Genomic DNA, 113,742 nt, shown 5'->3' on the forward strand with positions numbered 1-113,742 from the left:
GGCGGTGTGCGGTGGCGGTGGCGAAGCACAGGTCGAAGAACAGCTCCAGTGGGGTGGCTGCACGGTGCTGCTCACGCGTGGAGCGTGCGCTCGTCCGGCTCAGGGCGGGCTGGGAGGGTGCTCATGCCGATGGGCGGTGGGAAGCGGGCCCGCCGGCGTGTGGGGGGCCGGTGAGGTGGGTTTGGGCGGCGGTGCGGAAGGCGGTGATCAGGCGGTTGCGGTCGTCGGAGCGGGTGGCGAGGACGACACGGCCCGGCTCGACTCCTTCCAGGGGGATCGTGGTCAAGTCGGGGCGGTTGTAGGTGGCCATGGCTCCCGCGGGTGTGATGGCGACGGCGTCACCGGCGGCGACGAGTTCGAGTTTGTCTTCCACTGTCTCCGCCAGGGGCCCCTCGGGCGCGCGGCGTCCGTCGGGGCGGGGGTCGATGCGCCAGAAGGCGTTCCACGCAGGGTCGCGCAGGCGGGGTGTCGGTTCGTCGGCGATGTCGTCGAGGGTGACGGACTCCTTGCCGGCCAGGCGGTGGCCGGCGGATACCAGCAGCAGCCGCGGCTCGTCGTAGAGGATGGTCACATTCAGCTGGTCGGTGGGGAACGGCAGCCGGGCCACCACCGCGTCCACTCGGTGGTCCAGCAGGGCCTCGCGGGGTTCGTTCCAGGACAGGTGCAGGGTGTGGACGTCGGCGTCCGGGTGGCGTCGGCGCAGGGCCTGCACGGCGGGGGTGATGATCAGGCCGGTGGTGTAGCCGATGGCCAGCCGGTCCGGTTCGGCCGCTGCCCGGGTCTGCGCCACGGCTCGGGCCGCCGAGCGCAGCAGCGCCTTGGCCTGGGGCAGGAACACCGCTCCGGCCTCGGTGAGCTCGACGCCGTGCGGCGTGCGGTCCAGCAGACGGACTCGCAGTTGATCTTCCAGGCGCCGTATCTGCCGGCTCAGGGCGGGCTGGGCCAGGTGCAGGGCTGCCGCGGCGCGACCGAAGTGGCGGTGTTCGGCGACGGCGGTGAAGTAGCGCACCAGCCGAAGATCCAGATCCGCGGGGGGATCAGACATGTCAGGCATAGCTCGACTGTAACGCCGCTCGACTGGCCATCACTCACCCCAGGGCGCCTCTGAGCTGGGGTGATGCCGTTCTGGCATCGCGCTTTGCGTAACTGGTCTTGGACGGCGGACCCCTCGTGCACGCACGGTGAATGCATCAGCCCCACGAGCCACCTCGGCGCGACGGGGCGACAGCGAGATTCATTCGGAGGACATGCACGATGTTCGTCATCATGGGAGCCAACGGGCAGACCGGCGGAGCCGTTGCCCGCACCCTGCTGGAGCAGGGCCGGCCCGTTCGGGTGGTGCTGCGGCCCGGCCGTGACGGCCAGGACTGGCACAGCCGGGGCGCCCAGGTCGCCCACGCCGATGTGCAGGACGCGACCGCACTGAGCGATGCCTTCGCCGGAGCCCGGGCGGTGTACGTCCTCAACCCGCCGGACTACGCATCCGACGACATGCTGGCCTCAGGCCATGCCGTCGCCGACGCCTACCGCACGGCACTGGACGCCGGCGGCGTTCGGGCGGTCGCGCTGTCCTCGATCGGCGCCCAGCACCCCGAGGGCACCGGCAACATCGTCACCACCCACATTCTGGAGCAGGCCCTGCGTCCGCTGGGCGCGAGTTTCGTGCGGGCGGGCAACTTCATGACCAACTGGCTGCCCAGCCTGCCGGCGATGCGCACCGGTGCACTGCCCACCTTCTTCGCCCCGTTGGACCGGCCGGTCCCGCACGTCGCCGTGGCCGACATCGCCGCCACGCTGGTGCGTGAGCTCCAGCGCACCGACAGCCGCACCATCGAGCTCGCCGCCCCGGCGGACTACACACCCGCCGACGTCGCCACCGCCTTCTGCGCCGCGCTCGGCCGGCCCGTCACCGCGCAGGTCATCGAGCGCGCCCAGTGGGAGCAGACACTCTCCCAGTTCGGCCTGCCCCAGGCGGCGATCGGCAGCTGGGTGGAGATGTGGGAGGGCTTCAACACCGGGCACATCCGCTTCGAAGGCTCTCCCGAGCGCGGTCAGGTCACCATCGAGGACTTCGCCAAGGCCGGCCTCGCGCAGAGGGAGGCACAGCAGTGACCGGCCGCTCCCGCGCGCGCGTCGCCACCGACAGGCCCCACCGCTACGCCAAGCAGCTCGCAGCCCACCTGGGCCGGCGGATCAACGCCACATGGGACGAGGAGAGCGGGCAGGGCCGACTGGCCTTCCCGAACGGCACGGGCACCCTCGCCGCCATCCCCGACGCCCTGGTGCTGACCGTGGAGAGCAGCGAACCGAACTTGGCGGCTCTGGAAGACGTCGTCGGCCGTCACCTGGTGCGGTTCGGCCTCAAGGACGAACTCGTCGTGCAGTGGCGGCGCGAGCACACAACCGCCGAGGCCGCGCAGCGCCGCCGGCCCGATGCCCTCGAAGACTCACCTCTCGGCCAGGACCATGACCATGAACGGTAAGAACATCCTCATCACCGGCGGCACCAGCGGTATCGGGGCGCTCACCGCCCGCCTGCTCCTGGACAGCGGTCACCAGGTCGCCGTCACCGGCCGCAGCCCGAACAAGCTGCAAGCGTTCCTGGAGGAGGCGGGACGGCCGCAGGAACTGCACGGGATCATCGCGGACGCTTCCGACTGGCAGGCCACGCAGGCCGCCGTCACCGAGACCGTCGAGCGCTTCGGCGGCCTGGACGCCGCGGTGGCCGGTGCCGGGTTCACCGCCGCCGACCACTTCCGCACCAGCGGCACGGCCATCAGCGATGGCGACCCGACCCTGTGGCCGGCCATGGTCCTCACCAACGTGCTGGGCCCGGCCCTGCTGGCCCGGGCCGCGCTGCCCCACCTGCGGGAAACGGGCGGACGGTTCGTACTCATCGGCAGCGTCGCGGGGCTGAAGAACACCCCGGGGAACCTGTATTCGGCCACCAAATGGGCCGTCACCGGCCTGGCCGAGAACATCCGCATGTACGCCACGACCGTCGGCGTGGGCGTCACCCTCATCTCGCCCGGCGTGATCGACACCCCGTTCTGGGGCGAAGGAACCACACCTCCCTTCGCCATGTCGGCCGAGCCTGTGGCCGGGGCAATCGGCTTCGCCCTCGACCAGCCCGTCGGCGTCGACCTCAACACACTCACCATCCGACCGATCGGACAACCCATATGACCACCGCCCCCACGGCTGCCGACCGCTTCGGCGACATCAAGGCTGCCACCCTGACCCACCTCGAACAGCACGGCTGCGGCTGCTACCCCTACGCCGACGGAAGCCTGCTGGCCACCCTCACCGCCGCCACCAAGGCGACGACCGTGGTGGAACTCGGCACCGCCCTGGGCTACTCGGCGGCCTGGTTCGCCACCACCGGCGCCCACGTCCACACCATCGACCGCGACCCGACCCACAGCCGACGGGCGCACGAGCACCTTGCCCGGCATGGGCTGGCCGACCACGTCACCGTGCACACCGGAGAGGGCACCGACATCCTCCCCGGAGTGGCGGACCAGGACGCGGACGTGGCCTTCTTCGACGGCTACCCGCCCACCACCGCCGCGGTCCAAGCACTGGCCGCCACTTTGCGCCCCGGCGGTCTGCTGATCGCTGGCAACATGACCCTGGGCGGCCAGGCAGAGCAAATCCGCGGCCGGCTCGCCTCCTGGCAGCACACCGACCTCGGAGAAACCCTCCTGGCCGTCAAACCCCAATGAGACAGGGCCTATCTCGAATGCGGTCGTCGACCTTCACCCCGTGCGGGGGGTGGTTAATGCCCGTGCAGGGCAGCTATTCGCGCTGTTCGTCGCTACCAGCCGGGAGGGGGCTCGTGCCCAAAATGACCGGTGCTTCTGCGCGGTCGTGGCACCGCGGAGCGAGCACGTCGCCGACTTCCGAGGCGACCGTGCCCCCGTGAGCCGAAGAACGATGGTTGACACCTGCGGGCCTTGGTGACCTGGCCGTTGTGGCATGGCAAAGCACGTTGATTGTCACCGAGCTCTGGTCAGTTGATGTCGAACTCGTTCCCTTCGGGGTCCTTCATTCCGACCGCGTAGTGGTCGATTCCTTCCTCGTACATGACAACCGTGATGAGGGCGCCCAAGCCCATCAGGCGGTCGGCTTCGGCGTCCACTCGCCTCTTCCGCGTCTCGATCGGGTCTGTCCGGTCGCCGCTGGCGTGGATGTCGATGTGCAGCCGGTTCTTCACGGCCTTCGCGTCCGGGACCACATGGAACCAGATGGCCGGTCCACTGCCCTGCGGATCGCTGATCCGGTCCGCGCCGCCGGTCAACGCTTCTTCGGGCAGCCCCAGGTCACGGTAGTAGTCGTTCCATGTGGCGAAACCGGATGGGGGCGGTGCGAGTTCATAGCCCAGTGCGGCGGCCCAGAAGTGGGCCTGGCGGTCGGGGTCGGCGCAGTCGATCACCAGCTGGTAGCGAACGGACATCGGGATTCCTTTCTCAGCCGCACAACTCAACCCGCCATCCTGCCAGTCGCGAGACAAGAGCCGCGGCCCTGGAGAGCCACGCACGGACGCGAAGTGACAACAAGCCTGCCCATGTGACAACCATCGCGCTTCGCGCTCATCCCGCACGGGGCAGCGCTCAACCTTCAGTGAGAACGCGCAACCTTCGCTGCGGGAGGTCAGCGAGATCACTCTCACCCTCCCGCCACCGTCGCCTGAGCCGGGCCCCGAGGCGTAGCCGCGTCCGGCGTGCAGGGCGGGGACGCGATGACCGGGACGTGGGCCTGGCGGTGCCGTGCGGGTGGAGCGTGCCGCGCCCGTACGGTGTGGCGTTGAATGGGTGTGAAGTCACGCGGCCGGGCTCCGCCACTCGGGTGTCACCGAGGTGGGATCGCGAGGCAGCGGCGGAGACGATCCGTGACCAGATCCGGGAGCGGGCCAGGGAGCTCGATTGCGTCACCGGCTCAGGGAACCTGGACCTGCCCGGTTCCTTCAACTGGTGCGTGCCTGACATCGCTTTGGTGCCGACGGCGGTCGCGAAGGGGGCGGGGCCGCTGCTTGCCGCGGATGCGCTGCGGGTCGTCGAGGTGACCTCGGAGTCCAACGTGGATACGGACCGTGTGGTGAAGCGGCGCCGGCAAGCGGAGTAGGGGGCGCCGGTGTACTTGCTCGTCGATCGGATCGTGGCCGGGCTGGATGCCGAGACGGTCGGCACAGGCCGTGTACGGCGGGCACTTAAGGGCTCCCCAAAGGACGATGCGCACCGCTCCGGCTACATAGCATGCTCACGCCATGAGGAAGTTCACCGCGTTAGCGACTACGGCCCTGACCACCGCGACTCTGCTGTCCGGCACCGTGCACACCGCCCAGGCCGCAGCCGGACCGACCTGGAACAAGAACGTCCATTGCAAGGCCACGGACCCCGAAGGGCGCCACATAGTCACCCGATGGGGCAACCCCCACCTCGGCTGGAACCACTTCACCTATCGCCACAACATCCGCGTCTGTAAGATCCTCACCGCCGCTATCCATGGCAAGGTCGACCACAACGACCATCAGGGGCGCCTGGAATACGACGGCGTGGCCGTCAAGACAGGCCCCCGGCCCCAGCAGGTCCGCTTCAAGGTCATCGTCCAGTACTCTCGCAAAACCAAGGACAAGAAGTACGACGCCGGCAAGGGACAGACGATCGGCGTTGTCAACGCCTTCTGCCGCAACCAGGCCGACAACAAGTGCCCCGCATGGATGAACAAGTGACGCACCCTGAAGACCGAGAGCAGCAGGCGGCCATCAGCCGTCTGCTGTTGGACTACCTGAACGGACCCATCGCCGAGGGCTGCCGCCTGCGCGGCGTCCTGCCCGCCCCTGGCGCCGTACGGATCGCGATCCACGCCGGGGACGACGACGAGGGCGCCACCTTCCTCTACGAGATCCCCTACGACGCCGTGGCCCCCGCCTACATCCCCCGCATCCTGCGCACCACCCTGGCCGGAACCCAGCTCTACAGCAGCGACGATGTCAGTAGCACCATGGGGATGACCCTCGTCCGCCTCCACCCGGAGGACATCACCCCCGCCCCCGAGCCCGAACAGGGCCAGGCGCTCAGTATCCTGCGCGCCCTGTCCGACCCCGTCGACGATGAGAACCCCTTCCTGATCGGCTTCCTGATGAGGGGCGACAGTCGGCTGCGCCTGTACGTGCAGGATCCCGGCGGCGACGGCATCATCGGCGCCGACATCCACCTGGCCGACATGCTCACCGCGCTGATCGCCTCTCTTCCCTCCCTCGTCAGGGAAGAGGAGCGCCACCAGCCGGCCCCGGACGACCCGCACTGCGATCTCCTCGTGGACCTGACCGGCTGGTAGGGCTGTCGAGCCAACCGCAGGGCCACGATGGCGCCCCGCACCACGGCTGAGGTCTCAGATTCACGAGGCTGTTCTCACTCCCTATCCGCCGGCACCAACCCGTTCGTCGTGGACCTGGTGCGGATCCCGTGACCACCCGGTTGATGGCTCCACCAAATCCCCCGCCGGCGGGCGGCAAGCTCACCCTTTCCGCCTCGCCGGATAACAAGGGGGCCGGCGCCGAGGGCAGCTTCGAGTACAACGAGTCGACCACACCTCCAGGCTCCCGAAGGGCTACTCTCTGGCCGGGGCGGCGCCCGGCCGCTTGACGATCCGATCGTCGACCTCGATCGACTTCCAGAGCCGGCGGCTGATCCGGACCTTCACGGATTCGCCATCGGCAAGGCGGACTTCGACGAAGTGGTACATGTTCGAGCCGTCGAGCATTCCCCGGGACTTATGGGTGACGATGCCTTCCCAGGAGTCGTCACGTCCGATTTTGCGAGATTTGAACATGCTGTGGAGCTTACGAGGACCGGCAGCCGACTCTGTAGGTCCTTGAGTCCTGTCCTGGGGATGACATATGTCCTGCCGGACCACCGTGGCCGTTCACTGCCGGGAGCGACGTGCGGCCTGGCGCCGGCTCTGCTTCAGTGCGGCGGGAAGGTCCACTGGCGGCCACGGCGAAGTCTCCGTCAAGGATGCGCATGACGGGCGTCGGCTCCAGGCGATCAGGGTCAATCCGCCCCTGGTCCTGGGATGGTGTGGCCGCTGATCGTGCAGAACGTGGACGGACAGCTGAATCCCAGTCCATGCTGGAGGCTCACTGCGGCACCGGCCACGTCGCATGTCACAGTTCGACGTGATGGAGCGACTCGGAGGGCAGTTGCCTCATCTGACCAGGAGACAAACGAAGCAGGAGACCGAAGGGGTACCCGATGAGCGACATGACCGATGAGGAGATCGTCCGCGCCGTACGCGGGATGGCGGCGATGCAAGCCGAGCGCGAGAAGCTGGCCGAGCAGGTCTCGGCGCTTCGTACCGCGGTGTCCCCAGAGGACTTGGCCGAGCGCAATCGTTTCGGCGAAGCCATGGCGAAGATGGACACGAAGATCCTTCTGGAGTCCATTGAGGTCCTGGGCCGCATGGGTATGACACTCGCCTCACAGGCTTGCTACGCCGTCGCCAGGGAAGAAGGTTGCGCCACCCATTGACGGTGAGGCCGCCTCAGCCGAGCCTGCGTTTCCTAGCCCAGCTGCCACCGGCTCCAGTCCCGCATCTGGTCCAGAGCCACTGTATGGGGCCGCCTCCATGAGACAGCCCTCGGCGGACTCGCGGAGCAGAAGCTGCTCGACCAGCGCACCCAGTCCCCGCCACTCACACACGGAACTGGTCCTTCTGGCGAAGACGGCCCCAGGCCGTCGACAGGCAATGCCACGACAATCAAGCACCGGCTCAGGCAACGACTTTCGGGCGACGATTCGAGCTGCGGACCTGTCGGGGCCTATGGCTGCGGCGGTTGCCTCGGATTCCAGCCCTCCCGGGATCACCACTTATTGGTAGGTGGTGACCCCCATGCCCTTCACCGTCGGTACGGCGGAGGCGGTAGGCGGCGCGACAGAGGTCAGCTCTTGAGGCCTTGCCGCTTTGCTGGTCATCGGGAGTACGGCTCGCGAGCACAGCCAGGTCTTGAGCCGCCTCTCGGCCACCAACGCCGCTGTGGTAGCCCAGCGGTCCTGGCCGTCGAGCCGGCGAACCGCACCTACTCCGCTGCCTCGGTCTCGGACCGCGGCGACGACTACTTCCACCAGTTCACCGACCGGTACAACGCTTTGAACGGCACATTTACTGCGCCGGCGGATCGCCGCACCTGTGACCACGGCTCCGTTTCCGCAGGTGTGGCCTGTATGCCGGTCGCGTCAGGTGAGGTCGGGGCTGCGGCCGTGCACGGGGCTGACCGTTTCGAGGGCGCTGCCCAGGCGCAGGATGGTCGCTTCGTCGTACCAACGGGAGACGAGTTGCACGCCGACCGGCAGACCGCCGCCTGTTGTCCCGAACGGCAGGGCCAGCGCGGGCAGTCCGGTGAGGTTGAAAGGAACGGTCGCCCGCATGATGCCGTGTGCCGGGACGGTGACGCCGCCGGCCTCGAATTTTCTCAGGGCGTGCGGCGGGGCGGGAATGGGGCACACCGGGCACAGCAGGGCGTCGTAGCGCTCGAAGTATCCGGCGAACATGGAGCTGAGCCGTTCGACCTGCTGCTGTGCCGCGACATAGTCGGCCGGCTCCACCTCTGGCGCGGCGAGCGTTCGCTGGAGGAGGGTGCCCAGCTCTGATACGCGCCCGTCGGCGGCCTTGCGGAAGTACGGCACGATCTCAGCGGTGTACAGCACCGCGCTCAGCGCTGTCGCGTCGAGGTTTTCCAGACCGGCGGGAGCGGCCGGTTCCACGACGCAGCCGAGGTCGCGCAGCGCGTCGGCCGCGGCCGCCACGGTGGCGGTCACTTCGCTGTCCACCGGACCGAAGGCGGGCTCACTTGCCCAGCCCACCCGCAGCCCGGCGAGCCGTTGCGGTGCGCCGGCCGAAGCCGGCCGCGGGGTCGGCAGCGCGTGGCGAACGTATCCGTCTGCACCGTCGGGACCGGCGAGGACGCTGAGAGCGGTCGCGATGTCCCGCACGCTGCGGGCCATGGGACCCACGTGCCAGTACCGGCGGGGCACCTCGGGCCAGTGTCCGGTGACAGGTATCCGGCCCCGGGTGGCTTTCAGCGCGACGATGCCCGTGTCATGAGCGGGGCCCCGCACCGAGATGGCGACGTCACTGCCCAGTCCGAGCGGGGACATCCCCGCGGCGATGGCGGCCGACTCGCCGCCGCTCGACCCGCCCGGAGTGCGTTCGGCGTTCCAGGGATTGTGGGTCCTGCCGACGAGCGGGTTGTCCGTCTCGGTCCAGTAGGAGAACTCCGGCAGGTTCGTCTTGGCCAGGGGGATGCCCCCGGCAGCCCGGAGCCGGGCCACCACGGTCGCGTCCGCGTCCGCGACATGGTCCTTGAACAGCGTCGAACCGCGTGTGGTCACCACACCGGCCACGTCCAGCGAGTCCTTAATCGTGAAGGGCACGCCGTGGAACGGACCGACGGCCGCGCCGGCGGCCACGGCCTCGTCCGCCGCTTCCGCCATGGCGAGCGCCCGTTCGGCGAGCACCGTCACCGTGGCGTTGACCTTCGGACCGACGGCCTCGATCCGGTCCAGGTGCGCGTGTGCCACCTCGGCAGCGGACACCTGCCGGGTGCGGATCAGTGCGGCTAACCCGGTCGCGTCCCACCTGTGAAGCTCGTTCTCGTCCATCGCTCCTCCTGGAACCCATACTGATCGACAACACTCGGCATTATGAGGCCGCGAAGGTCGGCAGTTTCGGGGGTCGCCTGGGGATGAGTCAGGCACAGGTTCCGTGAGCATGGAGTTGCTGACGCACTGTGAACATGGGAGACCTGTGCCTGTGCTGCCGTCATGGCTGACCGAACCACTGTGGGACCAATTCGCCGTGTTGCTGCCCTAGCGCGCCGAATCCGATCCGGCTGACCTGCTGACCTGCTGACCTGCTGACCTGCTGGGCTGCCACCGGCGCCGGATCGACGACCGGATCGTCTTCGAGAAGCATGACCGACGGCTACGCAACCCACTCGGCCGTGTTCCGGTCGGCGCCAACCCTCACGACTCACGCCTGCTCACCCCCACCCTCGATCTCTTGGCGGAACGTGGGCCGCTGCCGGACGAGATCACCGCTCACCTGGGCGCCGGCTACGACGGCGCCGCCTCTCGCTCCGCCCTGATCGAACGCGGGTTGCATGGCCAGCTCGCCCGCAAAGGGGTCAACGCCCCGGTGCGGGCCACGCAGCGCCGGTACGTCGAGCGCACCCATGCATGGCAGCACGCCTTCCAGCGCCTCGCTCGCTGCTACGAACGCCGCGAGACCGTCATCGACACCTTCTTCGGCCTCGCCGACACACGATCACCACGATCCGTCGTCCGATCCGCCGAGCCTGGACCACCCACCGCTGGGACACCCGTTCCCGAACCGCCCATGACGGATCACCAGGGCATAGGCGTTCCGTCCCAGGAGAAGAAGCCACCGGTGGGGCCGTCATCCGGCAGCAGGGCCAGGCGGAGGGCACCCCGCGCGGCCTCGGCCGGGTCGCCTCCGGCAGCGGCGGCCCGGGGATTGAGATCGGTGGCCCGCAGGCCGGGGGCGAGCGCGTTGACCTTGAAGCCGTCCTCGGCCAGCGTCTGGGCGTAGAGGACGGTGAGGGCGTTGAGAGTGGCTTTGGACGACCGGTAGGCGGCGGCGCCGCCGCTCCCCGGGGTGAACTGGGGGTTGGGGGTGGTGCTCCAGGTCAGCGACGCGGTGCCACTGGAGATGTTGACGATGCGCGGGCGCGGGGACCGGCGCAGGGTGGGCAGGAAGGCATTGGTCACCGCCACCACCCCGAAGACGTTGGTCTCGTATGTGCGCCGGTACTCCTCGACGCCGGTTTCGGTCGGCGGGGCGAGTGACGGGGAGATGCCGGCGTTGTTGACCAGCACGTCCAGGCGGTCCACTTGAGCCGCGGCCTGTGCGATGCCGCCGGGATCTGCCACGTCGAGGATCAGCAGGCGGGCCCCGGCGCCGATCTCCTCGACGGCCCGCTCCCCGCGCCCGGGGTCGCGGGAGCCCACGTACACGGTGAGGCCCTCGGCGGCGAGCAGCCGGGCGATATGCTTGCCGATGCCCTTGTTGGCACCAGTGACCAGAGCTGTGCGTTCGTTCATGGCAACCATGCTTCCCTGGTCGTGGGTGCCCTGCCAGGGACAGCCTGTACCAGGCAGTGGGAGGAGGCGACATGGCACGGCAGGAGCTGGCCCACTACCTGCGGGACCGCCGGGCGGCCCTGCGTCCGCACGAGATCGGCTTGGTGGCGACGGGCACCGCCCGCCGCACACCGGGTCTGCGCCGCGAAGAGGTGGCGGAGCTCGCGCACATGTCGGTCGACTACTACACGCGGCTGGAGCAGGCCCGCGGGCCGCGGCCATCGGCCCGGATCCTGGACGCGCTGGCCCGCGCACTGCGTCTCACGCCGGCCGAGCGCAGCCACCTGTTCCGCCTGGCGGGTTCGAGCGCGCCGCCCGGCCTCAGCGCCGTGCGGCGGGTGCGCCCGCACGTGGCCCGGATGCTGGAGCGGCTGCCGGAGACCGGTGCCATCGTCACTGACGCGGCGTACGACGTCATCGCCTGGAACCCCTTGGCCCGGGCCCTGCTCCGCGCCGACCTTGGCGGCGGGACGACGAACCTGGCCCGACGTCGCTTCCTGGGCCAGGAGCGGACGTACGCGAGCTCCAGCGCCAAGGAATTCGGACACATCGTGGTGGCGCGGCTGCGCCGGGCCGCGGACCGCTACCCGCATGACCCGCAGCTGGCCGCCTTGCTGGCCGAACTACACGCCGGCAGCGAGGAGTTCCGGCAGATCTGGCAGGCGCGTCCGGTCCACGCTCCCGGGCACCGCACCAAGACCCTGGACCATCCGGAGGCCGGTGCGCTGCGGTTGAACTGCGATGTCCTGCTCGTGCCCGAGGATGACCAGGAGGTCGTCCTGATAACGGCCGACCCCGGATCACCTGCCGCGCGAACCCTCCGCAGGCTGGCAAGTCAGACGTCCTGAAACGAAGGACCGATCGACGATCGCCGCGCCGAGCCGGGCGTCGGTGAAGGCTGGTGCTCACCGACGCGTCGAGCGAGGCCGAGCACGGCTACCGCCGAGTTGCGAGCTGGCACGGGCCCCATACCGTGGAAGCGGGCCCTTCCTGCATTCCAGGAGGGACAACCGCCAGGTCTCATTCCGGCCGGTCGATTGACGGTGGTTGCGATGAGCCGACGAACCTTCCCTTCTTGTCCCTCTGACCGTTTCGCTGGTGGCTCTGGCACTCGCGCCCCTCGGCGCCTCCGCGGGGGACTGCGACAACTTCCTGGGTGGAGTCTGCCCGCCGTTCTCGAACCCCCGGCAACCGCCGGCCTTCGGTGACGGATGGTGGAACATCAAGAGCGCGTTCACCAACGATCTGGTCGTGGACGCCCCCGTCTCAGGCGCCGTAGCCACCCTTGAGCGCAACCGCAATGGGGAGAGCCAGCAGTTCCGCTTCCGGCCCAAGGGGGGGCGGCCAGTACCAGATCGAGCTGTGCGGCACGGGACTGTGCCTGGAAGGCAGCGACGACTGGAAGGACGGAAGGGCACTCGTTCACGCGAATACCTGCGACGCGCAGACCAGCTATCAGTTCTGGAAGATCGAATCCCACTCGAAGGGCTTCTTCAGGATCAGGCGGTCAGCGGGCGCGTTCCGATGCCTCGACGCACACAACCCGGCTCTGACCGCCCCTCCACGGGGAACCCATGTGCAGGAATGGACCTGCCATGGCGGGTGCTCACTTGAGGCCGGCTGTCTCACGCTGCCCGGACGGATACTGAAGTGGTCTGGGAACGATGGGGTCAGAGATCTTTCCCGCTGGCGTTCGGGCTGGCCATGGGGTTGCGTGCGCGGTTGGAGCGCTGGGGCATGCGGGGCTCGCGGGCGGCGCGCGTGTGTGAGAGAGCCGCTGCGGTGCAGGCGAAGCCGGCCAGTGCGCCGAGGGTGTTGCCGGTGAGGTCGTTGATGTCGGCGCTGCGTCCGGAGTGGGTCAGGTATTGGGTGGCTTCGATGGCGAGGGAACCGAGGAATCCCGACAGAGCTGCCTGGTGCCAGCGCATCGGGAGGAGTGCGAGGAGGATGCCGCCCGGCGCGAACATCAGCACATTGAGAACGGCGTCGACGATGTCGGCCTTGTTGGTGATGTCCAGGGGCTTCAGGTTAACGGTCTGGCCGCCGCCGGAGGGCGTGCCGAACGTGAAGTAGATGACGCCGGACACCCAGAACCACAGCAAAGCGAGAGCCATGCGCCGTGACATCTGCTGAGGGTACTTGCGTAGGGAGGTGGCGCTGTAGATCAGCACTCCGCCCAACACACCGGTGAGGAGGGCAATCAGGAAGAACATGGCCGGACGGTAGCAGTCGGATATGTGAGGCTCTTCACTGGTGAGACGGTTGGCCGGGGGCCTCGCCTTTCTGGACGGGGATGACGGACGACTCGAAGACCCGCACCGGCTTTCTGCCCCGCACCATGGCCGCCTCCTTGCGCAACCTCGCCATCAGTGTCTTCCGCCAGAACGGCCAGACCGACAGCGCCGCCGCCCTCCGCCACACCAACCCTGGCTACCTCAGCCCCCTGACCGCCCTCGGCCTCACGTGATCTCCCCGGACAGATCCTCATCACGCAATGAGCCCCCGCCTCGCGACTCACCCTCGCCGGTCGTAGGACGGCCGCACCGGCCCCCTCGAGGTTCACCCTCGCCGGTAGCAGTACGGCCGGACCGGCCCCCTCACGACAGTAGCTCCGCTTAATCGCCACCTCAGAAATCGTCGCTTGCCCTGCCGGGAATCGCGCCTGATCCTGTGGGAAATGGACTCGGCGGCTGGGGAGATGTGCGATGAAGACGCAATGGTGGAGATCTCTTGGCTGGCAGATGGTCGTCGCCACCGCCCTCGGAATTTCCGCGGGTCTGGCCATTCCCGGTGTGGCCATCCATTTCGAGATCCTCGGTGACGCCTTCCTCAACCTCATCAGGATGGCGATCGTCCCGCTGATCCTGCCGCTGATCGTGCTGGCCATCGTGCACCTGGGCTCGCTGCGCAGCGTCGGCAGGCTGGCCGGCAAATCGATCGCCTACTTCGAGGTCGTCACCACGATCATCATCGTTTTCGGTGTTCTTCTCGGGAATCTCACGAATGTCAGCGGCCCGAAACCGACCGGCATCGATATCGGCGAGGTCACCCAGAAAACCGCCGAGGGTCTCTCTGTTGAGCAATTCGTGCACACGATGATTCCGGAGAACATCATCAGTGCGATGAGCCAGGGGGATCTGCTCGCCCTGGTCATCTTCGGGGTCATCTTCGGCATCGCCATGATCCAGCTCGGGGAACGGGTGCAGGGGGTCACCAAGGTCCTCGACCAGCTGTCGCAGATCATGTTCGGCTTCGTCCGGCTGGCCATCCGGCTCTCGCCGGTCGGCGTGTTCGGGTTCCTGGGCTACAACGTGGCCAAGTACGGCACCGACACCCTGATGAGCCTCGGCCACTTCGTCCTGGTCGCGTTCATCGGGATGCTGTTCGTCGCCGTCGTCCTGTTCGGCGCGATCGCCATGATCTTCCGCGTGAACTACCTGGACCTGCTCCGGTCGTTCTCCGACATCCTCTTCCTCGGCTTCGTGACCCGCAGTTCCGAGGCACTGTTGCCGATGACGCTGGAGCGACTGGGCAAATACGGTGTCGACTCCCGGATCGCGTCCTTCGTGATGCCGATGGGCTACTCCTTCAACGCCGATGGCACCAGCCTCTACCAGGGCCTGGCCCTCCTCTTCGTCGCTCACACCTACGGCATCGACCTGTCGATCGGGCAGCAGATCACGATGATGCTGTTGCTGATGCTCCTCACCAAGGGCATCGCGGGCGTCCCGTCCTCGTCCCTGGTCGTGCTGATGTCGGCGGCCACCGTGCTCGGCCTGCCCGCCGAGGGTGTGGCGCTGCTGTTCAGCGTCGACTTCATCGTGGACGCCGGCCGCACCGTCGTCACGATGATCGGCAACTGTCTGGCCACCGTGATCGTGGCCAAGTCGGAGGGCCAGTTCCGCCGCCCCGGCCTGCCGGAGAAGACCACGGAAGCGGTGACCGCATGACCATCGACCTGCGCTCCGACACCGTCACCCGACCGACACCGGCCATGCGCGCGGCGATGACCCGCGCCGAGCTGGGCGACGACGGCTACCGGGAGGACCCGAGCGTACGGGCGCTCGAGGAGGAGATGGCCGACCTGTTCGGCCACGAGGCGGCGCTGTTCGTACCGAGCGGCCACATGGCCAATCTCGTCGCCGTCGCCGCCCAGACACACCCCGGCGACGGACTGCTGCTCGACGAGATGTCGCACATCTTCCGCAGCGAACGCGGCTGGCCGGAGCGGATCACCCGCCTCCGGCTGCACACCGAGGCACCGGCCGAGAGCGTCACCGTCGCCTGCGTCGAACAGACCCAAGGCAACCGGGGCGGCCGCGTCCTGCCCCCGGACGCCCTGGACCGCCACCGCGGCGCGACCGTACGGGTGCACTGCGACGGCGCTCGCGTATGGAACGCGGCGGCCGCCACCGGCATCCGCCTCGCCGAGTACGGGGCCCGCGTCGACACCCTCGCGGCCTGCTTCTCCAAGGGGCTCGGCGCCCCCGTCGGCTCCGCAGTCGTCGGCTCCCGCGAGACGATCGCGCGGGCCCGCGACTGGCGACATCTGCTCGGCGGCCGGATGCGGCAGGCCGGGGTGCTGGCCGCCGCCGCCCACCATGGTCTGCGTGAGCACCGCGCACGCCTCGTCGACGACCACGCGAACGCCGCGCTGCTCGCCGCCGCGTTGCAACCCTGGCTGGAGGTGCCGGTGGAGACCAACATCGTCTTTCTCCGCACCCCGGGCAGCGCCCCGGCGGTCGAGGAACGCTGCCGTGAACAAGGCGTCCTCGTACGGGCCTTCGGCGCCGACCAGATCCGCATCGTCACCCATCTCGACGTCGGCACGGCCCAGGTGACACAGGCCGCGGACGTCCTCGCTCAGGTGCTCTCCAGCACCGGCGAGCACAGCCGTACGGACTCCTCCAGGAGCACCTGAACCGCGGGCAACCGCAACCGTGACCGGCGCACCACGAGCCCGACGGAGCGGCCGAGCGCCGGCCCGGTCGGCAACGCCGCGACCCCGTGCCCGGACACGACCATGCGCGGCAGCACCGCGACCCCAAGTCCGGCCTGCGCCATCGCCAACGTCACCGAGGCGTCGGGACAGTGCGTACGGATCCGCGGAGCGAAACCGGCCCGCCGGCACGCCCGCGTCACTACCCCGCACAACACACTGGAGTTGGCGTCCATCAGCCACGGCTCGTCCCGCAGATCGGCGAGCTCCACCCGCTCGCCCTGGAACAGCGGATGATCCGGTGCGGCGATCGCCTGCAACCGGTCGTACCCGAGCACGGTGGTGCGCAGATCACCGTCGGCGGGCAACTCCTCCTCGTACGAGGCCACGAACGCGGCATCCACCTCACCCGCGGTCAACGCCCCTACGGCGTCACGGCTGTTGAGGCTGTGCAGGGTCACCGTCAGATCGGGGTACGTACTGGCCAGCCCCGCCAGCAGACTCGGCAGCAGCGCCCCGGCCGCACTCGGGAAGCAGCCCACTCTCAGCGTCCCGGCCACCGTCCCCTTGAACACGGCGAGCGCCTGCTCGGCCTGCTCGAGCTCACCGAGCGCCCGCTCCGCGTACTCGACGAGCAACGCCCCCGCAGCGGTCAGCCGCACCCCGCCCGGCACCCGCTCCAGCAGATCGATCCGCACCTCCTGCGCCAGCACCTTCAGCTGCTGGGACACGGCGGACGGCGTCAGATGGAGCTCCTTGGCCGCCGCCGCGATGGAACCCCGGTGTCCTGCCTCGACCAGCATCCGCAGCCGCGAGAGTTCAAGCATGAGCAAATACTAGAGATCCGGACGACGGCCACGGGCGATCCGTACGACGACCACGGGCTCGAAGATCCCTCGACATCCCCCAGAAACGAAGAAAGCGCCTCGACGAGTGCAATGTCAGCAGCTGTGTGTCCGTTTGGCAGCCATCGCCGCCAGTGTGCCCAGGGTGAGGCAGGTGGCCATCACGGCTGCCATGGGTGCGGGGCTTCGGGTGCCGAATAGCCCGACCAGGGGGGAGGCGGCTGCGCCGAGGAGGAACTGGCCGCCGCCGAGGAGTGCGGAGGTGGCTCCGGGTACGGCGCGGCCGCGGCTTTGAGCGAGGGTGATGACGGCTGGGAAGAAGAGGCCGAATGCGCTGATGGTGATCAGCAGGCAGAGCCAGGTCAGCGGCATGGTGCTGCCGGTGGTCGCTTGGATGAGAAGCAGCGCCGCTGCTCCTGACATGGCCAGGATGGCGCTGATCATGAGGAGGGTCTCCGGGGGCCGGTGTCTGGCCAGGCGCCCGTAGGCGAGGCTTCCGGTCATGTTGCCGACGGCGTTGACGCCGTAGACCAGGCTGGAGAGGGCTGGGGAGAGGTGGTAGATGCCCTGGAAGACGAAGGTCGTGCCGGCGATGTAGGCGAAGACGGCGGCACCACCGAAAGCGAGCGCCAGCACCGGTGTGAGGACGGCGGGCTGTGCGGCGACCTGCCCGATAGCGCGCAGGCCGGCGGCCAGGCCGCCGGTGAGGCGGGCATTGGGCGGGTGAGACTCGGGAATCCAGCCCGTGCGGTTCCGGGGCGCCTTCGCGGGCCCTTTTCGACATCCAGGAGGGATCCCATCTCAGGTCGGGTTGCACGAGATTGAGCGGATACTTCTCGCATGAAACGGATCCAGCTTCGTAGGGCCCGGCGACACGTCGGCTGCCATAGGTGGGCCGGCGGTTGCCGGGCCCGGGCCAGTAAGGAGCGCACTGCATGCCATACGCCGTGACCGCGGACGGAGTCCATATCGCTTACCAGATCCGGGGGAGCGGTGAATGGCTTGTACTGCTCGCGGGCCAGGCGAACAGTCACCGATGGTGGGACGGAGTCCGTGACGACTTCCATGCCACCCGCCGTACCATCACGCTCGACTACCGGGGCACCGGCGAGAGCGGCAAACCCGATCGTCCCTATAGCACCCAGGGGTTCGCTGACGACGTGGTTGCGGTCCTCGACGATCTCGGTGTCGAGCGGGCTGATGTCTATGGCACGTCCATGGGCGGCCGCGTGGCCCAGTGGCTTGCCGTCCGCCACCCGCATCGCGTTCGGGCACTGGTTCTGGGCTGTTCCTCTCCAGGCGGCCGGTACGGCATCGAACGCAGCGACGCCGTGCGCCGCTCGCTGTCTCCGACGACACCCGCCGAGGCTGAGGGGGCACTGCTCTGCCTGATGTACACCCCTTCCTGGCTGGCGAACCACCCCGGCCCGTACAACACGCTGGGCGATGCCACCATGCCGCCCTATGCCCGCAGACGGCACCTCGCCGCGAGCAATCACCACGACGCATGGGACGTACTGCCAGACATCGCTGCGCCGACCCTTGTGCTGCACGGCACCGACGACCAGCTCAACCCCGCGGCAAACGCCCCTTTGCTGGCAGACCGAATTCCGGGCGCCGAGATGCAGATGATCGACGGCGCACGACATGCCTACTTCGAGGAGTTCCGCGAGACGGCAAGTGGGCTGGTTCTTGACTTCCTCGGGTGAACGTATGTGGCGGCAGACGCACCTACAGCGGGTAGGCAGCCTGGTCGCGGCAGGTCGGCGCGAGTGGGAAACCCGCCGCAGCCTGGGACGCCGTCGACTTGTACAAGAGGCTCCTAGCTTGATCTTCAACGGTCGGCGTCGAATGGTGAGTCGAACTTGATCACTTGGTCGGTAACCGCCGGACACGGAAGCGGGCTTCATCTGGACATGTGTGCTCCGGCCAAGGAACACACAGGTCCAGCACGAAGGTCGTAAGGATGAGTCTGGCCGCGTCCTGACCCAGGCCCGCGCGACGAGGCAGCCGTCCGTCCGGGTCAACCCGTCTCCCTGGTCCTGGGGCTGGTGTGGCTGCTGATCGTGCAGAACGTGGACGGACAGCTGAAACCTGGTCCATGCTGGAGACTCACTGCGGCACCGGCCAGGTCGCGCATGTCACAGTTCGACGCCTTCACCAGCCAGAGCCTGCCCCGGGGCCCGCGTCGTGGCACGCGGATGCGGGCCACGCCCCATCGCTTCGTACTGGGGTGAATGGGACAGGCCAACTTCAACTGAACGCAGCGCCCGGGCACGGCGCCGGCTCCGGCTTCGGCGCCCTCTGCGTAGGTATCTCGAAGACTGTGCACACAACTTGGTTCGAGTGCTTGGGCTGTGGTCGCATGGTGGCGATGTTCTCCAACGAACCTTCCGCAGATTCCAAGGCGCGGGTACCGGCGAGCCGTGCTGCCCAGGACGGCCCGGCCTCGGACAACCAGGGCCCGGACGAGTCGTCGGTCCAGGGCAACACCGTCGGCCCCGACTCCGGTGCAGGCACCGGCAGCGCCACCACCTCTGACACCGCCGTCACCGACAACGGCACGGACTCGGGCGCCGGCTCTGGCGTCGGCACCAGCACCGCCGCTACTGCCGCCGACAGCGGCACGACCTTGACCACGGCCACTGGTGCCGAAAACAGCGTCGTCGGCGCAGCTGGAGTCGTAACCGCAGCCGACGCAGGCACTCACAACACGGTCACCAGCGACCAGAAGGAGCACTCGCGGGCCGGGCGCAAGCCGCGTCGGATCGTGCGGAGGACCGCGAAGTCGGTCGTCGCGTTGGCCGTTGTTCTTGCGTTTCTTGCGCTCGGTGACCGGTGGGCCGTGCTCTACGCGGAGAACCTGGCGGCGCAGCAGGTGCAGAAGGCGCTGAAGCTGCGCGCCGAGCCCGAGGTGCACATCGACAGCTTCCCGTTCATCGGGCAGGTGCTCGCGGGCAACGTCGACCACGTCGAGGTCAACGTCCCCGATGTCGACGCCGGGCCGGTCTCCGTCGCCCAGGTGGAGGGGACGGTGGACGGCATCCGGATCGTCGGCAGCCTGCCGTCCTCGGTCAAGGGTGCGGTGCTGAGCCGGGTGCGCGGTGACATCCTGCTGGACTTCAAGGACCTGAACCGCGAAGTCGGCGCGTCACAGGTCCACTTGAGGCCCGGCCCCGGGAAGAACACGGTGATGGCCGGCGGCGATCTGCCAGTGGGCGACAGGCAGGCCCAGATCCGGGGGCGTGCGCAGCTGGAGCGCACCGGGGACCGAGGCCTGCGCATGACCGTGCGGGACACACGGGTGGTGGTGCCCGGTCTGCTCACGTACGTACCGGGCAAGGGCGGTGGCTTGCAGCTGACTGCACCCATCGCCGAAAAGATGGACGCGGGCGAGCTGCAACAGGCGACCGGGAAGCACGTCCTTCCGCAGCAGATGATGAAGGGCCGCGTGCTGGACACGCTCGTGGACCATCCCTCGCTGCTCAAGCCCACCGGCATCGATCCCTCACTCGTCCAGGGCCTACAGAAGCTCCGTGAGCCGAAGGTCGCGCAGCAGCTGGAGTTCTCCGGGCAGCTGCCGGACAACCTGCCGGGCGACATTCGGCTGCGCGACATCTCCGTGACGAAGGACGGCGTTCGGGCCCAGCTGTCCGGCAAGGACGTACCGGTGGGCTAGCGAGCTCGTGCATGGTTGGTGTCAAGGCGTGGGCTGCCCAGCTTGCTTCAGGCATGATCGACTCGTGGACACCTACCTGGAGACCGAGCGCCTGGCCCTGCGCCGCTTCACTGCCGATGACGCGGACCTGTTGATCGAGCTGGACAGCGACCCGGCGGTGATGCGCTACCTGACGGGCGGCAATCCGACCCCGCCGGAGGTCGTCCGCGAGCGCGACCTGCCGAGAATCCTCGCCGGCTATGAGAAGTGGGGCGGTGACCTCGGACTGTTCGCCGCGCAGGAGAAGGACGGCGGCGCCTTCATCGGCTGGTTCATCCTGCGTCCCGAGCCGGAGGGCCCGCTGGACGAAGTCGAGCTCGGCTACCGGCTGCGGCAGGCGGCTTGGGGGAAGGGGTATGCCACCGAGGGCTCGCGGGCCTTGCTGGGCAAGGCGTTCACGGAGCTCGGTGTGCGCATGGTCTGGGCTGCGACGATGTCCGTGAACCACGGTTCGCGCAACATCATGGAGAAGCTCGAAATGAGGCTCGCGGACACCATCCCTACTCCCTCCGACATGGAGATGATCGAGGGCTCCGAGCATGGAGGCGTACGGTACGAGATCACCAAGGAGCAGTGGCAGCAGCAGTAGCCACGGTGTGAACGGCCGTTTTGTATCCACGCCCACCGGAACCGGTAGGTGGACGGCAGGAGCCGTACCAGGTTGAACCCGAGGCCCGCCACGGACTGTTGGCCACCGTCAACGGCACCTCTTACGGGCGATCAGCGACTGGACCGGCAGAGCAGTAGCGGCGGCGCGCAGGGCTCGGCTCGGCCGACCGAGCGCCATGGATGAGGACGAGGTCCGGCACGCTCGCGCGCTCCTCGCCCGTCGGGAGCACACGGTCTCGTCCATTGCGAAGCTGCTGGGTGTCCTGCGTAACACGGTGTACAAGTACGTGCCCGACCTGGCTGCCGGGTGAGACTCCCTCGTCGCCGGGGAGAGCCCATCACCGCCTGCTCCCCGTTTCTGACCCCCACCGCATCGGTTGTGGCGGATCCGCTATCACCGGCGAGCCTCTGACCTGCGCGCTTAGAGCAACAGCTCCTCATCTGAGGGCCGTTCGTCTTTCCTGGGCTTCCGTTGTCAGTGGTGGGCTCTACCGTGGTGGCACGGCGATTGGCAGGTCAGGAAATGCTAAGGGGGAGGCGGCATGCCCGAGTGGGCTCTCGCGATACTCATTCCGGTCGGTCTGCTAGCAGTGGGCCTGGGGGTGTTCTTGGTCTGGGCCCGGCTGGGGACGAAGGAACCGTTGCCTCACGACAACAGGATGCCGGAGACCCATTTTCGGACAGGGTGATGGTCCCGGCGGCGGCTGACCGGCGGCGTCCGGTTCGGCATGGCCGCCTTTGCCGCGGCCGAGCAGGGCTGAAGCCGGCGGCCGGGAACATGCCCCTGCCCCGGAACGGGGTCGTCGCGGCCAGGAACCGGTAACCAGGGACGAAGACGATGTCGGCCCACGCAAGCGCGTCGAGGCCGTGGGCGACGAAGTACCACAGGCCATCGCCGCCGGTCACGAGACCGGGTGCCGCCCCGCGCACCCGCACCTCGTACGGCATGCTCGCGCGGGTCGTGAAAGCTGCGCGGGAATTCCGACATCGAGCGGCTTCGCACCCTCGACACAAGGACGGCAGCGCGATGCGGCGGGAGGCCGGCACAGGAACGAGGTTATGTGGGGGCGTGACTTCGATCTGCCCACTGCGGGGACCGGGCAGATGTCACCAGCCGGAGCGTCTTCCACGTTGCAGTACACCGCCCGTCCCATTCCTCGCCCCACCTCCACCGATCTGACCGAATCCGCGACCAAGGAGGAACCCCTGACTTTCGGCTCCCCAGGCCCCCGGCAGCACCCTGGCGGGCCAAGCCGGCCGCTCACGGGCCAACTGAAGGGCACGGTCACCCCTCGACCCCAGTTCGGCATAGGGGTCGCACGCTCAGGCCGGCTCTCAGCGAAGAATCGGAACGACGATCTTGACTGGGCGCCGCACTCCAGAGGCGGCCGTCGAGGCTACGGTTCCTCGACGCGGGGGAGCCACACCTGGAATGCGGTGTAGCCCGGGCGGCTGGTCAGGGCGACGCGCCCGCCGTGCGCAGTGGCCACCGCCTGGGTGATGGCCAAGCCCAGGCCCGTGCCGCCCGCGCTCCTCGAACGCCCGTTGTCGGTGCGGACGAACCGGTCGAAGACCTCGGACTGCAACCGCTCCGGTACGCCGGGTCCGTCGTCCTGGACCAGGATTTCCACCTCGTGGTCCCCTTCGGCGAGGCCCACCGTCACCCGGGTGCCCGGCGGAGTATGGGTGCGGGCGTTCGCGAGCAGGTTGGTGAGCACCTGCTGAAGTCCGCGCTGATCGCCCCCGAGCACCACGGGCTCCTCGGGAAGCCGCAGTTCCCAGCGGTGTTCCGGCCCGGCGGCGTGGGCGTCGCTCACCGCGTCGAGGACGAGACGGGTCAGATCCACCGGCTCGGTCGCCAGCGGGCGCCCCGCGTCCAGCCGGGCGAGCAGCAGCAGATCGTCCACGAGCTCACCCATGCGCACGGATTCGCTGCGGACCCGGCCGAGGGCGCGCCGCACCTCGTCCGGCACCGGCCCGCGGCTGCGCAGCGCCAGCTCCGCGTGCCCGCGGATCGAGGCCACCGGGGTCCGCAGCTCATGGCTGGCGTCGGCAGCGAACCGGCGCAGCCGCTGCTCGCTGGCGAGCCTGCGGGCGAGCGACTCCTCGACGTGCTGAAGCATCCGGTTGAACGCGCCGCCGACCCGGCCCACCTCGGTTCGGGGGTCGGTGTCCGGGACGCGTGGAGGCATCGCCACCTCGCCTCCGGCGAGGGGCAGTTGAGCCACTCGCGAGGCGGTGGCCGCCACCCGCCGCAGCGGGCGCAGCGACAGCCGGACCCATACCGCGCCGGCGATCCCGGTGACCAGCAGCGCGGCCCCGAACACCACCGCCTCCACCAGCTCCAGCCGGCTCACGGTGTCCGCGACGGGTTGCAGCGGCAGCCCGGTGATCAGCACATCACCGGCCGGGCCACGGACGCCCATCACCCGGTACTCGGCGAGCGTGGAGAGCCGGATACTGCGGCCCCGGGCGTCCGCGGGCACCTGTGCCAGCGCCCGGCGGTCGGCGGCGGTGAGCGGCACCGGGGTCTCGGTCCGCTCGCCGACCACGGCGGCCCGGGTCACCGATCCGCCCAGCACACAGGCACCGAAGGTGCCGGCGGCCTGTCCGCGGGTGTCGGGACCACCGTTGTTCCCGCCGGACGCCCCGGCCGGGTCCAGGCTCGCCGGGAAGTGGCCGCCGATGGTGGTCAGCTGCTGATCGAGCCGGCGTACCAGGAAGCCTTCGAGGGCGGCGGTGGTGGCCACGCCGACCGCGAGGCAGCTCAGCGCCAGCAGGGCCACCAGCCCGAGGGTGAGCCGTGCCCGGAGGCTGCGCAGGGCCGGGCGGGCGGGGAGTTTCATCGCGGGTCCGACTTGAGGACGTAGCCGACCCCGCGCACCGTGTGGATCAGCGGGGAACGCCCAGCGTCGATCTTCTTGCGCAGATAACTGATGTAGAGCTCGACCACATGCGCCTGGCCGCCGAAGTCGTAGCTCCACACCCGGTCGAGGATCTGGGCCTTGCTGAGCACCCGCCGGGGGTTGCGCAGCAGAAAGCGCAGCAGCTCGAACTCGGTCGGCGTCAGCTCCACCACCTGTCCGCCGCGGGAGACCTCACGGGCGTCCTCGTCCATCACGAGGTCGCCGAAGGCCAGCAGCTTCGTGGTGTCCGTGGTCCGGGTCATGCCGGCCCGGCGCAGCAGCCCGCGCAGCCGGGCCAGCACCTCTTCCAGGCTGAACGGCTTGGTGACGTAGTCGTCGCCGCCCGCGGTGATGCCGGCGATGCGGTCCTCCACCGCATCGCGGGCCGTCAGGAACAGCACGCACACCCCCGGCGCCTGGGCGCGCAGCCCCCGCAGGACCTGGAGCCCGTCGATGTCGGGGAGCATCACATCCAGCACCACCGCGTCGGGCCGGAAGTCATGGCCGGTGCTGAGCGCCTCCTCACCGGTGCCTGCGACGCGGACCTCCCAGCCCTCGGAGCGCAGTACGTCGGAGAGGATTCCGGCCAGGTCGGGTTCGTCGTCGACGACGAGCACCCGCACCGGCGTGCCGTCGGGATGGCGCAGACCGGGCGTGCCGTCGGGAGGGCGCGGACCGGGCGGGGCGGAGGAGGGGGCATCGGGCGTGTCCATGGTCCCGGCAGTATCCCGCCCCAAGCTCTGAGTTTCCTCTGAGTCCGCTGCCGAGGGCCCGTAGCTCCCCTTTCAGCGGAAATCCAGAAGTTGCGCTGCCACGGTGTGCCGACCGACGGGGCCGCCGCCTGACGCAGGACCCCGCCGGTGGCCTGATCCGTTCGCCGAGGGGAGTCCTCATGACCGCTGTCCCGCACACCCGCACCGGCAAGTACGTTCCGCGACACGCACCACCGCCGGCCCGGCGCGTACCCCCGGAAGGCTTCCTGGTGGTGATCTACGGCGGTGCCGTCGCCGTGCTCGCCCTGTGGTGGCGCCACACACCGTCGGTCGTCGGCCTCGACGGCTGGCTGACCGGCGCGGGCCGGATCACCGGGCTGCTCGCGGGCTATGCCTGCGCGGTCCTGCTCGCCCTGATGGCGCGGGTGCCGGTGCTGGACCGGGTGGTGGGTACCGACCGGCTCGCCCGCTGGCATGCGACGGGCGGGCGGTACACCGTGTTCCTTGCCCTCGCCCACACCGCGCTGATCATCTGGGGCTCCTCGATCACCGCGCGAACCAACGTGTTCGACCAGACGACGACCCTGGTGTTCCAGTACCAGGACGTGCTGTGGGCCACGATCGGCCTGCTGCTGCTCGTCGGTGTGGGGGTGGTGTCCGCCCGCGCCGCCCGCCGCCGCATGAGCTATGAGACCTGGCACTATCTGCACTTCTGCACCTATCTCGCGGTGTTCCTGGCCTTCTTCCACCAACTGTCGAACGGCGAGGACTTCGTGGCCGACCGGCCGGCCCGACTCGCCTGGTACACGCTGTACCTCGGGGTCGCGGCGCTGCTGCTGTGGAACCGCTTTCTCACCCCCCTGCGGCGGGCGCTACGGCACCGGCTGCGGGTCGCCGAAGTCCACCCGGAGGCTCCCGGGGTCGTCTCGGTCTACCTGACGGGAAAGCGGCTGGAAGAACTGGGGGCGCAGCCCGGCCAGTTCTTCCGCTGGCGCTTCCTCGCCCCCGGCCAGTGGTGGACCGCCAACCCGTTCTCGCTCTCCGCGCCGGCCGGCCCGAGCGAACTGCGGATCACCGTGAAGGAGGCCGGCGGCCACAGCCGGGCAGTGGCCCGGCTCCGGCCCGGCACGCGGGTGTGGGCGGAAGGGCCCTACGGAGCCTTCACGGCCGCCCGTCGCAGCAGTGCGAAGGTGCTGCTGCTGGGCGGCGGTGTCGGCATCACCCCGCTGCGGCCGCTGTTCGAGACCCTGCCCGGCGAGGTGACCCTGGTGTACTTCGCCCGGCGTGCGGAGGACCTCGCGCTGCGCAACGAGCTGGAGGACATAGCTGCCGCCCGTGGCGCGCAGGTGCACTACGCACTCGGCGAAGGGGCCGGGAACTCCCTGCCGCTGACGGCGGACGCATTGTGCGACCTGATCCCCGACCTGGCCTCCCATGACGTCTACCTGTGCGGGCCGCCGGGGATGACCGAGGCCGCCAAAAGCGCCCTGCACGGCGCCGGAGTACCGCGCCGCCGCATCCACCACGAGTCGTTCGCGTTCTGAGGAGACCGCACCATGAAGCGAGCCATTGCCGCCACCACCGCCACCGTCGCAGGTCTCTTCCTGATGCTGGCCCTGAAGCCGCACCAGACTCCGGCGGCCGCAGCCGCCCCGCCGGCCGGGCCCGCCCCCAGCGCGTCACCGAGCGGCGTCCCGTCACCCCGGGAGCGCGACGGGACGTCGGGGACCTTCACCGGCGACACCATCGACACCGCACGTGGCCCGGTGCAGGTGCGGGTCACCCTGGTCAAGGGCAGGCTGACCACGATCACCGCGCTCAAGGGCGAGCACGACGAGGGCGCCAGTGCCGACGCCGTACCCCGGCTCAGGCAAAAGGCGCTGGCCGCGCAGAGCGCGAAGATCGACGCCGTGTCCGGGGCGACGTTCACCAGTCAGGGCTATATCTCCTCGCTACAGAGCGCCCTGGACCGTGCCCATGACTGAGCCCGGCGCGGTGCGCCACGCCGAGCACGCCATGGGCACCGTGTTCTCCTTCGACATCCGCGGCGCACCGACCCGCGCGGTCGCCCGGGCACTGGCCGACGCCGTGGCCTGGCTGCACCGAGTGGACGAGGTCTTCTCGACCTACCGCCCCGGCAGCCAGATCAGCCGCCTGGGCCGCGGCGAGCTGACGGAGCGACAGTGCGACCCCGAGGTGGCAGAGGTCCTTGAGCTGTGCCGGGCCGCCGCGCGCTCCAGCAACGGCTGGTTCTCCGCCACCCCCGGAGGCCGCCTCGACCCGTCGGCCGTCGTCAAGGGCTGGGCAGTCGAGCGTGCCTCGCAGCTGCTGTACGACGCGGGCGCCCGCCATCACAGCGTCAACGGCGGCGGCGACATCCAGACCCGGGGCGAGGCCGCGCCCGGCCGGCCCTGGCAGATAGGCGTCGCCCACCCGCTGTGTCCCGGTGACCTCACCACTGTCGTCACCGGCCGGGACCTGGCCGTCGCGACATCCGGCACCGCCGAGCGCGGCCCGCACATCCTCGACCCGCACACCGGCCGGCCGGCGACGGACCTTGCGTCGATCACGCTGGTCGGCCGCCACCTCACCGAGGTGGACACGCTCGCCACGGCCGCCTTCGCCATGGGCGACGCCTCTCGCGAGTGGCTGCGGTCGCTGGACGGGATCGAGGCCTTCGCGGTCACCGCGGACGCACAGGCGTGGTGGACACCCAACTTCGCCGCGTACGGGCGGTGTCCGGCAGGACGATGAGCCCGCACACCCCGACCAGGCTGATCACCGCCTTGATCCAGTTGGCCATCCCGTGCCATCCCGTGCCATCCCGTGCCATCCGGCGATTCGCGCGTGACGCACGTCTGCCCAGCGTTCGTAACGGAAGCCCCCCTCTTCAGCAGTGGGCGCCAGTGGGACCGCGCAGCTCGTCCACGCGGGTGGCGATGGGGCAGGCAAGCCGGCGGGGCAAGCGGCCAAGGTGGCGAGAAAGGTTCTGAGGGCGTGCCTCCAAGGGTGGCGTACGTGGTGAAGGTGGTGTGCGTGGGCGGAATTACTCACCCGGTGCCACATGCCGGTTGGGCTGTCTTCGGCACGCCCGGTTTCCTGTGTGCAGCACCGCCGCACAGGTGCCTCTCGTGTCGCGCCGGGCCCGGAGCGAGTGGTGGTGCCAGTGCCCCTCCATGGGGCCTTGGCGTGTGCCGAGAGATCCTCGGTCCGGGAGATCTTTGTGTCGTTCGGCCGGCGGCGGCAGCGTGGGTGTGCAGGCCAGGAGGCGGCGAGGATTTGGGAGCGCAGGTCCTCGCGGTTCAGTCGGGGTGGTTGTTGCTGTCCGGGTCTGTGGTTTTGAGGCGGCAGAAGCATGATGCTTCGACGGGGACGTCCGCGAGTGCGGTGGCCAGGGTGAGTTGCTGGGCGATGAGGTGGGCTTCTGCTGTCCTGCCGAGCTGTATGAGGCATTCGTGGAAGCCGTGGAGGGCCCAGACGTTTCCTGGATGTTGCAGGGTTCGGGGGAGGGTGTGGTCGAGTCCGAGGTCGGCCCGGTAGACGGCTTCGGCTTCTTCGACCCGGCCCTGTTCGAGCAGGAGTGCGCCGTAGGCGTGGCGGGTGGGTTGCATCCAGCCCCAGGGTTCGTCGTAGGGCAGGTTGTCGTCGAGTTCGATGGAGCGTTCCAGGCAGGTGAACGCGGTGTCGTAGGCGCCTTTGCGGTAGGCGAGTTCGCCGTCGAGCATGGCGGAGGCGATCGCGAGGATGTCCCGGCAGGTGTTGTTGAACAGCATCCGTGTCCGGGGGACTTGTTCGGTGGTGTGGCGGAAGAGTTCTCGTTCGGTCTCGGCTGCGGTCGTCGCCCCTGTGGCGGAGTAGGCCACTGCGCGTGCGTAGTGCAGCATCGCGGTGGTGACGCAGTACAGCTCGGGGTCGGTGGGCATCGGCAGCGTGAGGATGTCCGCCCACCGGCCGAAGCGGATCAGTACGTGCACCCGCATGGCGAGGAAGCCCTCCAGCCAGTCGGCCATGGGCGGGCTCTGGACGCGCAGCAGTTCCTCGGGGATGGACGCCTCGAGTTGCGCGGCGGTCTCCAGCGCCGTCCCCGACTGGCCGAGGAACATCGCGCCGTAGATTTTGAAGTGGTAGTTGTGCGCGCGATACAGGGTGTAGAAGTTCATCGCGCCGGCTCGCCGCAGGTACTTCGCGTCGGCCTTGATCGCGTCGCTGTTGCCCGAGACGACCCGCCGGTAGTCCCCGCACAGTACGTCGAGGTGTGAGGGCATGTGGTGCAGGTGGCCCGCGTCCGGGACCAGTCCTGGCAGCCGGTCGGCGACCGCGAGGGCCTTCTCCGGGGTCGGCGACATCTCCATCAGATGGATGTACAGGTGCAGTGTGCCCGGGTGTTCGGTGCCGGCCGTGGTCAGCAGCGCGCGGTCGAGGACGGCTTTCGCCTCCAGTGTGCGTGCGCCGACGGCGGGCTCGCCCGTGCGCAGGTCCCACAGCTTCCACGGGGTGAGGTTCATCAACGCGTCCGCGTAGAGGATGGCGACGTCGAGGTCGTCGGGCGCGAGTGCGTATACGGTGCGCATGGCCTGGGCGTAGGGCTCGTTCCACGCGGAACAGTCCTGCGCGGCGTGTGGGGCGGGGTAGCGCCGGCGCAGTGCTTCGATGAGTGCGCGCTCGATCGGCGTGGCTTCCTCGCACCGTGCGTGGGCCTGTTCGACGGCGGTGTGTGCCCGTTCCACTGTGTGCTGGAGATCGGCGTCGTCGAAGGAATCCCAGGGCTTGTTGTAGTTGGGGCCCAGCGCGTAGGCGATGCCCCAGTAGGCCATGGCGCAGCCGGGATCCGCGGCCGCCGCCGATTCGAAGCAGGTGACGGCCTCTTCGTGGTTGAACGCGTAGCTCCATACGAGGCCACGGTCGAACCAGCGCTGTGCTTGGGGCGAACGTGTCGATACGGGCCGGGTGAAGGTCCCGAGGTCGAAGTAGTCCATGGGGTCTCCTGCAAAGGATGTGACGCGACGACAGTCGACGCTGAGTCCTGAGTCCTGAGTCCTGAGTCCTGAGCGCTGAGGGCTCGGTGCGCAGGCGGCCGTGGCTTGCGGCCGGCCCTGCGTTCGGGACCGGAGCGGCCGCAGTGACTTTCTTGCGGTTCACCAGCGGGTGCAGAGGGTTACCTCCCGGCTCTCTCTGCGATCTTGCGGGTCTGGCACCCACGGGCCTCGTAGTGTGCTGCCGGCACGTGGAAGGTCCCGGTGCTCGCGCCGCAGGTGTGCCTGTGGCCAGGCCGGCAGGTGCGGCCTCGCCGGTGGTTTTGCCACGAGCGGCGCCGGCCGGGAGCGCGCTCGGTCTGTTCCGTCGGGGTGCGGCGGGGCTCTCCAGCACGCGCCGCGTGACCGGGGCGGCTCCGGCACGAGCCCGAGGGTTGCCGGCGCGCTGTGTGGGCGGGAGCTGATGCACCGGGTGTTCACGTCCGGCTTCCTGGCGCAGGGCGTTTCCGGGGGCGGACCGGGGCCGGCGGTGGGGGAGGGGTGTATGGCGTGGGTATCGAGCACACTGTTGTCGACCGTGTACACGCAGGTCCGGCCTCTCCTTCCCTTCGTTGAGCCGGTCCGGTCGGCGCCGGCTTCGTTTGCGCTGGGCTGCTTCAGCTTGGTGCCCAGGCCCACCGTGCAGGCCAAGGGCCTCGGTGGGCGGACGTCGCCCCGTCGCCTCGACAAGGTCCGTCTGCTCCTGGCGGACCGTTCCCGGGGAGTCAGTTCGACTGTAACCCGGGTGTGGCCGGCGCCCGGATACTGCTCGGGTGCCACGCCGAGGATTGCCGTCAGAGCGCAACCGGCCTTCCGCTCCGGCTGGATTTGTCTGCTGATGGTCTGCGGTCTATGGCTGGCTGGCGGGTGCAGGGCAGAGGGTGGGTGGGCAAGTAGAGCATCCGGGCTCGTGGGGTGCGGTAAGGGCGGCCGGGCAGGCTGGCCTGGCACTCGGCCACCAGGCCAGCGGGTGAGCGCTGGTGTTCTCCTGTTCAGCACCCTCGGGGGCCTGGCGGCGCGGCCTGCTACGTGCCCTGTAACACCGCTCGCGTTGCACTCCTGACCTGCTGAGGCAGGGAGTCGGGCGCTGGGGGAGCGTGATACGCCACGGCGCTGCCCGCTGCCCGCCGTTTGCTGATCGCTGCCGCTGCTGGTAGTCGTTGCCAGCATGATGGGATGAGAGTGGGCATGGCAGAGACCCGGCTGGTCGTGCGCGTGGAAACAGTGCGCTGGGAAAGCTGGGCGTCGCGGCCGGCTCCGCGAGGGGTTGGGCCGTGGCCTGGTGCCGGTCGGTCAGACAATCTCTGCCGGATCGTGCGGGTCGTGCTGTGTGAGCGGGCCGGCCTGGAGCCGCGCACGCTGACTTGATCGGTCTGACGGCCCGATACGCCCGGATGCCGGTTCACATCGTGGTCGAGGGATGCTGGGATCTTTTGCACAGACCGCCACGGCGGGATGTCCCCCGCTGCGCGCCGAACAGCGCAGCCCCATGCCTCCTGCCTGCTACCTCTTATTTGCTGCCTGTATGTGCTTTGAACAGACCTTGTCCGCCTCGCCTACCGAGCCACGCGTTGATGAGTCAGGCGAGCCGCAGTTGCGCGCGGGGACCGGCTGCTCGACTCCTGCCCGGGGCATCGGACTGTCATCGACGCCGGCAGCGCCCTCCCCGGTCGGCCGACAGTGCCCTCACCGGGATGGTCGCCGCATGGTGCTCGTAGCCGGCCCGGCTTGCCTTCCCGTGCGGGTGCTGACAGTACGAGGCCCCGGGCCGGATGGGCTCGGGGCCTTCGCGTACGGGTGTGTTCGGCCGGCTCAACCACCCACCAGCCGGGGCTCTGGTTTCGTTGTCACAGCTGTTGCAGCGCCGCCGTCCCGTATGCGGAACGGCGGACATCAGGACGGTGATCCCTGCGCGCTGCTCACCTCGTGCACATCCCACTCACTCTCTTGCCCCTTACAGCGGTTGCAAGCCCTTGCAGTCCTCTTGGCCCGGAGCTTTTGCGGGAGTACGGGCGTGGTCTCGCTGTGAGCGTCCACGGTCCACGAGATGGAGGCGAAGGGGCCGCAGCGCCTGCGGCACCCCGTCATGTGTCGGGTCCGGCAGGGTCAGCCCTTCATGGCGGCCCAGAACTCCTCGAACGACATCTGGCGGTCGCCGTTGGTGTCGAGTGAGTCGATCAGTTCCTGGGCCTGCGCTTCGGTGATCTGCGAGCCCTCCAGCTCCGCCACGACCTTGCGGTATTCGTCCGCGGTGACCTGGCCGTCCCCGTCGATGTCGTAGCGCTCGAAGACCTTCCGCGCCGCCGTCTCCATGATGTCTGCCATGTGCTCCGCCCTTCTGTGATCTTCGCTGACGGGCCCAGATTATCTGTCCGCCCAGAGCAAGCGGGCGCTGCCCACCTGTCTGGCTGTGCGGGCCGAGCTCGTTCCGGGCGGCGGAGGAACAGGGCGATGCGCTCCACGGTGCGCTACGGGTTCCAGGTCGTCGGCGGCACCGCGCGAACTGCGGCCTGGGCAGGACACCTCCGGCTCCCGCTCCTGCTTCCGTACCTCGGCCTCCCTACCTCGGTCTCCCGTATCTCGGCCGCGCCGACGCGTCGGCGCATGCGCTCCAGCTCCAGCTGGAGGCAGATCGCGATCACCCCAGCCGGGACGGGCGGCAGGCTGGGAGAAGAGCCGCTCATCACTGCGATTTCATGGAGGCCCGCCGTCAACCGGCTGCGGCGGCAGCCGTGTGGCACGGGCCGCCGCGTGCCGGCGCCACGGACCGAGACCGTCTCACAGCGGGAGCGGGAGCGGGAGCGGGAAGAGGGAGGGCGGGAGGACGATTCGCCCACCGGTGTAGCAGCGGACGCACCGGGACGTCACATGCCGGCCGGCCAGCGGATCCTCACCGCGTCCCTCGGCACCGCTGCCTGCCGCCGAACGCGGGCGGAGCCTCAGCAGGGCCCCTCCTCACCGGTCTGCCTGCCGCAGAGGCAGTAGCCCTCAGCACGCAGCAGCCCCGCCGAAGCCCGCCGCCACCACGCTCACACACCACCGTCAGATACGGCGTTTCCCTCATCGGAGTGGTTTCGCCCCGTCACCGGGCCGCTGCCGGCGATCTTCCGGTTGCCTCTCAAACAGCACGCATGACGCACACACCGGTTGCCTCTCGGACAGCACACACGGCGCACACAGCAGACCTCACCGACACGCGCAGAGCAAAGGGCCACTATGACCGACGGGACGATTCTGTTCGCGCTACGCGAGCTCCCGCACAGCGAAGGCACCACCGCCGAGCAACTGCGCACCATCCGCAGCGAGCTCAAGATGCGGGGCCTCGAGGTGCGCTGGGCCACCACCGCCGGCGACGCCCAGGCAGTGCTGCGCACCGAGGCAGGCCTGGCCGCCGCCGTGATCGACTGGGACCTTCCCCAGACCGCCACAGACGGCGACGAGACAGGCGGAGCCGCGGTACTGCGCCACGCCGGCCGGCGCTTTCACCACCTCCCCGTCTTCCTGGTCACGGACGGCGAAGACCTCGAACACCTGCCCCTGTGGGTGGCCGAAGGGGTGATCGGCTACATCTGGCCGCTGGAGGACACCGCACCCTTCATCGCCGGACGCATCGCCGGCGCCGCCCGCAGCTACCAGAACAACCTGCTGCCACCGTTCTTCGAGGCCCTGCGCCGCTTCGACCACGCACACGAATACTCCTGGCACACCCCGGCCCACTCCGGCGGGGTCGCCTTCCTCAAGTCCCCCGTCGGCCGGGCCTTCCACGACTACTTCGGAGAACGGCTGCTGCGCAGCGACCTGTCGATCTCCGTCGCCGAACTCGGTTCCCTCTTCGAACACACCGGCCCCATCGGCGCGGCGGAACGCAACGCCGCCCGCGTCTTCGGCGCCGACCGCACCTACTTCGTCCTCCACGGTGACTCCACCTGCGACCGGATGGTCGGTCACTTCAGCGTCACCCAGGACGAGATCGCACTGGTGGACCGCAACTGCCACAAATCGGTGCTGCACGGCCTGGTCCTCTCCGGAGCCCGGCCGGTCTACCTGGTCCCCACCCGCAACGGCTACGGACTGGCAGGCCCCCTGCCACCCGCCGAGATCCAGCCACCCTCGGTCGCCTCCCGCACCAGCCGCAACCCCCTGACCCAGGGCGCCGTCTCGCCCCAGGCCCAGTACGCGGTGCTGACCAACTCCACCTACGACGGCCTGTGCTACGACACCCTCCAGGTCGCCCAGGCCCTCGCACCCAGCACCCCCCGGCTCCACTTCGACGAAGCCTGGTTCGCCTACGCCCGCTTCCACCCCCTCTACACCGGCCGCTACGCCATGGCAGTAGGCCCCGACACCTTCCCCGGCCCCGAACGCCCCACCGTCTTCGCCACCCAGTCCACCCACAAGCTGCTGGCCGCCCTCTCCCAGAGCGCCATGGTGCACATCAAACCCGCCCCCCGGGCGCCGGTGGAGCACGAACGGTTCAACGAGGCGTTCATGATGCACGGCACCACCTCACCGCTGTATCCCATGATCGCCTCCCTCGACGTGGCCACCGCGATGATGGACGGCCCCCAGGGCCGCTGCCTCATCGACGAAGCCGTCACCGAAGCCATCCGCTTCCGCCAGAGCGTCGTACGCATCGCCCGGCGCATCGCCGCCGCCGACGACCGGCCCGACTGGTTCTTCGGCGTCTGGCAGCCCGAGACCGTAACCGACCCGGCCACCGGCGAACGTCTGCCCTTCGCCGACGCACCACCCCAACTGCTGCGCACCGAACCCTCCTGCTGGCAGCTGGAGCCCGACGCCGGCTGGCACGGCTTCACCGGCCTGACCCAGGGCTACTGCCTGCTCGACCCCGTCAAGGTCACCCTCACCTGCCCCGGCATCGACGCCACCGGGCGCATGTCCGACCAGGGCATCCCCGCCCGCGTCCTCACCGCCTACCTGGCCACCAGGAACATCGTGGTGGAGAAGACCGACACCTACACCACACTCATCCTCTTCTCCATGGGGATCACCAAGGGCAAGTGGGGAACCCTGATGGACGCCCTGATGGACTTCAAAACGCTCTACGACCACAACGCACCCCTGGAGCGCGTGCTGCCCGACCTGGTCGCCGCCCACCCCCACCGTTACACCGGCCAGAGCTTGCGCGACCTGTGCCGGCAGATGCACCACCACCTGCGCGACGCCCGCCTGGTCGAGCTGCTCGATGCCGCCTTCCACGACCTGCCCGAGCCCGTCACCCCGCCCCGGCACTGCTACCAGCGCCTGATCCGCGGCGGCACCGAGCGCGTAAGACTGAGCGACGCGGCCGGCCGCGTGGCCGCCGCCATGGTCACCGTCACCCCGCCGGGTATTCCCGTCCTGATGCCCGGCGAAAACACCGGTACCCCCGACGGCCCGCTGCTGCGCTACCTGACCGCCCTGGAATCCTTCGACCGCCGCTTCCCCGGCTTCCACAGCGAGACCCACGGCGTCACCCTCGCCCCGGACACCGGCGACTACCTCATCGAATGCGTACGCCCCCTCCCCGCCCAGCAGACCGGCCACACAGCCGCAGAACACCACACGCCCCCGACCCCGAACCACCTCAGCCCCCAACTGCCCCCGAAATGACCCCAGTCAGCCCCCTCAGTCAGCCCCCAGTCCGACCCCAAGACACCAGGTCCCCCCCGCTACCCCCAGCCCCAGCCGCACTCCCAGCCGCCGCTCCCCGCACCCGCCGCACTACCCCAGCCGCAGTCGGCCAGCCGCCGCCGCAGCCCCAGCAGACACACGGCTCCCCACAAACGCTCACGACCATCGCCAGGACCACCCGCGCCGGTGCGTCAGCCGACACGTGTGTGCCCGCTGCCCGCTGCCCGCTGCGCCGGGCCCGGTGCGCACAGTGCGGAGAACCGGCACCGGCCTCGTTGCTACGGTCGCTGGATGGGGAGCTGGAACGAGAACGCCGTACGCGCTCGCATACGGCAGATGGCGGCACGGGACCCGAAGCGGGCGCGCTTCGGGGCGGACACACACCGCTACGAGTTGGCGCCGCCGCTGCCCCAGGCGCAGATCAGGGCGTTCGAGGAAGCCCACGGCATCGAACTGCCGTCGGCCTACCGGTCCTTCGTCGCGGAAGTGGGCAACGGCCCAGCCGGCCCCGGTCACGGCCTGATGCCGCTGACCGCCCCCCGCCCGCAGGCCGGCGAGGAGTGGGCCGCGGACGATGAATGGGAACAAGACCGGCTGCCGGGCCGACTCGCCACACCGTTCCCCCTCACCGAACCTCTGCCCGGCCGGATCGGCACGCCGGCCGACGAACTGACCCCGGGCACGCTCATGCTGGCCGAAGAGGGCTGCGGCATCTTCCTACGGCTGATCCTGACCGGCCCGCGCGCCGGCCAGGTCTGGCAGATTGACCCGGACTGGGGCGGCTTCGTCCTAGCGAGCCCCGGCTTCCACACCTGGTACACCCAGTGGCTGACGCCCCCGTGAACACACCTCACACCACCCGCCTCAACCCGCCCCGTCCCCCGCCCCGGCCCTCGCCCACCCCTCCAGGCTCTCCACAACCTCTGGCAAGCAGCCCTTGCCAGAGACCAAAAGGTGCAGAAACCACAGCGTGCACACACCACGCACCACAGCCAACCGCGCGCGCCGTACCTCCGCCAACACGCCGCCGCCGACCCTACGGGCCGACCCTCCACCCGGTGCTGCATCCAGAACCGGCAAGGTCTGATCAATGTCTGGCGGCCGGGCCCGGGCGGGGCAGATCAGTCCGGCAGGCAGCGCTCGCTGCCCCTTCACGGCCTCAGCGACAACGCAGATGGCACCTGCCGAGGAATCAGCCCCACAGGTTGCCGGCCAACTGCTCGCTCGGCCAGGCCGGGCCATCCGAGGGACGCAGACGCGTAGCCCGAAGACCTGCTCCCTGCACACCACCCCCACACCACCACATCACCGCCGCCACTGGCCTCTCAGCCGGCGAGGTCGCCGCAAGCCGTCGAATAACGACTTCACCCGGACGAACTCGCCTTCACAGGCCCGAGCTGAAAGCCCCGCCGAGGGCCGGATCGGCGGGGCTTTCCAGACGTCAGATCATCAGCAGTAGCCGTGTATGCGGTACCAGCTTCCGGTTGACGCTGGTGCTCTGCACAAAGATCGTGAAGTCGTCGTTATGGTCCGGCTTGACGCGAGTCTCCTCGTCCGGCAGGCCGAGCAGGGCTCGGGCCTCCGGCCCCGCATACACCCGGTCCGTCTTCTTCTCCAGCACCGCAATCTGCTTCCGTGCCTGGACTTTCTCCGACTTGCTCAGCTGATAGAACGCACAACCGGTGCGGAAAGTGTGTCCGCATTCGACGACCCAGTCCCGGATCGTCGCTTCGCGAGCCACCGGAATCAGCTGGTACCCGGATGAATTCACCGGGGTGAGACCGGCCGCCTCTATGGTGTCCTTGTTGACAGCCTCGGCACCCGTGGAGAACACCGCCCGAGACCCCCGGATGCCCTGGGTGCGTCCCACCATGAATTTCTCGGTTGCCTGCTGGATGACCTGCCCAGCCTCCTCCAGACCCTGTGTGCTCGTGGCGTCCCAGATGGCGATGTTGTCCTTCGGGAAACCGCACTGCATGGCCTCGCGCTTGCCCATCTGGTCCGGCACAAGAACGGCCAGCGTCCAGTTGTCCGCCTGCGTCTCGGTCATCTTGCCCACGGCCTGCACCAGTTCACGCGGATCCCTGGCAGCAGCATCCGGGCAGCGATGACTTGCGTTCTCCTGCCCGTCAGTCAGCACGAACGTCAGAAAGCTGTGGTCACCGTAAAGCTGAGCTGTCTGCGCCAGCTCCTTCTGCGACTTCAGCGTGGCCGCCAGCAGAGCCGTCATTCCACCGACCCGGTACAGCTGCTTCAGGGACGGCATGCGCAGCACGTCCTTGTCGTAGATGACGCACTCCACCTTGTCCGCGAACACATACACCGTAACGCGGGTTTCCTGGTCCAGTTCCTTCGACCGGCGGGCCAGGTACGAAATCTGCTGGTCGGCGACCTCGACGACCTTCCGGCTCAGGTGCGACATGGACGAACTGGCGTCCAACACAAGAGCAACGTGATTGATGTAGTTCTGACTTCCGGACATAACTGCTCCCCCTTTTTCTCGCTCGATGCACCCATCGTCTCACCCGCCACTGACAATCGATCTTGGAGCCAGGCGCATGCAGCCCCGAAATGCCCGCACTCTCCACGACGAAAGCCCCAGGACCAGCACCGTCACCCGGGCCGCAACAGCGGACCGTCCGAGGAGAGAGCTGACCAGCCTGAACCGCGGCCCCGCAGGTGACGCGTAACCAGTCCCCACGTCGCGCGCCGCACGCCGCTCCACCAAGGCGCCACGCCCGCCACCGGCCCGCCCCACTACCGCCGCGTAAATCAGCCGACGCGTGACTCCATCAGCACACCTCCGGAGCACTGAGCGTCGTACCGTGGCCCGGTCGGGAACGTATTTGGTGGTGGGGAACAGAGTCTGTGCCTGTCCAACGGTGGCACGGAGGCGTTCATCGACGTGCTGATGCCGGCGGTATCCGATCTCGCTGACGATGTGTGGGACTACCGCTTCGCGGCTCTTCTGACACGGCAGGACCAGAACGTGATGGGGCGAGGACCGTCGGCTTCGATCTGCAAGACATCGCGTGGGGCACAACTCCGAGGAGACGTGCCCGTTCGAAGGACTTCGTGCTGCGCGCCACCGCACTGGCGTTGAGCCGCCACCGCTGGAGCGAGCTCGGATACGTCCCTTCCTTCGCCCAGGACTACCTTCACCAGTTCAAAGCGATGGCCGAGCCCTTCGTACCGGCCGACGACACTCACCTCGCCGGAGGCTTCCCTGGACCCGAGGAACGTGCGATGGCCTCATGCCCACAACACCGGATCCTCAGCGTGCTGCCGCACTGGGACGGGTGTTTCCTCTGCACCAAGCCTAGCCAATCTTGAGCGCCGCAGTTGGCGAAAGCCGCCAACTGCGGCGCTCAGTCACCAGCGCTCGCTCTGCCCCGTGGGGGAACTCAGGGAGCCTTGTGTTGGAGCCCCGGTTGGAGTTTCTGCCGTCGCCCGCCCGAGGAGTACGCGGAAGGCCGGCATCCAAGACGGCATCGAGGCCGGCCATCAATCCCACGAGTTGAAGAGCGTTGCACCCAGCGTCTCCGGCCGCCAGTGCTTGATCTGACGCCACTCCGCGGCAGACAGAGCTGAGGTGTCCGACTCCACCAGCGGTGAGAGGAGCCGGGCTGCACTCAAAACGACAAAACCGACATCGCCGAGGACGCCGGCCCAGGCAGGAGGTTCCTGGAATTGGCCGGTGTACCAGTAGCGCCGGCCACCAACAAAGGCAACCAACGGGCAGTGAGCGTGAAACAGAGCGATGTGTATGCCCTCCCGGTCACTGATCGCGGCGCTGTGGAAGTTCTGCGGGTACTCCTGCTCCGTAAAGTCCTCGACCTGCCCGCGCGCAGCCCGCGCCGCGGCATACCAGGCGACACGGCATGCCCTGGGATCGGTAGCCGGCACGGGAGGGTCACTCCCGTCTCGGAACCCCGTTACACCCTTCTCCAAGCGCAGGGTGACCTGCGAACTGTCCACCTTCCCCCTCCGAACAGGCCGCTCATACTTCGATGCCGCAAACCTACTGACCAGCGACCTCCGCCGACACAGGAAATCCGCCAACAGCGTCTAGCAGCTGCCAGTGACCGGGCGTTTCACATCCCACCTCCGTGCCCACCTTCCCGGCCGACATCTGTGAGGCTGGGCGGCACGCAGACGTCTCCGCGACAAAGCCGGTACTGGGACGGCCGAACTGGATACCGGGGCACGCGACAATCACGGCACGGTCATGGCTCGGAAGCGGTACTCATCGCATCCCGTGGCAGACCGTCTGGGGTCACTGGACCAGCCGCCGTTCTGGCCTGCTCACCTGGCGGACCAGACCGCGAACCGTTCCGGTATGCGACCGCCCAGAGCGCACCGGTAATCCAAAGAGCGCCAACAGCCCCCGGACCGTCACCGCTCTGGCCCTCACACAACTGCGGTCAGGGCCCTCTTGTCTCCACCCGGTGCTCATGGCATGGGATGCCGCGTCCAGCCACGACGTCTGTGCTTCGCCCCCTCGCGGCGGGCAGGGCCAGGCTGTGGCTTGCCAGTGATCCACTTCGGCCGATCGGTTCGCCCGCCATGCCCGTTCGCGCTGCCTGTCCAATAGCCCTGAGCGCCGCCGAACGCGTGCGGTTGAAGAAGATGGCCTACGGCCACAAGACCGAGCACCGGCTGCGGGTGCGTGCGCAGGTCGTCCTGCACGCCGCGCGCGGACGCTCCAACGCGCGCATCGCCCGGGAGACGGGGCTGCACCTGGACACCGTGCGCCGCTGGCGTGGCCGGTTTGCTCAGGCGGGCCTGCCCGGGCTCAAAGACCGTCAACGCTGCGGGCGTCCCGCTTCGTTCACGCCGTTGCAGGCCACCGAGGTCAAGGCGCTGGCCTGCCGACTGCCCGCCGAGACCGGGGTGCCCATCTCACGCTGGTCGTGCCCGGAACTGGCCCGTGAGGCCGTCACCCGCCAGATCGTGACCGCGGTGTCGCCTTCCACCGTGCGACGCTGGCTGACCGAGGACGCGTGGCCGGGTGAGACACGCAAGGCTTCTGGACAGGCGCTCAGCTGCCCCGACCGCCTCAGTCGGCTCCTCAGCTCGGTGACAGGCCGGCCGTGGTGCAGCCTTGACGCTGACGCAGCGGCAGCTTGGACGATGACGCCGTACGGCAGACACAGTCATTCCTCTGGAGGCATTCGTCATGTTGCGCGGCAAGGGCATCCATTACGACACCGGCACCTTTCCCAACGGCGACACGTCGCGCCCTGTCTTCGACGTTCGGGACGTCGAACGGGACATGCGTGTCGTCGCGGAGGACCTGCACTGCACCGCTGTCCGTATCACCGGGGGCGATCCGGACCGTATCGAGACTACGGCGCGGTACGCGGCGGAGGCGGGCCTGGAGGTCTGGTTCTCGCCGTTTCCCTGCGAGCTGTCGAATGCCGAGATGCTGCCGCTGTTCACCGACTGCGCCGAGCGGGCGGAGCGACTGCGGCGCGACGGCGCCGAGGTCGTCCTCGTCACCGGCTGCGAACTCAGCGTGTTCGCCCGCGGATACCTGCCCGGGGACACACTGAACGAGCGCATTCCGGTCCTGGCGGGCCCCGGCCGAGAAGCCGCGCTCCGGGGCATCCCCGACAAGGTCAACTCCTTCCTGAGGGAGGTCGACGACGCCGTGCGGCCCCTCTTCGGCGGCCGCGTGAGCTACGCCTCCTGCCCTCTGGACGGCGTGGACTGGGCCCCGTTCGACATCGTCGGCCTGGACGCCTTCCGTAGCCTGCGCAATGCCGCCACCTACCGCACCGACCTGCGCAAGGAATGCGGCCACGGCAAGCCCGTCGCCATCATGGAGGCCGGCTGCTGCACCTACCGGGGAGCGGGAGAGCACGGCGGCGCCGGCTGGTACATGGCGAGGGCGGCCGACGGCGTCTCCCTCAAACCCGGCCTGGTGCGCGACGAGGGCGAGCAGGTCCGCTACCTCGACGATCTCATGACCGTCTTCGAGGGGGAGGGCGTCGATTCCGTCTTCTGGTTCAGCTTCGCCGGTTTCAGCACACCCCACCGGACATCCGGACCGGACGAGGACCTCGCCTCCTACGGCATCGTCAAAGTCCTGGACGAGCACAGCGGCTATCCCGCCGACAAGCGCGCCTACCCCGACACGCCCTGGGAACCGAAGCAAGCGTTCCACGCACTCGCCACCCGCTACAGGGCCCACTGAGCTTCTTCGGAGTGGTCACCGATCGGGCTCGTGACACGGGTCCGTGACGAGCGAGGCCCCGGCCGGTTGAGCGAGATACCTGAAGTCTCAGATCGCCTCGCTGACTGCGGCAGGCGTTGACATGGCCCTCGCCGGGTGTTCGATCGCAGCGCCGGCATCGTCCGCCCACCCGGCGAGGTTGTGGTCACTGTGCGCCCTCCCTCCGTATATGCCAACGCGTCCGCCGCCGAGCACGAGCGATTACGCGGCCTGCTGCGCGGCCGGGGCCGGACAGTAGTGCGGGCGGTGATGGTGCTGCTGTCGCTGCACGGCCTGTCACCTGCACAGATCGCCGTACCCTCGCTGCCCGCGGCCAGTGTGATCCGGTACAGCAACGCCAAGATCCCCGCCACGGCCATGACGTCGTGCCGGCCGCTCATCTCGGCACCCCCGACGGCATCAGCCCCCGGACGGGCCTGCTCTGAGCCCCTCGCCCGGGCTTGTTCGCCGTGTACATGCACGCGCTGCTCCCCAACCCATCTCCGCATACATGCGGCCTCCGGCGATGCCGGCAATGGCCGTCCGTGCATAGGGAACGAGCTGCTCCGGAAGCTCGTGCGGTGGCCACCGCTGCCAGGTGAGGCACTTGTCGGGCTCGCGGACCTCGGGCACCCCCTTCCAGCGGCGAGCCCCGAAGACCAGCTGCATCAGCGGCTGCCCGCCCGGGCTGTCCACCACGTGCACGACATGCACCAGCTGCACGTCCGCAGGGTCGACGGCCAGACCCGCTTCCTCCTGGGCCTCCCGCACCAGAGACGCCACCGCCGGCTCCTGCTCGCGGCGCCCTGCCAGGTAGTGCCATGTGTTCGGATCTGGTTCGGCGGCCCCGACAGGCCGCCGAACGGCTCGACTTGCAGCTTGTCACCGATCAAGGGGACTGCGAGATCGCCGAGTACAGCCAGGCTCTCACCTACGCGGGCCCAGCCCGAGTGCGGAGATCCTGCGGGTCACCGGGCGCCCCTCAGGGGCTGTGGTGGTGCGTGCATCCCGGATGCCATGGTCGACACGGCAAGGTCGCGTTCCTGCGGCGCATGGACGAAGGACGTCGAAGGGAACACGCGCAGGGAAGGCGGAAGGCCGGATGACTGCGGAAGGGCATGTCCTCAAGGCTTGAGCAGCGCGTTCGATGCGCCATCTGTCGCGGGGCACGCTAGACGCACTCCTCCACGGGAACCGGGGCCGCTCCGCACCGCAACATGGCACATTTTGGCTATGGCTTCTTCCCCTTCTGCTGTCGATCTGCGTGCCGAACCGGTCGATGAGGTGCTCGACCGGGTCGAGCGGTCTTTGGACGTTCGTTTGGAGCGGGGGAGTGTGGTGCGCAAGCGTCGCTCGGTCGGCGCGCACACGGACCGCGGGACCTGGGTGCGGTTGGAGCGCCGGCCTTTGGCGCGGGTCGATGGCCAGGGGTGGAACGGCACGGAGGCCGCGGCAGTGCTGGAGGGCGTCGCTATGCCGCGGTGGCTGGCCGGCGTCGCGTGGCGGGACGCGTCAGGCGAGGCTATGTGGCGGGCGGATGAGACGACCCTGCTTCCCGGTGCCCCGGTAAGGCCTGGGGGAACCCTCACCATCGATCCGCAGCTCCCCGGCGCCTGGTGGGGGCAGCTGAACAGGTCCCTGGACGCCCTGGCCGGCCAGACCACCACCCGCATCGCGACGCCGGACACGGTCACCATCACGCAGGCCCGGGTCACACAGGAGGTCACTTCGGCCTTCGGCGACCTCGACACCACCCTCGCGGACTGGCGGCCGGCCCACGCGGACCTGAATTGGGCGAACGTGACGGGCCCGACATTTTGCCTGTTCGACTGGGAGGACTGGGGCATGGCACCCAGGGGCCTGGACGCTGCCTCGCTGTGGGGGAATTCTCTGGCGGCCCCCGGCCTTGCGGAGCGGGTGTGGCGGGAGCGCCGCGAGGACTTGGAAAGTAGGGACGGGCTGCTGATGGCGCTGTTCTACTGCACGAAGGTCGTCGGCCGCTGGGCCGACGAGGCCGATCCCAAGCTCGCGCCCGCCCGGATCGCGGCTGAACGGATCGTGGGCGAACTTCAGGCCCGTTGACGACGCGAGCGGTCGCGCAGCAGCTTCCGGTACTGGCGCACTGTCGCCTCGTTGGCATTGAGGTGCAGTGCGTCGACCAGCTCACGCGGGTGTTCCTCGCCCGCACCGGTTCGAAGATCAGTTACGGGACAAGCGATAGCTGCGGTGTCGCCCGGCCTGGGCACGGGCAACGCGCTGGTGGTGACGCTCCTGGTACAGCTCGGGGTGGTGGCGGTGACGGGGCTGCTGAATCTGCGGCTGCCCAGGGTGGTCGGCTGAGACGCGGGTGGTCGGCCGAGAGCTGATCGGGACCGGCCGCGCCCGGTACAGCAGCAGAGCCCGGACCGCGCGTCGCGGTCCGGGCCCTGCCCCGTGCGGTGCCGCCCTGCTGCGGCGGTGTGTCAGCTCTGTGCGGTGTCGTCTGCCTGCCCGGCGCCCTCAGCTGCGCCTGCCTTCTCACGCATCTTGCGCACCAGCTCCGCCTTCTGGTCGGCTGCACCCTGGCGGTCGAGGTTGCGGTGCGGACCGTTGTTCTGCCGTTCGGCGCGGGACAGCCTCTTGCGCTGGCCGCCGCCCATGCCCACGGGGTTGTTGATGTTTTTGCTCACGGTCACGGGTTCTCCCGGTAATGGTGTGAAGTGATCTACGGATTCATCGGTGGGGGACGGGCGGCGACGTCGAAGGACGTCAGCAGGGGCCCGTCACGCTCTCACTCGTAAATCGGCGTCTGGAAGAACATGACAAAGACGTTACCCGGTTTCGTCGGCCCCGCGCACCAATCTTTTCGCCGCCCCGGCATCGGCCGGGCCTTCGGCGGGCGCCCGGGGTCCGCCGTTTCCTTCCGGGAATCTCAGCAGAGCCAGCACCCGCCGGTGGTCGCCGCCCGCCCGGGGCAGGTCCAGCTGGGCGTTACTGGGCCGCCGCGGGATCAGGGTGCTTTCGGGCGTCTCATGCTTTCCTGAACAGGAAGAACGCTTTAGATAGACGGTGTGCGCCCGGCTGACTCGCTGCCCTTGTTGTCTGCTGGTTACCTCCTCGATCTGGCACGACACTGGCACGCTGGTCTCCTCACGGCCCGGACAGGCTCCTTCCCGCGAGGGCCACATCGCTGCGAGCCCACCGGCGCTGCTGCACACGAGACGCGGATTGCGTGCCGAAGGGGCGTGCCATCAGATTCTCCCCCCGGGGCGGGGCGGGGCAGTTCAGGTGCAGTGACCGCCAGGCGAGACAGCTACTCCGGCCCACCGGCCTGGGGATGTCCGGAAGCCGCAGTTTCGCGCGCGTGTTCCTCGCTGCTCGGAGCCGCAGGGAATCGGGTTCCGAAGGCTGACCGCCGGGTCATGGCATGGGTCGTTGTGCGGTGACCGTGAAGTAGTCGAGGGTGCCTTCACGGTAGGCCCGCAGGAAGTTGCGAGGCCAGGTGCCGGGCTCCCACATGCGCGCCAGCCAGCGGTCCCAGCCCGGCCATACCGACGCCCCGATCGGGGTGGCGCGGACCCCGGTCAGGCCGGCCCGTTCGAGGCTGCCGGTGAGCTGCGGGATGGTGTGTGCGATGTCCAGGCCGGTGCTGTAAGTGTCGAGCAGTTCGGCCAGCCGCTCGGGTCGGGCCGGGTCGGCGTCGGGGACGAAGAAGCTGGCGATGATGGCGCGGCCGCCGGGCCGCAGCACGCGTGCGGTTTCCCGGGCGAACGCGTCGAGGTCGCGGAAGTGCTGGGCGGCTTCCACGCTGTACAGGCAGTCGAACTCTCCCTCCGCGAACGGCATGCTTTCGGCTGCTCCGTGTGCGAAGCGCAGCTGTTCGGCGCGGCGGGCCAACAGATCGGCGTTTGCCTGTTCAGCCCGCTTGAGCTGCTGCGGATGGATGTCCATGCCGGTGACGTGCGCGAAGCCGTACTCCTCGAGCGCAACGGCGCAGCCGACCCCTAGCCCGGAGCCGACCTCCAGGGCCCGCGGCTCCTCTACGGGCGCCAAGGCGGCGAGCACGTGGCGGTACATGGCCTGTTGGCTGCTGATCCGGTCATGTTCGGTGAGCGGCTGGTCGAGGCCGATGCCCTGCCAGTAGCCGAAGTTGATGAACCCCCCACCGAACAGGGACATCGAGCTGAGATCCGCCGGACCGTACGCTTCCTGCACTGCGGGCGGGATCGGGTACGGGGTCGCCCCGGGACACTGCGTCATCTGCACCTCCGCGATGTAGAGCGTGCCGCCACGGGGCGACCGCATACCGAGTCCTACCCATCAGCGGCCCGATCAGCGTCAGAGTGCCTTGCGCGCGAGGTAGCCGAACGCCGGGACCGGTCGCTCCTCTCCCCAGGCAACCTGAGAGAGCGAACGGCCGGCAACGGCCCCGGTCATTCCGTCACCGGCCATGCAGTCGGTTCAGGACGTGTACAGGGACTGCACCTTGACCACGTCGCCGTCACCATTGAAGGTGAGGTCGAAGCCGACGAGGGGCTTCTCCTTGTTCAGCTTGTTCGCCTGCTTGGCGAATTCGGCCTGGCTGATCTGCTTCGGGGCGGGTTGGCCGGTGAGCGGTGCCGATGCCAGTACCCGCGCGTTCTTCGCCAGGGTCACCGTGGTGAACGTGCCCGTCGTCGGGATGACCTCCCAGCCCTCGGTCGGGCTGGTGACGGGCTTCTTCAGGGCGGGGCGGACCATCAGGTACGTCTGACCGCCGGTGACCCCGGCGCTGTGGATCTGCACGAAGCGCTTGGAGTTGGCCCTGTGGCGATTGTCGACCTGTCCAGGCGCGCGTCGCTGCTCGCCGGACGTCGAGGCACTGGTCACGCCGCTCGGCTTGCTGCTGTCGGACGGACTCTCCGACTTACTGCCGTCGCCCGCCTGGGCGCTGGCAACGGCCCCGGCGGGCTTCACTTCGTTGTCCTTGCTGCCGCAGGCGGTCAGGGAAAGGGCGGCGAGGGTGACAGCAGTGATGCTCGCGGCGATGCGGTGGTGCGAGTGGAACATGGTGGTACCCCATCGATTGGGTGTGGTCGGTGTACATGGGCTCTACGGGTGCGGCGGTCCCGCGGGTTACACCGGGAATGTCATGAGCGGGTAACGGCCCGATCCGGTCGTTGCCCGGCCTCCCGCAGGGAAGCGACCTGGCGCCTGGTGTCGTAGTCGATCCAGAACGTCCACTTCGGCCGCGAGCCAAGCTCCACGACCAGCTGCCCCAGCCTCATATCGGTGGCGCGATTCCCGGACAGCGCATGAGCCTCGACCGGCGTCCACTCCGGCAGGGTCAGCACGTGCACCGTGCCGGTGTCCACCACCAGGGCTTCTCCGTGAGGGGGGGGCCGTGAGCCCGTGGGTCCGTGCGTATGCCGACGCCGCATCCCCGCGGAGCTCGCGCAACTGCCTGACCGTGATCCGCACCTTGCCGCTCTCGGCCACGGCCCCGTACACGTAGCCGAGTTCGCTCGCGTACTCCTCGCCGGGAGCAGGAGTCGGGGTGCTGAAAGCAGAGACGGTCGGCGCGGGCGCGATCGCTACGGGGTCCGGTACCGAAGAGGACCACATCGACAGCAGCCCGGCACCCCCCCGCGACGAGTGCAACCGACAAGAACGCCCCGCCCGCTGTCGCGGCGGCACGCTCGCGGCGACGGCGTTGGTCACCGCGGGCACGCACCCGCTCAGCAGACACTGTTGCGACACGATGCCGGGTCGACTCGGTGAGCGCTTGCAGGCGCCGGCCCAATTCAGTCTGGTCAGCCACGCTTCACCTCCGACAGCCCACCCGGGCGGGGATCCAGCTCCGAGTCGGAGAGAAGCCGGGCCAGGGCCGCACGTCCGCGATGGAGATGCACCTTGACCGTCCGCATCCTGTTCAAGGAGCCGCTCACCAAGGTCATGGGCCTGGGCATCGCCCTCATCGTCGCCGGCGTTCTGACCATCGAACTCGGTGCCGCCCACTGACGCGACCGCTGGAGGGCCCCGCACGCACGCCCTCCAGTGCGACGCCATGACCCCAGCCGCCCGCCGACTCCGATGCACCGTCCGGCCACTTGGCGCTGACCGGCCACGGGGTGCCGATCCGCTGCCGGAACGGCATCCCGTCCATGACCTGGCGGCGATTCTTCCCACGCCCGCTCCGTCCATCGTTCTTGGGCGCACACGCCTTCAGTCGAGCCCATTCTTCGTTCGGTCGTCGAGTCACGCGGTCGCGCCGGCCGCCGTGTTCCCGTTGCCGCCTCGAAACGCTCATGGCCGGGTCGACAACGATGCCCCTCCCATCCCCTATATATCGGAAGGCAGGATATAGTGAGCGCATGGCTTCCAGAGGAATGACGCAAGCGGCGTTCTTCGTCCTCACCGCACTGGTCGACGAACCGCGACACGGTTACGGCATCGTGCAGGAGGTCGACGAGCTGTCCGAAGGGCATGTGCAGCTGCGGATCGGCACGTTGTACGGCGTGCTGGACCGGCTGACGGCCGACGGGCTCATCGAGCCGGACCGCGAGGAGGTGCAGCAGGGCCGGCTGCGCAAGTACTACCGCCTCACCGACGCCGGCGGGGCGGCTCTGTCCGCCGAGGCGGAGCGGATGGCGGCCGGCGCACGCGCCGCTACCCAGCGGATAGCCGCCCACCGCCCCACGACCGCCGGGCCGGCTGCCGCCAGCCGATCGGTGCGTCGCCCAGGAATTGCCGGAGGCACCGCATGACGACCGTGCTCGAACAGCGCTACCGCACCGCCCTGCGCCTGCTGCCCTCCTACTACCGCACGGAGCGGGAGGAGGAGATGGTGGAGACCTACTTGCACGGGATCGACGAGCAGGACCGGGAGGAGATGCGTCCCGCCTTGGGCGAGATGGCCAGCATCGCCGCTCTCGCCATCCGCACCCGGATGGGCGCCGCAGGCGCCCCGGCCCGCTACGCCACCTTCGGCGCGACGGTGCGCCTCTTCGCGCTGCTGAGCGTGCTGCTGCATGCGGCCTCCGAACTGACCGTACGGGCGCTCCTCCTCGCCTGGTTCGCAGGCGCCCCCGCGCAGGACCAAGAGTTGTTCCGGGGCGGCTTCACCGACCATGGTGCTCTGCCGGGGCCGTACGAGGCGGCGTTGTGGCTGCTCCCGCTGGCCTGGACGGTGGCCTACGTGGCGCTGCTGCGCGACCACAGGCGCACCGCCTTCGTATCCGCCGTCCTCGCGGCCCTTCCCGACCTGGCGTCAGCCATACATGACATGGACGCCGGATGGGGCACCGTGGCGGTCGCCCTCTCGCTTGCGACTGCGCTGTTCTCCTGGCTGACCGTCCTTGCCCTGTGCTGTGGCTTCCACTGCGATGCCCCGCCCGCCCGGCTCCCGCTGGTGTCAACCGGGCCGGCCCTCATGGGCACCTGCGTCCTCGTGGGCGCGTCGACCGTGGTTTTGTGGCCTCGGGTTGCAGACGTGGGATGGGCCGAAGGCTCGGCATTCATCGCCGCGGCCGCCGTCTGGCTGGTCGCCCGGCGCCGGTCACCGAAGCACGTGGCAGACCCTGCACTGCCCCTCGCACTGGCCGCGCTCGGCCTCGCCGTCCTCGTACAGCGGACCCTGATCTTCGCGTCCGCGGCCCAGAACACTCCTGGCTCTCTCATCGCCGCCTTCACCGTGCAGGCGGGCATCATCGCCCTCCTGGCGGCTGCCCTGGCCGCGACCGGCACCCGCAGTCTGACCCCACGGTTCAGGACCGGCTGAACCCGGCAGCCACGACCGCCCTCGCACCGGTCGCCGCAGCAGGCCAACGACACCTCAAAGTACGGCTCCAACCAATGCTTCGCCGCCTCTTCGGGCGCAGTCCGGTGCCATCCCACAAGGAGAATCACGACATGTCAGCAACGAATCCCACGCCGGGGGAGTCTGCCCCGCTTCACATCGAAGCCATATGCGAGGGTGTCCCGACCCAACTCGATGCCGAGGAGATCCGGGTAACGCTACCGAACGGAATCGTCTTCAACCTGTCCCGCGGGCTTGACCCCTCCGGCTCCATCGTGGCAAATATTCCGTCCGATGGACCGGACGCAGACGAGTTCTCCGTCTTCGTGCTGAGGCCAGGTGCCGCCAACCTTCTCCACATCAACGCGGAACGGCATCCTCGCAGCACTGTGGAGGAGTGCACCTGACAAGAAAGTGCCAAGTCAGCGGCGCACATCACTGTGTCAAGTGGTGGGTGTCGACAGGAACCGACGGCCGCCGGCACGTGACTCTGCCCCGTGGTCTTCAACACCGCCTCGCATCAACTGAGTTCGGCACAGACCCGTCCACCGCGCCTGCGCGGCCCGCCCTTGCCTGACACCACCCTCACAGGACCGAAGACCTTCGCGGAAACAATCTTGCTCCCCTCGGTGTTGCGGTTACGTAGCCGAGGAGGGGAAGGTGTCGGGCCTGAAGCTGTTCAACACGAAGGGTGGCGTGACCGAGGTTGCGCCGCGTCTTGCTGAAACCTGATGCCACGGGCCGTGTCTGCCAGGAGCCTGAGTCGCGGGGCGGCACAGGGGCGAGGAGCTCCTTCGCCTACTCGCCCCCGGCGTAGTCGCCATGGCGGGCCGGGCCAAGTACCTCGTCGGCGCTGCGCGGCTCTGTGCGCGGCTGTTGGTTGAGCTTGTGGCGTTCGATGGAGGAGTGCCGGTAGACCTCCTTGCGGACCCGCATGATGTTGCCCAGGGGCGCGTGCTCGGCGGTGACCCGCCAGGGGGTGAAGGACAATGAGTCCATCTTCTCCAGGTTGTCCGGGCCGGAGATGTCCTGCTGCGGCAGCCGCAGCCTGGCCACGGTGACGGACGGCGAGAGCTGCTCGGGCCACTCCACGGTGGTGTCCTCCACCGGCATGCGTTCCAGGTCGGTGCAGAGTTGGACCTGGATGTCGAAGACGTAGGGGCGCTCCAGCAGTTCGGCTTGCAGGGCCGGCCGGAAGACCTCCGGTGCGGAGGCCGGGTCGATGTCGCGCCGGACCACCGCGGCGGCGAAGTGCGGGTCGGGGGTGATGCGCACCTTGGCGATGTAGTCCCCGTGCCGGACCGCGCCCATCGTCCAGTAGCTCGACAGCAGTACGTTGACCGGGGGGATCTTGGACAGGCGGAGGAAGGCCAGGAACTCGTCCCATGCCCAGTTGTCCTGGTCGAGGGTTCCCTTTCCGGTCACGAACTCGGTGAAGAAACGATGCGCGCCGGGTCGGCCGCGAGAGAAGTAGGACGGGGCGTCCAGGAACAGTTCCTGGATGAACAGGTAGTGCTCGACCGTGTTGCAGAAGAAGATCGGTGCGTTGATGTTGGCGTAGTCGAACGTGCCGGTGTCCGGTTCGTCTTCCAGCAGGGTCGGGCCGTCGATGCCGAAGATCTTCAGTGCCAGTCCGGTGGCCGCGCCCAGTCGCGCGTCGGCTCCGGCGTGGGGCGAGCCGTTGGAGAAGCGGATGAGCGCATCGTGGGTTCCCGGAGTCGCGTAGATGCCTTGGGCGTACTCGGGGGGAAGCCCGTCCAGGGTCTCCACTTCCCCTCGGACCAGCCCGTAGCCCTTGGCGTGGGCGTCGCGGAGGGCCCGGCCGGTGCCACCGGCCTTCACTGACTCGGTGATGTAGTTCTCGGTCTTTGCGATCACCGTCTGGAGGTGCTGTGCGAAGTGCGGGTCATCGTCTTCGACGTCCGGCGTGTAGCGGACGAACTGTGCTGCCATGACTTCGACCTCTTTTCGAGGACCGTGGTGGGGCCTCAGGGGCAAGAATTCGCTCTCAGTCCTCCAGTTCGGCGAGCCAGCGCAGGGCGCGCAGGCCCGGGAGGAAGCAGTATTCGCCGCCGCGGGTGACCACGAAGCTGGGCAGGTTCTGGAGGCGGCGCCGGATCGGCTTTTCCGGGATGGTGGCGCTGCCGGTTCCGTCGTGATGCCCGGCTACCGGGTCCTTCTCGCCGGGGTGGCCGATGAAGTTGCCGTCGTTGACCCACTCGGCCTTGATGAATTCGAACTGTCGTTCCAGATGGGCTCCGATGAAGACGCCGACCAGGCCCCGGTCGGCGCCGTCGTCCTCCAGCACTCCCTCTGGCAGCGGTGGGCCGTAGGTGGTGCCGCGGCGGATGAGGCGGTGCATCCGTGCGTCGCCGATGATCGTGGAATCGCGGGGGTTGATGCGCCGGATGTGTGCACCGGCAGGGCACCGGAAGCCGCGATCGTCGTTCTCCCGGTACAGGAAGTTGTTGACGCGGTGCGGATCGGCCGCCAGCTCCGGGTCATCGTGCTCCGGCGCCAGCGCCAGCGGCGCCCCGCTGGGCCAGCGCCCGACCATCTTCGCCGCCAGGAGCGCCTCCTCCTCGGCGCTGGAGGTGTTCGCGCGCAGGTACTGACGCCAGGCCGCCACCTTGGTGTGAATCTTGCGCACCGCCACGTAGGTTCCGTTGCGCCCCAGTACATCGGGGCTGGGCATGGAGGGCAGATTGCCGGTTTCATCGGGGTAGCCGAGGATGAACTCGCCGGCCTTGATGGGGGCTTCCTGCGGGTTGGAGCCGGGCAGGCCGACGCCCTCGATGTTCGGGTGGCTGATGCCGTCGCGGAAACCGAAGGTGGTGCGGCCGGTCGGGAGCTGGTGGACGTCCTGCTGCCAGATCACCTGGACACCGGGCGTGTCCTCGTAGGCGACACGGGCCCGCTCCAGCGCCCTGTCCAGCTGCGCCGCCTCGGAGGAAAGGGCGCTCAACGCGATGTGAACATCACCGGTTCCGAACGGTGTCTCCCAGTGGGCCGGGGCGTTCTCGCCCACGTCGCCGATCCGCTCCGCGCGAGCAGCCATGCCCTGACGAAATGCCTCCGGAAAGCTGTCCAGCGACTCCTGGGGCACCCCCAGCGCCCTCAGCCCCTGGTAGGTGAACGCCACCGCCACCCAGGCATCCTGGCTCCGGTCCACGCTGGGCAGACCACCTGCGGTCAACGGGAGCAGCCGCCGCAGCAGGGCGCGCCCGGCGTGGCGGTCGTCGACCCGCAGAAAGAGGAACTTTCCCTCGTACGGCACGGGCCGTGGACGCAGGGCCCCGCTTTGGACGTCGTCGATCTCGACGCGCACGCCCGCTGCGCCGGTGCTGTCCGCCGTGTTCATGATCGCTTGTGCCTCCACATCGGTCTCTGCCTGGGCAGCCCTACGCCGCCGGCCCGCGCGCCCTGCCGTCGCGTTCCACCGATGTGGGGTCGGCTCTGCGTGTTGGTGTGTCCGGGACAGCCCTTAGGCCGCGGCTTCCTCCAGCAGCTTCTGGAAGGCAGGCGTGGCCAGCAACTCGGCGTTGGCCGGGTTATCCAGCGCCGCCCGGAATTCAGGGGTGTCCAGCACCTCCTCGAATGCCTCGTCCACTCGGTGGTCCTTCCAGATTTGCTGAACGGTCAGGTCGGGATAGGAGCTGACGAAGCTCTTCGCGGGCGCCTGGTGGGCGACGAACCAGTCCTTCACTCCTGGATCGCTGATGCCAGGGAACCCTTCGCTGTGCGAGAAGATGGTGTCGAAGTGAGACCCGATTACCGTCTTGGCGAAGTCGTCGATGTAGGTGTCCCAGGAGCCGTCGAAGACGCTGGCGAACATGAACCGGGTGTCGTTGTCGAAGATCACGTGCCGGGCGTCGTGCAGGGTGCCGATCTGGCGTAGCGCCGCACGGCCCGCCGCGTCAGCCGACCCGCTGGCGAGCGTGGCGAGATCCTTACGCAGCGCATCCGCGTGGCCCGGCTTGATCTTGGTAAAGACGGTGAACTCGCCGCACACCCCATCCGTCCTGCCCGGGCGCTCGGGCTGAGCTGGTTGGGCTGCACCTGATGTCGCAGTCATCGTGAGGCTCTCCTGCCACGGATAGGTCCGAGGGTCGCCAAGCGCTCGGATATCGGGCGCCATCGCCCTCACCTCTTCATCCTGGTCGCCCGTGCGTGGCTTCGCATCTTCGGCCCGGGGAGGCGGAAAGCAGCCTCGGGTGCCGGGCGGCTGCTCCATTTCCGGGAAGGCAGTCATGCGGGTGGCCGGCCGGCAACAGGACGGGACCTGGCGTTCTCAGGGCGGGACCTCGCGTTCTGAGGAGCTCGCGAGGACAGATCCGCAACGACGCAGGAAGATGAGACGGGATGTCCCGAGTACGGCGTCGTCACGCTCCCGGCCGGCCGCTTCCGCGTGGCCGAGAAGTCGGCCGCGTAACAGTCCGCCCATGCGCCCTGGCGCCATCCCGGCCGCACCGTGAGCAGGGTTCGAGTTGTGCCAGCGCTACAGGAGTCCGGATCGTCGGGACGGTTGCAGGGCGGGTGCTGATCACCGGGGAGTGCGCCATTCAGAGGGGCGCTGCCGGGGCCGCGGCGATCGTAGTGGCGCCCTCTGCGGGTCCGGGGCACGCCCACGACAGACCGTGGGTGCCCAGCCCCAGGGGGCGGGGCACCCACTCCCGCCCACCCAGCCGTGCTCGACCCGATCTCTGCCCTGCCCCCTGGAGGTAACCATGGGCAAAGTTCTCGGTGACGTGCTGGGTCTTGCGGCCGGTGTCGCGATCAGCCCGCTTCCGATCATCGCCGTCATCCTCATCCTCGCGACGCCTCGGGGACGGCTCAACGGAGTGCTCTTCACCACCGGCTGGATCCTGGGACTCTCGGCACTGGGCGCGCTGATGCTCGCGATCGCTTCCCCCGCAGGTGCCTCCGCCCACCATCACCCGGCCACCTGGGTGGGAGCCCTCAAACTCGCTCTGGGCGTGTTCCTCGTCCTCTTCGGCGCCCGGCTATGGCACCGACGCCCGAAGGATCCCTCGCAAGCCCAGCTGCCGAAGTGGATGGGCGCGATCGATCACCTCACGCCGGTCAAGGTCCTCGGGCTCGGACTGGCCCTGGCCGCGCTCAACGCCAAGAACGCCCCGCTGACGATCGCCGCGGGCGCCTCGATCGGCGCAGCCGGTCTGCCGGTCGGGCAGCAGATCGCCTCGCTGGCAATCTTCGTGCTGATCGCCACCCTCGGCCTGCTGGCCCCACTGGGCGTCTTCCTGTTGGGAGGAGAGCGAGCCGAAACCACGCTCGGCAGTTGGAAAGACTGGGCAGCCCAGCACAATGTCGCCGTGATGGCGGTCCTGTTCTTCGTCCTCGGGTTGAAACTGCTCGGAGACGGCATCTCGATCCTCACCTCCTGACAGGCTTACTCGCGTCGCCGTGCGGTCCGAGCGCACGACCGCACACTGTGGTCAGTCCACACGGGGGCGCCCTGACGGATCGTGGTGGCACCGTCCTGACCGCTGCCGAGGGCGGGCCCGGAGTGGACGATCTGGTGGGCCGAGCGGCGCAGCGCGTACATTTCAGCGTCCTTGGCGCGGATGTGGGAGCGCGTGGCGCGCTCGAACTGCCGTGCTGCTTCTCGCAGTTCGTGCCGTGCAGCTCCGAGGGAGGTCTGGGCGAGGGCGTCGGCCTTCTGGTGCGGCTCTGGTGCGAGACCCCTGAACTGGTCCGGACGACAAACAAGGCCCAGGTCTCCGACCTGGGCCTCAACTATGGAGCCGTGACGGGAATCGAACCCGCGCTCTGAGCTTGGGAATCAACGGCGCTTGATAGATCAATGGGGCGTGTGACCAGGGGAAACGTCGCAGTATCCGCGCGCGTGCAGGCGCTCTGGCGCGCCGATATTGACCGTTGTTGACCGTGCTGGAGGGCACGGTCAGGGCACGGGCACGATAGGCGCGGTGCGGGGCTGCTCTTGGGTATGGCGGGGCAGGTGGCCCATCGGGATCCCGCGAGGGGAGAGGGCCGGCGTTGTGGTTCGCAATCTGGTCGTTCGTCGTCATGGAGCTGATGGCGCCTCCGAGAGTGACCGGCTCCTTTTCGTTGGCTGGCCGGAACGGGTAGCCGGCGTCGATGTAGAAGACGGCATCGGTAACGAAGGATGCTCCCGGGCCGGCCAGAAACACGATTCTCGCCGCGATCTCCTCCGGGCTGCCGAAGCGATGCATGGGGTTGGCCGCCTGCTGGGCGACCGCTAAGGGCCTATCCGGTGAGTTCATGTCAGTGGCCAACGAGCCAGCCGGCGGAGGCAGGCCCCTCATGGTGCGCACCAGTGCCCATAGCGGGGCCCACTGATAAAGCCGCTTCGGCCCCGCCCGAAACACCTTCTGCTGTGCGCTGAGCGTCTCTAGCGTCTTGCTTGCGTCGCCATACAAAGCGGCGCCGGGATCGCGCCCACCGCCCACCGGGCGTACTACGGGGACAACTCACGATGAACAACCGCACACGCCTGTCAATCGGCGTTACCGCCCTCGCCCTGGCAGGGGGAACTCTGAGCACCAGCGCCGCCATGGCTGGAAGCAACACACCTGCCCACACCACGGGCAGTCAGATCGCCGCGCAGAGCGCTCAGGCCGGCCGGTCCGCCGCAGCCGCCAAGCCCCGCCTCTTCCTGCCGTTCCCCTGCGGGACGAAGTGGCGGGTGTCTTCCGGCGCCGCTTCCCACTCCCCCGCCCTCGACATCGACAAGGGGAACGCGAAGGCGGAAGGCAAGACGGTGCAGGCCGCAGCCGCCGGCAAGGTCGTCTTCTCCACCCGCTTCGCCCAGGGTTCCGGCAACACTATCCAGATCCAGCACAAGGGCGGCTACTACACCACCTATCTCCATCTGAAGTCGCGCAGCGTCAGCAGGGGCGACAAGGTCAAGCGCACCACGAAGATCGGCACCGTCGGCAAGGACGGCCCCACCGCCAACGGCCACCCCCACCTGCACTTCGAGGTCGCCAAGGGCAAGAAGAACGCGGACCATTGGGGAGGGACGGACGGCGGGGCGCACCGGAGCACCGCCAGCCTCTACCCGATGACGTACAACGGCGCCGGCCACACCTGGAAGAACGAGGTCTCCCACTCCTGCTCGGCCCCCAAGCCGACCAAGTGGGCACCGTTCAAGGTGGTCAAGTCGGTCAACAAGCGTGCCTGGGCCGGCACCAAGTACAAGTCCTACGGCAAGTTGAAGAAGGGCAAGACGGTCATGCTGGGCTGCAACCACACCCGTAAGCCCGACGGAAAGCTCTACCGCCGTCTGGACGGCGGTGGCGGTGCGGACGGCAAGGGCGCGTGGGTGCGGTCGTCGACCACGTACGTCAAGCAGCTCAAGGGCTGTACGAAGTGAGGTCGAGCCTCTCTCGACTGCGCTGAGGCGCGGTCGGCCTCTTCCATCGGGGTCCCCGTGCACAGGGGCCCCGGTGGGAGTTCCGTATGGTCCGGGCAGGAGTTGCATGTCCCCCCGCACGGTCGGGGCCCGCGTGCACTACTGACGGAATGTGACCCCTGGGTTCTCATCCCGCGCGGGATTCGATCAGCACCGGCTCCTCGCCAAAGCTGATCCGGTCACCAGCCTGGACGCGTACCGTCCTGCCGTCCATGTGACGCAGACGGTACGCGCCCTCGTTCGCGGACACGTCCGCGCGCCCCTTCGTGGTCCAGCGCACGAAGAACGGCTTGCCGTCCCGCTCGAAGCGGCAGGTGTACGCGCCTTCCGGCAGGCCCATCTGCGCGCCCTGTCCGCAGGCGGCGATCCGGGCGCCGTCCAGCCACTGCCGCAGCCGGTCCATGCGCAGCCCGGCCTCTGTGGGGCGCCCGCCGACAGGCTGCACCACGAGTGGCACGCCAGTGCTCCCCCAGCTGTAGAAGTACATCCGCCGCATTCCGTAATGCCAGCTGTAGAGCCCCGCCAGGTAGAAGCGCACCGCGTAGTCGCGGGCGTGGCGGGCGTCCAGCGGCAGAGTGACGGCGACGCTCCTGTCCGGTCCGGTGTTCCACACCTGGATTTCCCTCAGGCCCTCCTTGAACAAGAGGTCATGCACATTCCGCGCGAGATCGATGATCTCCTCCGGCGGCGAGTCAGCCCTGTGCGGCGGCATCTTCAGCGCCGCGACGTCGCAGCTCTCGTACGCGCCGGTGCGCGCGAACTGCCGTAACAGCTCCCGGCCGCGCTCCTCCCACAGTTCGCCGAAGGACGGGCAGGCCACCAGCGCCCCGGGGTCCGCGCGATGGATGATCGCGGCCGCCCGCTCGACCATCTTCGCCAGGACGGCGATGCTCCCGGCGTAGTGCAGCGGGTGGCTGGGATAGTCCCAGAGCTCGTACGACCCGATGCGGCCGCGGTAGCGCGTGGCGACCTTCTTCACGAAGTGGTCCCAGTCCGTGAGGTCGGCCGGGGGCGAGGCCAGCGAATCGCCGTAGGCGGACTTACGGCCGCCCGGGGCCGCCCACAGCGGCGTGCCGGAGAGGGTGAAAAGGACCGGCAGTCTGTGCCGTTCGGCAGACTTGACCGTCCGCTCCAGGACTGACCAGTCGTAGTGGTGGCGCCGGGGTTCGATGGTGCCCCAGCGGGTCCCGCTTTCCCACAGCCGTACGGCACCAGTGCGAAAAGCAGGCATCTCTCCCGTATCGGTGTTCATCGTCAGCCCGAAGAATTCCGGTGGCACCCGGCGCGGCGTGACGGACCAGAGCGGCCCCTGGAGCTGCTGACCGGCGGGGGCCCGGCTCCCGCGCCCGGTGCGCGTACCTGAGCTCCTCCCGCCGCCGCTGTCCTCACTGCCGATGATCAGGGCCCCGCTCGCGACGGAGGCGACAACAAGGACGAGCAGCAGTGCCGCTGCGCGCAGCAAGGAGGGTGCGCGAGGCAGCGGCAGCCGGGCGTTGCGCGCGCCCTGGCTCGCATCGGTCTCACTCGCGCCGGCCGCGCGCAGATCCGCTCCCGCGGCCGTCCCGTACTCCTCGTCCGCTTCGTGGTCCGGGACCTCTTTGTCGCCGTCCGGGGCCTCCTGGGCGGTCGTCCGCGACCAGACTCGGTACAGCCGGTCCAGCTCAGCCGGACTCGCCCCGCAGACGCGCGCCACCCGCTCGACCGCGCCGAAGCTGCCCGGGACGGTCATGCCTTGGCAGTAGCGGTGGAGAGTGGACCGGCTCAGGCCGGTGCGGTGGGCCAGCGCGGTATAGCTGCGTCCGCTGCGCTGCTTCAGTTCCTCCAGCAGCTCGGCCAGTTCCGACGGTTCCTGCGTTCCCGTATCGGACGGCATCGCACCCCCATTGTCCCGATTCCCCATTGGGCGTGGGACGCGTGCCCTCGTCCCGTCCCACTGGGCCAAAGCGTGGCAGCTGAGGCCCGTTCCGGCGTCCCGTTGTCCCATCTCCCCGATTCTTCTTGCCTTGGAACCCGCCGTCGCCGCAAGGTCACAGCACGTACTTCGACAGCCGCTGCTTCTATGACGGTGTCGACGGCGCCGCTCAGGGGGAGCGGTGAACGCCTTCCGCACATGGGGGACACATGCTGCGCATCCACTTCTCGGCCGGAGACCTGGCCCGTACACGTGTTGCTGACGGCCCTGATCCGCTCTGGGAATCCGTACTGAGCCTGCACCAACTACGGGAACGCCAGTCGGACCCCGCCATGGCCCGCTGGCAGAGACATGTCGTCAGGAACTGCCGGGCCGCGCTGCGCCTGCTCGTGCCTCTGGTTCCCATCCATGGCTATTTCCCGGACTTCCTTACCCCCGCTGAGAGCGCGGAAGGGTTCGAGGTGGGACTCGACGCATTGCTATCGACACCGCGGGCCCAATTATGCGGCCAGATATCGCAGTTGGCGGTGGAACGGCCGATCGATCCCTGGGTCCGGTCGGTCGCGGAGGGTGCCTCGCCCGTGCTCCACCGCCTCGGGGAAGCCCTGCGCGACTACCGGCACCACGCCCTCGGTACGTCGTGGCAGCGTATCCGCGCGCGGATCGAGGCCGACCGCACCTGGCGGGCGCGAACCCAGTGGTACGGCGGCACCGACGCGATGCTGCGCACCTTCGGGCCCGCTCTGTGCTGGCGGCCGCCCGTCCTGGAATCCGACTATCCGGTCAACATGGACCTACACCTGGAGGGCAGGGGGCTGCTCCTGATTCCGTCGTACTTCTGCCACCGGACGCCGGTCGCACTGGCCGACCCGTCCCTGCCGCCGACCCTCGTCTATCCGGCACGCCCCGCAGGGTCCGGCCTGACACCGCCGTCCGCCGTGGAGGGCCCGCACCTCGCGCGGCTCCTGGGACATACCAGGGCCGCTGTCCTGGAGTCCCTCGGCGGCGAATGCACCACAAGCGAACTGGCCCGGCGCGCCGGAGTCTCCCTCTCCTCCGCCAGTGAGCATGCGGCCGTCCTGCGGAGCGCAGGCCTGATCTCCAGCAATCGCCTGCGCAACTGCGTGCATCACAGCCTCACTCCGGTGGGCCTGGCACTGCTCGACGGCCGGCGCACCGCCCGGCCGCCCGGCCGCCCGGGGCGATTGGCCGGAGCGTCCGATGGCCAGGTCTAGACAACGAACAAGGCCCAGGTCTCCGACCTGGGCCTCAACTATGGAGCGGGTGATGGGAATCGAACCCGCGCTCTGAGCTTGGGAATCAGGGGGCTTTCGTGTATCCGATGCCTTCCTGACCAGCGAAGACGTCGTGGTTGGGGTGGCTTGCGCAGTTGCATCTCTGCCCCTTGTCGACCGTGGTTTACCGCTCTGTCCGGCACGGCACTGGCACGGTGGGCGATGCGGCTCCGAATCGGAGGCGTACCCGCAGGCGACGGTTTGCCGCATGCCAGAGGCCCCGTTGTCGACAGGTATGGCGATCGCTTGCGCGAAGGTACGCGGCTGTCGGGCGGATGCGCTGTTGCCCAGAAGCAGAGCCCAGGGGATGGATTCCCCGCTCGTGGACCACGGTCCCTCGGGCACGATGGGGCGCGTGTTGAGGCCCAGACCACGTGGCCCGGGCGTCAGATGACTCCTGAGATATGGCGTGGAGCGAGCCCCCCCCCGCAGCCCACAGCGAGGACAACGAACTGCGCCCTCGCGGTGCCGGTTCAGCCGAGCAGGGCCCGGGCGATCTCCAGGGCGAGGCGCAGTTCCAGTGTGTTGCCTGGGGTGGTGGGTGCCGGGAGGAGCTCTTCGGCGCGCTTGACGCGGTAGGTGACGGTGTTGCGGGCCACGTGCAGGGCGCCGGCCGCGGCCCGGAGGCTGCGCTCCTCGGCGAGGTACACCCGCAGGGTCTCACGCAGTTCCCGCACCCGGGTGCCGTCGGAGGCCAGTGGGCCGAGGAGGTCGTGCAGGAACCAGCGGGCGTGCTCGGGGTCGGCGGTGGCCAGGGCGACCAGGCGTACCTCGCGGTAGTCGGTCAGCCAGTTGCCGGGAGCGAGCCGGGCGACGCGTTCCGCCTCGCGTGCGCCGTAGTGGCTGCGGCGCATCCCGGCCATGCCGTGCGCGGGCGGGCCGACGGCGAGGCATACTCCCGGGGCGTGGTCGGTCCCGGCCCGTGCGCGGTCGGTGAGGCCGGTGAGGTCGTCGGGGGCGTGCAGCCACAGCCAGGCGATGTTCCCGGTGGCGGGGATCATGAGGGTGCTGTCAGTGCCGACCGTGCGGGCCAGCGCGGTCGCCGTGTGCTGAAGCCGCTCCGATGCGGGCAGCGGGTCCTCGGTGTCGTCGCACCACAGCACGGCGGCGAGGTGCGTACGGGCGACGTCGTAGCGCAGCCGCCGGGTCGCGGCTTCCGGTTCCACCGGGCGTGCGGCCAGCAGATCGTCGACCGTCTTGCGGCGAGCCGCTTCGTCGCTGCCGCGCCAGCGGTCCCGTTCGGCGATGTAGGACTCGGCCATCAGGCCGGCGTGGGTGTCGGCGTGGGCGAAGAGTTCCTCGGTGATCCGGCGCAGCTCGGTGAGGCGTTCGCCGGCCGGGACGTACTGCTCGATGGCCGTGGTGAGTTCATGGGTGAGCCTGGCGTGGCCGAGCCGCACTCCGCGCAGGACCTGGTCGAGTCTGAGGCCGCGGCGCGCGAACTCGCGGCAGCCCTCCAGGGCTTCGTCGGGCAGTGCGGCACCCTCGCCGGAGCTTTCGGTGAGCAGCAGTCGCAGTGCCGCCAGGACTGTCGATTCGGTTGAGCGTCGCAGGGTGGCCAGGGGTGCCGGGCCGCCGCCGTGTTCGGGAACCTGCCCCAGGATTTCCGCGGCCATGGTGTCGGCGGTCTGCACCGCCCACCGGACGGGCTCGGGTCCGAGGACTGCGGTCATGGCGGTCGCGGCGGCCGGGGAAATCGCCGGGTCGGGGAGCGGGCGGCCCGGGTCCGGCCGGAGCTGCCGGAGCCACTGACGTGTCATGAGCGCCGCCCTTCGAGTTCAAGGTTGCCGGGGCCGGGGCCGCGCCATGTCGTGCTGTGCCGCGCCGTGGCCTCACCCCACCTCTATCACCGGTCTCCGCTGTCTGCGGGGGCTGGCCTTCCCTCCCGATGCGGACGGGAGGGAAGGCGTCGCCTCACCGGGCGGGCACCGCGGCGGTTGCCGACGGAGCGAGCCCCCGCCGCAGCGCCGCCACCAGACCGGGCATCTGCTCCGTGCGGGACGCGCCGCCGAAGACGTAGTGGTCCGGACGAAGCAGCAGGGCGCCCTGGCCGCAGCGCTCCAGGTGGGTGCGGTAGGTGCCGTCGAGGTCGACGACATCGGCCGGCCCGTTCGCCGCGGGGTCGCCGGTGACCCGCAGGAGATGCATGCCGAGCCGCTCGCACCAGCCGAGGGTCTCCTCGTCGAGCACGGCGCGCGGGTCCTCGGTGGCGAGCAGGGCGAAGCCGGTGCCGACGGCCTGGTCGAAGAGCCCGGTGCGGCCGCGGAAACGGACCCGGCCCTGGCAGCCGAGCTGTCCGGCCGGGGCCTCTGGCGCGCCGTCCGCCCCCTGCCGCAGCAGTCCTCCGGTGAGCATCTGCGGGGGCATGTCCGCCAGCGGGTCCCGGCCGGCCTGCCGGTCGGCGAGCATCCGCGCGTCGCGCTGTGAGGCGGCTGCGGGCTCGGGTTCGCAGATGATGCCGCCCAGGAAGACGGAGAGTTCGATGGCGTGCCGCAGATGCTGGGAGCGTTCCGTGGTGTAGGTGTCCAGCAGGGTTGCGTCGGCATGGCCGGAGAGCAAGAGGTCCAGTTTCCAGGTGAGGTTGGCGGCGTCCCGGATGCCTGAGCACATGCCCTGTCCTGCGAACGGCGGCATCTGGTGGGCGGCGTCCCCGGCCAGGAGCAGGCGGCCCTCGCGCCAGTTCTCAGCCCAGCGGGCGCGGAAGGTGTAGACGGTGTGCCGCTCCAGGGTGGCGTTGCCCGGGTGCACGTCCCAGTCGGCCAGCAGCCGCCAGGCGTTCTCCGCGCTGCCGAACTCGGCGGATGACTCGCCGGGCAGCAGCATGAACTCCCAGCGGCGGCGGCCGGGCCCGCCGGAGACGGCGGTGGTGGGCCGGGTGGGATCGCAGATCTGGAGGTTGCGCGGGGCGAAGACGCGGTTCCGGTCGTGTGGGAGGACGTCCAGGACCAGCCAGTCGTGCTGGAAGCCGCGGTCGGTCATCGTGGTCGTCATCCGGGAGCGGACGAAGCTGTTGGCGCCGTCGCAGCCGACGACGAAGTGCGCGCGCAGCGTACGGCACCTGCGCACCCCACTGCGCAGCACCGGCTCGTCCCCGGTGCTCTCGGCGACGGTCAGGGAGACCCCGGACGCGTCCTCGACGAGGTCCACGGCCTCCCAGCCGCGCAGCACGTCGACGTCCGCGGTGCGACGGGCCTGCGCCTCCAGGGCGCCCTCCAGCTGTGGCTGGGTGAAGATGTTCATGGTCGGCCAGCCGGAGTGGCCGGTGTCCTCGAACGCCAGCCGCAGCAGGGTCTCGCCCGTGCCGTTGCGCCATTCGTAGTCCGTGGCCGGCTCACTGAACGTGGACAGGGCGTCTGTCAGGCCCAGTGAGGCCAGGATGCGGGCGACCTCGTGGTCGAAGACCACCGCCCGCGGCAGCGGGTAGGGGTGGGGCCAGCGTTCGACGAGGCCGACCCGCCACCCCCGTGCCCCGAGCTGGATCGCGGTGGTCAGCCCGACCGGGCCGGCGCCGACGACCAGCACGTCGTACGCGTCATCCCCGGCGGCGCCGATGGCGTCGGTTGCCGGGACCGGGCCCCGGGCGCTGTCCGTCGTGCCGCCCGCTCCGGGTGCGGTCATCCCGCCCGCTCCGGTCTCCGTGTGGTTCTCGTTCATGGTGTCCTTCTGCCGTACGGGTCGTCAGCTCGCGTCGTGGGCGCCGGTCATCAGCGCGGCGAGGTCCTCGGGTTGGAGGAAGGAGGGCGGGACCGGCGGGCCCCAGTTGTAGAGCGCGCGGGCGTCCTCCCACACCCGGGGCGTCCACAGCTGGTCGTCGACGATGCAGTCCATGTCGGCGAAGTACTCGGAGAAGTTGCCCGCCGGGTCCTTGAGGTACCAGAAGAAGTTCGAGCCCACGTGGTGGCGGCCCAGGCCCCAGACATGGCGTTCGGGGTGGCCCTCCAGCATGCGCGTCGCGCCGCGCCCGACCTCGTCGACGTCGTCGACCTGCCAGGAGGAGTGGTGCAGGAAGGGGATCGGGGCCTGCTGCACCAGGACGTTGTGGTGGTCGGTGGAGCACCGCAGGAAGGCGGCGCCCGGGACCAGATCGCTGACCTTGAAGCCGAGACCCTCGGTGAAGAACCGCTGAGAGGCGGGCTGGTCGGTCGACCCGAGGACCACATGCCCCAGGCGGCGCGGCCGGACGGCGCCCTCGCGCACCACCGCCGGCGCCCGGCCGTCGGGCCGCTCGGCACGGCCGGGCCCGTTGTACGACACCGGTGTGGCGGCAGGCTGGACGAGACGGGGCCGGACCTCGACGGTGACGGTCACCTCCGTTCCCGGATCGACCGCGCGCAGGCAGCACCCGTCGCGGACGTACGGCATCTCCAGGCGGTCCAGGGCGGCGCCGATGCGCCCGAGGTCGTCGGCGTCATCGACGGCGACGACCAACTCGTCCAGCCGCCGCCGGGCGGCGTGCTCGATCTTCAGCTGCTCACCGCCGTCAACCGAGGCGAAGCGCCCGCGGCCCAGCGCGGTGAGCCCGAAGTCGGCGTAGTAGTCGTGCGTGGCATCGACGTCGGGCACACCCATGGTGATCCGGGCGAGACGGTGCAAGGGCATGGCGGCTCCTTGAAAGCAGGGGGCAGGGGGCAGGGGGCAGGGGGCAGGGGAGGCCGGAGGTCAGGCGCCGGGGCCGTCGGGGTATCCGGGGCCGGCGACCAGCCGGTTGCGGAGCGCGCCGATGCCGTCGATCCAGCTGTGCAGTTCCTCGCCGGGGGCGAGGAAGCGCCGCGGGGTGCGGGCGCCGCCGACACCCGCCGGGGTGCCGGTGAAGACCAGGTCGCCGGGCAGCAGCGGGCAGACGGCGGAGAGCCAGGCGATCTGCTGTGCGACCGGGAAGACCATCCGGCCGGTGCGGGACTCCTGCATCGTCTCGCCATCGACGGCACAGCCGAGCGCCAGGTCATCGGGGTCGGCGAACTCGTCGGGTGTGACCATGACCGGACCGGTCGGGCTGAAGCCGGGGAACGACTTGCCGAGTGAGAACTGCGGTGCCGGGCCCTGGAGTTGGATGCGGCGCTCCGAGAGGTCCTGGCCCAGGGTGAGACCAGCGATGTGCCGCCAGGCGTCCTCCGCGCGCACCCGGTGGGCGCGGGCGCCGATGACCGCGACCAGCTCGACCTCCCAGTCCACCATCGCGCTGGGCAGTTCCACCGTGCCGTACGGACCGGCCAGCGACGTCGGGTACTTGGTGAAGACAGCCGGGCGGGCCGGGGTGTCGAGGGAGGACTCCTCGATGTGGTCGGCGTAGTTCAGCGCGACCGCGAACACCTGGCGCGGACGCGGCACGGGGGCACCGAGCCGGTGGTCCTCCAGCGGGAGGCGCTCGGCCTCCCGCGCGGCAGGCGTCCGCGCCCAGGCGGTGAACTCCTCCCAGCGGTCGAAGACGGCCTGCGGATCGGACAGGAAACGGCCGGCACTGGCCCTTTCGACGTCAACCGCTCCGTCGTCGTGGACAAGAACCAGACGGCTGCCGAGATTCGCTGTGCGCATGGCACACCACCTCCAGAGGGGAAGGAAGGAGAAAGAGGAAGGGGGAAGGGACGTGCCGCCGGGCGTCGCGGCCCAACAGGCGGCCAACAGGCGGCACAACAGGAGGAAAAGCGGCCATAGAAGGCCGCGGGGGTCACACCCGGGCCCGGCGCCACCGCAGGCGCCGGCGGGCTCCCTCGTCTGTAGTGGCCGTCAGCACCAGCTGGTCCGGTCCGCGGTCGACGGCGCGCTCCAGGGTGACTCCCACCCATGGCCCGTAGTGGCTCGCGGTGACGTGATGCCGCACCGCCCCGTCCGAGGTCCGCTCCCAGCGCCCGGCATACGCCACGGTCCCGCCGGACACGCCCGCTTCGGTGACGGACTCCGCCTGCGCCGTGGCCCGGCCGGCGACCGCCGGGTCGCTCGTCAGCAGTGCGCTCATCCAGCCATCGGGGGTGTACAGCAGCATCCCGCCAGGCCGGTCGCCCAGCGGCCGGGATGTCTTCCCGGCCCACTCGACCGAACAGTGCACCAGACTCCAGCCACCGACGATCTCGTCCTCGTTCTCATACACCCATGCCTCACAGGTCTCGCTCGGAACATCCCGGCCGGACCGGGGGCACAGGGGCGCCACGGAGCGGCACCCGGCCGGCCGGGCCGATGGGCGGCAACCGCCGCCCACACCCCGAGCAAATCGCAGCCCCCACCCGCCGTACTCGGCCTGCGAGCCCAAAGAACCCGCCCGCGTTTGCGCCCCGTGGACCCGGCTGCATTCTGGAGCTCCGGCCGCCGAGCCCGTGATGTGCTGACCGTCAGGGCACGCGGAGGGCACAGCCTCGGGACAGTACCGATTGCTGCCAGGCTCCCTCGTGGGCGGCGAAGAGGATGTCCCGCTACGGGAATGCGGTGGCGCGGAACGCGTTGCGGACCTCGGTCAAGGGCTCCCGGTCACGGGTGTAGTGGAGCTTGTTGGTGAGCAGGACCACGGCTACCGCTTCGGCAACCTCCGCCTCAACGGCCACAGTCAGATCCGCGTCCACACCGGCATCGGCCACGAAGCCGCCGGCACCGGTCGGACCGCCCCTCGCAACGTCCAGCCGCCTCGGGGCCGTCTCCAGGGTGTGGGACGGGCAAGTCCCACGGGGTCGGTTCAGGGATGACGGGGTGTGCCGGCCGGGTGCAGGTGGGGCTGCTGGCGCATCGGGTCAGGGCTCATGGGTGACCCCGCCCGCGGCGTTGGCTCTCTCTTCGGGCACAGCTGTCGGCTCTGTCTTTGGGCAGAGGGCTGTGGTCCCTGAGGGCGACGCGGCTGCGGCGGGTCTGCCGTTGGGCAGGCGGTCCATTCCAGCCTTGCGGACGACGGATTCGGGGGTGTGGCGCGGCCACGATGGTCGGGAGATTCAAACCCCTTCCAGGAGCACCCATGCCGCAGCCTGCCACCGTCACCACCCGCGGGCCTGGACCGAACTGACTCGTACGTCAGCGAGGTGTTTGCTGCTGAACAGCCCTACAGGATCCAGTTCCGACTGGTGGAGCTCCGTCCACGGCATTTCGAAACATCAAAAGCTACCGGCAAGTTCAGAGCAACCGGGTGTTGAGGACTTCCGTCTCTGTGATTGACGGGGGCCTACCGAGGCTCTCGAGCAACATTTCACACACCTCAAGTTCGGGAACCTTGGGACCAAGAACTCCAGGCGTAATACAGCGCTGGTTTTTGCGTCCTTCTCCGCTGCACCTCCGCCATACGGACCGGTACCACCGGCACCGGTCGCACCCGATGAAAGGGAAAGTCGCATGTCCATACCTACCTCAACTTCCGGCCGGCGTCAGCACAGAAACAGAAGGGCGACGATCGCCATCGCCACCGCATTTCTCGCTGGGGCGTCGGTGCTCGGTTCGCAGGCACCGGCCTTCGCAGACGACAACCCCACGGTACCTGCCGACATCTATGAAACTGATGCCCAGGTCATGGCGGACATGGCCAAGTGGACGCCGCTCAAGGACTCCGAAAGCGTGATGGGCCTGCCCACCGGCCTCGACGACAAGCAGGTCAACCTCTCGGACGTGCAGGGAGGACAGGTCAACTACGACCCCGATCAGGCCATCAAGGATGCCCAGGCTGCGGCTAAGGTGTTCGCCGAGGACGCCAATACCAAGGAGCCTGCCCGCGAAAGCGCCAAAAGGCTCTACGAGCCCATCTCAGGACTTCAGGAGTCGGCCAACTACACAGCTCCCGTCTTCACCGGCAAGGACGCCTACAAGGACGTGTGGTCCGGTGAAAATTTCGAACAGCTCTGCAACAGGCCGAACCACGACTCGTCACGTGTGGGCCAGAAGCCACCGTGCGCTTTCGTCGGCAAGCTCACCGAAAAATACCCGGTCAAGGGGTCGGCCGGAGACGGCCTGGCCGGTGGCGGGAAGCTGACCTACAAGATCTCCAGCTCTGTGGCCGACGAAAAGAGCGAGACGGAGGGATGGTCGGTCGGCGGCAAGATCACACCTAAGATCGGCGACGGGAAAAGCGACATCCCGGTAGAGGCAAGTTTCACCTACAGCTACGCGGCCACATCCACCAAGAAGCTCCAGAGCACACTGGAAACCGACGTCGAGATCAATGTGCCCGAGGGCAAAAAGGGCTTGCTGGAGCCCCGGGGAAACGGTGCATACTACACCGGCTACATCGTCTACCGGACGAACAACAACACCGAGCAGAGGATGGTCGCCGTTCCGGCCCGCGTGTACGTCCAGGCGCGCGACACCACCAGCCCGATCACTTGGTTCAAGCGTGTGAAGTAGGCCCCTGGCTCGCGGGCCGCTGACCGAGGCCGAGGGCCTGGATGCGTCACGAACGTGACGCATCCAGGCCCTCGGCCTCTCCGCCCTAACAAGCTCGTGCATGGTTGGAGGGGCATGTCGGGAAGTGTGGTCGCCCGGCGTTCACCTTCGACGATCGACTACGAGGGTGCCGGTCTGCTGGTGTGAGAGCAGTCTCGGCACCGGCGGCCGTGGCGAGATCGCGGAAGCCATGAGTTTCCGCGAGAAGAACGTCCTGGGCCACCGATGAAGACGGTGGTCCGGGGGAGGCCCGCCATGCGGTCGTTCACTGGGCTGACCAGTGGGTCGGCAAGGTCGAGATCGTCTGCCCGGAGCGCCCCGGCGAACCGCCGGGGCTCCGCCGCGAGCAGTTGGATCGCGGGCTCGATGCCGCAACAGCCGGATTCCCCAGCGTGATGTCCAGCCACGGAGCAATGAGCACCAGCCGGTCGGGCGGCCTGCCGCCGGTGTCTCGCAAGCGCTGTGCGATCGCGAGGGCCATCCCGCCGCCGGCGGAATCGCCCATGACACCTGCCCACTAGTCAGAACACACACCGTTGTCGTACTAAGACGCCCGTAAGACAGCAGGGCCGAGACTGCACGGCGTCCTACGACGGTGGCCGCCGCCTGTGGGCGAAGCGCCGCGCGGCCAGGACGAGCGCCGTCGCCGTGGTCACAGCCACCAGCGCGATCAGCCAGTTGCGCGAGTAATCCAGCGGCAGAACCGAGGAGTTGGCCGGTCGCCCCGGCCGCAGCAGAACCGGCAGCGCCACCATGGTCAATGCACCAGCGACCATCAGCGCCCCCCGGACCGGCCCACGCACCCCGCCGCGCACCAGCACCAGCCCGACCAGCAGGACCAGCGGCGCGATCAACGCGTCGTGCAGGACCACCGCCCCGCCCAGCCAGACCAGCACGCCCGTCAGGTCGCCGACCCCCATCAGCAAGGACGCGCCGACGCCCATGAGTGCTACACCGGCCACGCCCACGAGGGCACGTATCGCCTTCATGCCAGCACCTCCAGCCGGCTCACCCATTTGGTCTGCAACACGCCCGGCCGGTTCGGGGCGATGAGCCGCGCCGGATATCCGTGATCGGGATCGAGTTCCGCGCCGTTCAGACGCAGGGAGAGCAGGGTCAACGGGTCGCGGGCGTGTTCATGGCCCATCTCCGAGACCCGGTAGCCGCCGCGCAGCTGCAACGAAACCACCCGCACACGCGCGTGTGATGGCGCACCCGCCCGCTCGAGCAGGTCCACGACCCGCACGCCGGTCCAGTGCGCCGACTTGCTCCAGCCCTCTACACAGGCGATCGGCAGTTCCACCTCGTGCTGCGGCAGGGCGCGCAGCTCTTCCAGCGTCAACGTGTAGGGCTGCGGGCCGTCCACCACCAGGCGATACTCCTCGTCGGCGATCCGGCCGACCCCGGCCGCTGCGGCGGTCCGGTTGACGGGCAGAGCCTGCGGGCCCTCGTCCGGATGCCGGGGCGCGAACAGGATGAAGCCCTTCAGCGGTGTGAAGGACTGACCCACCGTGGTCAGCGTGACGGCCCCGACGGCCGCGCCCACCGCGGTCAGCAGCGACCGCCGGTCGGGGCCGTCCTCCGCGGGCAGAGTGAGCGTCCCGGGCGACCGTCTGTTCCAGTGCGCCCGGATCTCGGGGGCTTTGACCGCGATGTGCAGCGTCAGTGCCCCGACGACCAGCCACGCCACCGCGTAGTGCACCGGTACGAAGGAGAACGGCCACGGGTACCACTGGGCGGTGTTCAGCAGCCCTGTCACGAGCTCGAAGACGGCCCCGGCGACCAGTACCGCGATCGACAGCCGCTCCAGCGCATGCCGGACCGACCGCAGCGGAGGCCACTCGAAGAGCCGCGGATACACGGTCCACAGCTTGGCCAGCAGCAGCGGAATCCCCGCGATGCCGGAAGCGACGTGCAGGCCCTGGGTGAACCGGTAACCCCATGCCGGGCGACTCGGAATGTGGTTGGCCAGCCAGCCCGGCGGGTGTTGCATGAGGTGGCTGACCAGGCCGGTGACGAAGCACACGGCGAACGCCGGCCCCAGCCACCGGCCGATCGATGTCGCCGTGCGGGCGTCGTGCAGCCTGCCCTTGAGCACCGGCGGAGAGATAGACAGCTTCATGCTCCCATCACAGCCGTTGCTACCGCGCCGCGGAACGAACCGCCTCCTTACGAAACAGGGACATCGGCTTCCTGCACCCGGATGACTACCTGGCGTGAGGGTCCCGTCTTCGTCACCCGGCTCGCCGCCCAGGGCGTCCAGAGCACCGGCTCCGTCACCTGCGGCGCCGCCGCCGTGACGGATAAGCAGGTGGCCGGCCACAACTCCCCGCCGCTGTCCTCGCCGGTCTCCTCGATCGCGTGACGGACCCCCACTACAGCCCCACGCTGGGCGGGACAGCAGATCATGCCCCACGGCGTCGGCCGTGGTCCGGGCGACGATGTAGGTCAGGACCCGCTGACCATGCACGGGTGGAGGCATCGAGCAGGCGGCGGGGTGGAGGCAGTCATGGATGCCGGAGGCCGGCGCGCCCATCCTGGTCGCGATCATTTCCCGTGCCATGCGGGGAAGTTCCTCGGTCAGGAGGTGGGCGAGGGGGCGGCCTGTGCGACGGCCTGTGGCTTCGGCGACGGCATGGGCATCGGGCGGTGCCGACGGCACCGCCCTCCGCCGCGACGACTTCCTTGTGAGGGTGAACGAGTTCCGGTGATCGGCGCAGTGTCACGCTTGGTGGTCGCCACGCACCGGATCGGCCAGGCCGGGGAGGGCGGACGGCTCCGAAGGTCGCGCAACCGGTCCGGGCCGGCGGTCCGGGATCAACTTGGCGCAGACGTAATATCCCATTCCGCCGACAACGAGCCCGACGAGCCAGGACAGGTCGGCGCCGCCGAGGAAACCCACCAGGGGGCCGACGTACATGCCGCTGTTGATGAACAGCAGTTCGGCACCGATCGACACGAGGTAGATGAGCACGGCCCACCAGTTGCAGGTCCCGTAGCGGCCGTCCTTCGTCAGTAGCGCGGGAATGTCGTAGTGGCCCCGGCGAACGACGTAGTAGTCGACGAGATTGATCGCGGACCACGGCACCAGGAGAGCCAGCACGAACAGGGTGATGTTCTGGAACGTCGCCAGCAGGCTGCCGCCGGCCAGGGCGGCGAGCACGCTCGCGACCGTCGCGAAGCAGGTCACGAAGATCGCTCGTGCCGCAGCGGTCGAGCGCACCCGGCCGTCCGCGGATACCGCGCTGAGCACGGTGAGGAAGGCGCCGTACGGGCCCTCCGCGCCGGCCGGAACCAAGCCGAGCAGCAGTGCCGCGACCAGCAGCCCGCTGACCGACGGAAAGCGGCCGGCCAGGAACCCGATCGCGTCGGAGTTCACTGCGGCACTGTTGACGGCCGCGGCCATGGCTCCGATGATCATCGTGCCCGCGCCGCCTACGGCCGAACCGAGGTAGGTATAGGTGAACGTCACCCTGGTCGGCGTGTCCTCGGGTAGGTAGCGGGAGTAGTCGGACACGTAGGGAGCCCAGGTGACCTGCCAGGCTACGCACACCGACATCGCCGAGACGACGGCGCCGACGGAGTGCGTGGTCGCACCGGACGGGTCGCTGGGCAGATGCGGGACAAGCCATACGAACAACGCGAGAAACGCCACGCCCGAGATCACCGCGACGATCCGGCCGGCGGCGTGGATCAGCCGGTATCCCACCAGGGGGATCAACAGCAGCACCAGGTTGAAGACCACGATGCCTGCGATCTTGGGCACATGGGCCCAGGTCGCGATCGCCTGCCCGGCCACGAGGCTGCCCTCGACGGCGAAGCCGAGATACATCAACACGACCATGGCGGAGGGCAGCACCGCGCCGTAGAAGCCGAACTGGGCACGGCTCTGCACCATCTGTGGAAGACCGAGTTGGGGCCCCTGCGCGGAGTGGTAGGCCATGAACAGCCCACCGACCAGGTTCCCCACCACGATGCTGATGATCGCCCAGGTCAGATCGAGTCCCATCCCGATGGTCACCGCGCCGGTGATCAGGGTGTTGATCTGCACGTTGGTGGAGAACCACAGGGCGAGCTGGTGCCACGGCTTGCCGTGACGCTCCGCGGCCGGAATGTGTTCGATCGTTCGCCGCTCCAGCGCGAACGGCGTCTGCCGCTTCATCATGCCGCCCCGGAGCCGCGTCCGGACCCGACGGCCGCGGCAATCGAGGCCAGCGCCGCGGCGTGCATGGCACGGGCATCCCGGGGGTGCGGGAGGCTGGAAAACTTCACGATGACGACGTCTCGTGCCGGGTCGAGCCAGAGGTACTGGCCGAAGATACCGATCCCGAAGAGCGTGCCCGCCGAGTCGCCGGGGATCCACCACTGGTTGCAGTATGTGCCGTTGGGATGGATCGACCCGAGGTCGCGGTCGGGCAGCACCGCCGCCTGGCCACCCCGGCGCGTGGCGTGGATCCACTCCTCGGGAATGACCTGATGGCCGTCGGCCATGCCGCCGTCCAGAACGCACCGACCGAACCGGGCAAGATCGCGGGCGGTGGCGCCGATTCCGGCGCAGGCGTACGGAGCGCCCGCCGGATCCAAGGTGACCACGGCGTCGTGCTCGGCACCGATACGGGACCAGACCCGTTCGCCGATCACGTCCGGATAGGGCTGCCCGGCGGCGCGCTCCAACACCCAGGCGAGCACGTCGGTGGTCGCCGAGCAGTACTGGAAGCGCCGCCCGTGTGGGCCGTCGGGCTCCAGGCCGGTCAGAAAGGCACGCACACCGTCCGGGTCCCCGTCGTGCTTGGGCCGCCAGCCCGCCGCCCGGTCCCCGGTCTGCACCTGCGACTGCGGATCGTCGTAATCCTGGCGAAACCGCAGCGCCGCGGTCATGTCCAGCACCTCGCGCACCGTCGCCGTCCCATATGCCGACGACGCGAGTTCCGGAACGTACGTCTCCACCGTGGCCGACACATCCAGCACCCCGTCGGCCACCAGACATCCCGCGGCCATGCCGGCGACCGACTTGGAGATCGACATCAGCGCGTGCCGACGGTCCGGCGCCGCCTCGCCGTAGTAGCGCTCGAACAGCATCTCTTCGCCGCGCAGCACGACGATCGCGTCGGTCGCCGTCCGCGCCAGGAACTCGGCCACCGTCGACGAGCCTTCGGCCGTCGCGATCACCGTCTCCTCCAGCTCCGCCCCGGCCACGGCGAACCGACGGTGGCCGGCCCGGCCGCGCGGGATCGCCGCGGTGCCGAGCAGCTGCTCTACATGATTGAACGCCCAGCGGTTGGCCGGCGGTTCGAGCCAGTTTTCGGGCGTGGCCGGGTTTTCGAGGGAGGGCTGAAGCGATGCGCTCATGGGTGCGGATCTCCTGCGTCCGGAGGGCGAGTGGGGGGATACCTCAGCGTCGCGAACCCGAACCATGCTGTCCAATACTGATTGTTGCCCTATCTCCATGCCGGTTCGGCATGATGAGCCCGTGGAGATCAAACGTTTTCGCTACTTCCTCGCGGTCGTTCATGCCGGCACCGTCACCGGGGCGGCGGAACGGCTGCACGTCGCACAGCCGGCGGTGTCCCGGCAGCTGCGCCATCTGGAGACCGAGCTGGGACTCGCTCTGTTCGACCGGATCGGGCCGCGACTCCGGCTGACGAGCGCGGGGCGACAGTTCGTCGCGGTCGCCGAGGACCTGGTCTCCCGAGCCGACCGGATCGACTCCGTGGCGCAGCACATGGCGCGCGGCGGGCTGTCCCACGTGGTCGTGGCCGCCGCCCAGACCACCATCAACGAGGTGCTCGCACCGTTCGTCGCGACCCTCACCCGCAGCGATCCGTTCCTCTCGGTACGCGAAGTACCGGCGGACCAGATCCAGACCACCGTGCGCGAACAGGCCGATCTCGGCATCGCCGCGGGGCCGGCCTACGATCCGATGCTGGAATGGCGCCCACTGACCGACGTTCCCCTGCGCGCCTACGTCGCCCCCACCCACAGGTGGGCCACCCACGGTCGACGCACCATCACGATCTCCGAGCTGGTCACCGAAGAGCTGTTGCTGCTGACCGGGGAACACCCGGCACGAGGTGTCCTCGACGAGGCCGTGTCCAAGGCGGGCCTGACCTACACGCACGTGACGGAAAGCAGCAACGCCCTGATGTGCGAGGCGCTCGCGGCCAGCGGCTTCGGCGTCGGCGTCGTCACCGACCTGCCCCGGTTCGGCGGCTATCCCCTGCTGATCGACACCGCCGGGCCCACCACCCTGCGCCTACAACTGCGCGCCTGCTGGCCGCCGCACCACTATGCCGCCGAGGCACTCACCAGCTTCCTCGACCGCCTCGCCGAGTTCGCCGCCACCTATGTTCACGACACGGCATGGCAGACGTCACCCAACAGCCACCGTGACCCGTGAGCCTCGGCGAGGTCGCCGGGTGTCATGGAGGACGATCCGTATCAGCGGCCCGCTGCTTGGCGCGGAGTGACTGGCCGCCACAGGCGGTGACATGACCCGCTACGCGAGCTCCGACCGCCTGGCCGGCTGCCGCGATCGGCGAACAGCCGTCGGGCCGGTGCCGCGGCCGGCCTCGCCGTCCCCGAATACGGGGAGGGCATCCAGCAGCGGCATCAACGGGGTGACGTCGTGTCGGTTGCCGCTGGTCAGGGACAGCGAGCGGAAGACCGACCTCGCCGCCATGGGCGCAGCGTTCGGCCCCGGCGGCCGGCTCCCCGCAGCAGCCTTGGGGTAGCGCGTGTGCGGTGACGGGGCAGCTGTCACCGCGGCAGGCAACGAACCGGGCGCGTCCATGCAGGGTTCTTCGCGTCATGTACGGCCACGGTGCCCGCGCCGAAGGCCGTGGCCACGATGCAGTTCCCGCCTCCGCTGTGGTAACCGCTCTTGCGCCAGGCCTGCTCGGGTCGGGGGCTCGCAGTGGACACCGACCCGCAGGGCGGAGCCGTCTCGACCAGCCTCGCCGGCCTGGCCAGGGCCAGAGCCGAGCGCGGCCCCATGACCGCCAAGCACCGCTCCTTCACCATCACAGCCCCCAGCAACCTGACGTCACCGCAGGACCGGATCATCCCCGCGATCAAGACCTGCGCCGACGCCTTCCTCAACCCGCCCATTGCGAACCTGGGCTACCGGGGCATCGAGAAGACCGCGAAGCAAGTGCCGAAGTTGCCGCAGCGCAGCGACAATCCGCGGGAGGACCTGCCACGGGCCGCCGTCCTCATGGCGAGGGCCGGCACCGGCGGCGCCCTGTTCCGCAATCTCTATCGGGACTTCCTCGCCGAGTGTGCCCAGTTGATCGACAGCAGCCACCTGCGCACTGGTCACAGCCTGTATACCGAGGCCGCCACCCTCTGGACGCAGGTGGCCGCACTCATCGGGACAGCAGGCGAATCCGGCGACGCGAAGAACCTCGTGCAGGCCGGCTCCCTCCTCCACGAGCTCTCGCGCATCGAACGCGATGCGATGCAGGCACTCTGCATGCTCTAGGAGGCCTGTCCCGCGGGTCATGTCGAAGCCAGAGTCGGATCGAGGCAACGGTGACGGTGCCATGGAAGACGTAGGCGCGCTTGTCGAACCTCGTGGCGACCGCCCGGAAGGTGGCCGCGCACGCGGTCCCCGTCGGCCTACAGGCGCTGCGATCGTGGGTGCGGGAGGCTCGGAGTCGCCGATCAGGCAGCGCGGCTGACTCTTCTTGATCCATTCGCAGCTGGCGAGAGGGTGGATGGTCGCCGCGTCGATGTTCGGGTTGGCGTCGAAGTCGAACGCCCGAAGCGACTTCTCACGCGGGAAGCCGGCCGCCTTGATCCGCCGCTCCGAGCGGCGACGGGCGCGGTCGTCGCACTCGGCCATCAGCAGCTCTGCGAGGAACCCGCGGTAGCTCATCTGGTCCTTCAGCGCCCGCTCGGCGATGTCGGAGAAACTCGTTGCGGATCGAGGGCAGCCGCGGCAGGCGGCAGGCGCTGTCGATGGCGGCGTCGGCGGGACGCTGGACTGCCAGTGCGGGCGCGGGCGTGAACGGTCAGCATGTGACGCGCGACATAGGGGAGCTCCGGAACTCGGCCGTTGGGCTGCCCGACTACTGAATCGGTACGGCGCGATCCGACCGACGCCGTACGACGTGATCGGGAGACGTGGCTGATGGACGAGTCCAGGCAATCCTCCTCCGGTGCGGGGGCGGTGCTGCGGAGAATGGCGCCCCCTCCTGCCCTGTGCGGCTTCCTCTTGTTGCTGGCGCTGATGTTCGCGGTGTCGTACGCGGTAGGCGCCGCCGCCGGGCCCGTCGCGCCCGGTATGCACGGCACCGAATCGAGCCGCGGTGGCCTCGACGATGGTGGCGCGGGCAGCGGCACGGATACGGGCGGCATGGGGGGCATGCACGGAGGTGGCGGCTGATGGGCGCGGAACCGGTGGCTGTCTCTGTGGCGACCGACCTTGCCATCGGGGGCATGACCTGCGCGGCCTGCGTGAAGCGGGTCGAGAAGAAGCTCGGCAAGCTGGACGGGGTCACGGCGACCGTGAATCTCGCCACCGGGCGGGCCCGGGTGAGCCACCCGCCGCAGATCAGCCCCGAGGAGCTCATCGAGACCGTCGAGAAGGCCGGCTACACGGCCGAACTGCCCGATCCCCCCAGGCGGCGGGAGCATGACGGCGATGGCGACGGCGAGAGGGAGGCGCCGGGCGCGAAGCAGGAGCGTGACCGGCTGGTGGTCACCACGTTGCTCGCGGTGCCGGTGCTCGTGCTGTCGATGGCGCCCGGCCTGCAATTCCGGAACTGGCAGTGGCTGTGCTTCGTCCTCGCCGCGCCGGTCGCCGTGTGGGGGGCTTGGCCCTTCCACGTGCGGGCGGTGCGGGGGCTGCGGCATTCGACGGCCACCATGGACACGTTGGTGTCGCTCGGCGTGGCGGCGTCCTTCTCCTGGTCCGTGTACGCGCTGTTCCTCGGCGGTGCGGGCGATCCCGGCATGAGGATGCCGTTCAGTCTGGTGCCGTCAGCGTCGGACGGTGTTGCGCACATTTACCTCGAAGCGGCCGTCGGCGTACCGCTGTTCGTGCTGGCGGGGCGGTTCCTGGAGGCGCGGGCCCGGCGTGGGACCGGGGCTGCGCTGCGGTCGCTCGCCCAACTCGCCGCCAAGGAAGTCGCAGTACGCGAGGACGGGAGCGAACGACTCATTTCCATTGGGGAGTTGAGCGTCGGACACGTCTTTGTCGTGCGTCCGGGAGAGCGGGTCGCCACCGATGGCGAGGTGGCGGAGGGCAGTTCGGCAGTGGACCTGTCCCTAGTCACCGGCGAGACCGAGCCCGTCGAGGTCGGGCCGGGCTCCGCGGTGGTCGGTGGGGCCGTGAACTCCGGCGGACTGCTGCTCGTACGGGCTACCGCGGTCGGTGCCGACACGCAGCTCGCGCGGATCACCCGGCTGGTGACGGAGGCCCAGGCCGGTAAGGCGCGGGCGCAGCGGCTGGCCGACTCGGTGGCCGGCGTCTTCGTTCCGGTCGTACTGGCGCTGGCGGTCACGACCCTCGGGTTCTGGCTCGGAGCCGGGGCCGACCCGCAGGCGGCCATCACCGCGTGTGTGGCCGTCCTCGTCGTCGCATGTCCCTGCGCCCTCGGCCTGGCGACGCCGACCGCCCTGATGGCCGCGACCGGCCGGGGCGCTCAACTGGGTGTCCTTGTCACCGGCCCGCAGGCTCTGGAGGGTCTCCAGCACATCGACACCGTCGTCCTCGACAAGACCGGCACGCTCACCTCCGGCCATATGAGCGTCGCCCGGGTCACCTCCGTGCCGGGCGGGCTCGGCCGCGATGAGGTGGTGCGACTGGCCGGGGCGGTCGAGCAGGGCTCGGAACATCCACTCGGGCGGGCGATCACCGCCTATGCCCGGAGGGAGTCGGCGGAGCGGCGGTTGCCGGACGTGAGCGCATTCAGCGCCGTGCCGGGGCACGGTGTGCTCGGTCGGGTCGAGGGTCGGCTGGTCGAAGTTCTGGCCCCGAACGACGAGTTGCCAGCCGCTCTCGCGGATGCGCTGCCGGTCGCCGCGGCTGCCGCACGCACCCCGGTGCTGGTCCGGGTGGACGGTGCGGCCGAGGCCCTGGTCGAGGTCGGGGATGTCGTACGACCCGGCAGCTACCGGGCCGTGGAGCAGCTGCGGCGCCTCGGTGTGCGCCCGGTGCTCGCCACCGGCGACCAGGAAGCCCCCGCCGCTGCGGTCGCCTCGGCCCTGGGCATCGACGAGGTACACGCCCGCCGCACGCCCGAGGACAAGGCTGATCTCGTAGGGGATCTCCAGGAGCAGGGCTGTCGCGTCGCGGTCATCGGCGACGGCGTGAACGACGCCGCCGCGCTGGCCGGCGCCGACCTCGGCATCGCCATGGGCAGCGGCACGGATGTTGCCATCGGGGCGGCCGACGTGACCTTGGTACGCGGTGACATCGAGGCTTTGGCGGATGCGGTCCGGCTGGCCCGGCGCGCGCTGGGCACGATCCGCGTCAACCTCGTGTGGGCGTTCGGCTACAACCTCGTGACCGTGCCGCTGGCCATGGTCGGACTGCTCAACCCCATGCTCGCCGCTGCGGCGATGTCGGCCAGCTCGTTGCTGGTGGTCGGCAACAGTTTGCGGCTGCGCGTCTGGCAGCCGAATCCCGCCCGGAGGCGTACCCGATGACTGTCAACCCCTGGCGTCCGTCCCGCAGTCGGCTGGTCGACGCCCTGCTCGCCGCGCTCGCGCCCGCCACCGCGTGCAGCCTCGCGCTGGGCGGCCTGGCCACCTGGGCCGCGGTCGGGAAGGCGGGCAGCCCGGCCCGGATCGCCGTCTCGTCCGGGCGGGTCCTTCTGCCGTATGCCGACGGCACGGAGACCGCCGCCTTCTTCGACATCGCGAACATCGGTGGCGCGGATGACCGGTTGGTCAAGGTGACGTCCTCCGGGACCGAAGGAGAGATCGGCCTCAGCCGTCACCGCACCACCAAGAGCGGAGCCGCCTACCGGAGCGCCGTGGTCTCGGCCACGGTGGCCGCGGGCAGCGAACTGGCCATGTCCCCGCACGGACTGGATGTGACCGTGGGGGTAACACCCCCTGCTCGAGCTGAGCCGAGAGCTGGGGGGACGAACAAGGCCCGGTGGCGTGCGGGCGACCTCGTGTCGTTCACCCTGCACTTCGAGCGCAGCGGGGCGATCAAGGCCCCCGCGGTGGTGATCCGCCCGAGCGACAACTCCTCGTGACCGACGCCTGCCGAGGCGGTGCGGTTACTGCGGTGCGGTTACTGCTGTAGGCGCGACGGCACCGGAGTGCTGCGCAGGTGCCGGTTGCGCAGGCCTGGTTATGGGCGCCATGACCAGAAGCGTGGGCGGGCGTCGGCCGCAGACCTGCTCTCCGAGAGACGGCACGTGGCAAAGTCGCGGTCAGTTTCGGCCCACCTCGGTGGTGTGGATCACACCCGGCGAGGTGAATGCGTCGGCGAGGTGAATCCGTACCCCCTCATGGCGACCAGGGCCTGGACACGAGGATGAGGCGCCATGACGGCAGGGTGGTGTTCTCGCACGGTACGGGCCGCGGTGTTCGCGGCCGTCTGTGTGCTGCTCGCCGCTCTGGGGCACGTCATGATGTCCGGCAGCCAGGTCGCCGCCTGGGCGCTGGCCGCGGGCATGACCGTGACCGGTGCTGCGGGCTGGTGCCTGGCGGGCCGTGAGCGCGGGCTGCCGCTGATCGTGACGGTCGTGGTCGCCGCGCAGACGGCGCTGCACTCGGCGTTCTCGCTCGCCCAGTCGGTGAACGGAAGCACCGCCCCCATGGACATGAGCGACATGGGGGCCGTGCACATGGACATGGCGTCGATCAAGACGGAGTCCCTGCCCCTGTGGCTCATGACCATCAGTCACATGGGCATGAGCCATACGGATCACGTGGGGCACTCCATGGGCGGCGGCTCGTCGACGTTCGGCATGCTCGCAGCCCATCTGCTCGCCGCGCTGCTCAGCGGCCTCTGGCCGGCGTTCGGGGAGAAGGCCGTCTTCCGCATCCTGCGAGCCGTGGCCGGTTGGCTGGCGGCGCCGCTGAGGCTGCTGCTGCTCGCCCCGCCCATCGTCCCGGACCGCCTTCGCGTCCGCGTGCGACGTCCTCAGTCGGACCACGCGCCACGACTTCTCCTTCTCGTCCACGCGATCACTTCCCGGGGGCCTCCTGCGGGGACGGCTGTCATCTGAAGACAGCTGGTACCCCGAGGCTGATGTGGTGCGCCTCGGGCTGCGGCCGTACGTCCGTCATGGGTCTGCCTTCCACTGGGCGGGAACTCAGAGCGGGTTCGCTCCGACTACTGGATCGGGTGACGGAGGGTCGCCCGCGTGCCGAGTGGATCCGGGAGTTGTTCGATGCGTTCTCGTGTGTGGGGCGGTACGGCGGCCGTCGTGCTGGGCTGTCTGCTGGCGACGGGCTGCGGCGGTGGGGGGACGGACACGGCGGACACCGTGGGGAAGGACGGGAGCGCCGTCTCCGGTGCCCACCCGGCGACCGTCACCGACTGCATGGGTGCCAAGACCACCTTCTCCGCAGCTTCGAAGAAGATCGTCACCAGCAACGCCTCCAGCCTGGAGCTGCTGCTCCGCCTGGGTGCGGGCGACAAGGTCATCGGCACGGGCTTCCCGCCTGGTAAGGGCGCGTTGCCCGGCGAGTTGGACGGGCAGGCGCAGAAGGTGAAGGTGCTCAGCCGGAGTGTGATCCCGAAGGAGAAGCTGCTCGGTTCCGGCGCCGATCTGTACATCGACACCTTCGCCTCGATGGGGAGCATGGGTGGCGGCATGGGGGATGCGCCGACCGAGGAGGAGTTCAAGGCGGCCGGGATCAAGCACATCTACCTGAAGTCCACCGCTTGCGCCGCGACGGGCAAGGGTCCGGTCACCGACCTGTCCGCCGTCGAGGCCGACATCACGTCCCTCGGTGCGGTCACCGGCACGAGCGCGAAGGCGAAGGAACTCGTCGCCGGGATGAAGGAGAAGGTCGACGCCGTCCAGAAGGCGGTCGGCGGCACGGCCGAGAGCAAGCGGCCGACGTACTTCTTCTTCGACTACGACGCCGGTACCAAGCAGCCCAGCGTCACCTGCAATCGCCAGGTCGCCAACGCCGTGATCACCCTGGCCGGCGCCCGCAACGTCTTCGCCGACTGCAACGGCGACTACAAGCAGGTCGACTGGGAGAAGGTGATCGCGAAGAACCCGGACTGGATCCAGCTCGGCGTCCGCAACCGGGGCAGCGAGGCAGCGAACGAGAAGGCGTTCGACGACGCCGAGAAGTGGCTGAAGTCCAATGCGGCCACCAAGGGCCTGAAGGCGGTCAAGGAGGGCCACTTCCTGCACATCGGCTCCGAGCAGACCACCATCGCCGGCGTCCGGAACGCCGACACGGTCAAGGAGATCGCCAAGACCCTCTACCCCGGCAAGGTCGGCTAGGCGTGGCCTCCACACTGTTGCGCCGCACCGCCTCGGACGCCGCTCCGGACGCGCGCAGCGTGCCTGCCGGGCCGCTGATGGCGGTCCTGGGGGTGGTACTGCTGGCAGCGCTGACGGCCGCCGTGGCCTGGGGGTCGACGTCCATCCCGCCCGGTGAGGTGTGGGGCGTGGTGTGGCGGCGGCTCGGCGGCGAGGCACCACGTCCCGGCACGAACGACCTGATCGTCTGGCAACTGCGTGTCCCGCGCGCCCTGTTGGCGGCGCTCGTCGGGGCCGGTCTCGGTATTGTCGGTACGGCTGTACAGGCGCTGGTGCGCAATCCCCTGGCCGACCCGTACCTGCTGGGCATCTCCAACGGTGCTTCCCTCGGGGCGGTCACCGCCATCGTGCTCGGCCTGGGAGCGGGCGGCGCGCTCGGGTTGGGCCTGTCCGGTGCGGCCTTTGCCGGAGCCCTGGCCACCTTCGCGCTCGTATGGGTGATCGCCCGGCGCGGTGGGGGCTTCGCGCCGCTCCGGCTGGTGCTGGCCGGGGTGGCGATCGGTCAGTTCCTTTCCGGCTTCACCAGCTACCTCGTGCTCCAGGCCGGGGACGAGCAGCAGACCCACAGCGTGCTGTTCTGGCTCATGGGCAGCCTCAGTGGGGCGAACTGGGAGTTGCTCGCGGTACCCGCGGTGGCGGTTCCGGTGGCTCTGCTGTGGCTACAGGCGCGGGCCCGGGGGCTGAACGCGCTGCTGATGGGGGATGAGACAGCAGCCGGACTCGGCATCGACGTCACCCGCCTGCGCCGCGAGTTGTTCACGGTGACCAGTGTGCTGACCGGCGTCCTGGTCGCGGTCTCCGGCGCGATCGCCTTCGTCGCGCTGATGGTGCCGCACGTCTGCCGGCTCCTCGTCGGCGGCGATCACCGACGGCTCCTGCCCGTCTCCGCGCTGTTCGGCGCCCTGCTGATGGTCGTGGTCGACATTGTCTGCCGTACGGCCATGGACTCACAGGAGCTGCCGGTCGGCGTCGTCACCTCGCTCATCGGGGCTCCGGCCCTCCTGTATCTGCTGGACCGGCGCCTGGGGAGCGGAAGTTGAGGATCGACATTGAGGACCTGCACATCGGCTATGCCGGCCGTACGGTCGTGGCCGGCGCCCACCTGGTGGCGGTCGAGGGCGAGATCACGGGCCTGGTCGGGCCCAACGGCAGCGGCAAGTCCAGCCTCCTGCGCACCGTCTACCGGCACCTGAAGCCCACCGCCGGGCGGGTGTTGCTGGGTGGCACCGACCTGAGCGAGTTGCCCCCGCTCCAGTCGGCGCGGCACGTTGCGGCCCTGCCGCAGGAGCGGGGGAGCGACTTCGAGCTGACCGTGCGCGAGGTCGTCGCGATGGGGCGCACGCCCTACAAGCGGGCCTTTGCCGGGGAGGATGCCACCGACCGGGACATCGTTGCGAAGGTCCTGTCCGACGTCGGCATGGACGGCTGCGGCGGACGCCGCTTCACCGCCTTGTCCGGGGGCGAGCGCCAACGCGTGCTGCTGGCCCGCGCGTTCGCCCAGGACCCGGACGTCCTGGTGCTGGACGAGCCGACCAACCATCTCGACGTCCGCCATCAGGTGGAGCTGCTCGCCCTGCTGCGTGCGCAGTGCCGTACGACACTGGTGTCGCTGCACGACCTGAACGCGGCCGCGTCGGTCTGCGACCGGCTGCACGTGCTGCACGCCGGGGCTGTGGTCGCCTCCGGCCGACCGCGTGACGTCCTCACGCCTGAGCTGATGGCCGATGTCTTCGGGGTGCGGGCGGCCGTGGTCGACCACCCGCTGACCGGCGACCCGCTGATCGCCTTCGACCACCGGGCGCCGGCCGACGCCGAGGCGGCCATGGCGGTGGAGAGCCGCGGATGACGGAGGGCGGGCGGAACCGTGGTTCCGCCCGCCCTCCGTCATCAGCAAGGTCAGGCGGCGATCGAGTCGTCGACGCCGTACCCGGCCTCGGCGATGGCAGCACGCAGCCGCTCGTCGTCGAGGTCAGCGCCGTGCACCGTGACGGCGCCCGCGGCGAGATCGACCACCACCTCGCTCACACCGGGCACCTCCGAGACCTCTTCTTTGATGCTCGCCACGCAGTGCTCGCAGCTCATTCCGGTGACGTGGTACTGCTTCTGGGCCATGGCACAACTCCTGGATGTCGGTGCGGCTTTGATGCGAGGGTTCGGATCCGCAGGGGCGGGGTGTTCGGTCCAGCCCGGCACCTCAGTAGTCGGATGACCGGTGTCCGAAGTTCCGCAGCGGTTGTCCCGATTCCGAGGCCCGGCACCAGCGCCCCCTGCGAGACCTGAGCGTCTCGGGTGATCGGCGGGGGAGCTCTCCTTCTGATCGGTATGTTTTTTGGGTGGGCGTGGGAACTCACCGCCGTCTCCTTCCGACTTCTTGTTCGAGGCTGCCATCCCGGCGGCCCGCGTCGGTGAGGGGGAAGGGTGACACTCGACGATTCCGGGTCGGAACAGCCCGGTCGCAAACCCGTCAGTGAGGATCGCTGGCTGCTGGTGGCCGTGGCGGGGGTGTTGGCCTTCGTGGCGATGCTCGACATGAACATCGTCAACGTGGCACTTGCGGACATCGCCGACGGCCTGCACGTGTCCGCGGCGACCGCCCAGTGGGCGGCGCTGGCGTATCAACTGCCCGTGGTGGCCTTGCTTTTGCCGGTCGGTCGGTGGCTGGACGGCGCGGGGCTGCGCTCCGCGGTGTCGGCAGCGATCGCAGGCTTCGGCCTGTGCAGTGCCCTGGCCGCTTGCGCGCCCTGGGCGGCCTGGTTGATCGCCGCCCGCTTTGCGCAGGGCGCGTTCGCGGCGGTGTTGTTCGTGCTGATGCCCGTGCTCGCGATGCGTTCGGTACGGCCGGAGCTGCGGGGGCGGGCGATGAGCGTTCCTGCGACCTTGGGGCCGCTGGGGGCGGTGACCGGACCGGCCGTGGGTGGCCTGCTGCTGGATCACTTCGGCTGGCCCTCCGTCTTCCTCGTCAAGATTCCCTTTTGTGCGCTCGCCCTGGTCGTGGCGTGGCGGACGATGCCGCGGGACGGCCGGCTGCGGTGGCCCGACCGGCGATCGCTGGTGGATGCGCTGCTGGTGGCCACGGGTGTGGCGGTGCTGTTGCTGACACTGACCCTGGCGTCGGACGATCCGGGGTGGCTGGTGCTTGTGGTCGCCGCCGTTCCGCCGCTGTGGTGGTGGCTGCGTGGACCGGGGTGTCGTCCGGTCATCGGCGTGCTGCGGGTCCCGGGACTGTCCCGGGCGCACGGAGCGGTGCTCGCCCTGGCCGCCGGATTCGCCGCCATGCACTACGTCGTCGCCCTGCACCTCCAGCGCGACGACGGCGTCAGTGCCACGACCACCGGGCTCACGGTGCTCGCCTTCCCGCTCGGCATGGGCCTGGCCGGGCCGCTCGGCGGGCGCCTGGCCGACCGGTACGGCGCGCGGCCGGTGGCGGCCATCGGGGCCTTGCTCACGGCCGCCGGTCTGCTGCTGCTCGTCCCGCTGGGCAATGCCTGGTCACCGTGGGAGGTGGCCTGGCGGCTGGCACTGGCCGGTATAGGCATGGGCCTCAACGGCGGTCCCACCCAGGCCCTGGTCATGGGTGCCGCCCCACCGGATCGGATCGCCACCGTCGGATCCACGGTGCAATTCGCCCGCAGCCTCGGTTTCACCCTCGGCCCGGCCCTGGCCACCGCGGTCTGGGGCCTTGCCGGACCCGGTGATGGCGTACACGCCGGGCTCGCCCTGGCAGCCACCGGCGCCTGCCTCGCCGTACCGCTGCTGGCACTGCCCGGCCGCCGCCGGGCCGATGCGCCCGAGAAGACCACCGACGCGGCGCCCGCCGCCCATACCTGAACAAGGAGCGGTCCCCTATGTGCGGAATCACCGGCTGGGCGTCCTTTCACGGCGACGCCCGTACCCAGGCCCCCGTCATCAAGGCCATGACCACCACCCTCACGCCACGCGGTCCCGATGCCGGCGGCGTCTGGCTCGGCGAACGGGCCGCGATCGGGCACCGCCGCCTGGCCGTCATCGATCTCGAAGGCGGGGTGCAGCCGATGACCGACCGGCCCGACGATCCGGCCCTCGTGCTCGGCTACAGCGGCGAGGTCTACAACCACCACGAGCTGCGGGCCGAGCTGCGCGGCCGAGGACATGCCTTCCGTACGCGCAGCGACACCGAGGTGGTGCTGCGCGCGTACGCGGAGTGGGGCGAGGACGTCGCCGACCACCTGGAGGGCATGTTCGCTTTCGCCGTCTGGGACGAGCGCGCCCAGCGGCTGGTGCTGGTGCGCGACCGGCTCGGCGTCAAGCCGCTGGTCTGGGCGGCCGTCGACGGCGGTCTGGCCTTCGCCTCCGAGCCCAAGGCACTGTTCGCCCACCCCGAGATACGGCCCCGCGTGGACGCCGACGGACTGCGGGAGGCGTACAGCCTGCTGTTCAACACCGGTCCGACGGTGTGGTCCGGGGTGCGGGAGGTCGAGCCCGGTGGCCTGCTCGTCCTGGACCACAAGGGCATCCGCGAGCGCCGCTACTGGCAGCTGGAGGCCGACGTCCACAACGACGACCGGGAAACGACCGTGGAGCGGTTCCGTGAGCTGGTCGGCACGGCCGCCCGCAGACAGCTGGAGGCCGACGTCCCGCTGTGCAGCCTGCTGTCCGGCGGCATCGACTCCACCGTCCTGACCGCCCTGCTCGCCGACGAACTCCGGCTGCGCGAAGGCCCGGGCGCCCGTATCCGCTCCTATGCCGTCGACTACAGCGACCAGGCTGCGCAGTTCACCGGTGACGTCCTGCGCACCGGCCACGACACCCCCTACTCCATCGAGGCCGGCGCCTTCATCGGCACCGACCACAGCACGGTCGTCCTCGACCCGCGCGCCCTGCTCGACCCCGAGCACCGCAAGGCGGTCGTCGTGGCGAGGGACTCGCCGATCGGCGTCGGCGACATGGACACTTCGCTCTACCTGCTGTTCGGCGAGATCCGCAAGCACTCCACCGTCGCCCTGTCAGGTGAGGCCGCGGACGAGGTCTTCGGCGGCTACCCCTGGTTCCACAACCCGAAGGCGCTCGCTGCCGAGACCTTCCCCTGGCTGCTGGTGACCGGCGACGAGGCCGCCATGCCGCTGAACCCGGAACTCGACCTTCGCATCGGTGAGTTCCGCGACGACACCTACCGCAGCGCGCTGGCCGCCGTACCGCATCTGGACGGCGAGACGCCCACCGAGCACCGGCAACGCGAGATGCAGCACCTGTCCCTGACCCGCTGGCTGCGCCAACTCCTGCACCGCAAGGACCGGTTGAGCATGACCCAGGGCCTGGAGGTCCGCGTCCCGTACTGCGACCACCGCCTCGTGGAGTACGCCTTCACCACCCCCTGGGCCCTCAAGAGCTTCGACGGCCGCGAGAAGAGCCTGCTGCGCGCGGCCGGCACCGGGCTCGCCCCCGATTCCGTGCTGCACCGCCCCAAGAACCACTACCCGGCCACCCACCACCCCGACTACAACCGCGGCCTACAGGACATGGCCCGTGATGCCCTGTCCGTCGATCAGGTCCGCGCCCTGGCCGACGAGACCCGCATCAAGCCCTGCCTGGACACGCCGCCCGACCAGTTGGAATGGGGCCACCGTCTGCGCCTCGAACGCGTCGTCGACCTCGCCCTGTGGCTGGACCACTACCAGCCCGAACTCGCCCTCTGAGGAGCCCGCATGACCCTCCAGGAACCCCGGCCGGACATCGAGCCGAAGCCCCGGCCCGAGCCCCTGCCCGATCCGGTCCCGCTGACGGGCTGCCCCTACAAGGCCAACCCGTACCCCCTGTACGAGCAGATGCGCGAGGCCGGGCCGGTCCACCGGGTCCTCTTCCCCAGCGGGGTACAAGCCTGGCTCGTCACCGGCTACGAAGCCGCACATTCCGCGTTGAACGACGACCGCCTGGGCAAGAACCACGACCGCGGCAATGACCGCTGGCGCTCCCGTGCCTCGATCATGCCCGAACCCCAGCACTCCCAGCTCCAGGCCCACCTCCTCCACCAGGACGCGCCGAAGCACACCCGCATGCGGCGCTTCGTCACCGACGCCTTCACCCCACGCCGCATCGAGCAGCTCCGCCCCCGCTTCCAGCAACTGGCGGACGCTCTCGTCGACGCACTGCCCGAGACCGGACCCGCCGATCTGGTCGCGACCTTCGCCGCCCGCTTCCCCTTCCAGGTCCTCGCCGAAGTGATCGGTCTCCCGCAGGAGCTGGCCGACCGCTTCGACCGCGACTGGGGCAAGGTCGTCCAGCCGGTCGGCCCCACCGACCCCGGACGACCGCGGTACGAAGCCCGCCTCCACGGCCTACAGAGCTACATCGCCGAGGTCGTCGACCACAAGCGCGAGCACTGGGAGGACGACCTGCTCAGCCGCCTCGTGGTGGCTCGCGACCGCCGCGAACTGTCCCCGGAAGAGCTGGACTCCATGATCTTCCAGCTCCTCGTCGCCGGCCAGGAACCGGTCACCAACCAGATCACCACCGCCCTGATCGCCCTCTTCCGCCACCCTGACCAGCTCACCCGCCTCCGTGACAACCCGGACCTCCTGCCCCGTGCGGTCGAGGAACTCCTCCGCTACGACAGCGCCTTCGAACTGACCACCTGGCGCTTCTTCGACCAGGACAACGACCTGCACGGCACCGAAGTCCCGGCCGGCGACTCCGTGATCGTCTCCCTCTGCGCGGCCAACCGCGATCCCCGTCGCTTCCCCGACCCCGACACCCTCGACCTCGACCGCACCCCCAACCCCCACCTCGCCTTCGGCCACGGTGTCCACTTCTGTCCCGGCGCCGCCCTCGCCCGCACCGAACTCCAGATCGCCCTCGGCACCCTGCTCACCCGGCTGCCCAACCTCCAGCCGGCCATCAGGGACGAGGACATCGAGTGGATCCCCGCCGTCCTCGGCCGCGGTACCAACCACCTGCCCGTCGACTACGACCGACGCCTGTGATGCCGGCCTCCGACTGACCGGGACCGGCTGCGTGTCCTCACCGGATCCCAGCCGACCTGCCCACTGACCACCGGCGCCTGGCCCTCCGCCACGGCGCCATTCCGACGTGCCCTCATACGCTCCGGAGGAATGACATGCCACTGACGACCGCGCCGGACACTTCCCCCACGAGCATCGGCGCCGCGATCCTGAAACTGCTCCTGCCCCATCACCGCACGACCGACCGTGCCCCGGCGACCGCGGAGGCATTCCCCCACCAAATTCACCGAATGGCTCATTTCGTGGGCCGCGGTGCCCCCATTGTCTTCACCTTGCCCGGCTTTCCCTGCAAGTCTCCCAACCCGGCCAAGGTCCTCGGCCACCTCCCCGACCAGGGAGAACGTCTCTCCCTCACCTTCCTGAACACCCTGTGCGCCGAGATCGAGCGGATCTACCCACCCGGCGCCCGCGTCATCATCTGCTCCGACGGCCACGTCTTCGGTGACCTCATCCACGTCTCCGACGAGCACATAGACGCCTACGCCGACGAACTACGCACACTCATAGCCCGATGGGGGCTTCACAGACTCTCCGTCTTCGACCTGCGCGACGTTCTCGGCGACCTCCCGCACGACACGAAGCGCGCACACGTCCACCAGCGCTACGCCCCCACCCTGGACGCACTGCGTGCCGAGATCCGCGCCGACGCCCAGGCCCTCGCCCTCTACCGCGGCATCACCCGCTTCCTCGCCGAGGACACCGCCGACCACGCAGGGACCCGGTCCGCCCTCCAACGCGCATGCCGGCAACGCGCCTACGGCGTGATCCAGCGCAGCCGCGCCTGGGGTGACCTGATCGCCGAACACCACCCCCACGCCGTACGCCTGTCCATCCACCCCCAGCCCATCGGCGCCCCCAAGTTCGGCATCCGCCTCCTCGACGCCCCCGACGTCTGGACCACCCCCTGGCACTCCGCCGCCCTGCATCGCACCGACGGCACCTGGACCCTCATGCCACGCGCAAGAGCCGCCCAGCTCGGCAGACTGGTATGGCAAGACGGCAGAGCCAGCCACTTCGCACAGAGCTGATCGGGTCACTCTGCGGTCAAGGACTGGACCGCGCGGAGCCGGCCCAGGACACCGGGCCGGGCACCACGCAGGGCGAGAGTGCCCCGCGGCGAGGGGGCAGTTCCGTGCGGTGCTGTACGGCCTGACCAGCCCGCACGACCAGAATCCCGTGCGCCTGCCCGCCTCTGACGTGGTGACGGTGCACGTCCGGTGAGTCGGCAGCGCGGCCGTGGGCAGCCGGTACGACCACTGTCCACGGCCGCACACCGAGTCGCTTCTCGGGAGAGCGCCCCGGCACCCTGGATGTCGGGGCGCGGTGCTGGCTGAACTGCCCTACCGTCGCCGGTGTTCCCGACGGTGCTCACGCTGCCGCGGCCCCCGTCGCCCGCTCCAGGCCAAGAGCAGCCGGCGCCCCCTTGAGCGTCAGAGACTCTGGTCACCTCAGCTGCCGCAGCCGTCCGGCGTTCCGTTTCCCTCACGGCGCCGAGACGAGGAAGCTGCCCGCAACCCTGTGCAGCGAGAGGTCAGTTGGCCGGGGCGCCGGATGAGGGGGTCGGCAACGGGCATCCTGCCGACCGATCGACCCAGGCCCGGTCCTCGGTCGAGTGCGAGCGATGGAGTCCTTGTACCACCCGCCAACCCGGTGTCCGGCCGCTACCTGGCCCAAGCCGGGTTCCCCCGCACCGGCACATCCGACCGGCCCGCCGAGGACGAAACCGCCCTGCCGTCCCAGGTGTACGCCTTGCGGAACCCGTGAAAAGCCTGCCTCGCCAGATCAAGGCCAGGCGCCCCATTCCTGCCAGTCACTCGCCCCGGCCGGCGGGGACTCAGGCCTCCGCTCCGAAGCGGCGTGCCCTGTGCTGATCGTCCGATTGGGCTCGGTCACAGCAGGCGCTGTGACCGAAGGTCCGCCACGTACTTGGTGATCAGGTCCTGCGACAGATGGGGGATGTCGTTTTCCTTGGTGAGGGCGGCGGCCCGTACTTCCGCGCGGAATTGGTCCGTCGGCAGGGCAGAGCCGGACAGGGGCTTCTCCGGCTTTGCGAAGGCGTGCAGCAGGGGGAGCAGCGAATGTTGCCGTTGGCGGTCGGGCAGGCCGCGCAGGGCGGTCTCGAAGCGGTCGAGCCACTCGTCGTAGTCGTGGATGCGCGTCAGCGGGTGTCCGGCTGCCACCAGCCAGTCGACGAACGTGTCGAGTGAGATTCCGTCCTCGTGGGGGTTCACGACGTTGAAGGTCCGGTACCCCTTCCGTGCGCTGTCGCCCAGCGAGGCGATGGCCTGTGCTGTGAAATCCACGGGGAGTGCGTCGTAGTGCCCGCTGCCGTCGCCGGTGCCCCGGGCGTAGAAACTGCCTGGGGCGATTCCTGTTGCCAGCAGGCTCAGCACGAGGCGGGTGAAGATGTCCTGGATGTTCAGCTGGCCCCGGTAGCGTGGGTGGGCGAGGATCAGGTTGGAGCGGAACACGGTGACCGGCAGGCCGAACGTGTCGTGCGCCTCGCGCAGAAGCACCTCGCCCGCCCACTTGCTGGCTGCGTACCCGTTCGCGTAGCTGCTGTCGAGGTCGCGCGCCCCACAGGCCGTGCGGATGTCCGCCGCCTCATCGGCCGCGGCCTCGGACCCGAAGACTACGGCGACCGTCGACAGGTAGGTGAACTGCTTGACACGGGAGGTGACCGCGAGCCGGATCAGTTCGGCCGTACCCAGCACGTTGGGGCCGAACAGCTGGTCGTACGGCAGGACATGGTTGACGAGTGCCGCCGGGTGAACGATCAGGTCCACGGTGTCGGCCAGCCGCTGCCAGGTCTCCTTGTCGAGCCCGAGGTCGGCGTCCCCGACGTCGCCGGCGACCACCTCCAGGTGCTCGGCGGCCAGGTCGTGGTAGTGCCGGAGGAGTTCCGGGTCGCCGCTGTCGAAGGCCGCGTCGAGCCGTGCCCGGGCAAGCTCGCCGGTGCGGCCACGGACCACGCACACCAGAGTGCCACCGCGCTCTGCGACCCGCTCCAGCCATTCGAGACACAGGAAGCGGCCCAGGTAGCCGTTGGCGCCGGTCAGCAGGACGGTCCGTGCCTCGGGCAGCGGACCGGTCGGTCTGCCGCTCCTCGCCATGGTCTCCGTGTCGAGGAACGCCTCCAGCGTCAGGTCGTCCGCCACGAGCCGCGTCGCGCTCGGTCCGTGGACGCTGTCGGCGGTCGGGCGCTGGTGCCCCGACGCAAGGACCTTCTCGATGTGGTCGGCCACCTGCTGGAGCGTGTGGACCGGGTTGACGATGACATTGACCGGGACGTCGACGTGGAAGATTTCCTTCAGCAGCTGGGAGAACGACAGCGCGGAGAGGCTGTCACCGCCGAGTTCGAGGAAACGGGTGCCGGGCTTCACGTCGCCCTGTTGGTGTCCGAGAAGCGCTCGGGCCGCCCGGAACACGGTTTCCCGTACGGGCCGGGGCGGGCCGGCCTGGCGCAGTGCCTGGAGTTCGTCGGTCTCGCGCTCGGTCAGCTCGGTGTACAGCGCTTCGAGGCGCTCGCCGTAGCGCTTCATCAACGCGGGGCGCAGCAGCTTGCGCATTCCGGAGAGCAGCCCGTTCTGCCGGCTGAACGGCTCGGTCTCGATGAGGAAGTCGCGTGGGATCTCGTACGAGTTGAGGCCCGCCTCGGTGGCGAGGCGTTGCAGGGACTCGCGCAGGATGGACCTGAGGTGCTGGGTGTCCTCGCCGGCGCGGTCGAGGGCGTCCTGTGTGGGCACGATGACCGCGAGCAGGTAGGCACGAGCACTGTTGCCGTACACGAAGACCTGCCGGACGACCGCACTGCCCGTGAAGAGGGCTTCCAGACGGGAAGTGGCCACGAACTCGCCCTGGGACAGCTTGAGGACGTGGGAGCGGCGGTCGACGTACACCAACTCGTCGGGACCGGTGCGGGCCATGATGTCGCCCGTGCGGTAGAAGCCGTCCTCGTCGAAGACCTCGGCGGTGGCATCCGGTCGCTGGAAGTAGCCGGGAACGAGCCGGTCGGACTTGATCAGCAGCTCGCCCCTGGGGTGCGGCGAGTCGGTGCCGAAGTATCCCAGCTCGGGCACGTCCGCCAGTTTCTGGTCGGTCACCGGCGGGCGCAGGACCCGGCCGTCGAGCGAGAGAATGCCGGCTTCCGTCGATCCGTAACCGTCGAGCATCTTGACGTCCAAGCAGCTCTCGACGAACGTCCTCATCTCCGCGCTCAGCGGGGCCGAGGCGCTGACGGCCCACAGGAGGCGGCCGCCCAGGGTCTTCTCCCGCAGCTCCTCCTTCACGCGGTCCGCCTGCGCGGCCGCGTCGCCTCCCGCGCCCACGTCGTTTCGGCGGGTCAACTCACTCTGGTGGCGCCGGAAGAGCATGTCGCAGATGCGGGGCACCATGAGGAACTCGGTGGGGCGGACCAGCGAGAGGTCCTCGAAGAGGGTCGACAGGTCGCTCGACGCCACGAAGTAGGCGATGCCTCCCTTGGCAAGCGTGCCGAACAGCACACCTCGTCCCACCATGTGGCTCAGGGGCATGTAGTTGAGCACGATCGACGGCCGCCTCTCCTGGCCAGGCACGAAGTCGACCCAGAACTGCCGGACAAGACGCTCGGTGTACATGGCGCCCTTGGGGGTGCCCGTACTTCCCGAGGTGTAGATCAGCGCGCTGAGCGCGTCGGCTGTTGATGCCTCGGGGCTCCGGGGAGCCGGCGGCAGAGTCCTTCCTCGCTGGATGAGGGACGCCAGCGTGTCCAGGGTGACGCCTCGGCCCTGCGCCGCGAGTTGGCCGCGCGCGGAGTCCAGCTTCTCGTGATGAGTAGTGACCTCTGGATGGTGGCCGAGAACGACGATCCTGCGCAGCGATGGGGCATCTGCCGCGACCTGGAGCGCGACCTCGAGGTGGGTCACATCCACCGCGAGCAGGCGCGGTCCGGTCTGCGCGACGATGGGAGCCAGGTGCTCCGCCGAGGCCCCGGCCTGGAGCGGAACGCTCACCGCACCGGAACGGACGCAGGCCAGGTCCACGATGGTGAACTCGGCGCTCGTGGGACCGAGAACCGTGACGAAGTCACCCGGGCCCACGGCATGGTTGGGGTGGTGTCGCCACTCGGCGGCCACCGCGCCCACACGTTCCCACAGTTCGCCGTAGGTGATCGTGTCGAACCGCTCCAGGAGGCGCAGCGTGGTGCGGCCCGTATGCGGGTCGGTCACCGGCTCCGTGGCACGCTCGCCGAGGGCGCGGCGGTCCGCGTACCCTTCCATCACCGTGGCCACGAGGTCGGCGAGTGGTAGGCCCGGCCGCCGGATCGCCTCGGTGACGGCGTCCAGGGGTGCGGCGCCGCGGAACTGCGGATCTGTCGCATACAGGTGAGCGCTGCGCTGAGCGGTACGTGCGCTGAACTTGTCAGTTGGGGGTTGTAAGCCGGTCATGGGTGGTCTCCTCTGTGGCCTTGAAGGCCCGTTCATCTGGAGGGATCTTCACTTTTCGGGCGAGGGGAGGCGGGGGTGGGGACGGCACAGAGCCTGAAGGGGCGGGGCCGGACGCATGGCTCTGGCTCGGGCGAACGAGGGTGTGGAGCGACGCGTCGAGGTCAGCGTCAATGACCTCGCCACCTTGTGGCGCGTCCGCAATCCAGGCCGAGCTGATCCTGTGGGCCGTAGTGGAGCGCTGACCCCGCCGGGCGGTGCGGCCTGTCGCTGGTGGGCGATCGGCTGCCGATGGGGCCGGTAGCCGCCGGCCTGGTGGTGCATGCTTATCTGTGGGGGAGACAAAGCAGTTGGCGGTTTCGCTCTGCGCCGGCCCGGCACCTGCAATGGCAAGGCTGAGGGGGACAACCAGGAACATGAGCGGACGTGTCCAGCCGCTCGTGGTGTCGTGTGCAGGACGCCGAGGAGGAGGGGCCGGCCGTCGCTACGAGGTAGCCGATAACGAAGACAACTGCGGACTCACTGTCCCTCCGTCACGCGTGGTGCATCGGCCTCGTGGTCGCGGGTGAGCTGGACGATCGCAGCCGCCGCGTCGCGGGCGCCGCTCTCGTCCTGGGCTTCGATCGCGTTGACGAGTCGCCTGTGCAGGCCGGCATGCTTCTCGGCGCCGGCGGCGTCCCAGGGGAGCCCCCCCAGGGCGGAGGTGAGAGCCGTACCGAGGTAGTCGTACACCTCGATCAGGAGGTCGTTTCCGCTCGCCCGGACGACGGCCCGGTGGAACAACGCGTCGACACTGCCGGCTGTGGACATGTCCTCACCGGCGCAGGCAGCGTCGGCGTCGGCCAGCAGCTCTCGCAGTTCGTGCAGTTGGTCCTCGCTGCGACGCAGGGCGGCGGCCCCTGAGGCGTACTCCTCGAGGACGGTGCGCAGTTCGAGAACGTTGTCCCGCTGCGCGGAACTCGCTCGCCGCACCATGACCGACTGGAGTTCACTCGACGCGCGGACGTAGGTGCCGTCCCCGATGCGAGCTTCCAACAGGCCCAGATGCACGAGCGCACCGAGTGCCTCCCGTAGCGTGCTGCGCCCGACCCCGAGCTCCTCGATGAGGGACTGCTCCGGCGGGATGCGCGTTCCCACCGGCCATCCACCTGCCTCAATGTGCGAGCGGAGACTGTCCACGAGCTGCGCGGACAGGCTTGCCGTCCTCCGCGGTGTACTGATGGGTTTCATGGAGACAGCATACAGTCAAACATCAGACATTTGAACATCAGATTTCGCCGACCGGCGGCCGAGACGGGTTCTCTTGCGGGACGGTACTGCCTGCTCCGCCCGTCGCCCTCGGGCCTGTTGGAGTCCGCTCGTGGGGCGTCATCGAGGATCGGGTAGTTCTGTTCCCCTCCGGGCGGACGGGCGTCGAGCGGATTCGGGAGCAAGGGGGCGTCGTGCGCGAACCATTCACAGGTCTTCCGCGCCCCGCGCCGGTTAATCGTCTGCCGATTCGTCGGACAAGACGGGTCGGCAGCGGTCGACTTCCTCGGCAGTGGCGCCGGTGCCCCACCACCACAACCAGACAGGCTTGTTCGCACCTCACGCGCGAAGGCCGGCCGGTCCTGGCGACCGGCGGCCACGATGGCGTGCTTCGCCTCTGGGAGGCAGAGACGGGCGGGCTTGTGCACGCGCTCCCTGTCGGTGCTCCGATCAATGCGCTCCTGACCATGGACAGCTTGCTCGTCATCGGGTCGAGGGACGGACTGATCGCCTTGGAGAGCTGAGAAGAGCGCGACAGCGCCCGCGCAAGCCCCTCCGCCCGCACCGTCCACGAACCATCGCGCGGCATTCCCGGTGCATCGCCCCGCTCCGAACTGTCCCGCCTCACTCCGGAAGAGCCGCACCCTTCCGCCCGCCGCAATCTCACCAACACCTTCTTCTTGTCCCTCAACAGCCTGGTGGCGGCCGGGATCGTCGGGCCTGGTAGGCACTGTGGTCGCGGCGCTCCCGTAGGAGAGATCTGGACTACGTCTTGCGCGCCGAACTTGAGAGGAGCCTTCGGCGTGACCGAGGCATTCCGGCGGTTCCCATGCCCGGCTCCACCATCAGCGGTCTATCCCGCCGAAACGATCGAGGCCCACCGGGCGTTCATCGGCCGCCGTCGATCCGCCCGCCCCAGCGAGGAGTACCGGATCCCGACTGAAGAGGAGTGGGACGCCTTCCTCGGGCACTTCGAGAAACGCCAGGTGTCCATCGGCACCTGCGCACGCGCCTTCGGGACCCCATGCATTCATGAGCACGCTTGCGTCAGATGCTCGCTCCTCCGGCCTGACCCCGCCCAACGGGCACGGCTTGCCGAGATCCGCGACAACTTGATCGCCCGAATCGCCGAAGCCGAGACGGAAGGCCGGCTCGGCGAGGTCGAAGGTCTCCAGGTCAGCCTGGCCGGCGCCGAGGAGAAGCTCCGCCAGCTCAAAGAAGCGTGCGTCAAACACCCTTCAGAACACGATCAAGCGCCGCCCGGCCTACAGGTCCCCAGTTCGGCTTGCCGCCGGGAAGGCCCCGATCTCCGTTCTGCCCCATGAGCATCAGGAAGAGGCTCTTCATAGCGGCCAGCCCGCGGGCGCGCCGGATCGCCGCCTCGTCTGCATGCGCGTACATGTCGAAGAACCGTGAGGCCGTGTCCGCGGGTAGCAGCACCCATGCGGCGGCGAGGTCCCACGCCGGATCGCCGGCGAACATGTCACCGAAGTCGACGATGCCCGAGAGCGTTCCGTCCGAGACGACGACGTTCGCGGGATGCAGGTCGCCGTGCACCCACACCGGCGGGCCCTCCCACGCGTCGGCCGCCACGGCGTCGTCCCAGACGGCCCGGACGTCGGCAGCGATGTCGTCGGGGGCAACGGCCTGGAAGAAGTCCTCGAAGCCGTCCGCGCAGTTCCTGGGATGGGCACCGCGGTCCGTAGCGATCGGCGCCTCGGCGGGCGCCTCCACATGGAGCGCCCGAAGGAAACCCGCCAGCGTGTCGGCCGCGTGGGCGCCGCGGCTGATCGAGCCGTGGTCCAGCGGCTCGCCAGGAACCCACGTCATCACGGTCCAGTGCTTGGGGAAGCGCTCGGACGGTTCGCCAAACCGCACCGGGGTCGGCACCGGGAGCGGCAGGCGCGGAGCCAGCACGGGTAGCCACCGCCGCTCCTTGAGCTGGAGCTCGGGGGTAGGGTCCATCCGCTGCATGCGCACGGCCAACTCGTCCCCGAGACGCCACATTTGGTTGCCCCAGCCGCCCGCCACCTCGCGGATGGCCAGCCCCGCAAGGTCTGGATGTTGCTCCTGCAGCAGGTCGCGGACCAGGTATGCGGTGATCTCGATCTCGGTGTCGGTCATGCGAAGTCACAGTACTGAGGCGGCAGGCGAAGCGGGCGGAACACCTCCAAAGTTCAGAGAAGGTCGTCCTGCCGGTCCGCCTGTGCTCGGCGACCGAGGAGCGTTCTGTACGGCTCCGGGAGATTCACCAGGCCGCCGGAGGGCGGGTTCGCCACCGGCGGGTGTGTGAGCAGGGGAAAGAAGACATCACCGAGCTGCACGACGACTACGCCCAGGCGCTGAACCTCCTCGTGGACACCCTCGCCGCTGGGGGACAGGCGGCGCCCCCGATTGATCCGCAGCCGCCGGTCGACCTGATGGCCGCGCTGGAGGAATCCGTGCGCGACGCCCAGCGCGCTCGTAACGGGGCGGCAACTGGACTCAGGCGCCGACGCCTTTCAGCGTCCGAGGCGTCCGCGAATCATGGCCACCATGACGCTGAACTCGTGGATCCTCAGAAGACGGGCGAGGCCGACGAACACGCCGAGCAGCATGGCTGCGCCGGCAAGCAGGGCCACGAGCGACCCCAGGGCATTGCTGCCCAACCCTTCGAGCAGCGCGGTTCGGCGCCCAGCGTCACCTGCACCGTCCAGGCCGGCTTCGCGGAGCGGGCGGTAGCTTGACGCGTGAACTGCTGCTCGTGCTCCCGTTGCTCGGCCATGGCGAGACGACGCTGCGCGCGGGCCAGCTCCAGCTGTAGGTAGGCCGCGATCATTGTTCGAGCTGTGGGCGGCCAGGAACAGTGCCGTCAGCCGCGCCGCGGGGGAGGAGTCCGTGAGCGGTGTCGCGGCGAGCATGCGGGTCATCCAGGCCGAAGCCCGCGACCGCGCCGTCCCGCTGAGCGGCAGTTCCTCGGCCAGGTTCGGCACCGTAACGGCCATGGGAGTTTTCGTCATCACCGCTCAGCAAGTCGCCCGCGAATTGCCAGCCCAGAGTGGTGAGAGCAGTGGCTGCGCCCTCCGGGTCGGTCAGGCGCAGGTCCTGCCCCGGGGTATGCCCGGCCTCGCCCCGGGCCGCGCGGATGGCGAGCACTCCGGCCAACTGGCAAGCCTCAGTGTCCGCGCCTCCAGCACGTCGTTCTGAGCCCGTTCGACGCGTCAGATCCCACACGTCCGTAGTTTAGGGACAGGCCTTAGCCCTCTACGCGCTTCAGGCCGCGCACGGCCGGGATTGTCAGCAGCAGGGCGCAGGCGACGAGCGCAGTCGATGCGGACAGGCACAGCAGGGGCACCGTCCCCGTGACGACCGCGAGCGGACCTGCCACGGCCTGCCCGACTGGCTTCATCACCAGCGAGCCGGCGGCGTCGTATGCGTGCACCCTGCCAAGGACGTCCTGCGGGATGTGCGTCTGCACGCTCGTGTGGAACATGACGATCCAGAACGCCATGCCCACGCCGCTCACCCCGTAGCACGCGGCGATGAGTGGCGCGGGAAGGCCGAGAGCGACCCCCAACGGCATGAAGGCCCAAAGGATCATGGAGAGGGCGCCGGCCCGGAGCGGATGCCGCGGGCGGAGCCTGATCGCGACGATCCCGCCCAGCACACTTCCCGCCCCGAGGGACGACATGACCAAGCCGAACGTCGATGCTCCGTAGTTGGTGACGAGTGTGCTGTTGCCGAGGGTCATGGTGGGGCCGGCGCCGGCCAGCTGCCAGAGCATGAAGACGACGATGACGCTCCACAGCCAGGTCCTGGCCCGGAACTCCCGCCACCCCTCGACGAGATCGGCCCGGAACGACGAATTACCGTCTCGCGCGGCCGGGCCCATGGGGACCGAGCGGAGCAGGAGTAGGCAGGCGCCGCTGACCCCGTAGGTCAAGGCGTCGAGGGCGACCACCGTTGCCGGTGAGGAGACCGCCAGCAGCAGGCCGGCCAGCGACGGACCAATCACGGCGGTGACGGACTCTGAGATGCGGAGGGTGCCGTTGGCCTTCTGCACGTCCTGGGCTATGCGTGGGGTGATGCTGGCGACTCCCGGCTGGAAGAGGGCGCTGCCCGCCCCGACCAGGGCCAGCAGCACCAGGATCTTCCACAGCCGTGGCGTACCCAGCAGGAACAGCAGCGCGAGCACCACCTGAGAGCACAGCCGAGCCGTGTCCGAGACAACCATCAGCCGCCGGGCGCCGAAGCGGTCGGACATCACCCCGCCAAAGATAATCAGTGCTGCGAACGGCGCTACGAGCGCGGCGAGCGCATAGCCCACCCCACTCACCCCGTATCCCGCCCGGATCACGGCGGCCGTGATCGCGACGGGGAGCATCGCGTCGCCCAGCAGAGAGGTGGTGCGGGCGGTGAAGAACAGCCGGAAGTCCACTGTCCACAGCGACGGATCAGACGAGGTCTCCTTGACTTGCAGGTCACGGGCCATGTCCGAGCCAGCCACCGCACACCGTCCCACGTATGCCGTTGATCCCGACCAGGACGACAGTCTCGTGCCCCGGCCCTTCCTCAGTCAAAGGAATATGTTCGACACGTTCAGCACGTACGCGCGTTTGAAGACACCGCCTAGGCGAGTACTACGGACCCGCTGGCGTGGAGCCCAGCGGAAGGGGCGGATCTGTGCTGCGGGGAGCTGGAGGAGGCGGTGAAGCCGAACTCCTTCAGGGTAATCTGCTGCTCGAACTTGGTTCGGTGCAGGCGGCGTTGGACGGCGACGGTCTCGCGCAGGTGATCTCGTCCTGACACAGGATCTGCGGGAAGTTCGGGTGAGCGAGCTCTCCGCCCTGGGCCTGGCCAACGCGCGTCGAGGAACTCGAGCATTCTCGACAGCCGAAGCGACGCGGCACCAGACGATGCGGTGGTCTCGCACCTATTCGTGACGACCTGATGCCATGACGAGTCGCACGATGCGCAGAGCGTCAAGGTCTTCGAGTGGGTTGCCATCCACTGCGAGGATGTCGGCTCGGTACCCCGCCGCCAGTCGACCCGTCTCGGATGCGATGCCCAGTGCGCGAGCCGCGTCGGTAGTGGCCATGTCGATGGTCTTCTCGTTGGAGATACCCAGGTACTGGTAGAACTCCAGGGTGTTGACCAGCTTGTCGAACATGGCCCGCGGTACACCGGCGTCCGTACCCGCGAGCATTGGCACTTCGAGCTGTGCCATCCAGCGCATGGAAGTGGACAGTTCCTCGGCTTCTCTTCGCCGACCTTTTCGGCGAGCCCGCGCCGGTTGGGGCTGGTGGCCGTGCCCACGTAGATTCCTTCGGCCTTGATCTTGGCTACGAGGTTTTCCCGGAGGTCGAACCCGCCGCCGCTTTCGGCCATCCAGGTGCAGTGCCCGATGGTGTTCACGCGGGCGTCCACAGCCGCCTCGATGCCTGCGGTGCCGTACGCGTGCACTGCGACGGGCAATCCGGCATGATCGGCACCGCATCGCTGACCTGCGCACATACCAGCCATGGATGGCTCGTAGGAGTCGTTGGCCCGGGGATGGTCCGGATCTTGATTGATGCGGGCCGTGGAACTGCGGCTTGGCTTGGACGGGTTTTTGCCTCGTTTCCTTGAAGGATGCTCGGCCCCGATAGGCGAGACTCTGGCCCAGGGCGGCCGCCCGACAGCGTGCAGCGGTCGGCCCCTGCGGAAACCGCTCGAGCTCCCGGTCAGAGAAAGGCACCGGCCAACACAACCCTGCAAGCTGAAGCTCTCACGCTGCTGGCGCAGGGCAGCAATCCGCCGACCATGGCCGCAGAGCGGTGGCCACCCGCTCTGACTCATACGGTCCCACCTGGCACAGGTTGTAGATCGCGTCTCGTGCGGTCCAGGTGGTCCAGGTCAGGGGCGCAGGCGCAGGTCAGGGCCTTGTGGTCCAGGAGCGTCAATGCTGTTGGTGAGACGTGTGTGATACCGCGTGAGAGGTGAGGAACCCCCGTCGGCTTGCCGGCGGGGGTTCCTGCGTTCGGGGACGGCCCCTGTGGGCCGTCTTCTCCCGACACCGGCCGACCTCATTTGGATCCCAGCACCCGGCAAGACAGCCGTCATCTGTGCCGAGCGTTCCAGGCCGACGGGCCGGATGTCGCGTGGGCAAATCGATCGGCGGGACGCTCGGCCGGTTACGCGGAGTGGGCGGAGCCGGGTGCCGGCGGCCCGCTCCATGCTCCCGCCTCGGCGGGAGTCGCGGTCAGGGACTTGTCGGCCCATGAGGCGCGGCGCTTGGTACCAGCGGAGCGAAGGTCGACGCCTGTGGATCACTCCTGCCGGAAGGAGGCGCACCTTCCCGCTGGGGAGTCTTCGACTTCCCGGCCGAGCACTGGATCCCCTTGCGGACCACGAATCCGATCGAGTCGACCTTCTCCACCGTCCGGCGGCGGGCCCGTGGCACCGCAGCCCTGGCCATGGTCTTCAAGCTCGTCGAGTCCGCCCGACAGTGGTGGCGGGCGGGCGGTCAACGCGCCTCACCTCGTCCCCCTGCCCAGCTCCACGTTCCGGGCCACATTGCGCGCCAGTTCGTCCTCTCCAACGACGTGCCCGGGTGGGGCTGTGTGTTGGTCCGTCCGGGTGATAGTCGAGTCAATACGGTGGCGTCTTATTGGCCATTTCGGGTTAATGGTGGTGACCGTTTTCCGGTGGGTTGCCCATCTCTCCGGGGAGAGATGGGCAACCCTGCGGTGCGCCGGTGCGCCGGTGCGTGGTACGTGTCGGTGTGTCCTCTCTCTGTCCCGGTGTGCAAGCGGTGATCCGGTTCGCGTATTCCGGCGCTGTACGACGCGGGCCCCGGTGGGAGTTCTTGGGCGGCCCTCTCAGCTGAGAGAGGTTTGTCATGAAGTCGACTACGGGTTGGTTGGGAGCTCCGGCGGTGGCCGGGGTTCGGTCGGTTGTACCGGCCGGTGGATCTGGGGTGGCCGCTGTACGGGGGCTTGTGGCCGCGCCGTTCAGTGCGGCGTTCTCCACGGTGACGATCCCGGCGGGCACGAGCCCGCTGGCGGTGGCCGTGGCGCCGAACGGCAACGTCTACGTCGGCAACGCCAATTCGAACAACGTGACGGTGATCGACAGTGCCACGAACACCGTCCTGGCCACGGTCCCCGCCGGCTCAGGCCCGGCCATGATTGCGGTGGCGCCGAACGGCAACGTCTACGTCACCAACCAGAGCTCGAACAACGTGACGGTGATCAGCAGCGCCACGAACACCGTCCTGGCCACCGTCCCCGTCGGCGGGGGCCCGTTCGCACTGGCGGTGGCGCCGAACGGCAACGTCTACGTCGCCAACAGCACTTCGAACAACGCGACGGTGATCAGCAGCGCCACGAACACGGTCCTGGCCACCGTCCCCGTCGGCGCGGTCCCCGACGCGGTGGCGGTGGCGGCGAACGGCAACGTCTACGTCGCCAACCGGAACGCGAACACCGTGACGGTGATCAGCAGCGCCACGAACACCGTCCTGACCACCCTCCCCACCGGTGGTTTCCCGGGCGCGGCGGCGGTGGCGCAGAACGGCAACGTCTACATCGCCAACCAGACCTCGAACAACGTGACGGTCATCGACAGCGCCACGAACACCGTCCTGGCCACCGTCCCCGCCGGCACGGTCCCGGGAGTGATTGCGGTGGCGCCCAACGGCAACGTCTACGTCACCAACACCGTTTCGAACAACGTGACGGTGATCGACAGCGCCACGAACACGGTCCTGGCCACCGTCCCCACCGGCGGGGGCCCGTTCGGGGTGGCGGTGGCGCCGACCGGCAACGTCTACGTCGGCAACAGCAGTTCCAACAATGTGACGGTGATCAGCAGCGCCACGAACACGGTCCTGGCCACCGTCCCCGTCGGCGCGTTCCCGTTCTCGGTGGCGGCGGCGCCGAACAGCAACGTCTACGTCACCAACGCCAATTCGGCCAACGTGACGGAGATCTCCCCGTTGACGGTGACTACCTCGCCTGCGGCGCCGGTGTGCGGGCAACCGGTGACGTTCAGCATTTCCGGGGGGACTCCGAACGGGACAGCGGTGGTGAACTTCGGGGACAGCAGCCCCACGGTCACCGTCCCCCTGAACGTCACCGGCAGCGGGCAGACCACCCACACCTACACCGCCGGTACGTTCACCGCGACCGTGAACGGCAACCCCACCCCCGTCACCGTGAGCCCCAACCCCACAACGCCGACGCTGTCGGTGACGCCGAACCCCTCCACCTGCGGTCAGAACGTGACGGTATGCGCCACCATCACCCCGACCACAGCCACCACCACAGTGCCGACCGGCACGGTCACGTTCACCCTCCCCAACGGCCAAACCCAGGTGGTCCCCGTCAACGCCTCGGGGCAGGCCTGCTTCACCACCACGGCCCTGACCACCGGCACCCTCACCGCCGCCTACGGCGGTGACAGCTGCTTCACCGGCTCCTCCACCAGCACCCCCGTCACGGTGAACGCCACTCCCACAAAGCTGACCGGGCAGCCAGGCACGATTCGGCTCCGGCTGACCCCGCTGCCCGAGTTCTACATCCCCACCCTCAGCGCCACCCTGACGACCACCTCGGGGATGCCGGTGGCCGGTCAGCCGGTGACCTTCACCGCCACCACGCTCTTCGGCCCGGTCAACCTCGGCACCGCCGTCACCGACGCCAACGGCACCGCCACCATTCACAACGCCATCGTCCCCGTCTTCGCCGTCGCCACCCCCTTCTACACCGCCACCTTCCCCGGCAGCTCCTGCTACCACGCCGCCACCGCCCACGGCATCCTGCTGTTCATCCCCCTCCCGGGCTGATCTCACCGACTCCGAAACCCACGTCACCTGGTCTGCTGGGACGGGAGGAACACACCGTGGCCCAACTGGACGAGCCGGCCGACCAGTCGAGGGGGTTGGCGGCACGCGTGGATTCCAGAGGCGGGGCTCCGGCCGTGAGGGCGGCTCCAGCATCGGCACGGTGATCGGCAGACCACGGCGCGGGAAGGGCGCCAGAACAACCCGACTCCGCGCTCGCGAGCTGCGCTCGGAGGGTGCCCCAGCGACGGTGATGACGGCAACAACGGCACACATCGGCTGCCAAACGGCCACTCTGACAGCACAGCCTTGAGGCGCGGGAGGCCATACGTAGGAACTCTCCCGACCCTGCTGATCCACAGTTATCGACGATTGCTCCCGCCCGGCTAGTGCTGTGACCACATGGCTCGCCGGGTTGGCGGTTGGATGGGCGGTGACATCCGTTTCGCCTCCTGGGGGATGTGGTGGCCGAGCCTGTGCGGGTGCGCAGACTCACCGATCAGGAAGGGCAGAGGCTGCAGCAGATCGTGGGCCGGGGCACCAGCTCGGTGCGCTATCGCCGGGCGATGATGCTGCTGGAACGAGGAGGGCGACGAAGAGGCGGTGCTGCCGGCCACCCGCAACACCCTGTGCCTGCTGGCCCACCGAATCGGGCAGCTCACCGAGCAGATCCAGGAGCTGGAACGCCGCCTGGTCCTGCTCGTGGAACGCCACGCGCCGCAGCTGCTCGCCTCGGTGGGCATCGGCCCGGACACGGCCGTCACTTTGCTGATCACGGTGGGGGACGACCCGGAACGTCTGCGCAGTGAGGCGTCCTTCGCCGCGCTGTGCGGGGTCAGCCCCGTGGAACGCTCCTCGGACAGTCGGCAGTACCGTCGCCTCAACCGTGGCGGCGACCGGCAGGCCAACGCCGCCCTCCACCGGATCGTGCAGACCCGCCTGCGCTTCGACCCACGTACCCAGGACTACTACGAACGCCGCACCAAGGAGGGCAAGACCCGACGCGAAATCGTCCGATGCCTCAAACGCTACGCCGCCCGCGAGGTGTTCCACCTGGTCAGGACCACGCAGTCATGACCCCCGTCATAGGGGCAGTTGAGAGGTGAGGAACCTCCGTCGGCCTGATCCGGCGGGGGTTTTCGCGTGTGACTGAGCGGCCGCGCTGTGCGGTGTTCGACGGGGCCGGGTTGTCCTCCGGCTCGCCGCTTCCGACCGGCGCCTCTCGCCTGCCCTGCCGCGCCAAAAGGCCGAAGAACAGGGCGTCGTGCAGGACCTGGGCGTGCCGGCGGTTACCGACCACGGCCACCCGGCAATCCGGACCGGTCGAGTCCGGATGCGGTTCGTGAGCCCACCGCAGGTGATGGATCGCCGTCCCAGCTGCGCTCAGCAGGAGCGGCTCGGCCACGGTGCCGCATACCGATGGACCGAAGTTGGCGGACAACAGCCGTGGTTGGCAGGCGTAGCCGTGCGAGCCGCAGACGTGGTCTCGGTGTGGTCGACGGCGGTGTGCGGCGCTGCGTGGCCGGCCCCGCAGCAGTCTGTTCTGTAGGGCCTGGCCTGAGGGCCTGCGCGGCCCGGCACCTCGAGCGCCGACGACGGCGGCACAGAGAGGTGGGCGCCCCGTGCGACGATAGCTGTAGCCCCAGCCGCACGAGGCTGCCCGGGCACTTCAGTTGAGTTGTGCCTCAGCGGAAAGCGGCGATGTTGCGGGCGACCCAGCCGTTGAACGGGCGCGGGGCGCGGCCGAGGACTCGTTCCACGTCCGGGCTGATCCGCAGTTCGGCCGGGTTCGGGGCGGCGATGATGTCCAGGGTGTCGTCGGCGAGTTCCGCCGGCACGAACTGGGTCATCGCGGCTTTGGCCTCGTCGCGGGTGAGTTCGTGGAACCGCACCGGCGAGCCGAGCTCGGCGGCGATGGCCTCCGCCTGCTGACGCGGCGTGATCACCTCGGGCCCGGTCAGCTCGTACACCCCGCCGGTGTGCCGGTCGTCCACCAGGCAGGCCGCCGCGACCTCGGCGATGTCCGCCGGGTCGATGACCGGCACCCCGACGTCGCCGAAGGGTGCCGCGACCGCCCTTTGCGTGCGGACGGACTCCGCCCAGGCCAAGGCGTTGGAGGCGAAGCCGCCCGGCCGCAGGACGGCCCACTCCAGGCCGGACTCCCGCAACGCGTCCTCCAGCGCGCGCATCGCGACCCGCGACGGGCCGAGCGGCCTGGTCGCCACACCCTGCGAAGACAGCAGGACGATCCGACGGACCCCACTGTCCTTGGCCAGGCCGATGATGTCGGCCGGCCTGGCTCCGGGGGCGTGCAGGTCGCCGGACAGCAGGAGGAACAGCGCCTTCGCCCCGTCCAACGCGGGCGTGAGGCCCGCCGGCTCGGCCAAGTCGGCGGCCGCGTGCCGGACGCCGTCCGGCACCGCCGCCGCGTGCCGCGACACCGCTGTCACCTGCTCGCCCGCCTCGATCAGGGCCCGCGTCAAAGGCCGGCCCACGTTCCCGGTAGCCCCGGTCACCACGATCATGTTCAGCTCCTAGTCCGTTGTGCACTACGGCAGTTGACGTTAGGAGCAAGACTTACTTTTCGTAAGAACATACCTAGAGGTAAGCTCCGGACATGAAGGAAGGCGCGCAGCTGACGCAGGTCGAGGTGGGTCAGCGGTATGAGGTGTTTCACACCGACTGCCCCGCGCGGGACGTGGTCGACCACGTGACCAGCAGGTGGGGCATCTGGGTACTGATCTCCCTGCGGAGCAACGACCTTCGGTTCTACGAGCTGCGCGACAGCATCCAAGGCATCAGCGAGAAGATGCTCGCTCAGACTCTGCGCGCACTGGTCAAGGACGGCCTGGTCTGGCGGGAGGTCGAGCCGACGACGCCGCCCCAAGTCACCTACGGGCTCACTGAGTTCGGTCAGGAGATCGGCGAGCCACTGACGGATTTGTTCAATCGGATCACACAGTGGCTACCGCCGCGCAGCCCGGGATAGTGCGGTAGTGGCCGGCCTCGAAGACGAATCCAGCGTGACCTGGTGACCTAGTGACCTACGCTGCGGGACGACTAGAGGCGGCCGGCGATACCGTCGGTGCTCCGTCGCCGGGCTCTCCTGGTGCTTCAGGGCTTGGCTGCCGAGGCCGTACCGCCGAGCACCACCATCGCGATCATCAGGCCCAGCACGTCAACGGCCAGGCCGCGTTTGCGGCCCGGTGCTTTCTTGCCGCATCGCGCCCCGTCGACTCCGCAGGAACCCTGGCCGCCGAGCGGCCCCTCGCCTGGGACACGCACCTCGTGGCCCGGCGACCCCGTCAGGTGGAATTTGTCAGGAGCACAGCGCAACCTGCACAGATCTTTCTGACCTCAAAGTCTGCGTCCGTGAACTTCTCACGAGAACTCGGCGCGGTGCGGTAGAGCCTGCGCATGAAGCTGTGCGCCTCGGCCTCGGCTCGCTTGCCGCTGGCCTTGTCACCCAGGGGCTCGGAGACGTGGGCCTGGATCAATGTGTGATACCAGCGGTTCGCCTCCCCAACGTGCTGGGCGAGCCGGCCTCACGGATCGGAGCTGTACCCGATCTTGACGTGCGGGTGTCTGCCGGCGAACTCCAGGACGCACAGACGATGCTCGCGGAATCCATTCTCGTACAGGAACTCCCGCACCTCGTCCGGCCCCGCTCCGAACCCGAACTCGTTCTGGGCGAGGACGAACGGTGGCGCCTACTCGACCGCTGCTTGACCGACCCCGACATGCCCCTGGACGCCCGCGCCGCTGGCTCCTTGCTCCTGCTCTTCGGTCTCCCCCTAACCCGGATCTGCCGGTTGACCGCCGATCACCTCACCCGGCACGGAAAGAACACCCACCTGCTCATCGGCAGGCACCACGCCCTGCTGCCGCCGGCGATCGCTGACCTTCTTCAGCAACTGGCCGGCACCCCGCACACCCGCGCACAACTCGTCCAGGCCCACCGCGGCACAGCCTGGCTCTTCCCCGGCTTGGCCCCCGGCCAGCCGACCGGCGCCGAGACCCTCGCCGCAGAGCTGCGAACCCTCGGCATCAGGCCCCGCCCCGCCGGCAACGCAGCCCTGGCCGCGCAGGCACAGGACCTCCCCGCCCAGGTCCTCGCCGATCTCCTGGGCCTGCACACCAATACCGCCGTTCGCTGGGCGAACTACGCAAAGACCTCTTGGGTCGAATACCTCGCAGCACGCTCCGAGGGCTCTGAGGCTGCAGCTGGGCGCAGACGCCGATACCTTTCAGCGTCCGAGGCGCCCACGAACCATGGCCAACATGGCACCGAACTCGTGGATCCTCAGAAGACGGGCGAGGGCCACGAACACGCTGAGCAGGACGGCTACGCCGACAAGCAGGGCAGCGAGTGACCCCAGGGCATTTGTGCCCAAACCTTTGAGCAGCGCCCAGGCCACGCCTCCGGCGGCCAGCGCGGCCGGGGCGGCCGCGCTCGTCAGCCGCGCGTAGGTGCGCAGGATGCGTGCGCCGTCCAGATCGCCGCCCAGTTGTCTGCGCAGGCGGCGCCAGGCGACTGCGCTGCCGATGGTGACGGCCAGCCCGTAGGAGGCGGCCATACCGGCGACGGCCCAGCGTGGTGGAAGAAGAACGAAGCACAGCCCGGAGGCAGAAGCATTCACCAGGGCGACGACGAGGGTGTTGTAGAAGGGTGTGCGGGTGTCCTCGTAGGCGTAGAAGCCGCGCAGGATGACGTACTGCGCCGAGTAGGGAATGAGGCCCAAGCCGAAGGCCATGAGGACGTAGCCGATGCCCTGAGCGCCCTCAGTGCCGGAGCCTGCGTAGAGCAGAGCGGCCATCGGTACGCCCAGGGCCAAGAAGGCGAAAGCGCAGGGGACGATGGCCACGGCCGAGGTCCGCAGGCCGTAGGAGAGGTCGTCGCGAACGGCTGCGATTTCACCGTCCTGGACCGCGCGGGAGATCCGCGGAAGCACTGCGGTCATGACCGAGACGGTGATGATCGCCTGCGGCATCTGCCACATCTGGTAAGCGAAGTTGTAGGCAGTGATGCCGGAACCGGTGTGTCCGGTCCGTTCGGCTGCGGCACCCGCTTTGGTGGCGAGCTGCGTGACGACGACCATGCCGATCTGGTTGGCGAGCACGAACAGGAGCGTCCACTTAGCCAGGCCCATTGCCTTGCCCAGGCCGTGGCCCCGGAAGTCGAAGCGCGGACGGAGGGTGACGCCGGCGTCGCGTACGTACGGGAGCATAGCCAGCGCCTGAACTACCAGCCCGAGCAAGGTGCCGATGCCGAGGAGCTGGACTCCTTCAGGGGTGATGGTTGCAGGGCTGATGCCGGAGTCGGTGAAGCCACCAAAGGCCCAGATGAACACTCCGAAGGTTGCGATGATCACGATGTTGTTGAGGACAGGGGTCCACATCATCGCGCCGAAGCGGCCGCGGGCGTTGAGCACCTGCCCGAGCACGACATGCACTCCCATGAAGAACATGGTGGGCAGGCAGTACCGGGCGAAGGCCACGGTGATGGCCATACGCCGTGGGTCGGAGGCGATATCCGGCGACATCATGTGAACCAGCAGCGGAGCGGCCAGGACGCCGATCGCGGTGGTGCCGGCAAGGGCCACCGTCACCAGGGTGAGCAGCCGGTTGGCGTACGCCTCGCCACCGTCATCGTCGTTCTTCATGGCGCGTACGAGTTGGGGCACAAACACCGCGTTGAGCGCACCGCCCCCGACCAGGATGTAGATCATCGTTGGGAGGACATTGGCGACCTGGTAGGAGTCGTTGAGCGTACCGACACCGATCGCGGTCGCCATGACGAGCGTGCGCAGAAAACCGGTGAGCCTGGACACGATGGTGCCCGCCGCCATCAAGGCGCTGGACTTCGCCAGGCTGGAAACGCCACCCGTCGCGGGAACCGTGGGCGGCAACTGATCGCCCTGGTTGCCGGCACCAGCCTCGCTGCCTACGGAGTGAGAGCGCTGAGATTGCTCCGTGACGTCGTGCCCGCTGTGAGGCGATGCTTCGGCAGCAACCTCTGAGGCTGCACGCAGCGGGATGGTGTCATCCGTCAGGTGACTCCCTTGCCCTCCCCACAGGTTGTGATGTCCACGTGGCTCAGCCATGCCTGCCCCCTTGTCAGCACAGGCCCCACGGCCTTCTCCTTGATCGACACGACACTTTCGCATCCGGGCACGGCCTAATCGTTCGCAGGGTGCCGCAAACGGGGACCTTTGAGTCACGATCGGCTGAAAGCCTTCTCCGGCCCAAGCTGCACGGCAGCCAGAACAGTCTTCGCCCCACCGTTCCGGCCGGAGGCGGAAGCTCATGCCTCCTGGCGAGGCGTCACCTGCCGCCATGCTCTCCACCCGTTCTAGGCAAGGATGCCAACCGAAATAGCGCGCGGTCGGAATAAGTCCTCTCCGCCAATACTGAAGCGCAGGGTGTGAGGTCACCAGCCGGGGCCCGTGGCGGCCGTCGTCTGCGCGGTCGGGCTTTCTCGATTTGAGGTCAAGCTTGCCTGTGCGCCCTGCAGGGCCAGGCAGGCCGTCTGTGGAGATGCTATTCATGGGCGAGCTTCACACCCCCGCAGGGCAGCGGCCTGTGGTTCACGCGGTGCGTCGGGCCAACCTTGCTGTCGGTCCGGGGCTCTCCGTGCAAGGGCCTGCTGGGACCACACCACGGGGAGCGATACCCCGCCATGATGACGGGCGTCCGGTGCGCTCTCTCAGACGCTCAACTGACCTGCGAATACCGAATTTGCATCGCGGGGATGATACTCCGCCGGGCGATGGCCGAAGGTGGCCCCCGTGAGGTCAAGGCCGCTGAGCGGCATGTTTGCATGTGTTGGTGATCGTTAACGCACAGGAAATATCCGAGCCGCGGACGTACGTGGACCGCATTCTGGAGCACTGGAACAAGGACGAGGACGCCGAGGCGCTCGTCCAGGGGAAGCAGCGGCTGACCAGAGGGGAAGCCCGGCGGCAGCTGTTCAGGCTGGGGCATGCGCTGCGGGGGCAGGGGCTCGGGCCCGGCGACGGGGTGGGGCTTTTTCTGGCCAACTGTGTCGACTCGGTCCTCGTTCAGCTCGCCGTCCATCTCATCGGCTGCCGCGTCGTCTTCTTGCCGCCCGAGCCGGGGCCCGGCGAGCTCGCCGCGCTCGTTGAGCAGTCCCGGGCGCGCGCCGTGGTCACCGACCCGCTCTTCGCGGAACGGGCCGCCGATGCGGCCGGCCGCAGCGTCCACGCCCCCGCACTGCTCAGCCTCGGCCCTTGTGAGCAGCGGTGCGCGGACCTGCTGGCCCTGGCGGCCGAGTGCCCGGACGCGCGCCCCGACGGTGTGCCCGCCCCGGGAGCGGACGAGGCCGTCACCGTCCTCTACACCGGCGGAACCCTGGGCCGCCCCAAGCTTGCCGCGCACACCCACCGGCTCTACGACACGCTGGTCGACCTGGTGACGGACGCCGCGGAGGACTCCGGGCCCGCGTTCTTCCCGACCATGGACCCGAGCACGGACAGGGTGCTCGCCGCCACGCTGCTCACGCACGGCAGCGGCCATCTCACCTCGATCCAGGCCCTGGTGACGGGGTCCGCCCTGGTCGTGCTGCCCGAGTTCGAAGCGGGCGCGGCGCTGACGGTGCTGCGCGAGGAGCGGATCACCGCCACCATGTTCGTGCCGCCCATGATGTACGCGGTGCTCGACCATCCGGAGTGCAAGCCGGGCGTCCTGCCCGCGCTGCGGCGGATCGTCGTGGGCGGCGCGGCCACGTCGCCCAGCCGGCTGCAGCAGGCGGTCGAGGTCTTCGGGCCGGTGCTCGGCCAGGGCTACGGGCAGTCGGAGGCGCTCGGCATCGCCGCGTTCGGCGCGGAGGAGCTCGCTTCGGAGTGTGCCCTGCGCCCCGAGCTCTGGCGCAGCTGCGGTCGCGCGATATCCGACACCGAGATCGAGATCCGTGCCGAGGACAGCACTGCGGCGTTGCCCGTCCGGCAGGTCGGCGAGGTGTGTGTCCGGGGCAACTCGGTGATGCTCGGCTACTACGAGGACCCGGAGCGCACCGCGGCGGCACTGCAGGACGGCTGGCTGCGCACCGGCGACCTGGGCTACCTCGACGCCGAGGGCTACCTCTATCTCGTCGACCGGGCCAAGGACATCATCGTCACCGGCAGCACCAGCGACAACGTCTACTCCAGAGTCCTGGAGGACTTCCTGCTCACGCTGCCCGGTGTGCGCAACGCGGCGGCGCTGGGCGTGCCGGACGAGGAGTACGGGGAGGCGGTACAGATCTTCCTTGCCACGGCCGAGGGTGTCGAGATCGACCCGGAGGCGGTCGGCGCGGCGGTGACCGCCGAGCTGGGAGAGCTGTACACGCCCCGGAAGACGGTGCTGCTTGACCAGCTGCCGACGACCAAGGTCGGCAAGGTGGACAAGAAGGCGCTGCGCGCCGCGTGGACGAGCGGCGCCTTGGCCACGCCATAGGCTCTGTTGTTATGGAGGCACCCGGCCGGTTCGGGGTCAAGTGCGCTGTGAACACAGGGTTGTTGTGGCGCGCCTCGACCGGTTGTGCCTCCCCTGTGAAAGAGCGGAAGTGCGGCGCAGCTGTCCTCTCGGTGCCCTGCCGGGAGGTCGCAGAGGCCGTGTTCGTGCTGGAGCCTCCCGGTCTCGATCCTTTCACCGAGGGACACGTCGCCATCTGGATCCCGGACGGGTGGGTCACCCTCGGTGACGAGCGTGCTGAGTTGGGGAAACCCACCAGGCGTTGCCAGAAGACTCGAAGGGCGTTTCAGGGCCCTCAAGCATAGTGGCGCTGACCCTGGGGTGGTTCTCCCTGACCTGCTCTTTTCACTTCTCTCGTCGAGCCGGGTCACGGTTGAGTTGGGCCATGAGCTCGCGGTTGGCTGCGCGGGCTGCGGCAAGGTCGTCGTCGCGGTCCGGAAGCTTGAGCTCCAAGTCGACTACTTCGCGTTGCGGCACGCGAGGAACAGCTTCACGATCTCCCTGTCCGTGGCCCGCTCGCCCTTCTTGCGCGGCACCTTCACCCAGTGCCGCGGCCGCAGGCGGTAACTGGTCAGGTCCTCGCCGCGCGCCTGCTCCCGGCAGGTCCCAGGACTCCGCCACCTCATACAGCTGAGCCATCACGGCCGAGGGCACCGCCTTCGTCGTGATGCCATGCAGCAGAAACTGCCGCACCCCCGTCAGGACGTTCTCAATCCGAGCCGGCTCGCGTACGGGCTCGGCTCCGGGCCCTGGGTACAGGGGGAGCCCAGTCGGCGACGAGGTTCCCGATCTCTCCTCGCGAGGGGACCGTCCCTGGAATACTCGCGGGCAGGACGGCAGGCAGCGGGGAA

At 69.2% G+C, this 113,742-nt stretch carries 92 protein-coding genes and 14 pseudogenes; 57 read left to right on the top strand and 49 right to left on the bottom strand.

Annotated features, from left to right (window positions below; all coding sequences use genetic code 11):
- Positions 1–121: 121 nt before the first annotated feature.
- Complete coding sequence (locus M8I34_RS13825) at positions 122–1,045, bottom strand: LysR family transcriptional regulator (protein WP_250049925.1); 924 nt, start codon at positions 1,043–1,045, stop codon at positions 122–124.
- Positions 1,046–1,254: 209 nt separating this feature from the next.
- On the opposite strand from M8I34_RS13825, the gene M8I34_RS13830 reads away from it, so the two are divergent.
- The 4 genes from M8I34_RS13830 to M8I34_RS13845 are packed head-to-tail and all read left to right on the top strand — an operon-like array spanning position 1,255 to position 3,725.
- Entirely contained in the window at positions 1,255–2,112 is an 858-nt protein-coding gene (locus tag M8I34_RS13830; protein WP_250049753.1) for an NmrA family NAD(P)-binding protein, read from the top strand.
- Entirely contained in the window at positions 2,109–2,483 is a 375-nt protein-coding gene (locus tag M8I34_RS13835; RefSeq protein WP_250049754.1) for a DUF2218 domain-containing protein, read from the top strand. The genes M8I34_RS13830 and M8I34_RS13835 overlap by 4 nt, the downstream gene beginning before the upstream one ends.
- Positions 2,473–3,186 carry an SDR family oxidoreductase gene (locus M8I34_RS13840; RefSeq protein WP_250049755.1) on the top strand — a complete coding sequence of 238 codons (714 nt, stop codon included), beginning with the start codon at positions 2,473–2,475 and terminating at the stop codon, positions 3,184–3,186. The genes M8I34_RS13835 and M8I34_RS13840 overlap by 11 nt, the downstream gene beginning before the upstream one ends.
- Positions 3,183–3,725, top strand: a complete 543-nt coding sequence (locus M8I34_RS13845; RefSeq protein WP_250049756.1) for an O-methyltransferase — start codon at positions 3,183–3,185, stop codon at positions 3,723–3,725. Before M8I34_RS13840 ends, M8I34_RS13845 begins: the two co-directional genes overlap by 4 nt.
- A 287-nt stretch (positions 3,726–4,012) precedes the next feature.
- On the opposite strand, the gene M8I34_RS13850 is transcribed toward M8I34_RS13845, so the two are convergent.
- The gene (locus M8I34_RS13850; protein ID WP_250049757.1) at positions 4,013–4,456 is read right to left on the bottom strand and encodes a VOC family protein; all 444 of its coding nucleotides are present in this window, start codon (positions 4,454–4,456) and stop codon (positions 4,013–4,015) included.
- A 392-nt stretch (positions 4,457–4,848) separates the two neighbouring features.
- Between M8I34_RS13850 and M8I34_RS13855 the strand changes: the two are divergent.
- The 3 genes and pseudogenes from M8I34_RS13855 to M8I34_RS13865 form a co-directional block, all read left to right on the top strand.
- A pseudogene (locus M8I34_RS13855) lies at positions 4,849–5,121 on the top strand (Uma2 family endonuclease); the annotation flags it as partial.
- A 145-nt stretch (positions 5,122–5,266) separates the two neighbouring features.
- Positions 5,267–5,731 (top strand): hypothetical protein, encoded by a 465-nt coding sequence (locus M8I34_RS13860; RefSeq protein ID WP_250049758.1) that lies wholly within the window; start codon positions 5,267–5,269, stop codon positions 5,729–5,731.
- Complete coding sequence (locus M8I34_RS13865) at positions 5,728–6,339, top strand: hypothetical protein (protein ID WP_250049759.1); 612 nt, start codon at positions 5,728–5,730, stop codon at positions 6,337–6,339. Before M8I34_RS13860 ends, M8I34_RS13865 begins: the two co-directional genes overlap by 4 nt.
- Before the next feature lie 273 nt (positions 6,340–6,612).
- Here the strand turns inward: M8I34_RS13865 and M8I34_RS13870 are convergent, their stop codons facing one another.
- Complete coding sequence (locus M8I34_RS13870) at positions 6,613–6,834, bottom strand: hypothetical protein (protein WP_250049760.1); 222 nt, start codon at positions 6,832–6,834, stop codon at positions 6,613–6,615.
- Between the two features lie 422 nt (positions 6,835–7,256).
- On the opposite strand from M8I34_RS13870, the gene M8I34_RS13875 reads away from it, so the two are divergent.
- Positions 7,257–7,532, top strand: a complete 276-nt coding sequence (locus M8I34_RS13875) for a hypothetical protein (RefSeq protein ID WP_250049761.1) — start codon at positions 7,257–7,259, stop codon at positions 7,530–7,532.
- 522 nt (positions 7,533–8,054) lie between these two features.
- Positions 8,055–8,153: pseudogene (locus tag M8I34_RS13880) on the top strand (GNAT family N-acetyltransferase); the annotation flags it as partial.
- A gap of 84 nt (positions 8,154–8,237) precedes the next feature.
- Here the strand turns inward: M8I34_RS13880 and M8I34_RS13885 are convergent.
- On the bottom strand, positions 8,238–9,662 hold the full coding sequence (locus M8I34_RS13885) for an amidase (protein ID WP_250049762.1): 1,425 nt from the start codon (positions 9,660–9,662) through the stop codon (positions 8,238–8,240).
- Positions 9,663–9,807: 145 nt separating this feature from the next.
- On the opposite strand from M8I34_RS13885, the pseudogene M8I34_RS13890 reads away from it, so the two are divergent.
- Positions 9,808–10,385: pseudogene (locus M8I34_RS13890) on the top strand (IS5/IS1182 family transposase); the annotation flags it as partial.
- A gap of 21 nt (positions 10,386–10,406) precedes the next feature.
- Here the strand turns inward: M8I34_RS13890 and M8I34_RS13895 are convergent.
- The gene (locus M8I34_RS13895) at positions 10,407–11,123 is read right to left on the bottom strand and encodes an SDR family oxidoreductase (RefSeq protein ID WP_250049763.1); all 717 of its coding nucleotides are present in this window, start codon (positions 11,121–11,123) and stop codon (positions 10,407–10,409) included.
- A 71-nt stretch (positions 11,124–11,194) separates the two neighbouring features.
- Between M8I34_RS13895 and M8I34_RS13900 the strand changes: the two genes are divergently transcribed.
- Together M8I34_RS13900 and M8I34_RS41880 are read left to right on the top strand one after the other, a co-directional pair.
- Positions 11,195–12,010: a helix-turn-helix transcriptional regulator gene (locus M8I34_RS13900; RefSeq protein WP_250049764.1), complete on the top strand. Its 816-nt coding sequence runs from the start codon at positions 11,195–11,197 to the stop codon at positions 12,008–12,010.
- A gap of 452 nt (positions 12,011–12,462) precedes the next feature.
- Positions 12,463–12,693 (top strand): annotated as a pseudogene (locus M8I34_RS41880) (RICIN domain-containing protein); the annotation flags it as partial.
- Between the two features lie 139 nt (positions 12,694–12,832).
- Here M8I34_RS41880 and M8I34_RS13905 read toward each other — a convergent pair.
- A complete protein-coding gene (locus M8I34_RS13905; RefSeq protein ID WP_250049765.1) occupies positions 12,833–13,375 on the bottom strand; it encodes a VanZ family protein in 543 nt (180 codons plus the stop codon).
- A gap of 80 nt (positions 13,376–13,455) precedes the next feature.
- Between M8I34_RS13905 and M8I34_RS13910 the strand changes: the two genes are divergently transcribed.
- The 3 genes from M8I34_RS13910 (at position 13,456) to M8I34_RS13920 (ending at position 16,083) form a co-directional block, all read left to right on the top strand.
- Complete coding sequence (locus M8I34_RS13910) at positions 13,456–13,629, top strand: hypothetical protein (protein ID WP_250049766.1); 174 nt, start codon at positions 13,456–13,458, stop codon at positions 13,627–13,629.
- A gap of 238 nt (positions 13,630–13,867) precedes the next feature.
- Entirely contained in the window at positions 13,868–15,112 is a 1,245-nt protein-coding gene (locus M8I34_RS13915) for a dicarboxylate/amino acid:cation symporter (protein ID WP_250049767.1), read from the top strand.
- Positions 15,109–16,083, top strand: a complete 975-nt coding sequence (locus M8I34_RS13920) for a low specificity L-threonine aldolase (RefSeq protein WP_250049768.1) — start codon at positions 15,109–15,111, stop codon at positions 16,081–16,083. Before M8I34_RS13915 ends, M8I34_RS13920 begins: the two co-directional genes overlap by 4 nt.
- On the opposite strand, the gene M8I34_RS13925 is transcribed toward M8I34_RS13920, so the two are convergent.
- Together M8I34_RS13925 and M8I34_RS13930 are read right to left on the bottom strand one after the other, a co-directional pair.
- A complete protein-coding gene (locus tag M8I34_RS13925; protein WP_250049769.1) occupies positions 16,026–16,928 on the bottom strand; it encodes a LysR family transcriptional regulator in 903 nt (300 codons plus the stop codon). The two genes, M8I34_RS13920 and M8I34_RS13925, sit on opposite strands and share 58 nt — an antisense overlap.
- A gap of 114 nt (positions 16,929–17,042) precedes the next feature.
- Entirely contained in the window at positions 17,043–17,741 is a 699-nt protein-coding gene (locus M8I34_RS13930) for an MFS transporter (RefSeq protein WP_308372289.1), read from the bottom strand.
- Between the two features lie 140 nt (positions 17,742–17,881).
- Here M8I34_RS13930 and M8I34_RS13935 point away from each other — a divergent pair, with 140 nt between their 5' ends.
- The 4 genes from M8I34_RS13935 (at position 17,882) to M8I34_RS13950 (ending at position 21,584) form a co-directional block, all read left to right on the top strand.
- Entirely contained in the window at positions 17,882–18,655 is a 774-nt protein-coding gene (locus M8I34_RS13935) for an alpha/beta fold hydrolase (RefSeq protein WP_250049770.1), read from the top strand.
- Positions 18,656–19,320: 665 nt separating this feature from the next.
- Entirely contained in the window at positions 19,321–20,625 is a 1,305-nt protein-coding gene (locus tag M8I34_RS13940) for a DUF2993 domain-containing protein (RefSeq protein WP_250049771.1), read from the top strand.
- A 64-nt stretch (positions 20,626–20,689) separates the two neighbouring features.
- Positions 20,690–21,253 carry a GNAT family N-acetyltransferase gene (locus M8I34_RS13945; protein ID WP_250049772.1) on the top strand — a complete coding sequence of 188 codons (564 nt, stop codon included), beginning with the start codon at positions 20,690–20,692 and terminating at the stop codon, positions 21,251–21,253.
- Positions 21,254–21,383: 130 nt separating this feature from the next.
- Positions 21,384–21,584: a helix-turn-helix domain-containing protein gene (locus M8I34_RS13950; protein WP_308372290.1), complete on the top strand. Its 201-nt coding sequence runs from the start codon at positions 21,384–21,386 to the stop codon at positions 21,582–21,584.
- A 1,086-nt stretch (positions 21,585–22,670) separates the two neighbouring features.
- On the opposite strand, the gene M8I34_RS13960 is transcribed toward M8I34_RS13950, so the two are convergent.
- Both M8I34_RS13960 and M8I34_RS13965 read right to left on the bottom strand, forming a co-directional pair.
- Positions 22,671–24,119 (bottom strand): cell wall metabolism sensor histidine kinase WalK, encoded by a 1,449-nt coding sequence (locus M8I34_RS13960; RefSeq protein ID WP_250049774.1) that lies wholly within the window; start codon positions 24,117–24,119, stop codon positions 22,671–22,673.
- On the bottom strand, positions 24,116–24,892 hold the full coding sequence (locus M8I34_RS13965) for a response regulator transcription factor (protein WP_284050312.1): 777 nt from the start codon (positions 24,890–24,892) through the stop codon (positions 24,116–24,118). The genes M8I34_RS13960 and M8I34_RS13965 overlap by 4 nt, the downstream gene beginning before the upstream one ends.
- Before the next feature lie 179 nt (positions 24,893–25,071).
- Here M8I34_RS13965 and M8I34_RS13970 point away from each other — a divergent pair, with 179 nt between their 5' ends.
- Genes M8I34_RS13970 through M8I34_RS13980 form a run of 3 tightly spaced genes read left to right on the top strand, consistent with a single transcriptional unit; the run spans position 25,072 to position 27,646 of the window.
- On the top strand, positions 25,072–26,436 hold the full coding sequence (locus tag M8I34_RS13970) for a ferric reductase-like transmembrane domain-containing protein (RefSeq protein WP_250049775.1): 1,365 nt from the start codon (positions 25,072–25,074) through the stop codon (positions 26,434–26,436).
- A 12-nt stretch (positions 26,437–26,448) separates the two neighbouring features.
- Positions 26,449–26,877: an FMN-binding protein gene (locus M8I34_RS13975; RefSeq protein ID WP_250049776.1), complete on the top strand. Its 429-nt coding sequence runs from the start codon at positions 26,449–26,451 to the stop codon at positions 26,875–26,877.
- Positions 26,870–27,646: an FAD:protein FMN transferase gene (locus M8I34_RS13980; RefSeq protein WP_250049777.1), complete on the top strand. Its 777-nt coding sequence runs from the start codon at positions 26,870–26,872 to the stop codon at positions 27,644–27,646. The genes M8I34_RS13975 and M8I34_RS13980 overlap by 8 nt, the downstream gene beginning before the upstream one ends.
- Positions 27,647–28,194: 548 nt before the next feature.
- Here M8I34_RS13980 and M8I34_RS13985 read toward each other — a convergent pair.
- Positions 28,195–29,868: a hypothetical protein gene (locus M8I34_RS13985; protein WP_250049778.1), complete on the bottom strand. Its 1,674-nt coding sequence runs from the start codon at positions 29,866–29,868 to the stop codon at positions 28,195–28,197.
- A 2,142-nt stretch (positions 29,869–32,010) separates the two neighbouring features.
- Positions 32,011–32,229 carry an EF-hand domain-containing protein gene (locus tag M8I34_RS13990; RefSeq protein WP_030987670.1) on the bottom strand — a complete coding sequence of 73 codons (219 nt, stop codon included), beginning with the start codon at positions 32,227–32,229 and terminating at the stop codon, positions 32,011–32,013.
- A gap of 891 nt (positions 32,230–33,120) precedes the next feature.
- Here M8I34_RS13990 and M8I34_RS13995 point away from each other — a divergent pair.
- On the top strand, positions 33,121–35,517 hold the full coding sequence (locus M8I34_RS13995; protein WP_250049779.1) for an Orn/Lys/Arg decarboxylase N-terminal domain-containing protein: 2,397 nt from the start codon (positions 33,121–33,123) through the stop codon (positions 35,515–35,517).
- Positions 35,518–35,829: 312 nt separating this feature from the next.
- Positions 35,830–36,381, top strand: coding sequence for an SMI1/KNR4 family protein (locus M8I34_RS14000; protein WP_250049780.1), 552 nt, complete (start codon positions 35,830–35,832; stop codon positions 36,379–36,381).
- 598 nt (positions 36,382–36,979) lie between these two features.
- Here the strand turns inward: M8I34_RS14000 and M8I34_RS14005 are convergent.
- The gene (locus M8I34_RS14005; RefSeq protein ID WP_250049781.1) at positions 36,980–38,020 is read right to left on the bottom strand and encodes a vWA domain-containing protein; all 1,041 of its coding nucleotides are present in this window, start codon (positions 38,018–38,020) and stop codon (positions 36,980–36,982) included.
- Between the two features lie 1,022 nt (positions 38,021–39,042).
- Positions 39,043–39,444, bottom strand: coding sequence for a hypothetical protein (locus M8I34_RS14010; protein ID WP_250049782.1), 402 nt, complete (start codon positions 39,442–39,444; stop codon positions 39,043–39,045).
- Between the two features lie 723 nt (positions 39,445–40,167).
- On the opposite strand from M8I34_RS14010, the pseudogene M8I34_RS14015 reads away from it, so the two are divergent.
- The 3 genes and pseudogenes from M8I34_RS14015 to M8I34_RS41615 all read left to right on the top strand — a co-directional run.
- Positions 40,168–40,470, top strand: a pseudogene (locus tag M8I34_RS14015) (helix-turn-helix domain-containing protein); the annotation flags it as partial.
- Positions 40,471–40,717: 247 nt separating this feature from the next.
- Positions 40,718–41,737 carry a hypothetical protein gene (locus M8I34_RS14020; RefSeq protein WP_250049783.1) on the top strand — a complete coding sequence of 340 codons (1,020 nt, stop codon included), beginning with the start codon at positions 40,718–40,720 and terminating at the stop codon, positions 41,735–41,737.
- Between the two features lie 189 nt (positions 41,738–41,926).
- Positions 41,927–42,073: pseudogene (locus M8I34_RS41615) on the top strand (IS630 family transposase); the annotation flags it as partial.
- A gap of 102 nt (positions 42,074–42,175) precedes the next feature.
- On the opposite strand, the pseudogene M8I34_RS14025 reads toward M8I34_RS41615, so the two are convergent.
- A pseudogene (locus M8I34_RS14025) lies at positions 42,176–42,607 on the bottom strand (NUDIX domain-containing protein); the annotation flags it as partial.
- Positions 42,608–42,988: 381 nt separating this feature from the next.
- Here M8I34_RS14025 and M8I34_RS14030 point away from each other — a divergent pair.
- Positions 42,989–43,837 carry a hypothetical protein gene (locus tag M8I34_RS14030; protein WP_250049784.1) on the top strand — a complete coding sequence of 283 codons (849 nt, stop codon included), beginning with the start codon at positions 42,989–42,991 and terminating at the stop codon, positions 43,835–43,837.
- Between the two features lie 380 nt (positions 43,838–44,217).
- Here M8I34_RS14030 and M8I34_RS14035 read toward each other — a convergent pair whose 3' ends face one another.
- The 4 genes from M8I34_RS14035 to M8I34_RS14050 form a co-directional block, all read right to left on the bottom strand.
- The gene (locus M8I34_RS14035; RefSeq protein ID WP_250049785.1) at positions 44,218–44,430 is read right to left on the bottom strand and encodes a DUF6243 family protein; all 213 of its coding nucleotides are present in this window, start codon (positions 44,428–44,430) and stop codon (positions 44,218–44,220) included.
- 724 nt (positions 44,431–45,154) lie between these two features.
- Entirely contained in the window at positions 45,155–46,039 is an 885-nt protein-coding gene (locus tag M8I34_RS14040) for a class I SAM-dependent methyltransferase (protein WP_250049786.1), read from the bottom strand.
- Positions 46,040–46,195: 156 nt separating this feature from the next.
- The gene (locus M8I34_RS14045) at positions 46,196–46,783 is read right to left on the bottom strand and encodes a hypothetical protein (protein ID WP_250049787.1); all 588 of its coding nucleotides are present in this window, start codon (positions 46,781–46,783) and stop codon (positions 46,196–46,198) included.
- An 80-nt stretch (positions 46,784–46,863) separates the two neighbouring features.
- Positions 46,864–47,091 carry a hypothetical protein gene (locus M8I34_RS14050; RefSeq protein WP_250049788.1) on the bottom strand — a complete coding sequence of 76 codons (228 nt, stop codon included), beginning with the start codon at positions 47,089–47,091 and terminating at the stop codon, positions 46,864–46,866.
- Positions 47,092–48,102: 1,011 nt separating this feature from the next.
- Between M8I34_RS14050 and M8I34_RS14055 the strand changes: the two genes are divergently transcribed.
- From M8I34_RS14055 to M8I34_RS14065, 3 genes are all read left to right on the top strand, one after another.
- Positions 48,103–48,480, top strand: a complete 378-nt coding sequence (locus tag M8I34_RS14055) for a PadR family transcriptional regulator (RefSeq protein ID WP_250049929.1) — start codon at positions 48,103–48,105, stop codon at positions 48,478–48,480.
- A complete protein-coding gene (locus M8I34_RS14060) occupies positions 48,477–49,493 on the top strand; it encodes a hypothetical protein (protein WP_250049789.1) in 1,017 nt (338 codons plus the stop codon). The genes M8I34_RS14055 and M8I34_RS14060 overlap by 4 nt, the downstream gene beginning before the upstream one ends.
- Positions 49,494–49,624: 131 nt before the next feature.
- Positions 49,625–49,918, top strand: coding sequence for a hypothetical protein (locus M8I34_RS14065; protein ID WP_250049790.1), 294 nt, complete (start codon positions 49,625–49,627; stop codon positions 49,916–49,918).
- A gap of 391 nt (positions 49,919–50,309) precedes the next feature.
- Here M8I34_RS14065 and M8I34_RS14070 read toward each other — a convergent pair whose 3' ends face one another.
- From M8I34_RS14070 to M8I34_RS14080, 3 genes are all read right to left on the bottom strand, one after another.
- A complete protein-coding gene (locus M8I34_RS14070) occupies positions 50,310–51,464 on the bottom strand; it encodes a catalase family protein (RefSeq protein ID WP_250049791.1) in 1,155 nt (384 codons plus the stop codon).
- A gap of 55 nt (positions 51,465–51,519) precedes the next feature.
- Positions 51,520–52,872, bottom strand: coding sequence for a Dyp-type peroxidase (locus M8I34_RS14075; protein ID WP_250049792.1), 1,353 nt, complete (start codon positions 52,870–52,872; stop codon positions 51,520–51,522).
- Positions 52,873–52,995: 123 nt separating this feature from the next.
- Entirely contained in the window at positions 52,996–53,649 is a 654-nt protein-coding gene (locus tag M8I34_RS14080; protein ID WP_250049793.1) for a hypothetical protein, read from the bottom strand.
- Positions 53,650–54,238: 589 nt separating this feature from the next.
- On the opposite strand from M8I34_RS14080, the gene M8I34_RS14085 reads away from it, so the two are divergent.
- Entirely contained in the window at positions 54,239–54,916 is a 678-nt protein-coding gene (locus tag M8I34_RS14085; RefSeq protein WP_250049794.1) for a GAP family protein, read from the top strand.
- Between the two features lie 80 nt (positions 54,917–54,996).
- On the opposite strand, the pseudogene M8I34_RS14090 reads toward M8I34_RS14085, so the two are convergent.
- Positions 54,997–55,185: pseudogene (locus tag M8I34_RS14090) on the bottom strand (mobilization protein); the annotation flags it as partial.
- Positions 55,186–55,264: 79 nt separating this feature from the next.
- A complete protein-coding gene (locus M8I34_RS14095) occupies positions 55,265–55,819 on the bottom strand; it encodes an SDR family oxidoreductase (protein WP_308372292.1) in 555 nt (184 codons plus the stop codon).
- Positions 55,820–56,067: 248 nt separating this feature from the next.
- On the opposite strand from M8I34_RS14095, the gene M8I34_RS14100 reads away from it, so the two are divergent.
- Positions 56,068–56,889 carry a M23 family metallopeptidase gene (locus M8I34_RS14100; protein ID WP_250049795.1) on the top strand — a complete coding sequence of 274 codons (822 nt, stop codon included), beginning with the start codon at positions 56,068–56,070 and terminating at the stop codon, positions 56,887–56,889.
- A gap of 166 nt (positions 56,890–57,055) precedes the next feature.
- On the opposite strand, the gene M8I34_RS14105 is transcribed toward M8I34_RS14100, so the two are convergent.
- Positions 57,056–58,801: a helix-turn-helix domain-containing protein gene (locus tag M8I34_RS14105; RefSeq protein ID WP_250049796.1), complete on the bottom strand. Its 1,746-nt coding sequence runs from the start codon at positions 58,799–58,801 to the stop codon at positions 57,056–57,058.
- Between the two features lie 248 nt (positions 58,802–59,049).
- Between M8I34_RS14105 and M8I34_RS14110 the strand changes: the two genes are divergently transcribed.
- Entirely contained in the window at positions 59,050–60,075 is a 1,026-nt protein-coding gene (locus tag M8I34_RS14110) for a helix-turn-helix transcriptional regulator (protein WP_250049797.1), read from the top strand.
- Positions 60,076–60,608: 533 nt separating this feature from the next.
- Here M8I34_RS14110 and M8I34_RS14115 read toward each other — a convergent pair.
- The 6 genes from M8I34_RS14115 to M8I34_RS41285 form a co-directional block, all read right to left on the bottom strand.
- Entirely contained in the window at positions 60,609–61,895 is a 1,287-nt protein-coding gene (locus tag M8I34_RS14115) for a CdaR family transcriptional regulator (protein WP_250049798.1), read from the bottom strand.
- A 154-nt stretch (positions 61,896–62,049) separates the two neighbouring features.
- Positions 62,050–63,789, bottom strand: a complete 1,740-nt coding sequence (locus tag M8I34_RS14120; RefSeq protein ID WP_250049799.1) for a bifunctional 3-(3-hydroxy-phenyl)propionate/3-hydroxycinnamic acid hydroxylase — start codon at positions 63,787–63,789, stop codon at positions 62,050–62,052.
- 24 nt (positions 63,790–63,813) lie between these two features.
- The gene (locus M8I34_RS14125; protein WP_250049800.1) at positions 63,814–64,734 is read right to left on the bottom strand and encodes a VOC family protein; all 921 of its coding nucleotides are present in this window, start codon (positions 64,732–64,734) and stop codon (positions 63,814–63,816) included.
- 60 nt (positions 64,735–64,794) lie between these two features.
- The gene (locus tag M8I34_RS14130) at positions 64,795–65,667 is read right to left on the bottom strand and encodes a fumarylacetoacetate hydrolase family protein (RefSeq protein WP_250049802.1); all 873 of its coding nucleotides are present in this window, start codon (positions 65,665–65,667) and stop codon (positions 64,795–64,797) included.
- Between the two features lie 133 nt (positions 65,668–65,800).
- Positions 65,801–66,220 (bottom strand): lipocalin-like domain-containing protein, encoded by a 420-nt coding sequence (locus tag M8I34_RS14135; RefSeq protein ID WP_250049803.1) that lies wholly within the window; start codon positions 66,218–66,220, stop codon positions 65,801–65,803.
- A 319-nt stretch (positions 66,221–66,539) separates the two neighbouring features.
- Positions 66,540–66,668 carry a hypothetical protein gene (locus tag M8I34_RS41285; RefSeq protein ID WP_284050341.1) on the bottom strand — a complete coding sequence of 43 codons (129 nt, stop codon included), beginning with the start codon at positions 66,666–66,668 and terminating at the stop codon, positions 66,540–66,542.
- 772 nt (positions 66,669–67,440) lie between these two features.
- Between M8I34_RS41285 and M8I34_RS14140 the strand changes: the two genes are divergently transcribed.
- Positions 67,441–68,442 carry a hypothetical protein gene (locus tag M8I34_RS14140; RefSeq protein ID WP_250049804.1) on the top strand — a complete coding sequence of 334 codons (1,002 nt, stop codon included), beginning with the start codon at positions 67,441–67,443 and terminating at the stop codon, positions 68,440–68,442.
- Positions 68,443–68,746: 304 nt separating this feature from the next.
- Here M8I34_RS14140 and M8I34_RS41885 read toward each other — a convergent pair whose 3' ends face one another.
- The 3 genes from M8I34_RS41885 to M8I34_RS14150 form a co-directional block, all read right to left on the bottom strand.
- On the bottom strand, positions 68,747–68,986 hold the full coding sequence (locus M8I34_RS41885) for an alpha/beta hydrolase (protein WP_374210905.1): 240 nt from the start codon (positions 68,984–68,986) through the stop codon (positions 68,747–68,749).
- An 82-nt stretch (positions 68,987–69,068) separates the two neighbouring features.
- Positions 69,069–69,470 (bottom strand): hypothetical protein, encoded by a 402-nt coding sequence (locus M8I34_RS14145; protein WP_250049806.1) that lies wholly within the window; start codon positions 69,468–69,470, stop codon positions 69,069–69,071.
- The gene (locus M8I34_RS14150; protein WP_250049808.1) at positions 69,467–70,603 is read right to left on the bottom strand and encodes a molybdopterin-dependent oxidoreductase; all 1,137 of its coding nucleotides are present in this window, start codon (positions 70,601–70,603) and stop codon (positions 69,467–69,469) included. The genes M8I34_RS14145 and M8I34_RS14150 overlap by 4 nt, the downstream gene beginning before the upstream one ends.
- A gap of 81 nt (positions 70,604–70,684) precedes the next feature.
- On the opposite strand from M8I34_RS14150, the gene M8I34_RS14155 reads away from it, so the two are divergent.
- Entirely contained in the window at positions 70,685–70,846 is a 162-nt protein-coding gene (locus M8I34_RS14155) for a hypothetical protein (RefSeq protein WP_250049809.1), read from the top strand.
- Between the two features lie 357 nt (positions 70,847–71,203).
- Here M8I34_RS14155 and M8I34_RS14160 read toward each other — a convergent pair whose 3' ends face one another.
- Both M8I34_RS14160 and M8I34_RS14165 read right to left on the bottom strand, forming a co-directional pair.
- Complete coding sequence (locus tag M8I34_RS14160; RefSeq protein ID WP_250049811.1) at positions 71,204–72,646, bottom strand: cytosine permease; 1,443 nt, start codon at positions 72,644–72,646, stop codon at positions 71,204–71,206.
- Positions 72,643–73,830, bottom strand: coding sequence for a serine hydrolase (locus M8I34_RS14165; protein ID WP_250049812.1), 1,188 nt, complete (start codon positions 73,828–73,830; stop codon positions 72,643–72,645). The genes M8I34_RS14160 and M8I34_RS14165 overlap by 4 nt, the downstream gene beginning before the upstream one ends.
- 121 nt (positions 73,831–73,951) lie before the next feature.
- Between M8I34_RS14165 and M8I34_RS14170 the strand changes: the two genes are divergently transcribed.
- A complete protein-coding gene (locus tag M8I34_RS14170) occupies positions 73,952–74,878 on the top strand; it encodes a LysR family transcriptional regulator (protein ID WP_250049813.1) in 927 nt (308 codons plus the stop codon).
- A gap of 128 nt (positions 74,879–75,006) precedes the next feature.
- Here M8I34_RS14170 and M8I34_RS14175 read toward each other — a convergent pair.
- Positions 75,007–75,124, bottom strand: a pseudogene (locus M8I34_RS14175) (IS5/IS1182 family transposase); the annotation flags it as partial.
- 270 nt (positions 75,125–75,394) lie between these two features.
- Here M8I34_RS14175 and M8I34_RS14185 point away from each other — a divergent pair.
- Positions 75,395–75,961 (top strand): annotated as a pseudogene (locus tag M8I34_RS14185) (DUF4872 domain-containing protein); the annotation flags it as partial.
- 171 nt (positions 75,962–76,132) lie between these two features.
- On the opposite strand, the pseudogene M8I34_RS14190 reads toward M8I34_RS14185, so the two are convergent.
- Positions 76,133–76,472: pseudogene (locus tag M8I34_RS14190) on the bottom strand (ATP-binding protein); the annotation flags it as partial.
- Positions 76,473–76,612: 140 nt separating this feature from the next.
- Here M8I34_RS14190 and M8I34_RS14195 point away from each other — a divergent pair.
- The 7 genes from M8I34_RS14195 (at position 76,613) to M8I34_RS14225 (ending at position 83,796) form a co-directional block, all read left to right on the top strand.
- On the top strand, positions 76,613–76,867 hold the full coding sequence (locus M8I34_RS14195; RefSeq protein ID WP_250049816.1) for a hypothetical protein: 255 nt from the start codon (positions 76,613–76,615) through the stop codon (positions 76,865–76,867).
- Positions 76,867–79,134, top strand: coding sequence for a cation-translocating P-type ATPase (locus M8I34_RS14200; protein ID WP_250049817.1), 2,268 nt, complete (start codon positions 76,867–76,869; stop codon positions 79,132–79,134). Before M8I34_RS14195 ends, M8I34_RS14200 begins: the two co-directional genes overlap by 1 nt.
- On the top strand, positions 79,131–79,691 hold the full coding sequence (locus tag M8I34_RS14205) for a copper chaperone PCu(A)C (RefSeq protein ID WP_250049818.1): 561 nt from the start codon (positions 79,131–79,133) through the stop codon (positions 79,689–79,691). Before M8I34_RS14200 ends, M8I34_RS14205 begins: the two co-directional genes overlap by 4 nt.
- A 294-nt stretch (positions 79,692–79,985) precedes the next feature.
- Positions 79,986–80,672, top strand: a complete 687-nt coding sequence (locus tag M8I34_RS14210; protein WP_250049820.1) for a hypothetical protein — start codon at positions 79,986–79,988, stop codon at positions 80,670–80,672.
- 165 nt (positions 80,673–80,837) lie between these two features.
- Positions 80,838–81,911, top strand: coding sequence for an ABC transporter substrate-binding protein (locus M8I34_RS14215; protein WP_250049822.1), 1,074 nt, complete (start codon positions 80,838–80,840; stop codon positions 81,909–81,911).
- Positions 81,912–81,988: 77 nt separating this feature from the next.
- Positions 81,989–82,990, top strand: a complete 1,002-nt coding sequence (locus M8I34_RS14220; RefSeq protein WP_244420086.1) for an iron ABC transporter permease — start codon at positions 81,989–81,991, stop codon at positions 82,988–82,990.
- Complete coding sequence (locus tag M8I34_RS14225; protein ID WP_250049824.1) at positions 82,987–83,796, top strand: ABC transporter ATP-binding protein; 810 nt, start codon at positions 82,987–82,989, stop codon at positions 83,794–83,796. Before M8I34_RS14220 ends, M8I34_RS14225 begins: the two co-directional genes overlap by 4 nt.
- Before the next feature lie 50 nt (positions 83,797–83,846).
- Here M8I34_RS14225 and M8I34_RS14230 read toward each other — a convergent pair whose 3' ends face one another.
- Positions 83,847–84,062 carry a heavy-metal-associated domain-containing protein gene (locus tag M8I34_RS14230; protein WP_250049825.1) on the bottom strand — a complete coding sequence of 72 codons (216 nt, stop codon included), beginning with the start codon at positions 84,060–84,062 and terminating at the stop codon, positions 83,847–83,849.
- 306 nt (positions 84,063–84,368) lie between these two features.
- On the opposite strand from M8I34_RS14230, the gene M8I34_RS14235 reads away from it, so the two are divergent.
- The 4 genes from M8I34_RS14235 to M8I34_RS14250 all read left to right on the top strand — a co-directional run bounded on the left by M8I34_RS14235 (position 84,369) and on the right by M8I34_RS14250 (position 89,973).
- Positions 84,369–85,778, top strand: a complete 1,410-nt coding sequence (locus M8I34_RS14235; RefSeq protein ID WP_250049827.1) for an MFS transporter — start codon at positions 84,369–84,371, stop codon at positions 85,776–85,778.
- A 17-nt stretch (positions 85,779–85,795) separates the two neighbouring features.
- Positions 85,796–87,622 (top strand): asparagine synthase (glutamine-hydrolyzing), encoded by a 1,827-nt coding sequence (gene asnB, locus M8I34_RS14240; protein ID WP_250049831.1) that lies wholly within the window; start codon positions 85,796–85,798, stop codon positions 87,620–87,622.
- Between the two features lie 9 nt (positions 87,623–87,631).
- Complete coding sequence (locus M8I34_RS14245) at positions 87,632–88,906, top strand: cytochrome P450 (RefSeq protein ID WP_250049835.1); 1,275 nt, start codon at positions 87,632–87,634, stop codon at positions 88,904–88,906.
- A 134-nt stretch (positions 88,907–89,040) separates the two neighbouring features.
- Positions 89,041–89,973, top strand: a complete 933-nt coding sequence (locus tag M8I34_RS14250) for an L-tyrosine/L-tryptophan isonitrile synthase family protein (protein WP_250049836.1) — start codon at positions 89,041–89,043, stop codon at positions 89,971–89,973.
- Positions 89,974–90,834: 861 nt separating this feature from the next.
- Here M8I34_RS14250 and car read toward each other — a convergent pair.
- The 4 genes from car to M8I34_RS14270 form a co-directional block, all read right to left on the bottom strand.
- The gene (gene car, locus M8I34_RS14255; RefSeq protein ID WP_250049838.1) at positions 90,835–94,371 is read right to left on the bottom strand and encodes a carboxylic acid reductase; all 3,537 of its coding nucleotides are present in this window, start codon (positions 94,369–94,371) and stop codon (positions 90,835–90,837) included.
- A 516-nt stretch (positions 94,372–94,887) separates the two neighbouring features.
- Positions 94,888–95,598, bottom strand: coding sequence for an FCD domain-containing protein (locus M8I34_RS14260; protein WP_284050315.1), 711 nt, complete (start codon positions 95,596–95,598; stop codon positions 94,888–94,890).
- Between the two features lie 863 nt (positions 95,599–96,461).
- Positions 96,462–96,851, bottom strand: coding sequence for a hypothetical protein (locus M8I34_RS14265; RefSeq protein ID WP_250049846.1), 390 nt, complete (start codon positions 96,849–96,851; stop codon positions 96,462–96,464).
- Entirely contained in the window at positions 96,844–97,740 is an 897-nt protein-coding gene (locus M8I34_RS14270) for an aminoglycoside phosphotransferase family protein (RefSeq protein ID WP_250049849.1), read from the bottom strand. The genes M8I34_RS14265 and M8I34_RS14270 overlap by 8 nt, the downstream gene beginning before the upstream one ends.
- A gap of 161 nt (positions 97,741–97,901) precedes the next feature.
- Here M8I34_RS14270 and M8I34_RS14275 point away from each other — a divergent pair, with 161 nt between their 5' ends.
- Together M8I34_RS14275 and M8I34_RS14280 are read left to right on the top strand one after the other, a co-directional pair.
- Complete coding sequence (locus tag M8I34_RS14275; protein ID WP_250049855.1) at positions 97,902–98,342, top strand: hypothetical protein; 441 nt, start codon at positions 97,902–97,904, stop codon at positions 98,340–98,342.
- A 151-nt stretch (positions 98,343–98,493) separates the two neighbouring features.
- Positions 98,494–98,802, top strand: coding sequence for a hypothetical protein (locus M8I34_RS14280; RefSeq protein ID WP_250049858.1), 309 nt, complete (start codon positions 98,494–98,496; stop codon positions 98,800–98,802).
- 49 nt (positions 98,803–98,851) lie between these two features.
- Here the strand turns inward: M8I34_RS14280 and M8I34_RS14285 are convergent, their stop codons facing one another.
- Both M8I34_RS14285 and M8I34_RS14290 read right to left on the bottom strand, forming a co-directional pair.
- Complete coding sequence (locus M8I34_RS14285) at positions 98,852–100,102, bottom strand: MFS transporter (RefSeq protein WP_250049859.1); 1,251 nt, start codon at positions 100,100–100,102, stop codon at positions 98,852–98,854.
- Between the two features lie 426 nt (positions 100,103–100,528).
- Entirely contained in the window at positions 100,529–100,822 is a 294-nt protein-coding gene (locus tag M8I34_RS14290) for an amidohydrolase family protein (RefSeq protein ID WP_250049861.1), read from the bottom strand.
- 1,123 nt (positions 100,823–101,945) lie between these two features.
- Between M8I34_RS14290 and M8I34_RS14295 the strand changes: the two are divergent.
- The 4 genes and pseudogenes from M8I34_RS14295 to M8I34_RS14310 form a co-directional block, all read left to right on the top strand.
- Positions 101,946–102,092 (top strand): annotated as a pseudogene (locus M8I34_RS14295) (IS256 family transposase); the annotation flags it as partial.
- Between the two features lie 461 nt (positions 102,093–102,553).
- A complete protein-coding gene (locus M8I34_RS14300; protein WP_250049863.1) occupies positions 102,554–104,422 on the top strand; it encodes an Ig-like domain repeat protein in 1,869 nt (622 codons plus the stop codon).
- 461 nt (positions 104,423–104,883) lie between these two features.
- Positions 104,884–105,018: pseudogene (locus M8I34_RS14305) on the top strand (IS630 family transposase); the annotation flags it as partial.
- 4 nt (positions 105,019–105,022) lie between these two features.
- The gene (locus tag M8I34_RS14310) at positions 105,023–105,496 is read left to right on the top strand and encodes a transposase (RefSeq protein WP_250049866.1); all 474 of its coding nucleotides are present in this window, start codon (positions 105,023–105,025) and stop codon (positions 105,494–105,496) included.
- A gap of 608 nt (positions 105,497–106,104) precedes the next feature.
- Here the strand turns inward: M8I34_RS14310 and M8I34_RS14315 are convergent.
- Entirely contained in the window at positions 106,105–106,944 is an 840-nt protein-coding gene (locus tag M8I34_RS14315; RefSeq protein ID WP_250049868.1) for an SDR family oxidoreductase, read from the bottom strand.
- 92 nt (positions 106,945–107,036) lie between these two features.
- Between M8I34_RS14315 and M8I34_RS14320 the strand changes: the two genes are divergently transcribed.
- Positions 107,037–107,408: a helix-turn-helix domain-containing protein gene (locus tag M8I34_RS14320; RefSeq protein ID WP_250049871.1), complete on the top strand. Its 372-nt coding sequence runs from the start codon at positions 107,037–107,039 to the stop codon at positions 107,406–107,408.
- 146 nt (positions 107,409–107,554) lie between these two features.
- On the opposite strand, the pseudogene M8I34_RS14325 reads toward M8I34_RS14320, so the two are convergent.
- A pseudogene (locus tag M8I34_RS14325) lies at positions 107,555–107,682 on the bottom strand (IS5/IS1182 family transposase); the annotation flags it as partial.
- Positions 107,683–108,666: 984 nt separating this feature from the next.
- Positions 108,667–110,523 carry a murein biosynthesis integral membrane protein MurJ gene (gene murJ / locus M8I34_RS14330; RefSeq protein ID WP_308372278.1) on the bottom strand — a complete coding sequence of 619 codons (1,857 nt, stop codon included), beginning with the start codon at positions 110,521–110,523 and terminating at the stop codon, positions 108,667–108,669.
- Positions 110,524–111,247: 724 nt separating this feature from the next.
- Between murJ and M8I34_RS14335 the strand changes: the two genes are divergently transcribed.
- The gene (locus tag M8I34_RS14335) at positions 111,248–112,873 is read left to right on the top strand and encodes a class I adenylate-forming enzyme family protein (protein ID WP_250049874.1); all 1,626 of its coding nucleotides are present in this window, start codon (positions 111,248–111,250) and stop codon (positions 112,871–112,873) included.
- A 476-nt stretch (positions 112,874–113,349) separates the two neighbouring features.
- Here M8I34_RS14335 and M8I34_RS14340 read toward each other — a convergent pair whose 3' ends face one another.
- Complete coding sequence (locus M8I34_RS14340; RefSeq protein WP_250049875.1) at positions 113,350–113,517, bottom strand: hypothetical protein; 168 nt, start codon at positions 113,515–113,517, stop codon at positions 113,350–113,352.
- Between the last annotated feature and the right edge of the window lie 225 nt (positions 113,518–113,742).

The organism is Streptomyces sp. MCA2 (genome assembly GCF_023544705.1).
Lineage (GTDB): Bacteria > Actinomycetota > Actinomycetes > Streptomycetales > Streptomycetaceae > Streptomyces > Streptomyces decoyicus.

Coding starts and splice junctions, on each gene's coding strand:
- M8I34_RS13825 (WP_250049925.1), bottom strand. CDS start 1,045: ATGTCTGATCCCCCCGCGGATCTGGATCTTCGGCTGGTGCGCTACTTC.
- M8I34_RS13830 (WP_250049753.1), top strand. CDS start 1,255: ATGTTCGTCATCATGGGAGCCAACGGGCAGACCGGCGGAGCCGTTGCC.
- M8I34_RS13840 (WP_250049755.1), top strand. CDS start 2,473: ATGAACGGTAAGAACATCCTCATCACCGGCGGCACCAGCGGTATCGGG.
- M8I34_RS13845 (WP_250049756.1), top strand. CDS start 3,183: ATGACCACCGCCCCCACGGCTGCCGACCGCTTCGGCGACATCAAGGCT.
- M8I34_RS13850 (WP_250049757.1), bottom strand. CDS start 4,456: ATGTCCGTTCGCTACCAGCTGGTGATCGACTGCGCCGACCCCGACCGC.
- M8I34_RS13860 (WP_250049758.1), top strand. CDS start 5,267: ATGAGGAAGTTCACCGCGTTAGCGACTACGGCCCTGACCACCGCGACT.
- M8I34_RS13870 (WP_250049760.1), bottom strand. CDS start 6,834: ATGTTCAAATCTCGCAAAATCGGACGTGACGACTCCTGGGAAGGCATC.
- M8I34_RS13875 (WP_250049761.1), top strand. CDS start 7,257: ATGAGCGACATGACCGATGAGGAGATCGTCCGCGCCGTACGCGGGATG.
- M8I34_RS13885 (WP_250049762.1), bottom strand. CDS start 9,662: ATGGACGAGAACGAGCTTCACAGGTGGGACGCGACCGGGTTAGCCGCA.
- M8I34_RS13895 (WP_250049763.1), bottom strand. CDS start 11,123: ATGAACGAACGCACAGCTCTGGTCACTGGTGCCAACAAGGGCATCGGC.
- M8I34_RS13900 (WP_250049764.1), top strand. CDS start 11,195: ATGGCACGGCAGGAGCTGGCCCACTACCTGCGGGACCGCCGGGCGGCC.
- M8I34_RS13905 (WP_250049765.1), bottom strand. CDS start 13,375: ATGTTCTTCCTGATTGCCCTCCTCACCGGTGTGTTGGGCGGAGTGCTG.
- M8I34_RS13910 (WP_250049766.1), top strand. CDS start 13,456: ATGACGGACGACTCGAAGACCCGCACCGGCTTTCTGCCCCGCACCATG.
- M8I34_RS13915 (WP_250049767.1), top strand. CDS start 13,868: ATGAAGACGCAATGGTGGAGATCTCTTGGCTGGCAGATGGTCGTCGCC.
- M8I34_RS13920 (WP_250049768.1), top strand. CDS start 15,109: ATGACCATCGACCTGCGCTCCGACACCGTCACCCGACCGACACCGGCC.
- M8I34_RS13925 (WP_250049769.1), bottom strand. CDS start 16,928: ATGCTTGAACTCTCGCGGCTGCGGATGCTGGTCGAGGCAGGACACCGG.
- M8I34_RS13935 (WP_250049770.1), top strand. CDS start 17,882: ATGCCATACGCCGTGACCGCGGACGGAGTCCATATCGCTTACCAGATC.
- M8I34_RS13940 (WP_250049771.1), top strand. CDS start 19,321: ATGTTCTCCAACGAACCTTCCGCAGATTCCAAGGCGCGGGTACCGGCG.
- M8I34_RS13960 (WP_250049774.1), bottom strand. CDS start 24,119: ATGAAACTCCCCGCCCGCCCGGCCCTGCGCAGCCTCCGGGCACGGCTC.
- M8I34_RS13965 (WP_284050312.1), bottom strand. CDS start 24,892: ATGGACACGCCCGATGCCCCCTCCTCCGCCCCGCCCGGTCCGCGCCCT.
- M8I34_RS13970 (WP_250049775.1), top strand. CDS start 25,072: ATGACCGCTGTCCCGCACACCCGCACCGGCAAGTACGTTCCGCGACAC.
- M8I34_RS13975 (WP_250049776.1), top strand. CDS start 26,449: ATGAAGCGAGCCATTGCCGCCACCACCGCCACCGTCGCAGGTCTCTTC.
- M8I34_RS13980 (WP_250049777.1), top strand. CDS start 26,870: ATGACTGAGCCCGGCGCGGTGCGCCACGCCGAGCACGCCATGGGCACC.
- M8I34_RS13985 (WP_250049778.1), bottom strand. CDS start 29,868: ATGGACTACTTCGACCTCGGGACCTTCACCCGGCCCGTATCGACACGT.
- M8I34_RS13990 (WP_030987670.1), bottom strand. CDS start 32,229: ATGGCAGACATCATGGAGACGGCGGCGCGGAAGGTCTTCGAGCGCTAC.
- M8I34_RS13995 (WP_250049779.1), top strand. CDS start 33,121: ATGACCGACGGGACGATTCTGTTCGCGCTACGCGAGCTCCCGCACAGC.
- M8I34_RS14000 (WP_250049780.1), top strand. CDS start 35,830: ATGGGGAGCTGGAACGAGAACGCCGTACGCGCTCGCATACGGCAGATG.
- M8I34_RS14005 (WP_250049781.1), bottom strand. CDS start 38,020: ATGTCCGGAAGTCAGAACTACATCAATCACGTTGCTCTTGTGTTGGAC.
- M8I34_RS14020 (WP_250049783.1), top strand. CDS start 40,718: ATGTTGCGCGGCAAGGGCATCCATTACGACACCGGCACCTTTCCCAAC.
- M8I34_RS14030 (WP_250049784.1), top strand. CDS start 42,989: ATGGCTTCTTCCCCTTCTGCTGTCGATCTGCGTGCCGAACCGGTCGAT.
- M8I34_RS14040 (WP_250049786.1), bottom strand. CDS start 46,039: ATGCGGTCGCCCCGTGGCGGCACGCTCTACATCGCGGAGGTGCAGATG.
- M8I34_RS14045 (WP_250049787.1), bottom strand. CDS start 46,783: ATGTTCCACTCGCACCACCGCATCGCCGCGAGCATCACTGCTGTCACC.
- M8I34_RS14055 (WP_250049929.1), top strand. CDS start 48,103: ATGACGCAAGCGGCGTTCTTCGTCCTCACCGCACTGGTCGACGAACCG.
- M8I34_RS14060 (WP_250049789.1), top strand. CDS start 48,477: ATGACGACCGTGCTCGAACAGCGCTACCGCACCGCCCTGCGCCTGCTG.
- M8I34_RS14065 (WP_250049790.1), top strand. CDS start 49,625: ATGTCAGCAACGAATCCCACGCCGGGGGAGTCTGCCCCGCTTCACATC.
- M8I34_RS14070 (WP_250049791.1), bottom strand. CDS start 51,464: ATGGCAGCACAGTTCGTCCGCTACACGCCGGACGTCGAAGACGATGAC.
- M8I34_RS14075 (WP_250049792.1), bottom strand. CDS start 52,872: ATGAACACGGCGGACAGCACCGGCGCAGCGGGCGTGCGCGTCGAGATC.
- M8I34_RS14080 (WP_250049793.1), bottom strand. CDS start 53,649: ATGGCGCCCGATATCCGAGCGCTTGGCGACCCTCGGACCTATCCGTGG.
- M8I34_RS14085 (WP_250049794.1), top strand. CDS start 54,239: ATGGGCAAAGTTCTCGGTGACGTGCTGGGTCTTGCGGCCGGTGTCGCG.
- M8I34_RS14095 (WP_308372292.1), bottom strand. CDS start 55,819: ATGAGGGGCCTGCCTCCGCCGGCTGGCTCGTTGGCCACTGACATGAAC.
- M8I34_RS14100 (WP_250049795.1), top strand. CDS start 56,068: ATGGCTGGAAGCAACACACCTGCCCACACCACGGGCAGTCAGATCGCC.
- M8I34_RS14105 (WP_250049796.1), bottom strand. CDS start 58,801: ATGCCGTCCGATACGGGAACGCAGGAACCGTCGGAACTGGCCGAGCTG.
- M8I34_RS14110 (WP_250049797.1), top strand. CDS start 59,050: ATGCTGCGCATCCACTTCTCGGCCGGAGACCTGGCCCGTACACGTGTT.
- M8I34_RS14115 (WP_250049798.1), bottom strand. CDS start 61,895: ATGACACGTCAGTGGCTCCGGCAGCTCCGGCCGGACCCGGGCCGCCCG.
- M8I34_RS14120 (WP_250049799.1), bottom strand. CDS start 63,789: ATGAACGAGAACCACACGGAGACCGGAGCGGGCGGGATGACCGCACCC.
- M8I34_RS14125 (WP_250049800.1), bottom strand. CDS start 64,734: ATGCCCTTGCACCGTCTCGCCCGGATCACCATGGGTGTGCCCGACGTC.
- M8I34_RS14130 (WP_250049802.1), bottom strand. CDS start 65,667: ATGCGCACAGCGAATCTCGGCAGCCGTCTGGTTCTTGTCCACGACGAC.
- M8I34_RS14140 (WP_250049804.1), top strand. CDS start 67,441: ATGTCCATACCTACCTCAACTTCCGGCCGGCGTCAGCACAGAAACAGA.
- M8I34_RS41885 (WP_374210905.1), bottom strand. CDS start 68,986: ATGGGCGATTCCGCCGGCGGCGGGATGGCCCTCGCGATCGCACAGCGC.
- M8I34_RS14145 (WP_250049806.1), bottom strand. CDS start 69,470: ATGAAGGCGATACGTGCCCTCGTGGGCGTGGCCGGTGTAGCACTCATG.
- M8I34_RS14150 (WP_250049808.1), bottom strand. CDS start 70,603: ATGAAGCTGTCTATCTCTCCGCCGGTGCTCAAGGGCAGGCTGCACGAC.
- M8I34_RS14155 (WP_250049809.1), top strand. CDS start 70,685: ATGACTACCTGGCGTGAGGGTCCCGTCTTCGTCACCCGGCTCGCCGCC.
- M8I34_RS14160 (WP_250049811.1), bottom strand. CDS start 72,646: ATGATGAAGCGGCAGACGCCGTTCGCGCTGGAGCGGCGAACGATCGAA.
- M8I34_RS14165 (WP_250049812.1), bottom strand. CDS start 73,830: ATGAGCGCATCGCTTCAGCCCTCCCTCGAAAACCCGGCCACGCCCGAA.
- M8I34_RS14195 (WP_250049816.1), top strand. CDS start 76,613: ATGGACGAGTCCAGGCAATCCTCCTCCGGTGCGGGGGCGGTGCTGCGG.
- M8I34_RS14200 (WP_250049817.1), top strand. CDS start 76,867: ATGGGCGCGGAACCGGTGGCTGTCTCTGTGGCGACCGACCTTGCCATC.
- M8I34_RS14205 (WP_250049818.1), top strand. CDS start 79,131: ATGACTGTCAACCCCTGGCGTCCGTCCCGCAGTCGGCTGGTCGACGCC.
- M8I34_RS14210 (WP_250049820.1), top strand. CDS start 79,986: ATGACGGCAGGGTGGTGTTCTCGCACGGTACGGGCCGCGGTGTTCGCG.
- M8I34_RS14215 (WP_250049822.1), top strand. CDS start 80,838: ATGCGTTCTCGTGTGTGGGGCGGTACGGCGGCCGTCGTGCTGGGCTGT.
- M8I34_RS14220 (WP_244420086.1), top strand. CDS start 81,989: ATGGCGGTCCTGGGGGTGGTACTGCTGGCAGCGCTGACGGCCGCCGTG.
- M8I34_RS14230 (WP_250049825.1), bottom strand. CDS start 84,062: ATGGCCCAGAAGCAGTACCACGTCACCGGAATGAGCTGCGAGCACTGC.
- asnB (WP_250049831.1), top strand. CDS start 85,796: ATGTGCGGAATCACCGGCTGGGCGTCCTTTCACGGCGACGCCCGTACC.
- M8I34_RS14245 (WP_250049835.1), top strand. CDS start 87,632: ATGACCCTCCAGGAACCCCGGCCGGACATCGAGCCGAAGCCCCGGCCC.
- M8I34_RS14250 (WP_250049836.1), top strand. CDS start 89,041: ATGCCACTGACGACCGCGCCGGACACTTCCCCCACGAGCATCGGCGCC.
- car (WP_250049838.1), bottom strand. CDS start 94,371: ATGACCGGCTTACAACCCCCAACTGACAAGTTCAGCGCACGTACCGCT.
- M8I34_RS14260 (WP_284050315.1), bottom strand. CDS start 95,598: ATGAAACCCATCAGTACACCGCGGAGGACGGCAAGCCTGTCCGCGCAG.
- M8I34_RS14270 (WP_250049849.1), bottom strand. CDS start 97,740: ATGACCGACACCGAGATCGAGATCACCGCATACCTGGTCCGCGACCTG.
- M8I34_RS14290 (WP_250049861.1), bottom strand. CDS start 100,822: ATGGCACAGCTCGAAGTGCCAATGCTCGCGGGTACGGACGCCGGTGTA.
- M8I34_RS14315 (WP_250049868.1), bottom strand. CDS start 106,944: ATGATCGTGGTGACCGGGGCTACCGGGAACGTGGGCCGGCCTTTGACG.
- M8I34_RS14320 (WP_250049871.1), top strand. CDS start 107,037: ATGAAGGAAGGCGCGCAGCTGACGCAGGTCGAGGTGGGTCAGCGGTAT.
- murJ (WP_308372278.1), bottom strand. CDS start 110,523: ATGGCTGAGCCACGTGGACATCACAACCTGTGGGGAGGGCAAGGGAGT.
- M8I34_RS14340 (WP_250049875.1), bottom strand. CDS start 113,517: ATGAGGTGGCGGAGTCCTGGGACCTGCCGGGAGCAGGCGCGCGGCGAG.